80 protein-coding genes, 2 tRNA genes, 1 rRNA gene, 1 riboswitch and 1 other annotated feature are annotated in these 86577 nt (G+C 30.8%); of the genes, 19 read left to right on the top strand and 64 right to left on the bottom strand.

Annotation, left to right across the window (positions count from 1 at the left end; all coding sequences use genetic code 11):
* Nucleotides 1-244 precede the first annotated feature (244 nt).
* The 6 genes from galU to KPL55_RS12725 form a co-directional block, all read right to left on the bottom strand.
* The gene (gene galU / locus KPL55_RS12700; protein WP_216307108.1) at nucleotides 245-1156 is read right to left on the bottom strand and encodes a UTP--glucose-1-phosphate uridylyltransferase GalU; all 912 of its coding nucleotides are present in this window, start codon (nucleotides 1154-1156) and stop codon (nucleotides 245-247) included.
* A 53-nt stretch (nucleotides 1157-1209) separates the two neighbouring features.
* Nucleotides 1210-1986 carry a tyrosine-protein phosphatase gene (locus KPL55_RS12705; protein ID WP_216307109.1) on the bottom strand — a complete coding sequence of 259 codons (777 nt, stop codon included), beginning with the start codon at nucleotides 1984-1986 and terminating at the stop codon, nucleotides 1210-1212.
* A gap of 21 nt (nucleotides 1987-2007) precedes the next feature.
* Nucleotides 2008-2691 carry a CpsD/CapB family tyrosine-protein kinase gene (locus KPL55_RS12710; protein WP_216307110.1) on the bottom strand — a complete coding sequence of 228 codons (684 nt, stop codon included), beginning with the start codon at nucleotides 2689-2691 and terminating at the stop codon, nucleotides 2008-2010.
* A 12-nt stretch (nucleotides 2692-2703) separates the two neighbouring features.
* Entirely contained in the window at nucleotides 2704-3375 is a 672-nt protein-coding gene (locus KPL55_RS12715) for a YveK family protein (protein WP_216307111.1), read from the bottom strand.
* Nucleotides 3375-4445 carry a tetratricopeptide repeat protein gene (locus tag KPL55_RS12720; RefSeq protein ID WP_216307112.1) on the bottom strand — a complete coding sequence of 357 codons (1071 nt, stop codon included), beginning with the start codon at nucleotides 4443-4445 and terminating at the stop codon, nucleotides 3375-3377. Before KPL55_RS12720 ends, KPL55_RS12715 begins: the two co-directional genes overlap by 1 nt.
* Nucleotides 4446-4574: 129 nt before the next feature.
* Nucleotides 4575-6305 carry a phospho-sugar mutase gene (locus KPL55_RS12725; protein WP_281418853.1) on the bottom strand — a complete coding sequence of 577 codons (1731 nt, stop codon included), beginning with the start codon at nucleotides 6303-6305 and terminating at the stop codon, nucleotides 4575-4577.
* Nucleotides 6306-6639: 334 nt separating this feature from the next.
* Here KPL55_RS12725 and KPL55_RS12730 point away from each other — a divergent pair, with 334 nt between their 5' ends.
* Nucleotides 6640-8130 (top strand): aminotransferase class I/II-fold pyridoxal phosphate-dependent enzyme, encoded by a 1491-nt coding sequence (locus KPL55_RS12730; RefSeq protein WP_216307114.1) that lies wholly within the window; start codon nucleotides 6640-6642, stop codon nucleotides 8128-8130.
* Nucleotides 8131-8148: 18 nt separating this feature from the next.
* Here KPL55_RS12730 and KPL55_RS12735 read toward each other — a convergent pair whose 3' ends face one another.
* The 5 genes from KPL55_RS12735 to KPL55_RS12755 are packed head-to-tail and all read right to left on the bottom strand — an operon-like array spanning nucleotide 8149 to nucleotide 15328.
* Entirely contained in the window at nucleotides 8149-8994 is an 846-nt protein-coding gene (locus KPL55_RS12735; RefSeq protein ID WP_216307115.1) for a hypothetical protein, read from the bottom strand.
* Between the two features lie 25 nt (nucleotides 8995-9019).
* Nucleotides 9020-10033 carry an alpha-hydroxy-acid oxidizing protein gene (locus tag KPL55_RS12740; RefSeq protein ID WP_216307116.1) on the bottom strand — a complete coding sequence of 338 codons (1014 nt, stop codon included), beginning with the start codon at nucleotides 10031-10033 and terminating at the stop codon, nucleotides 9020-9022.
* Nucleotides 10034-10050: 17 nt separating this feature from the next.
* On the bottom strand, nucleotides 10051-10512 hold the full coding sequence (locus tag KPL55_RS12745; RefSeq protein ID WP_216307117.1) for a 2-thiouracil desulfurase family protein: 462 nt from the start codon (nucleotides 10510-10512) through the stop codon (nucleotides 10051-10053).
* A gap of 26 nt (nucleotides 10513-10538) precedes the next feature.
* On the bottom strand, nucleotides 10539-12905 hold the full coding sequence (locus KPL55_RS12750; RefSeq protein ID WP_216307180.1) for an endonuclease MutS2: 2367 nt from the start codon (nucleotides 12903-12905) through the stop codon (nucleotides 10539-10541).
* Between the two features lie 44 nt (nucleotides 12906-12949).
* Nucleotides 12950-15328 (bottom strand): U32 family peptidase, encoded by a 2379-nt coding sequence (locus KPL55_RS12755; protein WP_216307118.1) that lies wholly within the window; start codon nucleotides 15326-15328, stop codon nucleotides 12950-12952.
* A 231-nt stretch (nucleotides 15329-15559) separates the two neighbouring features.
* Between KPL55_RS12755 and KPL55_RS12760 the strand changes: the two genes are divergently transcribed.
* Nucleotides 15560-17554 (top strand): elongation factor G, encoded by a 1995-nt coding sequence (locus KPL55_RS12760; RefSeq protein ID WP_216307119.1) that lies wholly within the window; start codon nucleotides 15560-15562, stop codon nucleotides 17552-17554.
* A 640-nt stretch (nucleotides 17555-18194) separates the two neighbouring features.
* Here KPL55_RS12760 and KPL55_RS12765 read toward each other — a convergent pair.
* The 12 genes from KPL55_RS12765 to KPL55_RS12820 form a co-directional block, all read right to left on the bottom strand.
* Nucleotides 18195-19184 carry a glycosyltransferase family 4 protein gene (locus KPL55_RS12765; RefSeq protein WP_216307120.1) on the bottom strand — a complete coding sequence of 330 codons (990 nt, stop codon included), beginning with the start codon at nucleotides 19182-19184 and terminating at the stop codon, nucleotides 18195-18197.
* A gap of 261 nt (nucleotides 19185-19445) precedes the next feature.
* Nucleotides 19446-19997 carry a Fe-S-containing hydro-lyase gene (locus KPL55_RS12770; RefSeq protein ID WP_216307121.1) on the bottom strand — a complete coding sequence of 184 codons (552 nt, stop codon included), beginning with the start codon at nucleotides 19995-19997 and terminating at the stop codon, nucleotides 19446-19448.
* A 12-nt stretch (nucleotides 19998-20009) separates the two neighbouring features.
* On the bottom strand, nucleotides 20010-20852 hold the full coding sequence (locus tag KPL55_RS12775) for a fumarate hydratase (RefSeq protein ID WP_216307122.1): 843 nt from the start codon (nucleotides 20850-20852) through the stop codon (nucleotides 20010-20012).
* A 106-nt stretch (nucleotides 20853-20958) separates the two neighbouring features.
* A complete protein-coding gene (locus tag KPL55_RS12780) occupies nucleotides 20959-22569 on the bottom strand; it encodes an FAD-dependent oxidoreductase (RefSeq protein ID WP_216307123.1) in 1611 nt (536 codons plus the stop codon).
* A gap of 50 nt (nucleotides 22570-22619) precedes the next feature.
* The gene (locus KPL55_RS12785; RefSeq protein WP_216307124.1) at nucleotides 22620-23300 is read right to left on the bottom strand and encodes a 4Fe-4S dicluster domain-containing protein; all 681 of its coding nucleotides are present in this window, start codon (nucleotides 23298-23300) and stop codon (nucleotides 22620-22622) included.
* Nucleotides 23301-23362: 62 nt separating this feature from the next.
* Entirely contained in the window at nucleotides 23363-24214 is an 852-nt protein-coding gene (locus KPL55_RS12790) for an FAD/NAD(P)-binding protein (RefSeq protein WP_216307125.1), read from the bottom strand.
* A 1-nt stretch (nucleotide 24215) separates the two neighbouring features.
* Nucleotides 24216-25250: a 4Fe-4S dicluster domain-containing protein gene (locus tag KPL55_RS12795; RefSeq protein WP_246599461.1), complete on the bottom strand. Its 1035-nt coding sequence runs from the start codon at nucleotides 25248-25250 to the stop codon at nucleotides 24216-24218.
* Entirely contained in the window at nucleotides 25247-26230 is a 984-nt protein-coding gene (locus KPL55_RS12800; protein WP_216307126.1) for a 4Fe-4S dicluster domain-containing protein, read from the bottom strand. The genes KPL55_RS12795 and KPL55_RS12800 overlap by 4 nt, the downstream gene beginning before the upstream one ends.
* A complete protein-coding gene (locus KPL55_RS12805) occupies nucleotides 26218-26682 on the bottom strand; it encodes a hydrogenase iron-sulfur subunit (protein ID WP_216307127.1) in 465 nt (154 codons plus the stop codon). Before KPL55_RS12805 ends, KPL55_RS12800 begins: the two co-directional genes overlap by 13 nt.
* Complete coding sequence (locus KPL55_RS12810; RefSeq protein ID WP_216307128.1) at nucleotides 26673-28658, bottom strand: CoB--CoM heterodisulfide reductase iron-sulfur subunit A family protein; 1986 nt, start codon at nucleotides 28656-28658, stop codon at nucleotides 26673-26675. Before KPL55_RS12810 ends, KPL55_RS12805 begins: the two co-directional genes overlap by 10 nt.
* A gap of 44 nt (nucleotides 28659-28702) precedes the next feature.
* Nucleotides 28703-29113 carry a 4Fe-4S dicluster domain-containing protein gene (locus tag KPL55_RS12815; protein ID WP_216307129.1) on the bottom strand — a complete coding sequence of 137 codons (411 nt, stop codon included), beginning with the start codon at nucleotides 29111-29113 and terminating at the stop codon, nucleotides 28703-28705.
* A 19-nt stretch (nucleotides 29114-29132) separates the two neighbouring features.
* Nucleotides 29133-29921, bottom strand: coding sequence for a CoB--CoM heterodisulfide reductase iron-sulfur subunit B family protein (locus KPL55_RS12820; RefSeq protein WP_216307130.1), 789 nt, complete (start codon nucleotides 29919-29921; stop codon nucleotides 29133-29135).
* Nucleotides 29922-30136: 215 nt separating this feature from the next.
* Between KPL55_RS12820 and KPL55_RS12825 the strand changes: the two genes are divergently transcribed.
* On the top strand, nucleotides 30137-31024 hold the full coding sequence (locus tag KPL55_RS12825; protein ID WP_216307131.1) for a LysR family transcriptional regulator: 888 nt from the start codon (nucleotides 30137-30139) through the stop codon (nucleotides 31022-31024).
* Nucleotides 31025-31104: 80 nt separating this feature from the next.
* Here KPL55_RS12825 and KPL55_RS12830 read toward each other — a convergent pair whose 3' ends face one another.
* Complete coding sequence (locus tag KPL55_RS12830; RefSeq protein ID WP_246599463.1) at nucleotides 31105-32118, bottom strand: WG repeat-containing protein; 1014 nt, start codon at nucleotides 32116-32118, stop codon at nucleotides 31105-31107.
* A gap of 27 nt (nucleotides 32119-32145) precedes the next feature.
* Nucleotides 32146-32904 (bottom strand): exodeoxyribonuclease III, encoded by a 759-nt coding sequence (locus KPL55_RS12835; RefSeq protein ID WP_216307132.1) that lies wholly within the window; start codon nucleotides 32902-32904, stop codon nucleotides 32146-32148.
* Between the two features lie 237 nt (nucleotides 32905-33141).
* Here KPL55_RS12835 and KPL55_RS12840 point away from each other — a divergent pair, with 237 nt between their 5' ends.
* The 5 genes from KPL55_RS12840 to KPL55_RS12860 all read left to right on the top strand — a co-directional run bounded on the left by KPL55_RS12840 (nucleotide 33142) and on the right by KPL55_RS12860 (nucleotide 37849).
* Nucleotides 33142-33417 carry a hypothetical protein gene (locus tag KPL55_RS12840; RefSeq protein ID WP_216307133.1) on the top strand — a complete coding sequence of 92 codons (276 nt, stop codon included), beginning with the start codon at nucleotides 33142-33144 and terminating at the stop codon, nucleotides 33415-33417.
* Nucleotides 33418-33527: 110 nt separating this feature from the next.
* Entirely contained in the window at nucleotides 33528-34550 is a 1023-nt protein-coding gene (locus KPL55_RS12845; RefSeq protein ID WP_216307134.1) for a CotS family spore coat protein, read from the top strand.
* Between the two features lie 44 nt (nucleotides 34551-34594).
* Entirely contained in the window at nucleotides 34595-35599 is a 1005-nt protein-coding gene (locus KPL55_RS12850; RefSeq protein WP_216307135.1) for a CotS family spore coat protein, read from the top strand.
* Nucleotides 35600-35611: 12 nt separating this feature from the next.
* Nucleotides 35612-36748, top strand: coding sequence for a glycosyltransferase family 4 protein (locus KPL55_RS12855; RefSeq protein ID WP_216307136.1), 1137 nt, complete (start codon nucleotides 35612-35614; stop codon nucleotides 36746-36748).
* A 111-nt stretch (nucleotides 36749-36859) separates the two neighbouring features.
* Complete coding sequence (locus tag KPL55_RS12860) at nucleotides 36860-37849, top strand: GDP-mannose 4,6-dehydratase (protein ID WP_216307137.1); 990 nt, start codon at nucleotides 36860-36862, stop codon at nucleotides 37847-37849.
* A 60-nt stretch (nucleotides 37850-37909) separates the two neighbouring features.
* Here KPL55_RS12860 and KPL55_RS12865 read toward each other — a convergent pair whose 3' ends face one another.
* Complete coding sequence (locus KPL55_RS12865) at nucleotides 37910-39217, bottom strand: UDP-glucose dehydrogenase family protein (RefSeq protein WP_216307138.1); 1308 nt, start codon at nucleotides 39215-39217, stop codon at nucleotides 37910-37912.
* A 264-nt stretch (nucleotides 39218-39481) separates the two neighbouring features.
* Between KPL55_RS12865 and KPL55_RS12870 the strand changes: the two genes are divergently transcribed.
* Nucleotides 39482-40318 (top strand): MBL fold metallo-hydrolase, encoded by an 837-nt coding sequence (locus KPL55_RS12870; protein ID WP_216307139.1) that lies wholly within the window; start codon nucleotides 39482-39484, stop codon nucleotides 40316-40318.
* A gap of 44 nt (nucleotides 40319-40362) precedes the next feature.
* Here the strand turns inward: KPL55_RS12870 and KPL55_RS12875 are convergent, their stop codons facing one another.
* The 5 genes from KPL55_RS12875 to KPL55_RS12895 all read right to left on the bottom strand — a co-directional run bounded on the left by KPL55_RS12875 (nucleotide 40363) and on the right by KPL55_RS12895 (nucleotide 46205).
* Nucleotides 40363-43638: a DEAD/DEAH box helicase gene (locus KPL55_RS12875; RefSeq protein ID WP_246599465.1), complete on the bottom strand. Its 3276-nt coding sequence runs from the start codon at nucleotides 43636-43638 to the stop codon at nucleotides 40363-40365.
* Between the two features lie 171 nt (nucleotides 43639-43809).
* A complete protein-coding gene (locus tag KPL55_RS12880; protein WP_216307140.1) occupies nucleotides 43810-44013 on the bottom strand; it encodes a cold-shock protein in 204 nt (67 codons plus the stop codon).
* Nucleotides 44014-44225: 212 nt separating this feature from the next.
* Nucleotides 44226-44300: transfer RNA gene (locus KPL55_RS12885), tRNA-Gln, on the bottom strand.
* 14 nt (nucleotides 44301-44314) lie between these two features.
* Nucleotides 44315-44389, bottom strand: a tRNA-Glu gene (locus KPL55_RS12890).
* A 58-nt stretch (nucleotides 44390-44447) separates the two neighbouring features.
* The gene (locus KPL55_RS12895) at nucleotides 44448-46205 is read right to left on the bottom strand and encodes a helicase-related protein (RefSeq protein WP_216307141.1); all 1758 of its coding nucleotides are present in this window, start codon (nucleotides 46203-46205) and stop codon (nucleotides 44448-44450) included.
* Between the two features lie 120 nt (nucleotides 46206-46325).
* Between KPL55_RS12895 and KPL55_RS12900 the strand changes: the two genes are divergently transcribed.
* Nucleotides 46326-47351, top strand: a complete 1026-nt coding sequence (locus KPL55_RS12900; protein ID WP_216307142.1) for a patatin-like phospholipase family protein — start codon at nucleotides 46326-46328, stop codon at nucleotides 47349-47351.
* Nucleotides 47352-47453: 102 nt separating this feature from the next.
* Here the strand turns inward: KPL55_RS12900 and argH are convergent, their stop codons facing one another.
* The 7 genes from argH to KPL55_RS12935 all read right to left on the bottom strand — a co-directional run bounded on the left by argH (nucleotide 47454) and on the right by KPL55_RS12935 (nucleotide 57031).
* Complete coding sequence (argH, locus tag KPL55_RS12905) at nucleotides 47454-48767, bottom strand: argininosuccinate lyase (RefSeq protein ID WP_216307143.1); 1314 nt, start codon at nucleotides 48765-48767, stop codon at nucleotides 47454-47456.
* A 37-nt stretch (nucleotides 48768-48804) separates the two neighbouring features.
* Nucleotides 48805-50010, bottom strand: a complete 1206-nt coding sequence (locus KPL55_RS12910) for an argininosuccinate synthase (protein WP_216307144.1) — start codon at nucleotides 50008-50010, stop codon at nucleotides 48805-48807.
* A gap of 65 nt (nucleotides 50011-50075) precedes the next feature.
* Entirely contained in the window at nucleotides 50076-50807 is a 732-nt protein-coding gene (locus KPL55_RS12915; RefSeq protein ID WP_281418850.1) for an amino acid ABC transporter ATP-binding protein, read from the bottom strand.
* Nucleotides 50808-50822: 15 nt separating this feature from the next.
* Nucleotides 50823-51470, bottom strand: coding sequence for an amino acid ABC transporter permease (locus KPL55_RS12920; RefSeq protein ID WP_216307145.1), 648 nt, complete (start codon nucleotides 51468-51470; stop codon nucleotides 50823-50825).
* A gap of 96 nt (nucleotides 51471-51566) precedes the next feature.
* Nucleotides 51567-52358 carry an ABC transporter substrate-binding protein gene (locus KPL55_RS12925; RefSeq protein ID WP_216307146.1) on the bottom strand — a complete coding sequence of 264 codons (792 nt, stop codon included), beginning with the start codon at nucleotides 52356-52358 and terminating at the stop codon, nucleotides 51567-51569.
* Nucleotides 52359-52701: 343 nt separating this feature from the next.
* Nucleotides 52702-55908, bottom strand: coding sequence for a carbamoyl-phosphate synthase large subunit (gene carB, locus KPL55_RS12930; RefSeq protein WP_216307147.1), 3207 nt, complete (start codon nucleotides 55906-55908; stop codon nucleotides 52702-52704).
* A 76-nt stretch (nucleotides 55909-55984) separates the two neighbouring features.
* Complete coding sequence (locus tag KPL55_RS12935; RefSeq protein ID WP_216307148.1) at nucleotides 55985-57031, bottom strand: carbamoyl phosphate synthase small subunit; 1047 nt, start codon at nucleotides 57029-57031, stop codon at nucleotides 55985-55987.
* Nucleotides 57032-57595: 564 nt separating this feature from the next.
* Between KPL55_RS12935 and KPL55_RS12940 the strand changes: the two genes are divergently transcribed.
* A complete protein-coding gene (locus KPL55_RS12940) occupies nucleotides 57596-58480 on the top strand; it encodes an FUSC family protein (protein ID WP_216307149.1) in 885 nt (294 codons plus the stop codon).
* A 42-nt stretch (nucleotides 58481-58522) separates the two neighbouring features.
* Here KPL55_RS12940 and KPL55_RS12945 read toward each other — a convergent pair whose 3' ends face one another.
* Nucleotides 58523-59380 carry a fatty acid kinase binding subunit FakB gene (locus KPL55_RS12945; protein ID WP_216307150.1) on the bottom strand — a complete coding sequence of 286 codons (858 nt, stop codon included), beginning with the start codon at nucleotides 59378-59380 and terminating at the stop codon, nucleotides 58523-58525.
* Between the two features lie 361 nt (nucleotides 59381-59741).
* Between KPL55_RS12945 and KPL55_RS12950 the strand changes: the two genes are divergently transcribed.
* Nucleotides 59742-60572 carry a hypothetical protein gene (locus KPL55_RS12950; RefSeq protein WP_216307151.1) on the top strand — a complete coding sequence of 277 codons (831 nt, stop codon included), beginning with the start codon at nucleotides 59742-59744 and terminating at the stop codon, nucleotides 60570-60572.
* 38 nt (nucleotides 60573-60610) lie between these two features.
* Here KPL55_RS12950 and yfcE read toward each other — a convergent pair whose 3' ends face one another.
* Entirely contained in the window at nucleotides 60611-61153 is a 543-nt protein-coding gene (gene yfcE / locus KPL55_RS12955) for a phosphodiesterase (protein ID WP_216307152.1), read from the bottom strand.
* Between the two features lie 26 nt (nucleotides 61154-61179).
* Nucleotides 61180-62682 (bottom strand): transcriptional repressor LexA, encoded by a 1503-nt coding sequence (gene lexA, locus KPL55_RS12960; protein WP_216307153.1) that lies wholly within the window; start codon nucleotides 62680-62682, stop codon nucleotides 61180-61182.
* A gap of 196 nt (nucleotides 62683-62878) precedes the next feature.
* Between lexA and pdaA the strand changes: the two genes are divergently transcribed.
* A complete protein-coding gene (gene pdaA, locus KPL55_RS12965) occupies nucleotides 62879-63796 on the top strand; it encodes a delta-lactam-biosynthetic de-N-acetylase (RefSeq protein ID WP_216307154.1) in 918 nt (305 codons plus the stop codon).
* 81 nt (nucleotides 63797-63877) lie between these two features.
* On the opposite strand, the gene KPL55_RS12970 is transcribed toward pdaA, so the two are convergent.
* From KPL55_RS12970 to KPL55_RS13050, 17 genes are all read right to left on the bottom strand, one after another.
* Complete coding sequence (locus KPL55_RS12970; protein WP_216307155.1) at nucleotides 63878-64324, bottom strand: GNAT family N-acetyltransferase; 447 nt, start codon at nucleotides 64322-64324, stop codon at nucleotides 63878-63880.
* A 66-nt stretch (nucleotides 64325-64390) separates the two neighbouring features.
* Complete coding sequence (locus tag KPL55_RS12975; protein WP_216307156.1) at nucleotides 64391-65110, bottom strand: TraX family protein; 720 nt, start codon at nucleotides 65108-65110, stop codon at nucleotides 64391-64393.
* Between the two features lie 99 nt (nucleotides 65111-65209).
* On the bottom strand, nucleotides 65210-65965 hold the full coding sequence (locus KPL55_RS12980; RefSeq protein ID WP_216307157.1) for a hypothetical protein: 756 nt from the start codon (nucleotides 65963-65965) through the stop codon (nucleotides 65210-65212).
* A complete protein-coding gene (locus KPL55_RS12985) occupies nucleotides 65952-66875 on the bottom strand; it encodes an ABC transporter ATP-binding protein (RefSeq protein WP_216307158.1) in 924 nt (307 codons plus the stop codon). The genes KPL55_RS12980 and KPL55_RS12985 overlap by 14 nt, the downstream gene beginning before the upstream one ends.
* A gap of 1 nt (nucleotide 66876) precedes the next feature.
* A complete protein-coding gene (locus KPL55_RS12990) occupies nucleotides 66877-67101 on the bottom strand; it encodes a PLDc N-terminal domain-containing protein (RefSeq protein WP_216307159.1) in 225 nt (74 codons plus the stop codon).
* A 95-nt stretch (nucleotides 67102-67196) separates the two neighbouring features.
* Entirely contained in the window at nucleotides 67197-67409 is a 213-nt protein-coding gene (locus KPL55_RS12995; protein ID WP_216307160.1) for a hypothetical protein, read from the bottom strand.
* Complete coding sequence (locus KPL55_RS13000; RefSeq protein WP_216307161.1) at nucleotides 67409-67840, bottom strand: hypothetical protein; 432 nt, start codon at nucleotides 67838-67840, stop codon at nucleotides 67409-67411. The genes KPL55_RS12995 and KPL55_RS13000 overlap by 1 nt, the downstream gene beginning before the upstream one ends.
* The gene (gene sigY, locus KPL55_RS13005) at nucleotides 67841-68371 is read right to left on the bottom strand and encodes an RNA polymerase sigma factor SigY (protein WP_216307162.1); all 531 of its coding nucleotides are present in this window, start codon (nucleotides 68369-68371) and stop codon (nucleotides 67841-67843) included. It abuts the gene before it with no gap.
* Between the two features lie 197 nt (nucleotides 68372-68568).
* A complete protein-coding gene (locus KPL55_RS13010) occupies nucleotides 68569-68766 on the bottom strand; it encodes a hypothetical protein (protein ID WP_216307163.1) in 198 nt (65 codons plus the stop codon).
* Between the two features lie 62 nt (nucleotides 68767-68828).
* The gene (locus KPL55_RS13015) at nucleotides 68829-69095 is read right to left on the bottom strand and encodes a DMT family transporter (protein ID WP_216307185.1); all 267 of its coding nucleotides are present in this window, start codon (nucleotides 69093-69095) and stop codon (nucleotides 68829-68831) included.
* A gap of 8 nt (nucleotides 69096-69103) precedes the next feature.
* Nucleotides 69104-69460 (bottom strand): DMT family transporter, encoded by a 357-nt coding sequence (locus KPL55_RS13020; protein WP_216307164.1) that lies wholly within the window; start codon nucleotides 69458-69460, stop codon nucleotides 69104-69106.
* A 153-nt stretch (nucleotides 69461-69613) separates the two neighbouring features.
* On the bottom strand, nucleotides 69614-69940 hold the full coding sequence (locus KPL55_RS13025; protein ID WP_216307165.1) for a hypothetical protein: 327 nt from the start codon (nucleotides 69938-69940) through the stop codon (nucleotides 69614-69616).
* A gap of 292 nt (nucleotides 69941-70232) precedes the next feature.
* Entirely contained in the window at nucleotides 70233-71678 is a 1446-nt protein-coding gene (locus KPL55_RS13030) for a DEAD/DEAH box helicase (protein ID WP_216307166.1), read from the bottom strand.
* 217 nt (nucleotides 71679-71895) lie between these two features.
* Nucleotides 71896-72291 (bottom strand): hypothetical protein, encoded by a 396-nt coding sequence (locus KPL55_RS13035; RefSeq protein ID WP_246599469.1) that lies wholly within the window; start codon nucleotides 72289-72291, stop codon nucleotides 71896-71898.
* Nucleotides 72292-72544: 253 nt separating this feature from the next.
* Entirely contained in the window at nucleotides 72545-73678 is a 1134-nt protein-coding gene (locus tag KPL55_RS13040) for a glycerate kinase family protein (protein WP_216307167.1), read from the bottom strand.
* A 23-nt stretch (nucleotides 73679-73701) separates the two neighbouring features.
* Nucleotides 73702-74958 (bottom strand): GntP family permease, encoded by a 1257-nt coding sequence (locus KPL55_RS13045; protein WP_216307186.1) that lies wholly within the window; start codon nucleotides 74956-74958, stop codon nucleotides 73702-73704.
* 103 nt (nucleotides 74959-75061) lie between these two features.
* Nucleotides 75062-76123, bottom strand: a complete 1062-nt coding sequence (locus KPL55_RS13050; RefSeq protein ID WP_216307168.1) for a CdaR family transcriptional regulator — start codon at nucleotides 76121-76123, stop codon at nucleotides 75062-75064.
* Between the two features lie 244 nt (nucleotides 76124-76367).
* Here KPL55_RS13050 and KPL55_RS13055 point away from each other — a divergent pair, with 244 nt between their 5' ends.
* From KPL55_RS13055 to KPL55_RS13065, 3 genes are all read left to right on the top strand, one after another.
* The gene (locus KPL55_RS13055) at nucleotides 76368-76829 is read left to right on the top strand and encodes a DUF4342 domain-containing protein (RefSeq protein ID WP_216307169.1); all 462 of its coding nucleotides are present in this window, start codon (nucleotides 76368-76370) and stop codon (nucleotides 76827-76829) included.
* Nucleotides 76830-77006: 177 nt separating this feature from the next.
* Nucleotides 77007-77690 (top strand): response regulator transcription factor, encoded by a 684-nt coding sequence (locus KPL55_RS13060; RefSeq protein WP_216307170.1) that lies wholly within the window; start codon nucleotides 77007-77009, stop codon nucleotides 77688-77690.
* A 145-nt stretch (nucleotides 77691-77835) separates the two neighbouring features.
* Nucleotides 77836-79182, top strand: coding sequence for a sensor histidine kinase (locus KPL55_RS13065; protein ID WP_246599473.1), 1347 nt, complete (start codon nucleotides 77836-77838; stop codon nucleotides 79180-79182).
* Nucleotides 79183-79215: 33 nt separating this feature from the next.
* Here KPL55_RS13065 and KPL55_RS13070 read toward each other — a convergent pair whose 3' ends face one another.
* A complete protein-coding gene (locus KPL55_RS13070) occupies nucleotides 79216-79437 on the bottom strand; it encodes a YdbC family protein (protein ID WP_216307172.1) in 222 nt (73 codons plus the stop codon).
* Between the two features lie 483 nt (nucleotides 79438-79920).
* Here KPL55_RS13070 and uvsE point away from each other — a divergent pair, with 483 nt between their 5' ends.
* A complete protein-coding gene (gene uvsE / locus KPL55_RS13075) occupies nucleotides 79921-80883 on the top strand; it encodes a UV DNA damage repair endonuclease UvsE (protein WP_216307173.1) in 963 nt (320 codons plus the stop codon).
* Between the two features lie 74 nt (nucleotides 80884-80957).
* Here the strand turns inward: uvsE and mgrA are convergent, their stop codons facing one another.
* Entirely contained in the window at nucleotides 80958-81950 is a 993-nt protein-coding gene (gene mgrA / locus KPL55_RS13080; RefSeq protein WP_216307174.1) for an L-glyceraldehyde 3-phosphate reductase, read from the bottom strand.
* A gap of 27 nt (nucleotides 81951-81977) precedes the next feature.
* Nucleotides 81978-82664, bottom strand: coding sequence for a DUF554 domain-containing protein (locus KPL55_RS13085; protein WP_216307175.1), 687 nt, complete (start codon nucleotides 82662-82664; stop codon nucleotides 81978-81980).
* Between the two features lie 178 nt (nucleotides 82665-82842).
* Nucleotides 82843-83092: a binding site (T-box leader), on the top strand.
* A gap of 128 nt (nucleotides 83093-83220) precedes the next feature.
* Between KPL55_RS13085 and KPL55_RS13090 the strand changes: the two genes are divergently transcribed.
* Complete coding sequence (locus KPL55_RS13090) at nucleotides 83221-83733, top strand: tryptophan transporter (protein ID WP_216307176.1); 513 nt, start codon at nucleotides 83221-83223, stop codon at nucleotides 83731-83733.
* A 79-nt stretch (nucleotides 83734-83812) separates the two neighbouring features.
* Here KPL55_RS13090 and KPL55_RS13095 read toward each other — a convergent pair whose 3' ends face one another.
* Both KPL55_RS13095 and KPL55_RS13100 read right to left on the bottom strand, forming a co-directional pair.
* Entirely contained in the window at nucleotides 83813-83956 is a 144-nt protein-coding gene (locus KPL55_RS13095) for a hypothetical protein (protein WP_216307177.1), read from the bottom strand.
* A gap of 153 nt (nucleotides 83957-84109) precedes the next feature.
* The gene (locus tag KPL55_RS13100; protein WP_216307178.1) at nucleotides 84110-85138 is read right to left on the bottom strand and encodes a molybdopterin-binding protein; all 1029 of its coding nucleotides are present in this window, start codon (nucleotides 85136-85138) and stop codon (nucleotides 84110-84112) included.
* A 155-nt stretch (nucleotides 85139-85293) separates the two neighbouring features.
* Nucleotides 85294-85422: riboswitch (cyclic di-AMP (ydaO/yuaA leader) on the top strand.
* Between the two features lie 30 nt (nucleotides 85423-85452).
* Here KPL55_RS13100 and KPL55_RS13105 point away from each other — a divergent pair.
* Entirely contained in the window at nucleotides 85453-86193 is a 741-nt protein-coding gene (locus KPL55_RS13105; protein ID WP_216307179.1) for a LysM peptidoglycan-binding domain-containing protein, read from the top strand.
* A gap of 288 nt (nucleotides 86194-86481) precedes the next feature.
* Here the strand turns inward: KPL55_RS13105 and KPL55_RS13110 are convergent.
* Nucleotides 86482-86577: ribosomal RNA gene (locus KPL55_RS13110) — 16S ribosomal RNA — on the bottom strand; the annotation flags it as partial.

The raw sequence follows: 86577 nt of genomic DNA on the forward strand, positions 1-86577 counted from the left end.
CTTAAAAATTCTTGTAATTAAGGGGCTTCGCCACATTTTTTTTACTATTTGTCAAGCACTTTTTTGAAAGTTTTCTGGAATTTATTTAAAAAATTATATAAAAAAAACAGGTATGCATTTTTAAACATACTCTGTTTTAAAACTATTGGTTTAATTTCTTAACTTAATGACATTGAGTTCTATATGGCTTTTTTTATTATATATAATATATTTATCCTGTTAATATTTAGATAACCTATATTATCTATTTTTGTTCATCATTGCACTTATTATAAAGATCCTTGAACATATCGTTGTCTTTAATAGATAAAAGATACTTCATAAAAGCTTCTTTAAGATCATCTCTTTTGAGTGCATATTCTACATTAGCTTCTAAGAATCCCTCTTTATCTCCAACATCATATCTTCGACCTTTAAAATCATATGCATACATATCTTCTTCTGATATTAAGGTTTTTAAAGCATCTGTAAGTTGGATTTCTCCTCCCTTACCGGGCTTGGTATTTTCTAAAATATCAAATATTTTAGGTGTTATAATATATCTACCAAGTATAGCTATATTTGATGGAGCCTCAGAAGTCTTAGGTTTTTCCACAACATCTTTAACCTTGTAAACTCTATCGCCTACTGACGATGCATCTACTATACCATATTTGTTAACTTCGCTCATTGGGACTTTTTGAACTCCCAAAATTGAAGTTCCATATTCGTCATAACAGTCTATAAGTTGTTTAAGACAAGGTACGTCACTATCAACTACATCATCACCAAGCATTACAGCAAACGGTTCATCCCCTACAAATGTTTTTGCACAACTTATTGCATGACCTAACCCTTTAGGCTCTTTCTGCCTTATATAATAGATATTAGCCAAATTAGATATATCTCTTACCATTTCTAATACATCATCCTTGCCATTTTGCTCCAATTGATGTTCAAGTTCGATGGACTTGTCAAAATGGTCTTCAATTGCTCTTTTATTTCTCCCCGTTATAATTAAGATTTCCTCAATTCCAGAAGCAACAGCTTCCTCTATAATATATTGTATTGTTGGTTTATCAACAATTGGTAACATCTCTTTTGGTTGTGCCTTTGTCGCTGGCAAAAATCTTGTACCAAGTCCCGCTGCTGGTATTATAGCTTTTTTTACTCTCATTATTCTACTCCGATCAAATAATGTATATTTGCGTTTAAACATTATTTGTAAATTTATTTAAATATATTAAAGAAGGAAATTTTTCCTTTTTTTCTTTTAAGTTTTAGTTCTAAAAATTCCATCATAGGTTCATTATTAATAATAATAGTTTTATTTTTATTTATCCAATTATAAGCATCTTCGTTTATATCTTTTACAATATCATAAGCATCTTTTATTTTGGTTTTTCTACTAGTAATATTATGCCCATCACTGCCTAATAAATGTATCATATTCCTTTTTACAAATTCTACAGCTGTTTTCTTAACTTCCTTACCATAATCACCAAATAGGCTTCCTGCATTGATTTGCATAAGCACCCCTTGATTAATTAGATTGATAATCAAATCATGATCTTTCATAATTTTAAGATTTCTCTCTGGATGAGCTAAAATGGGTTTGACCCCCAGTAGCATTAATTCATAAAATACATCTTCTGTATACATTGGGAATTGGCCCATCGGAAGTTCAATGAGTAAGTACTCAGTATCATTAATTCCCCAAATTCTTTTTTCTTTATATAGTTTTGGCAAATTAGGGTGCATATAAATCTCTAGTCCAGACAAAATTTTAATATTAATGTTTTGTTCTTTTGATGCCAAAATTAATTTATTTAACTTATCAATATATTTCTCACGGCTTATTTCAAATTCTTCTGTAATAAAATGAGGGGTAGCACAAATATATTCAGTACCTTCATTTTCTGCAATTCTAAGCATTTCAAGAGACATTGTTAATGTTTTTGAACCATCATCAACACCATGGATTATATGACTGTGAAAATCTATCATAAATTTACACCTACTAATATTCTAATTATCATTTCCATAATAGCCTTTGTAATATTTACCGTGATATCCGGTTACAGCTTCAGGTACTTTATTAAATACAATCCCAAGTATCTTGCCACCAACTTTATCAATTAAATGTTTAGCATCTACTAATGCGTTTTTTTGAGCTTCACCATATGATGCAACAAAAATCACGCCATCTACTATAGTTGACAAAATCTGTGCATCCGTTACAGCAAGAACTGGTGGAGCATCAATGAGCACTAAATCATATTCTTTTTTTAACTCATCAATAAAATCCCTCATTTTTTTACTGCCTAATAACTCTGCTGGATTTGGTGGCACTGGTCCACTAGTTAACACATTAAGGTTGTTAACTTCTGTCTTAACCACACAGTCCTCCTTCTTAACTCCTTGAACTAATATGTTTGTAAGTCCTATAGAATTTGTAATCCCCATTTTTTTATGTACTGAAGGCTTCCTTAAATCGCAATCTACAAGAATAACTTTCATGCCGCTTTCAGCCATTGTTATAGCTAGATTTGACATTACAGTACTTTTACCTTCTCCAGAACCAGACGATGTAACTACTATTGACTTAAGAACCTTATCTAAGGAGGAGAATTGAATATTAGTTCTTAATGTTCTAAAAGCTTCCGCCGTTCTAGACTTCGGATTTTTTAATGTTATTAATTTTTTTAGCATATTCTCACCTTCCTATTGTTTATCATAATTCAAGGGAATAATACCTATAACTGGTATTCCAGTTAACTTTTCTATATCCTCTTGACTTTTTACTGTGTTATCTAAATACTCTAATAAAAATGCTATTCCAAGTGAAACCATAAGTCCAATGAAAAATGCAATTGCCATATTCAACTTTGGATTAGGATTGGCTGGTGATGTAGGTTCTAGCGCCTCATCTAAAAGTTGAACATTATCTACTTTTTTAACATCGTTTGATATATATTTTAATGACTTAGCTAACTGATTAGCAATATCCATAGCTTCTTTAGGATATTTAGAAGTAACCGTCATTGTTAAAAACTCAGTATCTCCTTTAGGTGCAACTGTCACCATGTTTTGTAATTCAATTGGGTCTATTTTTAAACTAAGTGCTTTAATAACATGTTCCGAAACCCTTCTAGAAGCAGCAAATTCGCTATAAGTTTTAACCAATTTTTGATACATTATTACATCATTATAACTATCTTGTGACACTGAAGCATCACTTTCTATTTTTCCGATTATAACGGATATGTCAGATTTGTAAGTAGGCGTAATAACAAAATAACTTAAAACTCCACTAAGCACCGTTGCTCCTAAAGTTAGAAGGATCACTAATAGCATTCTCTTTTTTATAATATTAAAATACTCAATTATTTCCATTATTTGCCCTCCGTAAATAAATTTTCGAGTTCAACTAGAATTTCATCTTTTGGATCTATTTTTTTAGCTATATCTAAATGTAACCTTGCTTGCTCTATATTGTTAATATTTAAATAACACATAACAAGATTTGTACATATCTCAATAGACTTTGTAACTTCAAATGCCTTCCTAAAGTACTGTATAGCTAACTCATAATTTTCAAGACAAGCATAATTAATTCCAAACTCATTTACAACTTCAATCAAATCCTTATCTATTGCAGCTGCTTCGTTTAAATAGTAGATAGCTTTCTCATGATTTTGCAAGATTCTATATGCTACTGCACTATGGTAATATATATCGGCGTTATCACCTAATTGTTCCATTAAAGGAACTAAAATTTGGAGTGCCTCTTTCGGATTAGTTGGCACTAAATCTTTTGCCTTTTGGAAATTTGTTATGTTTTCTAAATTATTTTTAAGTTCAATAACTTCTGTGGTTTGTTCACCACCAAACTCTACAAAATTTCTTATTGCCATTAAAGCTAAATCATGTTTACTTTCACTATCGAAAACTATTGCTTCATACAAATATGGATTACTATAAATTGCAATTTTTTTAGCCTTTTCTATAAGGGTTAACTCCTCGTCTTTAAACATAATATTTGTAAGTCTTAATTTATCAACTATTAGAAAAATCTTATCATAATTTTCTTTTGTTTCTTCTATACTCAATAATCCTTTTAAGATAATATATGCTTCTTCATAATTTTCTTTTTCAATCTCCTTAAAAATTACTCCTTTAATAAATCCAATTGAATTGGGCACAGAATTTATAATTTCTTTATACGTTTCATTATATTTAAAAAGTTCATCTGCTCCTAAAACATAGAACATTCCTTCTATAAATAGATTAACTGGTATATTGTCAAAATCTTCTTTTTTCTTTACTTTTTGAATTATTTCATTAGTTCTAACCGGAAAATATATGTCATCTGAAATTATGAAATCATTAATTTTGCTATTCTTTTTTATTTCTAAAAAAAGAAGTGCTGATAATTTTTCAGAAAAATATGTCTTACTGTCCATACCTACTACCTCCTACTAACCTTATATATTTATGGTTCAAGCGTTTCTATTAATATTAATATATTGAGTATAATTTGTAAACATATAAAATCATACTAAGATAATTATGGCATTATATAAATTCGTTAATTAATCTATACATGCATCATCTACAATGGACATAACATTCTTTTTAAGTTCAATTATTTTTTCAGAAGCATTTGCTAAACTACTTCCTTTAACGGATAGATATATTTTCATTTTTGGTTCAGTACCAGATGGACGAGCTACGAACCAAGAACCATCCTCCAAAATAAATTTTAATACATTTGATTTTGGCAATTTTATTATTTTTTCATTTGCTTTGTTCAAATCTACCTCAATGCCTGATCGATAGTCTATTTTTTTTACTATTTTCTTGTCACCTATGAATCCATTCACTGAAGATCTTAAATGTTCTAAGATATATCCTATTTTTTCTGCACCATCTTTTCCAGCAAGTTCAATTGAAACTAGATTTTCTTCATAATATCCATGTTCATTATATAGCTCAATCAAAGCATCATACAAACTCATGCCTTTATTCTTATAAAAAAGCGTCATCTCACAAATTAACATTGCCGCTATTACTGCATCTTTGTCACGAACAAAATTTCCTGCTAAATAACCAAAACTTTCTTCAAATCCAAATATGAACTCTTTAGTTCCTTCAGTTTCAAACTCTTTAATTTTCTCGCCAATATATTTAAAGCCTGTTAACACGTCTATCACGTTGACATTATATTTTTCTCCAATACTTTCTACCATATCAGTGGTAACAATTGTTTTTATTACTACACCATTTTCAGGTAAGTTATTAGTTTCACTTAATGATTTTAAAATATAATCACTTAATAAAACACCTGTCTGATTGCCTGATAACACCTTATATTTCCCTTCTTTACCCTTAACTACCACCCCAATTCGATCACTATCTGGATCTGTACCAAAAATAATGTCTGGATTGATGTCCTTTGCCATTTCTAGGGCTAATGCAAATACTTTTGGGTCTTCTGGGTTAGGATATGGTGCTGTCGGAAAATTCCCATCTGGCATTTCCTGCTCTGCTACAACAAAAACATTACCATAACCTAATTCTTTTAATACTCTTCTCACAGGTATGTTTCCAGATCCATGAATTGGGGTATAAATTATTTTTAAATCATTAGCATATTTTTCAACTAAGTCTTTTCTAATAGTTAACTTTTTAATCTTATCCATATATGACAAATAAATATTTTCTCCAATTATTTTTAAAAGTCCTTTTGTTTTCGCATCACAGATACTCATAGTTTTGATTTTAGAATAATCTTCTATACTGTTAGCGCAAGTTATAATATCTTTTGCAACTTCATCAGTAACTTGTCCACCATCATCCCCATAGACCTTATAACCGTTATATTGTTTAGGATTATGGGATGCAGTGATAACAATTCCAGCTTTGCTTTTTAATTCACGGACAGCATATGATAAAATTGGCGTTGGAGTTAAAACTTCAAATAAATTTACATAAATATCATTGGCACAAAGCGTTTCGGCAGCGGCATTCGCAAAATCAACTGACATATTTCTTGAATCATATGCTATAGTAACTGATATATTTTCTTTGTATTTTGAATTTAAATAGTCAGCTAACCCCTGAGTAGCTTTACCTATAGTATGTATATTCATCCTGTTTGTTCCTGCCCCCATTACGCCTCTTAATCCCCCGGTTCCAAACTCTAAATCCTTATAAAATCTATCTTCAATTTCTTTTTCATCTACTAATTGCTCAAGCTCTTTTTTTAAGTCGACATTTATAAAATTTGAGTTAACCCAAGTTTTATACTTCTCTTTGTACATCATATATTAACCCCCTAGGTTTTTTTAAATTTATTTTCATTTATTATCTAAGTTTCTACTCTCTCTTTAGTCTATCATATTATACTATCAATTCATTACAAATAAAAGGCATTTTTTACAAATAGCCTGTTTTTACACATTTCTAATTACTTTATTTCCTTATAATACGTAATTACCTATCGGTTACGACTTTTTTTGTGATATTTATTATTTATAAATGATTATAATTGCATTTACATATCTAATACTTTATAATTATAAATTGGCCAATGAATATAATATAAATAGAAATTTATAAAGATTAATATAAATTCTTTTGAAAGGGGTGTATAAATTGTATAGATTAAATCAAAATGAAACTCCATTATTTGATGCTCTAATGGAATATGTAGACAGAGAAACATTACCTTTTCACGTTCCTGGACATAAAAAAGGAATAGGAGCTGATGAACAGTTCAGAAATTTCATGGGGGAGAACCCATTTAAAATTGATGTTACAGTATTTAAACTTGTTGATAGTTTTCACCACCCAACTGGACCTATCAAAAAAGCACAAGAATTGGCTGCGGATGCTTATGGGGCTGATGCATCATTTTTCTCAGTTCACGGAACCTCTGGTGCTATTCAAGCTATGATTATGGCAGTAGTTGGATCTGGCGAGAAAATCATTGTTCCAAGAAATGTACATAAATCAATAACCGGTGGTATTATTTTATCAGGGGCTATACCAGTTTATATGCAACCCGAATTAGATAAAAAAATTGGTGTTGCTCACGGAGTTTCTCCAGAGACTGTGGAAGAAACCCTTAAGGCTAATCCTGATGCAAAAGCTGTACTTATAATTAACCCTACATACTATGGAGTTTCCACTGATATTAAAAGTATTGTTGACATTGTACATGAATACGACATTCCTTTGATAGTTGATGAAGCTCATGGACCTCATCTTAAATTTAATGATAGATTACCAATATCTGCAATGGAATCGGGTGCAGACATCTGTTGTCAGAGCACTCATAAAATTATAGGTTCATTAACTCAAAGCTCTATGCTACATGTTAATTCAAGATACGTGAGCCCAGCTAGAGTTAAGCAGCTAATAAACTTAATGCACACAACATCACCTTCCTACATACTAATGGCATCACTTGATTGTGCGAGGCGTCAAATTGCATTAGATGGAACGATGCTTTTAGACAAAACTATTGATTTATGTAATTATGTAAGAAGTGAAGTAAATAAAATCCCTGGATTTTATTGTTTTGGAGAAGAAATTTTAAATGGCTTTGGCGCTTTCGCTATTGATCCAACTAAAATAACAATAACATGTAGAGATTTGGGTATAACAGGTTATGACTTGGATATGATACTTTCTAATAAATATCACATACAAATGGAATTATCTGATCTTTATAACATATTAGCAGTTGGTTCCTTTGGTGATACAGAGGGAGGCATGGAAAAATTACTTACAGCCTTAAGGGAAGTAAGCAACGAATATTATGGTAAAGGCATAAAGAAATCCGATTTCATTGATATTCCTAGTATTCCTGAGCAAGTTCAAATTCCTCGTGAGGCTTTTAACAGCGTAAACACTGCTGTAGAAATCAAAAAAAGTGTTGGTATGATAAGTGGAGAATTCTTAATGGCTTATCCACCAGGTATTCCAATACTTTGCCCTGGTGAGAGAATAACTCAAGAGATTTTAGATTATGTTGAGAAATTAAAAAACACTGGATTATACGTTCAAGGAACTGAAGATCCTGAAGTTGAATATATAAAAGTTGTTAGAGAAGAAGATGCAGTTTACATAACTGTAGAATAGAAGTAAAAAGAACTCCAATTAGGAGTTCTTTTTACTTCTATTTAATTTTACTCTATTATCAATATTTGCTTTTTCAATAGATTCTAAGTATTTAAAATATTCTATGTCCGTCATTTCACATATTGTCTCACAACTATTAACCACTTTAATAAAAAACTCCATCATATAACTTACTTTTATTAAGGGTTTGGTTAATTTAGGATTAAACCTAATAGGAATTTGCTTTCTCTTCTTTTCAGAACTTATTTTAATATTTTCATAAAATTCCCTTGCTGAATATACTAATCTTATCTTCTTTAGATTTATACTTAACGCATCTTTATATGTTGGTAATAGTTCTTCCATAATATTCATATTAAAGTATTTTTTTTCATTCTTACATTCCTCAGATTTAGAAATAAGAATTTTTAAAATTTCATTATTTTTTTCGCGAATTTCAGGCAATTTATAGACCATTTCTTTTACTTGCTTTGACTGCACTATCCCATCTTTAGTTAATATATCTAATCCATCAGTTACTAGTTTATAATTTTTATCATCATTTTGAATTGCAACTTCATCTTGATATGCATTCACTATACAACTTTTGTTTGCTGTATTATAAAATATTTCTGAAAAATAAGCTAACTTTGCTAATCTTTCTTGTAATGATTTTTGTGAAATAATTTCATTTTTTTCATTAATGTAAAGATAACCTAAATATACTTTCGAATTATTTTTAGTCCATTTTTTAAAAAATATTATTTCTCTGTATAATATATTATTATATTCTAAAGAGTCGGATATCTCAACTGCCTCACCGCTCTTTATGTATTGCTTTATACACTCTCTTATCTCCTTAGATACTACTGAGTATGTCGGCATTTATAATTCCTCCTCCTAATTTAGATTAATATAAAATCCTACTATTTATATCTTTGATAGATTTACACCCTGTAAGGACCATCGCAGACTTTAACTCACCCTTTAGGTAGTCAATGTAAGATTTTACGCCTTCCGCCTTGCCTCCAAATGATGCAGTTACAAAAGGTCTACCGATAAGTACAGCGTCTGCACCTAGTGCTATCATCTTGAGTATATCAGCACCACTTCGGACTCCTCCATCAGCTAATATAATCACTTTCCCTTTAACTTCTTGTGCAATATCTTGGAGTACATCCGCTACTCCTGGGGTTTGATCTAATACTCTGCCTCCATGATTTGACACTACAATGGCAGCGACGCCTGCTTCTACCGCAAGTTTTGCTTCATCCGTTGTCATTATTCCCTTTAGAATAAATGGGAGTTTCGTAGAATTAACAATTTCTTTAATTTCATCTACATTTTTAGGCATAACTGGTTTACCTGCAAGTGCTAAAGTAATAAGGCCACAAGCATCGATATCCATACCTATAGCAAAAACACCTGCTTCCTCAGCTAATTTAATTTTGCCTATAACATTTGCATTTTCCCAAGGTTTTATTATTGCAATACCGTTTCCACCCTGTTTTTCAAGTTCTGAAAGATTTGTTGTTAAAAAAGAATCTACAGCAGTATCTCCAACCATTGGGAAAACACCTCCACTTAGGCATCCACTAATTACCCAGGATATGTACTCTTCCTCGCTAAATTTACCTCCCATATTTAATGTAGTTCCAGATACAGGAGCTGCAAATACAGGAATATCCATTTTCCTACCAAACAATTCAAGTGTGGTATCTGGATTTTTTGCATCATGTATAGTTCTCATATTTAATTTGTAAGATTCCAAAGATTCTATATTTATTTTAAAAGCATCTCCAGTTCCTTTGCCACCCATTCCAGGTACCTCTCCAGCACAAGCAATTCCATTACATATAGGACAAACCCTACAGCTTTTATTTAAATTTCCTCTAGCATCTTTTAAAACATCCTTATAGTTCATATTATTTCCCCCCTAAGTTATAATTCTAATTCATCTAAAGTTTCTTCTGTAAAAACTTTAATTCCTCTTGATAATAATAACTGAGTTGTTACTCCATTACCATTTATTTTACAACCACTAAAAGTACCATCATATATCAAATTAGCCCCACATGATGGACTTCGAGCCTTTAAAATTGCAATATTAGCTCCAACTGCTTCTGCAATTTTCAAGGTTTCATATGCACCTTTTATAAAGTTTGCCGTTACATCATTATTTTGTCGAGATCCATTAACTCTAGCTGTTCCTCCCAGCACATCAACCCCAATTCCATTTACAATTTCGCAAGGCTCCCTAGGAGTTTCTAGCCCTCCTAGTTGTTCTGGACATACAGGAATAGCTTTACCTTCTTTTAAAAGTTTAAGGACTCGTGCATCTAGGTTATTACCACCGTCCCATTTACAATTTACACCACACAAACATGCACTTACAATAATCATACCTACCCGTCCTTTTTAATTATTGTTTATTTAAGTTCTACTACAGTAACTCCACTACCGCCCTCACCATAATTACCTAATCTATAAGCTTTAACATGACCATGTCTTTTTAACATATCTGTTATAGTTTTTCTTAAAACACCTGTACCCTTGCCATGAATAATTGTAGTTTCTTTAAGTCCACCCAAATAAGCTTCATCTAAATATTTATCTACAGTAAACGTAGCTTCCTCTGAATCCATCCCTCTTAAATCTACAGAACTTGATACACTCCTTAAATTAAGGTTCATCTCTCTTCTAATTATCTTTGCCTTTTTTTTGTCTTCATCACTAAGCTTTGATACACGAAGATCTTCTACCTTAACATTTATCTTCATTATACCTGCTTGAACCTGCACTTCACCTTTTTTATCAGGTTTAGAAATAACAATAACCTTTTGGTTAAGCGATGGTAAATATACCTCTTCACCTTGTTTTACATTTTTTATCTTTTCTCCTAGTTCATCACTACTTTTTTCTACATGCTTATTTAAGTCTTCAAGTTTATTTTTAATTTTCATTCTTTCTTCTTCAAGTTTTTGCCTTGCTTCTGATGAATATCCAAGTTTTTCTAGTTCCCTCATATTTTTAAGAATTACATCCGATTCTTCCTTAGCATCTTTTATAAGTCTCTTGGCTTCCCTTTGGGCTTCGTACATTGCATTTTCTCTAATATTTTGTAATTTGTATAATTTATCCTGATACTTTTCTTTGAGCGTACTAGCTTCTAATTTAAGACTTTCTGCGTCCCTAGCATCCCGTTCTGCCTTTATGCTTTTTTCCTGTAAACTTTGAACTAATTCTTCAAAATCCAAAGTCTCCTTTGAAATATTTTCTTTAGCAGTTTTAATAATATAATCAGGTAGACCGAGTCTTCTTGAAATCTCAAAAGCATTTGATTTACCTGGAACTCCGATTATCAGTCTATATGTTGGGCTAAGAGTATCTACATTAAATTCTACGGAGGCATTCTCTACTCCTGTAGTTTTTAAAGCATAACCTTTCAATTCGCTGTAATGAGTTGTTGCAACTACCTTAGTGCCTCTTGCTCTTAAATTTTCAAGAATTGCAACAGCAAGAGCAGCTCCCTCTGTTGGATCTGTTCCTGCTCCTAATTCATCAAATAAAGCTAAGGATTTTTTATCTGCTTTTTGAATTATATTTACTATGTTAGTCATATGAGAAGAAAAAGTAGATAAGCTTTGCTCTATGCTTTGCTCATCTCCTATATCTGCGAAAATTTCATTAAAAAAACTTACCATTGAACCTTCTCTAGCAGGAATTAATATTCCACTCATAGCCATTAACTGAATTAATCCTACTGTTTTAAGAGTTACTGTTTTACCTCCAGTGTTTGGTCCTGTTATTACTAGTGATGTAAATTCTTTTCCTAGATAAATATTGCTAGGAACTACTTCTTTTGGATCAATTAAAGGATGCCTTGCTTCAATTATATCAATTATACCATCTTCGTTAACTGTTGGAATAATAGCATTAAGTTCTATTGCATATCCTGCCTTTGCAAAAATAAAATCTAATTCCCATACTATATTTGCATTATTTTGAACAATATTTATATTTTCGTATATTTTATAGGATAACTCAGCTAAAATTCTTTCAACTTCAGCTTTTTCCTTGAGCATTATTTCCTTAATTTCATTGTTTAAGTTAACTAAGCTCATTGGCTCAATAAATAATGTAGCTCCAGATGAACTCTGATCATGAACAAGCCCTGGAACACTACCTTTATGCTCTATCTTAACAGGAATTACGTACCTGTCTCCTCTTATAGTATAAATGCTCTCTTGAAGATATTTTGCATTAGACCTAACAAGTGATATCACCTTTTCCTTTACAGACGCATTTTTCTCTTTTAGTGATTTTCTTAAACTAAAAAGCAAACTGCTAGCCCTATCGGAAATTTCATCATCGCTTATTATTGCTATAAAAATTTCATCTTCTAAGTTTTTTATTGGGACAATTCCAATACATATATCTTCTAAAACTCTAGATTTATCATTGTCCCCAGCTTCTCCAACATAATTCTTAAATAACCTAGCACACCTTAGCATTTGAGCTATCCTCAAAAGCCCAGTTGGCATTAGTGAGGCTCCTTTAGATGCCCTGATTAACGCACTTCTAACATCATATATGCCTTCAAATGGAGCACTTCCTTTTTTAGATAAAAGCAGTAGTGCCTCGTTGGTTTCCTGTAGATGTTCTTTCACTTCATAAATATTAGTGTAAGGTTCTAACCCTTCTATAATATCCTTACCTGCGGTCGTTTTTGCATATTCTTTAATTTTATCTTTAATTTTAAAATATTCTAAAACTTTTAATGATTTTATGTTCACTATTTCACCATCTTTCAATTGTTATTAAACTTGATAATAAATATTTATTCGACTCCTCTTTTATAATGCCCTCTTGTAAAGTTTTTAAATTCTCCTTGCCATCTTCTTTCTATAAAATTACTAAGAACCTCAATAGTCTCTTCATAACTTTCATGAATAAAATCTAACCTAAAAGATGAAATATTATTTTTCTTTATTTCTTCTATGTTAGGAATTAAATTGACAGGAACATTGTTGTAGATATAACTTCTACAATATTTGTCTGTATCTATTCTAAATTCTTCACCTTTTCTATCTTTAAGACTATAAGATCCTTTTACGCAATTCTCGCTGCAAGCCTTTTTATCACTCTTATTACCAAAAACACTTCCAATTGCACAGTACTCACTAACCATAAGTTCATACTTTCCATAAACCATAATTTGAAGAGGCAAAGAACTCTTAGACGCAATCTTTTTAATTTCCATAGCATTTAGTTCTGCACTAATGCAAGTTCCAATTAAGAAATCTTTGTAAAAATCTCCAGCATAGCTATTAAAGACATTTAACTTATAATCTCCAATTACTGCTATCTTTTTATTGTACCTACTAATTATCCCTAAATTAGCAGTAACAATTCCTTTTACTTTATCTATGTTGTTATCTATATATTCACAAATACCTTCAAATTCGCCTTTAATAATATTAGGAACCTTAATGTATATATTAACATCATATTTCTCAAACTCTATGTCACATTGTCTCATAAAAGGATTTATAGCAATATCATTAAACCCCAATTCAATAGCTGCCCTTAATTGCTCCTCCCTAGTAACATATATAAGCGTTTCAGGTATAATGTTATCTTTATTCTCATTAGGTTCAAAATAATCCTTCTCTAACAATATGCTAAGCCCTTTGTTATAATTAACTTGTGTTTGATTGTTGTCTCTTTTATATTTACCTATTATATATTTTTGAACGAGATCCATTAATTCTCTACGTACTAAATTCAATGATGCCATAGGCACAAAACCCTCATCAAAGTTATTAAACTCTACTTCGTTTATTTTAAAAGGAGTATCTCCAGTTTTAGATAAACTTTTGATTATACGTTCTTTTTCTAGTGGCTTATTTAATGCTTCTTGAACCACATCGCCCTTAACATTAAAGTTTTTGCCCATATAAGTTGTGCTTATACTTAGTGGTTTGTTTGTACTAAATTCAATGGAGAGATTTATTTCGATTTTCCTCTTAAATATATCGTTATAACTCTTAGAAAGCTCATCCATTAACTTGGCATCGGATATTTTATATAAGAGATTTCCAGATTTATATTTAGTCGGTTTTAATAAAACCTTTTCCCCTGCTAATGCATTTTCGACCTCTATTCCATTTTTTATAATTTTAGATACGGAAAAACCATCCTCCAAAAACATTACACCATCTTTTAGTGCTATGTTTTCTAAAAGGGTTACTGACAACTCATCGTTTGCTATACCTATCGGTAATCCAGAATTTTTGGGAACTTTATATGCCATCATGTCTTTTCCTTTATTACCATATAAATAAGCCTTTGAAAACCCTTCCCTATTAAATAATTGTTTTAAAACTTTTGTATCTCTATCTAATTTTTGTGTTTTGTTATTGTATATATTATCTAGCTCTCGTCTATATATTTCTACCGTGCCTGAAACATATTCTGCTCTTTTCATTCTTCCTTCAATCTTAATTGAAGATGTTCCACTTTCTACTATATCTTTTAAGTTATCTATTGTACAAATATCTTTAGGGCTTAAAATGTATGCCTTATGTTCTTTTTTTGAGGTTTTATCTATAAGTGTATATGGTAATCTACATGGTTGTGCACACCTACCTCTATTCCCACTTCTGCCTCCAATAATACTACTCATAAGGCATTGTCCAGAATAACATATGCATAATGCTCCATGGATAAAAACTTCTGTTTCTACTTTTAAAGTATTAGATATATAACTAATCTCTTTTATACTAAGTTCTCTTGAGAGAACTATCCTTGTGAACCCCATCCCCTTTAAAAATAATGCAGCTTCACCATTATGAATTGTCATCTGCGTTGATGCGTGAATTTCAAAATCAGGAAAATTATTTCTTATTAAATATATTAACCCCGTATCTTGAAGTATCAACGCATCTACTCCTACGGTATATAAAAATCCTACATACTCCATAATTTCTTTTAATTCGTTATCCTTTACCAATGTATTTAATGTAACATATACTTTTACTCCATAAATATGGCAATAATCTACTGCAATAGTTATATTCTCTTCATCAAAGTTAAAAGCATAAGCTCTTGCTGAGAATTTGCTTCCACCAATATATACTGCATCTGCCCCCATTTGCACTGCAGCATATACGCTCTCCATGCTGCCGGCAGGTGCTAGTAATTCAATCTTCTTCATTTGCATCGCTCCTAATAAGTCTTCTAAATCTTATTATACAATAAATGTTGTCATAAATTAAGAGATAAAAAGATTTTATCTTAATAAAACAAAATTTTTTATTGAATTTTCGTGTTTTATAACCATAGACACAAAGAAATTAATGCAATATAATAAAAAATAGACTTGCTGCCTCCTGATTGTTAACCTTAGGTAGCATTGCCTAAAAAATCAACTAATGGAGATATAAATATGACTATTAAAAATAGTATTAGAAATATTGGAATAGTTGCCCATGTAGATGCTGGAAAAACTACCTTAACTGAGCAATTGCTTTTTCAAAGTGGTTCTAGTAGAATTCTTGGCAGCGTAGATAAAGGCACTACCCATACGGATTCTTTAGATATGGAAAAGCAAAGAGGGATTTCAGTAAAAGCTGCTGAAACTGATCTTACTTACAAAGGGATTAATGTACATGTTATAGATACCCCTGGGCACATAGATTTTAGTTCTGAGGTAGAAAGAAGTATTGGAGTTCTAGATGGAGCTATAGTGGTATTATCAAGTGTAGAAGGAGTGCAGCCCCAAACAGAAGTATATTTTAATGCATTAAAGGAATTGAATACTCCTTCCATATTCTTTATTAATAAACTTGACCGTATCGGGGCCTCTCCAACTAAAGTTATTAGTGATATGGAAAAGCTTCTTACAAGTAGGCTTGTGCCCTTGCAATTCGTCTATGAAAAAAACAATGTGTTTATTGTAAATAACATATTTGATGAAGTAAATTACGAAAGAAAAGTATTAGAAATAAACGATGAACATTTTAGAAAATCACTTGAGAATATAATAGATATGTTAGGTGATACTAATGAAAATATTCTAAATCAATTCTTTGAAGGTACATTAACTCTGGGAATGTTAAAAGATGAGATAGTGGTGCAAGCTACTAAATGCGAAATCTACCCTGTTCTTTATGGTACTGCTCTAAAAGGTGAAGGAATTAAAGATTTGCTTGATGGAATTATTGATTATCTTCCCGGACCGGAAGATTTAGATAACAGCGCTCTCTCTGCACTAGTATATAAAATTTCTCATAACAAAACATTAGGTAAAATAGCTCATATAAAAATATTTAGCGGATCAATATCAACTAGAGATGATATTTTAAATGTAACTAGTAATAAAAGTGATAAAGTTACTATGATAAAAAAAGTTGTTAACCAAAAACCCATTGATGTAAAATCTGCTTATAGTAGTGATTTAGTTATGGTTAGTGGTTTAAATTGTAGCGCATACGATATACTCGGAAGCAAAACTCATATTCCTAAACTAAAAACTATTACAACGCCACTTCTTACCTTAAGAATTTATGCTAAAGCTAAAGAAGACTATATAGGACTAGTAGACGCTTTAACTGTGCTGCAAGAGGAAGATCCTCTTCTTAACATGTTATGGGTAAAAGAAAAAAAAGAAATCCACCTTAGGATTATGGGTAAAATCCAAATAGAATATATCGAAGCTATATTAATAGAAAGATTTAACTTAGAAGTTACCTTTGGCATTCCATCGGTCATCTACAGAGAGACTCCTATAGCAACTGTATATGGTGAATCACGTTACACCATGCCCAAACCCTGTTGGGCTATAGTTGAATTTTTAATAGAGCCACTACCAAAAGGAAGTGGAGTTGTTTATGAATCTTTAGTAAGAACTGAAAAAGTAAAGATACAGTATCAGAGAGAAATAGAAGATAATCTTGATAAAATATTAAGTCAAGGCATTCATGGCTGGCCTGTGACAGATTTAAAAATAACCTTTATAGAAGGTGAAGATCATGTAATGCATTCACGTTCAGGAGACTTTGCAACTTCTGCTGCCATGGGAATAATGAGAGGCCTAAATGAAATAGGAACTACACTTCTAGAACCTATAATTAAGTTTAGAATAACTGTACCTGAAAATGTAGGCGGAAGAGTTTTAAATGATATTATAAAAATGAGAGGAAGTTTTGATACTCCCTTAATCCACAACAACACTTTTACTATACAAGGTAAAATGCCTGTATCGACCTCACTTGAATATCCAGGGGACTTAAGCAAAATTGCTTCCGGAAAAGCAATAATCACAACTGGATTTGCAGGATATGAGCCTTGCCCGTTAGAATTAGGATCCTCGAGGGAAAGAATTGGTGTCAATCCTCTGGATAGAGCCAAATTTATACTATCAGTTAGGAATGCATTGTAAAAAATTATAATTTAGCAAGGTCAGCGTGGATAACTTTATTTATAGCTTATGTTCTTCCATATAATTCACAATCAGTAGATGCTCACTCAACTTATTTGGGCTATCCATTATCATTTTTAACTATTCATAATACACCAATTTATAAAACACTATTTATGACAGAGAGTATAGATATCTTTACTCTTATAATAGATATACTGATAGTTTATTTTGTACTCCATTTTGCTAATATGTATTTGAGTAAGGCGAGATTGAAGAAAAATACGAATAAAACAAAAGACTATAAATAACATTGATTTTTATAAATCAATATGGATATTATTAAAATGTGACTTAAGGGAAGAACTTTGTTTACACATTAAATTTTCTTAAACTCTCAAAAATTATATTTTAATTAATATTAAAGTTTTTTCTTACATTATGCTAACAAAAGTATATATTGCGTAGAATGCGTTTGAACAAGGTGTAGTAATTCTTAATTTAGTTTATCTGCAATTGCGTTAAAAAAAATATATGTTTGAGCGTCAGCGAGTTTATATTTTTCAGCAAATGCATATAAAATAAATTTTAGAATTTCTTACCGAAGTGAACGCATTCCAGCAATATATACTTTTCGTTACAGCATAATATAAGAAAATCTTTAACCAATAATTTCTAAATAAGTTTTATATAAATCATTTGTTGTTTTTTCAAAGTTATAATTTTCATTAACATAATTTTTAAGAATATTATCCTTCTTTTTTTCAAACCCTTTCTTTACTGCTTCAAACAAACTACTGTTTTCAGAAGGATTAAAATATATGGCCATATCTTTAAAATATTCATTTGCACAGCCTTCCTCTGTTGATACAATATTGCAACCACTTGAAGCTGCCTCAAGAGATGATAATCCTGGCATTGCTATAAAACTAGGATTTACATGTACTTTTGCAAATCTATATGCATTGTATATATTATAGCTATCCATAAAACCTAAATATATTACATTTTTAAAGTTTGTACATTTCTTAAGATACTCATTGTCATTAACATTTCCTATCAAAACTAATTGTTTCCCAAGTTCTTCGCAAATTCCACATAACGCAAGTTGATTTTTATCCTCGCATATCCGTCCCACACATAAGGCATAATTATTTAAATTATACCTATCTGTAAAATTATATAAAGGTATATCATCGTTTTCAACTTGTACGCCATTATAGATAACCGTGCACTTTGTATTGACATTAAATTCTTTCTTAATGATATCTTTTTCTAATTCACTATTACAAATTATAACTTTACTCTTTTTTAAAATTTCTTCCTTATAGCTACTACACTTTTCATATAGACCCATACTTTCAGTTTTATTATTTAACATTTGATATTTTTTCATATCCCAATGCATAGGTGATATTACTAAAATCTTTTTATAAAAATGTGCTATCTTATAATATTTATATGTTTCTCCAGTGGTATCAATATTAAACAAATGAACTAAATCGTACTTTGAATAGTCATATATACTACCATCATTTATATCTACGATTACCCCTAATTTGCGCAAATATTCCGCGGTCTTAATTACCTTGATAGAATCAACTGCAAAATTTCTATAATAATCTTGCCTAACACATAATAGAACTTTCATTAAGAATCTCCCCCTTATAATTTACTACTCATTAATATAACTATACTTATATTAATGTTTATGAGCCTCATTACTATAAGCACAGTATAATATTTTTGTTTTCTAATCTTTTATTCATATACTATTAATTTATACTGTAAAAGTTTCTTATATAAAAATATATAATTGATTTTATATGTACTAGAAATCAAAAAGTCCGCTCATATCTGTAATAAGATATGAGCGGACTTTAGATTTTATTATTTTATGTTAACAGTGTATTTATTTTTGATATTTTTTTCTTTCTGTTTCATAAAGATTATTACCTTCGGCGTCTATTACAACAACTGCTGGAAAATCTACTACCGTAAGTTTCCTAACGGCTTCAGGACCTAAATCTTCAAAAGCAATAATTTCGCATTCTTTTATTGATTTAGAAATGAGAGCTCCAGCGCCTCCTATTGCAGCAAAATAAATAGCACCATTTTTCATCATTGAATCTACTACCGTTTTGCTTCTAAGGCCTTTCCCAATCATTCCAGTAAGACCTAGTTCAAGAAGTGGAACAGTCAAATCATCCATTCTATAACTAGTAGTTGGTCCAGCAGAACCTATTACATTTCCAGGTTTAGTTGGAGCAGGTCCTACATAATATATAATGGCATCTTTTGGATCAAAAGGTAACTGTTCGCCATTATTAATTGCATCAACTAGCCTCTGATGGGCTGCATCTCTTCCTGTATACATAGTTCCTGATATTAAAACACTATCCCCTGATTTTAAATCCTTTAATTTCTCCTGCGTTAGCGGAGTAGTTATATGTTTGATTTCCATCTTTATCCCTCCCTATATAATTGTTACTGCATGTCTTGCCACATGACAGTTAATATTTACTGCAACAGGTAATCCAGCAATATGTGTTGCAAAAGCTTCCACATTAACGGCAAGGGCTGTAGTATTTCCACCTAGTCCTTGAGGTCCTATTCCTAGTGCATTAATTTTCTCTAGTAAAGTTAACTCGATTTCTTTTAAATGCTCCGCAACATTATGACTACCAATATTTCTTGTTAATGCTTTCTTAGCAAGATACATTGCTTTATCTGATGTTCCACCAATTCCAACACCTACGACTATTGGTGGGCATGGATTTGGACCTGCAAGTGAAACTGCCTCTACAACAAAATCAAGTACACCAGCTAACCCATCTGATGGTTTAAGCATTTTTAATCTACTCATGTTTTCACTGCCAAATCCTTTTGGCGCTATAGTTAGTTTAACTTTATCTCCTGGTACAATATCATAATATATTACTGCTGGAGTATTATCCCCTGTATTTTTTCGCTGAAGTGGATCTGCAACAACAGATTTTCTTAAATATCCTTCTTTATAGCCGCGTCTTACGCCTTCGTTAATAGCGTCTGTAATGTTTCCACCTATTAACTCAACTTCTTGACCTACTTCTACAAATACTACAGCCATACCTGTATCCTGACAAATTGGCACTTGGTCAGTTTTAGCAATTTCAGCATTTTTAAGCAAATTACTTATTATATCTCTTCCTACAGGAGATGTTTCTTCTTTTTCGGCTTTATGAAACGCGTCTAAAACATCGTCTCCCACATAAAAATTGGTCTTTATACTCATATCTTTTAAAGCATTTTCAATTTCTTTTACATCTACTTTACGCATGAACCTACAACCCCTTCCATTTATATCTTGTGAAGATTATTTTAAGTATCTTTCTTTAAATTTAAACTTTCTATTATTATATCATTACCGTTCATAGTATTAGTAATTATTTATCATTTTCTCTTCCATGAGTATAATGTGGAAGTAACATAGGAGAAATTTTATCTGTAATTATTCCGTTTTCTTCAAGACTTTTGTGGTATTTTTTTACATGTTCAAGACTTAGTTCTTTCATATTAACATTTTTGCAATTCACACCTGCATGTGCTCCAGCTCTACGTCCAAAAACAATAATATCTAATAGTGAATTACCCATTAACCTGTTACGACCGTGAATTCCACCTGAAGCCTCTCCTGCCACATAAAGGTTTTCTATTTTTGTTTGACCATTTTCATCAATTAACAATCCTCCGTTTTGATAATGGAGGGTCGGATATACAATTATAGGATCTATTCTCATATCAATCCCGAATTTTTGGTACATTCTAAGCATTGCAGGAAGTCTCTTCTCAATGGTTCCTTCTCCGTTAATTAACTCTATTAATGGCGTATCAAGCCACACACCCTTTTCCCCAGCAGCTGTTTCAATACCCTTATTTCTTACATGACATTCTCTAATTAATGCAGATGTTTCTACGTCTCTTGTTTCAAGATGATAAGTAAATTGTTCACCATCAATATTTAGAGGTGTTGCCCCTAAACTACGGACCTTTTCTGTAACAAGTGCTCCAAAAATCTGAGGGGGATATGCTACTCCTGTAGGGTGATACTGAACAGCATCTGCGAAAATAAGTTCTGCTCCTGCTCTATATCCGAGGATTAGCCCATCTGCTGTAGCTCCATAATGATTTGTTGTAGGAAATCCTTGATAGTGAAGTCTTCCCGCACCACCAGTAGTTATAATAACGGTTTTAGCCCTTGCTATTAAATATTCCTCTGTTTCAATATTAAATAATACAGCTCCAGCAGCTTTACCATCTTTGTCGAGTATTATCTCCACAGCAGGTGAGAATTCCACAACTTCAATACCTTTGTTGATAACTTCATCCCTAAGCACACGCATGATCTCAGCTCCTGAGTAATCAGCTGCGGCGTGCATTCTCTTTCTTGAGGTTCCACCTCCGTGGGTAGTAACCATCGTGCCATCTTCTTCTTTGTCAAACATTACTCCAAGTTCATTTAACCATTTGATTGCTCCCGGAGCATCCATTACAAGAGCACTAACAAGTTCCTTTACATTTGTAAAATGTCCGCCGCCCATTACATCTAAAAAGTGTTTTTCTGGAGAATCATCTGGCTTATCTGCAGCCTGGATTCCACCTTCAGCCATCATCGTATTGGCATCACCAAAACGTAATTTTGTGGCAATCAATACATTGGCTCCTTTTTTGTGGGCCTCTAGAGCTGCTGAGGCTCCGGATCCCCCTCCACCTATTATCAAAACATCAACATCATAGTCTAATTTAGTTAAATCCATGTCTAAATTTTTAAGTCTACTTTTTGCTTCAATAAGTTCTGCAAGTTCTAATGGAACCTTAGATCCTTTGCTAGGTCCAACCCTTAGATTTTTGAACTCATGCTCCTTATAATCAGGATAATTTTCCTTTAATATATCTTCCTTTTCCTTAGCACTCATCCTTGGAAACTGAACTCCTAATCTTTCCTCACGGGTGGCCTCAACCTTCTTTATTAGCACCCTCATTTCTGCTGTATACATTAAAATACCTCCCTTATAAAACTATATTTTATGAGATTTATTGTTTATGATTACTTTGTAATATCCCTTGTGTTATATAATTCCTTTAATTCATCTATACTTTTAATCATTAATTCTTTTATCGAATCATCATACGTACCTTCTTGAATTTCTTTTACCCTTTTTGTCAAATCTTTTGTTTCAGGTGCAATGTATTTACCTGTAAGCCTTCGAGCAAGCATCGCTACTTGATAATGAGTAATATTTGCAGGACACCTAGAAGCACATATTCCGCACATAACACAGTCAAATGATTCGTGAGCACATTTTTCAATCTCTCCTCTTTGAGCATACGCAATATATTGCATAACATTAAGACCCTGTGGGCAACCTTTAGTACATGAGTTACAACCAATGCAACTATATATTTCAGGATAAAGATTCATCATTGTATCAGCCGTTGGCGCGAGTTCATTCATTTCATAATCTCTTTTGTCTCCTGGAAAGAATGGCAATTGAGTAAGATACATGCCATCTTCTACCTTAGTTTGACATGCTAAACATACCTTTAATTCATTCTTGCCTTTAATTCTATATATTGTGGAACAAGCACCGCAAAAGCCGCCCCTACACCCACATCCTCTTACTAATTGGTATCCTGCATATTCCATGGAATCCATGATTGTAAGGCTTGAAGGTACAGAATATCTTTTATTTAATATATATATTTCCACCATTTCTTTACTCGACATTTTATATGCCTCCTTTATCCCAAATCTTTAATGGGATGGTTTAAACCGTTTTATTATTAGCATTAATATTCATCGGGAAGTTCATCTATTTCATCGCATCTAAATACAGGTCCATCTTTGCACACATATTTATCTCCAATGTTGCAACGTCCACATTTGCCTACGCCACATTTCATTTTTAATTCAAGTGTTGTGTATACCTGATCCTTCTTAAATCCTATCTCCATAAGTGTTTGAAGCGTATATTTAATCATAATAGGTGGACCACATAGCAAAGCCACTTTATCAGTACTAAATCCAATTTCTTTAACATAAGATGGAACAAATCCTACATGTCCTTCCCATCCATCATCCTGCCTATCAACCGTCAAATGAACATCTGTATTAGGGCTTGATGGCCAGTTTTCAAAGATATCATTTTGAAAGACAAGGTCTCCTGGTGTTCTTGATCCATATAGAATATCTACCTTTCCATAATTTTCTCTATTATCCATTACGTAGTTTATTACGGAACGAATAGGTGCTAGACCTATTCCGCCACCGATGAAAAGAAGGTCTTTTCCTTTTAGTTCATCCTCTACTGGAAAATTGTTTCCATAGGGTCCCCTTATTCCGATTTCACTGCCTACTTCTAAACCATGTAGATATTCTGTAACTACTCCACATCTTTTTACACTAAATTCCATGTAATCTTTTTGTGTTGGAGAAGAAGTGATTGAGAAAATAGCTTCTCCAAGTGGAGGAACTGAAATCATCGCACATTGACCTGGTTTATGTTCAAATGGTTTTCCACCACCAGGTTTTGTAACTCTAAAAGTAGTTACATCATGTGTGTCCTCCCTAATGTCAACTATTTCAACTATTTCGGGCATTAAAGGATTTACATGTTCATGTTCATTACAACTGCAACTCATTTTATTCACCACCCAACTTTTTAATTACTTTAACAATATCCAAATGAACTGGACATTTTTCTATACATCTTCCACATCCAACGCAGGCATATACACCATTTTGTTTATTGGGATAATAAACTAGCTTATGCATGAAACGCTGCCTGAATCTTTCCTTTTGCGTTTTTCTGATATTTCCATGTGCCATAAGAGTAAAATCCGAAAACATACATGAATCCCAGCAACGGAATCTTTCTCCAGATGTATCACCTTTAAAATCAGCAATATCATAACAATGACAAGTGGGACATACATAAGTACACGAACCACATCCTAAGCACCGCTGACTAAGTTCTCCCCAAATTTTAGAATCAAATAATTCATTAAGTTCTCCCGTTATTTTTTTAGGATCTATATTTGCTAAAGGAAGATTTTTGACTTTCTCTTTTATAGCCTCTTGTAATGAATTTAATTCACTTTTATCCTGCTCAGTAACATCTTCTAAAATATCCTTTAATTTGTCAGTTAAGTTTTCACCTTTTTGAGTTTGTGGATCCCATAGCAAGCTATCCCCAATATCCCATGTGTTAACATCTACGTCCTGCGAAGCTGTTTGTGGCTTAATACCAAATGAACTACAAAAGCAAGTTTCCGCAGGATTAAAACAGGCCATGGAAACGATGGTTCCTTTTTGCCGCCTTTGCTCGTATAAAGCATCTACAGGATCACTAAGGAATACATTATCAAGTAACTTAAAGCTTCTTGCATCACAAGACCTTACACCAAATAATACGTAATCCTCTTTTTTTCCTCCTACATTATCTAATTCAAGTTTTTTGCCATCTCTTTTAAACTTTAAGTAGGTTTCACTTTGGGGGAAAATAAAACTTTTTGGTGATATATTAGTTTTAAGTTTTTCTACATTTACCGTATCTCCTTGTTTCCACATATCAAAGTTTACTTTTCCATCTACTTCAATAGGTAAAAATAGTTCATAGGATTTATCAATCATACTAAAAAGTTGTGAAAACTTATTCTTAAAGATTTTCTTCATCATTTTTTCCCACCTCCATGCGATGTAAATGAATCACTATCATCCAGTTTAAACATTCCTATTGGAGCTTGTTTAGCTGGATCTACCCCCGCATCATATTCACCGTAAAGTTCATTTATATCTTTCATGATTTTACTATTTAATAGGTGAAGTGGAATATTTGCTGGACATACTCTGCTACATTCTCCACAGCCCACACAACGACCACCAACGTGATAAGCCCTAATTATATGATAAAACTGCTCTTCACTTTCTACTTTTGCTTTACCTGATACATCTGCCTTATCGTTGTCAAAAATACATTTTACGCAACTACATGCAGGACATATATTGCGACAAGCATTACATCTTATGCATTTTGAAAATTGAGTTGCCCAAAAGTCAGATCGTTCTTCATTAGTTAGAGCTTCAAGTTTTTCCACATCTTTAAATCGTTCTAGTGGATCTACTTCTCTTGTTACCGCATCTGACATCAACTTGTCATATACTACAGGATTAGGTCGTCTACATGTAATACATTTATCATATTCAAATTCCTTTGAGGCAACCTTCTTTTCGCCATCATTTTTTACAAATATAATTTCATCCCCAGATCTTTTAACACTTAAAAGTCCTCTATTTAATCCTTCTTTTTTTACTTTCTCTGGGTCTATCATGCCGGGGCAGCTTATTCCATAGACAACAACCTTGTCTCTATCTATTCTGTTATCATTTATCAGTTGGTTGAACCCAAGGGAATCGCATCCTTTTAGAAATATACCTACTTTTTTATTATCTTTTAATTCCTTAAGCAAATATTTACTTAAGTTATTTACGCAGAAGTTGTCCCATATTAAAGAATCTACTTTATCAACATCTGTAATAAATACGGGATAAGAATCATCAAAGGTATCTCCCTTTTCCCATCCTATAATTTTTTCTGCTTCCCCATTTTCTAGGGCAAGTTTTGCGGTCTCTCTTATTTTTTGTGTTATCTTATCCATCTTTCATCCCTCAACTTTCTATTTGGGCCAAGTTTATGAATTTTCTCTAATACATCATTCATAACGCTAGAAAACTTTTGTCCCTCTGCTGCTGAAATCCAATCCACTCTAAAACGTTCTTTTTCTATTCCCATAAATACAAGCAAATTTGTCAAAATAGAAAAACGACGTCTTGTATGATAGTTTCCACTTGTATAATGACAGTCACCTGGATGACAACCGGCAATTACTACGCCGTCAGCACCATGTTGAAATGCACGAAGTATAAAGTTTTCACTTACTCTACATGAGCATGGAACCCTAATAATTTTAACATTGGCAGGATAGGCTAATCTGCTTGTCCCCGCCAAATCTGCTCCTGCATAACTACACCAGTTACAACAAAATGCTACAATTAAGGGTTCAAATTTATTTTTATCTATGCCCTCGATCTTTTCGGCTTCTATCGACATATTGCATCCACCTCCGCTAAAATCTGCTTATTTGTAAATCCTTTAAGATCAATGGCACCAGGACGACAAGCTACTGTACATCCACCACAGCCTTGACAAAGTGCTTCATTTACTTTTGCAACTATTTTAGTACTTATTTGTCCATTCTCTTTAACTTCAATTGTATTTGATGAAATTGCATCATATGGACATATTTTAGTACACGCAAGGCATCCACTACAAATTGATTCATCTACTTCTGAAACACAAGGATTGTTAACTAATTTATCCTTACTTAATACTCCAATTACCTTTGCTGCTGCAGCACTTGCTTGAGCCACTGTTTCCGGTATATCCTTTGGACCTTGGCATGCTCCTGCTAGGAATATCCCTGCAGAATGGGTTTCAACAGGACGAAGTTTCGGATGAGCCTCTGTAAAGAAATTATTAGTATCTGTACTTATACCTAATATTCTTTTAATTGTAGTTGCATCGTCCTTAGCCTTAGTTGCCGCTGCTAGTACTACCATATCTGCATCAATTTGAACTGTCTCTCCAGTCGAAGCATCAATAGCATTAACTTGAAGATTCTCTCCATTAGGAAAAATTTTACCAACCATACCTTTAATATAATGAACTCCATATTCTTCAACAGCTCTTCTCTGGAATTCTTCAAAGTTTTTACCTGGTGTACGAATATCAATATAAAAAACATAGGCCTGCATATCCGGATAATGGTCCTTGAGTAACATTGCATGTTTTGCTGTATACATACAACAAATTTTTGAACAATAAGGTTTACCCCTTAATGACTTGTCCCTTGATCCCACACATTGTATAAAAACTACTTTCTTAGGCACTCTTTGATCTGACGGACACAATAAATGGCCGGCTGTTGGACCTGCTGCGTTTGTTAATCTCTCGAATTCAAGAGATGTTATTACGTCAGGGTGTTGCCCATACTGGTATTCTCCAAATTTATCTAAACTTATAAGATCATAACCTGTGGATACCACTATAGCACCATATTGTTTTGTTATTTTAGTATCAACCTGCGAAAAATCAACGGCGCCCGCTGTACATACTTTTTCACATATACCACATTTCCCTGTTTTAAACTTGATACAATGTTCTCTATCTATAACTGGTACATTTGGCACCGCCTGAGCGAAAGGCATATAAATAGCCCCTCTGTTTCTTAATCCTTCATTAAACTCACTTTTAGCTTTTTTAGAAGGGCATTTTTCAGTACAAACGCCACAACCAGTACACTTGTCCATATTTATACTTCGTGCTTTTTGGTTAATGGTTGCTTCAAAGTTTCCCACATATCCTTTAACTGAATCTAGCTCACTATATGTATATAACGTTATATTTTCATGAGAGGCGGCATCTACCATTTTTGGTGTCAAAATACAGGCAGAACAATCTAGTGTCGGGAATGTTTTATCTAGTTGAGACATTTTCCCACCAATACTTGGCGACTTCTCAATGATATCAACTTGATAACCAGCTTCAGCAATATCAAGAGCTGTTTGGATTCCAGCTATTCCTCCACCAATAACAAGCGCCCTTTTCGTTACATCTATTTGACCAGGTGTAAGTTCACTATTTAATGTTGCTTTAGCCACTGCAGCCCTAACAAGAGCTATGGCCTTTGGTGTCCCAATCTCTTTTTCCTTATGAATCCAAGAACAGTGTTCTCGAATATTTGCAACTTCTAACAAATATGGATTTAAGCCCGCTGCCTTTGCCGCTTTTCTAAATGTTGCCTCATGCATTCTAGGAGAGCATGACGCTACCACAACTCGATCTAATTTTTGCTCTTTTATCGCATTCTTAATCAAATTCTGACCTACTTCGGAACACATATATTGATAGTCTTTAGCATATACAACTCCTGGCATTTTTTCAGCTTCTTCTATGACTTTATCAATATCTACGGTAGCCGCTATATTGCTTCCACACCAACAAACAAAAACTCCAATTTTCTGCAATTTGATTCCTCCTTTAAAAATGACGGATCATTTTTTTGTTATAATTATTTATTATATTTTCTAAACGCACTTACAATCGCCTGTTGTGGCATTTTATCATCTATTTTTCCAAAGACATCTTCAGCTTTTATTCTATTTTCTCCTGAACGCCTAATAATGATAAGCCTAACCGCCTCTAAAACGTTTGCAATATCTATATCCCTAGGACAACGCTCTGAGCATGTAAAACATGAAGCACAAGACCAAATAGTTTTACTCTCTATAACCTTGTCTAGTTCTCCTGTCTGAAGTAATCTTATAACCTGATGAGGTAGAATATCCATACCTTCACTTGCAGGACAGCTTGCTGAACATTTACCACACTGGATGCAATCTTGCAATCTCTGTCCACTAATTTGAGAAATTTGATTTAATTCTTTTAATTTTTTGTCAGAATATATTTTTACTCTTTTCATTGCACTATCCCCTCCTATCTTATTTGACCCCTAAAGCCTCTGCTAAGAGCTCTGTGAAATAACTGATAGATAGTTTATTTTTCGCGCCATCATTTGCAATTTCCAGATTATATTTACATAGTGGGCATGCAGTAACAACTTCGCTAACATCATTTTTCAAAGCTGATTCAATTATAGTATTTGACATGTTATTTACAAGTTCCTTTTTATCTAAACAAAGGTACCCTCCACAACACTCTGTTCTATATGGATATATTACAGGAGTTGCACCAATGGCTTTTATAAAATCTTCTATAATAGAAGGATTTTCTGGATCATCAAAGTTCATCGTGCTACTAGGTCGAAGGAGCAGACATCCATAATATGCGCCTATTTTTCGATTTGTAAGAGGATTTGTTACCTTTTTAGCTAATTCATCAAAGCCTATTTCATCCCTGAGCACTTCAAGATAATGAAGGACTTCTGTCTCTCCCTCGTATTCTTTTGTTAGCTCCAAATAATTGTTAACTTTTGTTCTTATGTCATTTTTAGTCTTCATATCATGATTTACTCTTTTAATTACATGATGGCATGCTGAGCATAAGGTGACTAGTTTTTCGCCTTTGTCCCTTGCTGCTGTAAGGCTCCGTACAGCTGACAATTTAGTAGCTATTTCATCAGTGGCCATGGGATATACAGCACCACAACATTGCCACTCTTTTTGTTCTTCGAGCTCAAACCCCAAGACTTTTGCAGAATCTAGTGCAAATTTTTCTAATTCCTGAGCTTTAGTCTTTAATGTACAACCTGGATAATAACTATACTTCATATTTATTCATCTAGACTTTTTAGCAAACAAGTCTAGATTTACACCTCCCTTCAATTCTATTAATTTTTCAACACTAATTAGCAAAAAAATATTATTTTAAAATGGTAAAGTTTCTCTTAACTCCTTGTTAAAACTATAACACATGTTTATGCAGTTTAAAAATACAGATAAACTATGATATAATAGTTTAAACTTAGAAATTAGGAGGATATGTTATGGAATTAAGACAGTTGCAGTATTTTCAAACAGTTTGTCAATTAAATAGTATTACGCAAGCTGCCAAAAAACTATACGTAACTCAACCTTCTATTACCAATTCAATCAAGAATCTAGAAAAAGAGCTATCAATTGTACTATTTGACCGCTCTAAAAAACAGCTTTACCCCACAGTTGAAGGAAAGGTTTTTTTAAAGAGGGTAGATGAGATTTTAAAACAAGTAGACAATGCCACTTCCGAAATGAAAGATTACCAAGATCTTAAAAAGGGTATACTTACAATAGGCATCCCTCCAATGATTGGTACCTTTATATTTCCTATAGTATTTATTAAGTTCAAACAATTATACCCAAATATCAAACTCAATATTATAGAAAATGGATCTATTGAAACAAGACAAATGATAGAAAAAGGAGACCTAGATTTAGGTCTTATTATTGTTGATTCCAATAGTACGTTATTAGCTTCTTTACCTATTTTAGATAGCGAGCTTTTAGTTTGCTTAAAAAAAGAACACCCTTTAAGAAAAAAAACAACAATTACATTTGAAGATATTAAAAACGAACCTATTATCCTACTAAAAGAAGGCTTCTACATAAGACAGAAGATATTAGAATCTTTTGACGAAAACAATATTCAGCCTAATATTATTTTATCGTCCAATCACTTAGAAACTGTAAAGGGACTTATTACCAATGGAGTTGGTATATCTTTTTTACTAAAGGAAATTGTTGAAGATAATGATAAGATAACAAAAATTCCATTAAGCACTGCTATCCCTATAAAGATTGCTCTAGTTTGGAGAAAAAATAGGTATCTATCCAATGCATCAAAAGCATTTGTAGATTTTTTAATGGAGAATCCCATAACCACTCCTGAGAGTTAAACTTTTTTAATTTTCAAAAAGAAAGAACCAACTCACTCTACAAAATACTTTTTATAGTGAGTCGGCTCCTTATTAAAACTCTAAGACTGCAATTCCCAAATATATCCACCTAATTTATTAATATATCCAATTCTTTTTCCTATTTCAACTCTAGCAATTCCATCAATAAATTCATATGCCTCAACATAAGTTGGCTCTATAACCACTTCACCTTTAATGTCTATGTAACCCCAATTTTCTCCTATTTGAGCAGCAATTAAACCATCACTCAGAATATCTACATCTTCAAATTTTGCTGGCACTACAATGTTACCACTTTTATCAATGCAACCATATTTTTCATTCTCACAAATAGCAGCTATACCATTGTAAAATCTATCAGCCCATTGAAACTTTGGTTTAATAACGAGTTCCCCACTAATATTTATATAACCATATTTTTCTCTCATTTCAACTGCTGCTAAGCCCTCACTGAACTCTCCACAAACATTATATCTAAGAGGTATAATTGTCTCTCCTTTAATGTTTATATATCCGTATTTTCCACTTGAGCAAACTGGAGCTATTCCTTTGTTAAATGGGTGTGCATAATCATAATTCGCATCTATTATAACTTTGCCATCTTTATCTATAAAAGCTATCTTGCCGCCTACTTGAACTGCTGCAAGTCCTTCACTAAAGTCACTAGCATCTAAAAAATTTATCGGAATTACTTCAGCGCCTTTAGTATCTATATAACCCCACATATAACCTTTTTTAACTGCAGCTCTACCTTCCACAAAAAAATTGGCTTCTTCATACTTAGGTTCCACTATAACCTTGCCAGATAAGTCTATATAACCTTTTTTGCCTCCCAGTTTTATCGCTGCAAGTCCTTCACTAAACGACTCAACCTCATCATATTTAGGTTCTATAACAAACTCCCCATCCTTATTAATAAAGCCATACTTTTCATCTATAGATGCTATCGCGAGTTCACCTTCGAATTCCTGTGCATAATTAAATTTGCATTCTATTACTACATGGCCTTCCTTATCAATATATCCATATCTTTTTTTAGATTTCACAGGATATAAATTCATCTCATTGTTCATAACTAAAACTTCCTTTCTTATATATCTTTATAAAACAATGCTGACAGGACAATGATCTGATCCTACAACCTCATTTAAAATATTAGCTTCCTTTACCTTACTTAATAAGTTTTCAGTAACAAAAAAATAATCAAGTCTCCACCCTACATTTTTTTCCCTAGCCTTAAATCTGTAACTCCACCAGGAATATTTTACTTCCTCTGCATGTAGGTATCTAAAAGTATCAACGTAACCATAAGATATGAACTTATCCATCCATGCCCTTTCTATAGGTAAAAATCCAGAATATTTTTCGTTTGCCTTTGGGTTTTTAATATCAATCTGGTTATGCGCTGTATTGTAATCTCCACAAATAACTAGTTCTTTCCCTTTCGCCCTTAATATCTCACAGTAAGAGAGTAGTTCATCATAAAATTCCATTTTATAATTTAATCTATCCTCATCCTTTTGTCCATTCGGAAAATATATACTAAAAACAAAAAAATCTTCATATTCAACTTGTAATATTCTACCTTCACTATCAAATTTCTCTATTCCAATTCCATATGTTACTGATATTGGTTTTTGCTTAGTATATACAGCTACTCCACTATAGCCTTTCTTTTGCGCACAGGAAAAATATGAGTAATAACCTTCTATATTTTTAAGCTCATCACTAATTTGATCTTCTTGAATTTTTGTTTCTTGAATACATAAAACATCTGGCTGTTCACCAGCAACCCATTCAATAAATCCTTTGTTTTTTATAGCTCTTATACCATTTACATTCCATGAATAAATCTTCATAAAACACCATCCTTCCTTAGCTACTATACAATTTTTCTAAATCTATAATTAGTATCTACTATGTTATGTCAACTATGTAATTCACTAATAATATAACATCTTAATTAATTATATAAAATCTATATTATAAAATCAATGCTATTGCAATATATTTTACCCATTTTCTTTAAAAAAGTACGTTATTACTCACCCTTACACTCAAATCAGAATACTTTATAGTGAAAGGGGGCTATGCCCATGAATTATAGAGAAAAATATAGTGGTAACAAAGAAGAATTTTACTTTTTTTTAAAGGATGAGGTTATAAAATTATTTAAGGATAACCTCAAAATAGAAGGTAATCTTATTACAATTCCTGATGATGAGGAGCTAGATTTTCAAATTAAACTTGATAGCGATGGAGATTATGGTGATTTTACAATCAAAGTTAAGTGGGGAGTAAAGCCTGATCAAACAGATGATTCAGAAGAAGATAACACAGATAAATTCAATCATGAACCATTCGAATTTTAATAATTTTTAGAATAACATACCCTGAGGATTAATAAGAATATAAAATTCGAATTACACTCAGGGTGTTGTTATTACCATTATTTAAGTTCTTTACAAGGAGGCCAAGTATTATGGAACCCGAAAATATAAACACAATATTATCACAATACAATATTAGTGTTATTGATATAAAACAAGAAACAGATAAGGGCAAAAAGGCTGTCTGGTGGATAAAAACTACAGATGGCGATAAAATATTAAAAAAACATTCCTGTTCATCTAAAACCCTCGAATTTATACTATCAGCTGTTGCTCACCTAAAAAAAGGGAAAGTCAACTTACCAGAAATTATTAAAACTAAAGAAAATACTAATTATATAAAAGGAGTTAACTGCTGTTATGTTTTAAGTGAGGCTATAATTGGCAATACACCAAATGAGGACAAACCTCAAGAATTAAAAATAATAGTTGATCAGTTAGCTACTTTTCATAAAGCTTCTAATAACTTTACCTTTTCAGATGATTGCAAACCAAGGATACATTTAGGACTTCAAAATATTGAATTTGAAAGCCACATGATCAAATTAGAGAATTTTTATGAAGAGGAAAAGAGTAAATCCAAACATTCACGCTTTGGAGAAATTATCATAGATGTTTTCCCATATTTTCACAAAAGGATGATATTAGCAATAGCTGAAAACGAAAAATCCGGGTACAATAAATGGGCTCTTGAGGCTAAAAATTCAAATTGCCTATGTCATCAAGATTTTATTTCTAGTAATTTGATACTAACCCATTCTAATAAAATCTTTGTTTTAGATATAGATTCTATTGCTATAGATCTACCTACTAGAGATTTAAGAAAATTTCTAAATAAAATAATGAAAAAGAAAGGCCAATGGGACTTAAAATTAACATCACAAATACTCGGATGGTACAATATGACGAATCCATTAGAACATTGGAAATGGTTAGTATTAAAAGAATCATTAATTTTTCCTCATCTTTTTGTAGGTATAATGAGCAAATATTATGAGAAGCGAGATTCTACTTGGGCAGAGGATAAATATGCGCGAAGACTACAAGAAATGATTAAAATTGAAAAGTCTATAGAACCACTATTACAAGATTTTGAAAAGATTATTCCACAATAGATTAGTATCTAATCTATTTATATTACAATAGGGAGGCACTTATATTGAAAAATGAATGGAACGATTTTATAGAACTTGGTAAAAATGTTCTTCTAGAATATGATATAAGACCACAAAATTTAAAACTGCTTCAAAGTAAAGGTTTGAAAACATTATGGAAAGTACTCTATAAAAATAAACTTATATGTCTTAAAAGACTAAATCAATCAATTGAGCAAGCACTTTTCTCTGTTAATGCTCAAATATATATATTTAATAATGGCGGTAACGTACCAAAGATTTATCCTAACTCTAAAGGTGGTCCTATTACCGAATATAACGGTCAATTATTTATATTATACAGTTGGATTGAAGGACGCGATATGAATTTAGAAAATCCTAAAGATTTAACCATCGCTTTAGGTTCTCTTTCGAAGTTTCATATAGACTCTATTGGATATGTACCTCCATCTTCTGCCATTATATCTTCAAAACTTGGAAATTGGCCAAAGCAATATGAATCTATGAAAAATAGGATGATAAAATTAAAAGAAATTTGTTTACAAACACCTAATAATATATCTTACACAACCTATACAAATAATATAGATCCAATAATTGAAATTTGTAATAAAACTATTAATTTAATTAATAGTTCTCCTTATAGTAATTTATGTAGTATTGGTCAAAAGGAGTCATGCTTATGCCATCAAGATTTTGGTACAGGAAACGTAATGTTATCAGAAGGCACAGGCATTGTTATAGATTTAGATAGTGTTACCTATGATTTGCCCGCTAGAGATTTAAGAAAAATTATATTAAAACGAATGCATAAATTAAATGACTTTAGTATAAATAGTTTTGAAACAATCTTAAAATATTATGAAATAAATAATATTTTATCACTAGCTCAAAGAGAAGTGTTAAAAATTGATTTAATGTTCCCACACTTGTTCTTTGGTTTAATAAAGAATTTGCATAAAAATCTTAAACCAGTTAGTAATGACAGAATTTCTTCAATTGCTGACTTTGAGCAAAACAAATTCTCCGCTCTTGGAAAGTGGCTTTAAAGGAGGTCCATTATGAAAATAGCAATAATTTGCACAGAGAAACTTGCATTTCCGCCAGTAAATGGTGGAGCTGTTCAAATGTATCTCGAAGGTGCCTTACCCATATTATCAAAGTTTCATGAAATAACAGTGTTTAGCATACAAGATCCTAAGCTACCAAACAGAGATTTATTAAGTGGTGTGAAATATATACGATTACCTTCAAGTACTACAGATGAGTACGTGCGTGGTGTCAAAAACTACCTTACAAATGATTTTAATTTAGTTCATGTATTTAACAGGCCTCGTTGGGTTCCATTTCTAAGTAAAGATTTAACTTGTTCCTTTAGTTTAAGTTTGCATAATGAAATGTTTCCAGTAAAAAAAATAAGTTCTTCCATGGCCAATGCATGTATTGATAGAGTTAGTTTTATAACAACAGTAAGTCAGTTTATTGCAAATGGGGTAAAAGAATTATATCCCTCAGCTGAAGGAAAACTTCACCCTGTTTATTCTGCAGTAGATTGTAATATATATAACCCAATTTGGCTTGGCGATAAGGATTCACAAAGAACGGATCTACGCGCAAAATATGGACTACAAAATTATAAAACGGTATTATATGTAGGCAGGTTAACACCTAAAAAAGGTACTCATATAGTCTTAGATGCAATGAATTCAATTATGATGTCTCACCCAAATACTGCTTTAATGATTATAGGGAGTAAGTGGTATGGTGGGAATCAACCAACTGATTATATTAGGTTATTAAAGAAATTTTCTGAGAATCTTATAGGCCCAGTCATATTTACAGGTTTCCTAAATCCTAGTGAAATTCCAAATTATTATAGTATAGGAGATATTTTCGTAAATATGTCGCAATGGAGAGAACCTTTAGCACGAGTTCACTACGAAGCTATGGCTGCAGGACTACCTATTATAACCACTAATCGTGGAGGTAATGCAGAAGTAATGGTGGAAGGCGTAAATGGCTTTATAATGAATGATTATGATAATCCAAGAGTTCTTGAGAAAAATATAGTTAGACTTCTAGATAATGAAGATTTAGCACTTACCATAGGCAAAAATGGAAGAAAATTAGCTTTAGAAAAGTATAGCTTTGAAAGACTAGCTGACGATTTATTAAAGCTTTTTGATTCTGTAAAATAATTTTGTTAATCACTTAGGTAAAAATCAAAAGTGAGTGAGTTATTTTTACACATTTAAAATCAACCACTCACTTTTTTTAAAATATTTTATTTAATCGGGAGGTGTATGTTCTTGAATACATTTTTAGTAACTGGAGGCGCAGGTTTCATTGGTTCAAACCTTTGCGATTATTTGTTGAAAAAGAATAAGATTATCATTATTGATAACTTTAATGAATTCTACGACCCAAATATAAAAAAAAATAATATTAATGCTATAAAAAAAACAATGAAAATCGGTAAAATCCCTTATGATAATCTAATAATAGAAGAAGGTGATTTGCGAGATATTAACTTTCTAACTAAAGTATTTACATCTAACCATATAGATGTTGTGGTTCATCTTGCCGCTATGGCGGGCGTTCGTCCATCTATTATAGACCCGTCATTGTATAACGATGTAAATATTTCTGGAACTATAAATTTATTAGATTTATGTAATAAGTTTGACGTTAATAGATTTATCTTTGCTTCCTCTTCTTCTGTATATGGAAATAATTTTAAACTTCCCTTCGCTGAATCAGATTCAGTAGATTTCCCAATATCACCTTATGCCGCTACTAAAAAGTCCGGTGAACTTATGTGTCATGTTTATAGCCACCTTTATGGAATAAATGTTGCCTGTTTAAGATTTTTCACTGTTTATGGTCCAAGACAAAGACCAGATCTTGCTATATATAAATTTACAAAACTCATATTTGATGGGAAAGAAATTTCTCTATATGGAGATGGTACAAGTCAGAGGGACTACACATATATAGAGGATATCGTTCAGGGAATAGCTAAGGCCATCACCTGGGCAAGTAAAGGCAATCACAAGTATGAGGTATTTAATCTAGGAAGATCTGATACCATTACTCTTAAATATATGTTGCAAAGATTAGAATATGAAATTGGACAAAAGGCTAATATTAAGTATTTACCAATGCAACCTGGGGATGTGACTATAACTTATGCTGATATATCTAAATCTAAGGACATTCTAGGTTATAATCCATTAACAAAATTTGATGATGGGATTTCTAAATTTATTAATTGGTTTAAAGATGTTACTTTACCCTAATTATACAAATGAGAAGGCTAGTACTATTTTTTCTAAAGTACTAGCCTATTAACTTTCTATTTAGCTTTTAATATTTCCTTTTCCTATAGAATAATATGCTTTAATTTTTGCTTGTATAATCTTTTTAGTGTCCAACATATTTCTTCCATCAATTATTACAGATTCCCTCATAAGTTCTTTTACTTTAAACAAATCAATGTTTAGAAATTCACTCCATTCTGTACAAATTATCATTGCATCAGTGCCCACTAAACATTCGTACGCATCATCACAATAAATTATATCTGGGAATATCTTTCTTATCTCCGGACTAGCCATAGGATCATATGCTTTTACTTTAACTTTAGCTTCTAATAACTTTTCAATTATATATAAGGAAGGAGCCTCCCTAATATCATCTGTATCTGGTTTAAATGTTAAGCCAAGTATAGCTACCATTTTACCTTCAAGCTCATTATAATGTTCACTTAATATACTTACGGGTAATACTCTTTGTTTTTCATTTACATCAACAGTACTTTTTACTATTTTAAGTTCACAGTTATAGTTTTCGGATATTTTAACTAAAGCTTTTGTGTCCTTAGGGAAGCACGATCCACCATATCCAATGCCTGCATTTAAAAATAGCGGTGATATTCTTTTATCAAGTCCTAGTGCATAAGCTATTACATCAATGTCTGCACCAACTTTATTACAAAGATTAGCTATTTCATTAATAAACGAAATTTTCACAGACAACAATGCATTAGATGTATATTTAATTAACTCTGCTGTTTCTGGGCTTGCAAAGACCATTTTTATTTTAAATGATTCATATAAATTTTTCATTATATCTTTTGCTTTTATTGAGTCACAACCTACAACTATTTTATCACCATTAAAAAAATCATCTATAGCTTTTCCTTCTCTTAAAAACTCTGGATTAGAAACTACATCAAAATATTCTCGTGGTACATTATTTTCAAGTAGTTTGCGTTTTATATATTTTTGAGTACCTACTGGCACTGTACTTTTAGTAACAACTACCTTATATTTATCAATATAAGGTGAAATTAAGTCTATCACTTGTTCTACTTGACTCACATCTACATCCCAATTTTCCTTCGTTGGTGTTCCAACTGCAATAAAGATTATGTCGGAAGACTTAATTGATAGTGCTAAATCATCAGTAAACAAAACACTATCCTTAATTAAAGATTCTTTTAATAATTCATCTAATCCCTCTTCAAAAATAGTTGGCACACCATTTTTTAGCAATCTTAATTTATTTGAATCCTTCTCAACGCATATTACTTTATTTTCTTTTTTACCGAAACATAATGCAGTTATAAGTCCTACATAACCAGCTCCAATAACGCATAAATTCATACCATCACATTCTCCTCTTTTATAGTGTCACAATTTTCATCATATACGTTTAATTGTTTTTAATAATTTTCATTAGTAAACTATAATTTCTGTTTAAATACTATTTTCCAGTATACAAATACTATATGAGGTTATTCATAAATTGGTGATAGTTCGTCCACTTTTCTAAATAAAAAAATAAACCATAAAAGTAAAGTAGTATATTATGTTATAATTCTTATATAAAAATTTTCTTAAAAATACATTAAAATAGTGAGGTATAAAATGATCTTTAGTAAATTAGTAAAAATTTTTGAGTATATGTATCATTTACATAATAGAAATTTTAAATTATATTTTAAACCTACTCTCGCACCACTTCATGAGTCTGTTGTTACAAACTCTATACATTGGGTAGGTCATGCCACTGTAGTGATTAATCTATTTGATAAGGTGATAGTAACTGACCCAGTAACTAGTTTGCATCTTGGTCAAATGAAAAGAATAGTAAAACCATCATTAAACTTAGCATCCATTAATATTGACTACATACTTCTATCCCATGGTCATATGGATCATATGAATTATTCTACTTTAATTAGATTAAATAAAAGTGCTTTAGTTATAACACCTAAAAATTTATACATTCCATTAAAAATTTTAGGATTTAAAAATATAATAGTTCTAAATAATGATGAAATGTATAGTGATGATTTCATAAAAATAAAATCATTAAAAGCAAACCATGATGGTAGACGTTATCCTTGGGGTGCTAAAGCTGACAGTAACTCTTACATAATTGAAAGAAACTTTAAAAAAGTTTTTTTTGCAGGTGACACTGCTTATACTGATATTTATAAAGAATTAAATGCAGATGTTGCTCTAATGCCTGTAGGTTGCTATAAACCTGATGAATACCAGGAAATGCATTGTTCACCTGAGCAAAGTTTTAAAATGTTTAAAATGACAAAATCCAAATTAATGATTCCAATTCATTATAAAACTTATATTTTAGCTCAAGATGAAGATGAGGTTACCATAGACACTTTAAAGAGAATAAATGACGGAAGCATAAAAATTATTGATATTGGTCAAACTGTAAAATTAGATGATTATGAATGAAAAAATAGCAGGCAAAGATAAATATATATCTTTGCCTGCTCCTATTAAACAAATAAATCTTCAATGTCATTGCGGCTCATCTGAGAGATCAATAATTCTGCTCCTGTTTCCTCATTAATAACACTTTGCGAAATTTCTTTTTTCTGTTGTTGTAGTTTAAATATTTTTTCTTCTATGGTTCCTCTCGCTATTAGTTTTATAACCTCAACTGTTTTTTTCTGTCCAATTCTATGAGCCCTATCTGTAGCTTGCTCTTCCACAGCTGGATTCCACCAAGGATCAAAATGTATTACCATATCTGCACCTGTAAGATTTATGCCCGTACCCCCTGCTTTTAAAGAAATTAAGAATACCTGTGATTCCCCTTGATTAAAATTTTTAACCATATCAACTCTTTTTTCAGCCTTAGTTGATCCATCTAGATACATATATTCTATGTCTTTCTCATCAAGTCTTATTGAAATGTTCTTTAATACCCTTGTAAATTGAGAAAATATTAATATCCTGTGGCCTTCTTCTAGGCTATTATCTAAAATCTCATCTAGAGCTTCCATTTTTCCACTACCTCCATTATAATTTTCAATGAAAGTCGAAGGGTCACAGCATATCTGTCTTAGCCTTGTTAATATTGATAATACTTTAAACTTGCTTTTATTGAAACCTTTTGCCTGAATATCCTCTTCAAGTTCTCCTTTTGCATCCTTTAAATATGCTAAATATACCTTTTTTTGTTGCTCTGTCATTTCTACTGAAATTCTATGTTCTATTTTAGATGGCAAATCTTTTGCGACCTCGACCTTTGTGCGCCTAAGTATAAATGGTTTTACATGATTATTTAGTTCTTTAAGTGCCTTCTCGTTTCCATCTTTCACAATTGGCGTTTCATATTTTTTTGAAAAAGCACTGTGATTTAACATATATCCAGGCATTATAAAATCAAAAATCGACCAAAGTTCAGTAAGAGAATTTTCAATTGGAGTCCCTGTAAGTGCGAATTTACATAAAGAATTTATACTTTTTACAGCATGAGAATTTTGTGAATTAAAATTTTTGATAAACTGTGCTTCATCTAAGAAACAATGCCTAAATTTTATTTTTTCATAATCTTCAAGGTCACGCCTAATAAGGGCATAAGAAGTAATAACTACATCGGATTCATTAATATTAAGTTTTTGCTGATCTCTTGTGTTTTTATTTCCTGATATTACTATGCAATTTAGCGTTGGTGCAAATTTCTCTATTTCATCCTTCCAATTATATACAACAGATGTAGGGCATATTACAAGGGAAGGTTGTTTGTTATCATTTACCTCAACTTCTGATTGAATAAACGCTATTGCTTGAAGTGTTTTACCAAGTCCCATCTCATCTGCAAGTATTCCTCCAAATCCACAACTAGATAGAGTTTTCAACCACTTAAATCCTATCTTTTGATAATCTCTCATTATTTTTTCTAAAGATTTAGGTACTTCGGCTTTAAACTCTACTACGTCTAGTGCAGTATTAACTAAGTCTTTAAATTTTTTATTTGTTCCCACAAAACCCATCTGTTCTCGTTTTAATTTTTCTTCTATGTATATGGCATTATATTTAGAAAGTAGAATCTTATTTTTTGAAATATCTTTATCCTTAATATTAAGATACTCCATCATTTGAGCCACTTTAATTATATTATTTGAATCTAATAATACAAAACTTCCATTTTTAAGTCTATGATATTTTCTTTTTTCTTTTAAGGATGCGAAGATACTACTAAGTTCAATATTATCTACACCCTCAATGCTAAAACTAAATTCTAAAAGATTATCTTTATTAAGTGTTATATTTGACTTATATCCAGAGCTACCATGTACCTTAATTTTTTTAAATTCTTCAGAATAATATACCTCTGCCATTTCCTGAAGCTTCTCTAGTCCAGAAATCAAAAACTTTAGAAGTTTATCTTCATCTATAATTTCAAAACCGCTATTTGTTCTGACAAATCCAAATTCATGAAACTGATTTATGATGTTCATTTCCGTGTCCAAGTCTCTTATAAGTGCTTTACCATCCTCTGCTTTATTTGCCGTACTATTAAAAGGATCTATTTCTATATCCCCATACTTAAAAGTTATTAATACCTCTACATTTTCAGATTTTTTTTCAAAATATACAATTGCCTGAAGCTCTTTTATATAAAATTGATCTTGCAACGTTGTATCAATGGCAACTTTTTTACTTATTTTATTTAAAGTAGGAAGCACAAATGAAGCTACATCATCTTTTTCCTCTTCATAAAATTCTATAAAACTATTTTTTTCTTCTTTGAATCTATTATAAAAAGGCAAATATGCATTCTTTTGATCAATAGGTAGTTCATATATTGTACCTTCATAAAAAAAGAATTGACCATCTAAACAAAGTGCAGTAGGCATATTCTGCTTTTGTTCTAGTATAAATTTATTATTTTCTCTATTAATTTGAAATTCTAGTGGCATTGGTTCCTTAGCTATACTCACATTATTATATGTTTCACCGTCTATCGCTACGGTAAGTTCTCTATTATATAAGCACCTAAATAATCTTTTAAGCATACTATCAGTAAAATAAGCTTTTTTACCAGATAGAAACCTTATTGCATTACCCCTGTATGTATCTGCAGCTCCAGCGACAACCTGTAGTTCACTTGTCTCCTTAAATAACTCAATGATGTCTAAATCCTCATCTCTAAACGAATGTACATAAGGATTGTATGTGAACTTTTTTCCGAATTCCATTGATTCAACACTTTTATTATAACAATTAAAAAATTCTTTTATATTTTTAACTACATAAAGTTTATCCTCACCAACTTTAAGACTAACAAAAGATTTTCTGCTATCATTATTAAGCTCATACTCATATTTTATATCTAAATTTAAATATATTTTTGCTCTTGGAGCGCTAGTTATATTATTAGTTATTTGTTTAATTAAATTATTGGTTTTAGCCATCTTCTTTTCTTTAATAATTTGATCTTTTTCATGATAAAATTTAAGTAAGGTAGCAACAACATGTTTACACATATTTCTCTGTCCATAATAACCAAAACCAAACTTATTACTACAATCACAACTATAATTCATAAAAAAATCAATATTATCAAAACTTACATCCACTTTATACAAAGTAAAATTTGAAGATTCCACAGTCGAAATTATATCAGTTTCTGTATAGTCTTCTCGCTCTTTTATTTCTACATCCATATTCTTAACTTTATTATTTAAATAATATTGTATTCCACTTTTATAAATAGCCTTGTTAGTTCTTTTACGTATAATATCTTCATCAATATCTATCAAAAATTTCACCCCATCGAGTTTTTCTAGTTGCAGTATCTTTATCTTATGATTATTTACCTTAACTATTATTATATACTATAATAACAATTGTTACAGATTAAAAAACACACCCAAAGTAATTGAGTGTGCCAAATTATATTCATTTATAATATGATAGAGCATAAATATATTTTAAAATTTTTGTACATTAGATGCTTGAGGTCCCTTTGGTGCCTTTACTACGTCAAATTGTACTTCTTCACCTTCATGCAAATCTTTTCTTGGTCCTTCTTCTTTTATTGCTAAATGGTGGACAAATACATCTTCACCATCTTGACCTGATATAAATCCATATCCTCTTTCTACATCATACCACTTTACTATACCTGTTTGCATATATTTACCTCCTTATCGCACTCTGAAATATATAATTTTTCAAAGTTTAGATATAGTATTCGCTATAAACAACTAACTAATACTTTTAATAAACATAAACTATAACATCGACAATAAAATTAATTTTTATACAATAAAAAAAGCAATCCCGACATATTAACTATATGCTAGAATTGCTTATATTTATTTTTTAATAATCATTTAAAAATGTTTGGCTAGGATGGCAGGATTCGAACCTGCGGATGCCAGAGTCAGAGTCTAGTGCCTTACCACTTGGCTACACCCCAATAGAACAAATTAATGGTGACTCCTAGGGGAATTGAACCCCTGATTCCACCGTGAGAGGGTGGTGTCTTAACCTCTTGACCAAGGAGCCTTATAGGTAGTACTTATTTGCACTACGAGATATAGTATACCTCGTAATGTAGTATAAGTCAAATGTTTTTTAAAATATTATTAATATCGTTACTAACCTTTCCCCTTTCATCATAAACCCAATCTACATCAAATTCTAATTTGAACTTTTTAGAAAATGAATAATACATATTTATCTTTTGATAATATATTTCCAAATCATCTAAATTACCTTTTAAATTTTCTGGTTTAAATAAACTCTTTTGTTTATAAACAAATAATTCTTCTACATTTTTTAAAAATGTCTCCATTAATTCTTCTCTCGATATGTCAAATGGTATTTTTAATAAATCCCATTGAACTTCTTGCTTTAACTTGTAATTTTTTATTCTATCTAAAATTATTATATAATCGTTAATATCCATCTTAGTATAATAGTATAATTTCTCTTCTCTTGTACTCCATAAAACTAATTTTTCAATTAACGGTAACCCTTTAATCTTTACTAAAACATCTGATGGTCCAATAACAGCTTTTTTTATTTCTTCATCCGTAACCTCTAATCTAGACTTAATGAAATCTTGAGTATTTCCAGCGCTAGCTACATACCCTACCTCGTATATACCTCTACGACCTGCACGTCCAGCAACTTGCTTTACCTCTTGGGATGTCAGTTCTCGTATTTCTTCACCATCAAACTTTTTTATACTCATAAAAATAATCCTTCTAATAGGTAAATTAACTCCCATACCAATTGCGTCAGTAGTTACTAAAACTTTCGCCACCTTATTTATAAATTGTTCATACTGCATTTTTCTAACTTCTGGTGGTAAATCCCCATATATTACGCTAGTTTTAATACCTATACTAGAATACCTCTGCGCTATCTCCAATACTCTCTTTTTAGAAAACACTACAATTGCATCGCCTTCTTGAATATCATTATAATTAAAATCTATGTTTTCAGCTTTTAATGGAATATTCCTTGTATATTCTTGTATATTATACTTATCCCCACAGTCATTTATAATTGTCTCAAGTATATTTTTTGCATTAGCAGCTCCGCATATATGAATTTCACCACATCTTAATCCGAGTAATGCCTTACTCCATGCCATTCCCCTATGCTGATCTTTAATCATTTGAATCTCATCAATTACAGCTATATCATAATATTCCTTTAAATTAACCTTTTCTATTGTACACGAAGTATGCGACGAACCAATATTTAATATTTCTTCCTCTCCAGTTAATAGATCACATATTATTCCCTCATTATTCAATTTTTCAAAATTCTCTAAAGCAAGAATTCTCAGGGGTGCCAAATATACACCCTTTTGTGCTTTTTTTAGACGTTCTACAGCATTATATGTTTTACCGGTATTCGTATCACCTAAATGAATATAAATCATTCTATCCATACTTCTAGCCTCTACATACTCATCCTTAGGGTTATCCGGAAAATTTTCCTCAAACTCCTTAATAACTAATTCAGGTATATGTTGCTTTGTAAGTAATATCATGAACCCATAATTTAAAAAAGCATCATAATTTCCTCTTAAAACATGATAAAACTCATAATCAGTAGCATTCCTATTGTTATAATCCTCTAGCATTATTTTCGATATATCTTCTAACAATTCCCCATATTTATCATATACATTTTTAAAATCCTTGAATCCTTCATTTTCCATCTCTTTAATTTTTTTCAACTTTTTTCTTATTGCTGTTTCATGTTCAATAAGAGCTCCTGGCTTTGAATGATGAACTATCTCTTCAATCTGGCTAATCTGACTCTTTAATTTTTTAAATTCTCTTTGAGATACATTTTTTTTCATATCTTATCCTCCAACTAATCTTTTAATTATATATAAACATTGTACAATTAAAATTATTTACTAAATATATGTCATGAAAATATCTTTATTCATATATTACTCATAAAGGGGTGATTTTATATGTTTAATTATAATAAATTAGCAGATATCGTGTTTGAAGGTGGTGGGATTAAGGGAATCGGACTTGTAGGTGCTTTAAAAACATTTGAATTAAAAGGGTATAACTTTAAAAATATCTGTGGAAATTCTGCTGGCTCCATTGTAGCTGCACTTCTTGCAGTAGGCTACGACGCTAATGAGATAAAGAAATTAATGTTTAGTCTAGACTACACAAAAATTTGTGATAAAAATAGGTTTAATATACCGTTATTCTCTAATACTCGAAATTTACTTTTTAAAAAGGGTATTTATAAAGGAGATTATATAAAAAACTGGATTGATGATGCTCTATCTTATAAGCTTAAGAGTAGGAACAAAAAAAAAGTGACCTTTGGAGATTTAATAATTCCAAATGAAAAGGGTATCCTTTTAAAAAGCAACAAATATAAGAGAAAATATAAACTTCACATTATAGCAACGGACATAACTAGCGGAAAAATGTTAATTCTTCCTGAAGACATCGAGGAATTTGGGATGAATCCTGATGATCTCGAGGTAAGTCTGGCGATTAGAATGAGTATATCTATTCCCTATTTTTTTCAACCAGTAACCTTAAATAATATAAACACTAATAAAAAATCTCTCATTGTTGATGGTGGAGTTTTAAGCAATTACCCCGTTTGGATTTTTGATAACGATATCCCTCACTGGCCAACTATCGGTCTTAAACTAGGAGGAAACAAAGAATTACGAGAACATAAAATTACAAATATATTGAATTTCACCAGTTCTATAATTGAGACAATGCTTGAAGCACAGGATGATATTCATATAAGAGAAATGGATTTTCTTCGTACAGTAAAAATTGATACCCTTGATATTAAAACCACAGATTTTAATATATCTATAAAAAAAATTACTGATTTATATAACTCTGGTGAAAAGTGCGCGCGTGAATTTCTTGATAGTTGGGATAAAAACTATAAAAGACATCAAATGCTCAGAGGAAATTCATTTAATAGCGATAGAATTTCTAACTTTATATAAAATAGTTTATATTATTTGCATAAAAACAAAACGCATATCAGGTATAATTCGCCTGATATGCGTTTTGTTTTAAGAGTTATTTCACAATAAATTAGGTGCTATTTACATTTCCTTTTTTATACCCCTACTTAAAGTGTTCTCATAGTCTATAAATTCATATACATCCTCATTAAACAGTTCACTAAAGCCCTTAAGTTCTACTAAGGTTAAATCCTCTATGGCAGTATGTTTTTTCTCACAGTGAATAACAATAGTACCTATAACTGCATGTGCATCTCTAAATGCCATTCCATTTTTCACAAGGTAATCTGCAGCTTCTGTAGCATTTAAAAATCCTCTTTTAACTGCAGCTCGCATATTATCTTTTTTTACTTTTAAAGATCTTAACATTTCATTCATAACCTTTATGCAGCTTAAAACTGTGTCAACTGCGTCAAAAAAGGGTTCTTTATCTTCTTGCATATCTTTATTATAAGCAAGTGGTATTCCCTTCATAGTAGTAAGAAGGCCCATTAAGTCTCCGTATACTCTTCCAGTTTTCCCTCTTATTAATTCTGCAGCATCTGGATTTCTTTTCTGTGGCATTATGCTACTACCAGTAGAAAATTGATCGCTAATTTCAATAAAATCAAACTCTTTTGTACTCCATAAAATAAATTCTTCACTTAATCTACTTAAATGCATCATTATTATAGAAAAACCTGATAGTAGTTCTAATAAGTAATCTCTATCACTTACACCATCCATAAAATTATCAACAGGTTTTTTAAACCCTAGTTCTGTAGTTGTAAATCCTCTATCAGTATCATAAGTTGTTCCAGCAAGTGCACAACATCCAAGAGGGTTTTCATCCATAATTTCGCTAGCACTCAAAAGCCTTTTCTTATCACGACTAAGCATATTGTAATATGCCATTATATGTTGCTTAAATGTAACTACCTGGGCTCTTTGCATATGTGTATATCCTGGCATAATAAATGCATTGTCATTTCCTAATTTAATAATAGTATTTAAAATATCATCTAAATTATCAATAACCTCGCCAGCCTTACGTTTTGAATATAACCTCATATCAACTGCAACTTGATCATTTCTACTCCTCGCTGTATGAAGTTTTTTACCTACATCACCCACTAGTTTTGTAAGTTGTATCTCCATAAAACTGTGTATATCTTCATAGTCGCCTTCAATTATAAGTTTACCTTCTTGAATATCTGATAAAATAGAATTTAGACCATTAACAATAGTTATACTTTCATCATTTGTTAAAATACTACATTTAGAAAGCATTTTAACATGAGCAATACTACCAATAATATCTTCATAATATAACCTTTTATCAAAGCTTAGAGAACTATTAAAGTCCTCCATAAGCTTACTTTCTTTATCAATAAATCTTCCACCCCAAAGTTTCATATTAACACCTGCTTTACTTTCTGTATATTTTGTAATTTTATTTGAAATTATTTAAATGTTTATAAGCTTTAATTTTACTTGGTAATGAGAATAAGTTAATAAACCCTTCTGCATCCTTATGATCATATAATACACTTGCTCCAAATGAAGATATACTTGCATCGTATAGTGCATTAGGTGATTCTTTACTCGCTACCATAATATTTCCTTTATATAGTTTCAATGTAACTGATCCTGTAACAGTTTCTTGAGTCGCATCTACAAATGCATCAAGAGCTTCTCTCATTGTAGTAAACCAAAGTCCATCATAAACTAATTCTCCATATTTCTGTGATATTGAATATTTAAAGTGAAGTGTATCTTTATCTATAGTGATTTCCTCTAGTTCCTTATGAGCTGCATAAAGAACAGTACCACCAGGTGTTTCATATATTCCTCTTGATTTCATTCCAACAAGTCTATTCTCTACTAAATCAACTACACCTATACCATTTTCTCCACCAATTTTATTTAATATCTTAACGATATCTATTGGTTCAAGTTCAACTCCGTTAACTTTTGTAGCAATACCCTTTTCAAAATATATATCTACAAGAGTAGGTTCATCTGGAGCTTGTTCTGGAGGTGTAACCATTAGGTACATTTCTCTTTTGTGATCATTTTTAAAATCTTCAATATCTCCGCCTTCATGACTTGCATGCCATAAATTTTGATCAACTGAATATATTTTTTCTTTAGTAACAGTTATTTCTATTCCTCTAGCATTAGCATAATCTATAGCATCTTCTCTTGATTGTATATCCCAGATTCTCCAAGGAGCAATGATCTTAATAGATGGATCAATAGCTGCTATTGCAACTTCAAATCTAACCTGATCATTTCCTTTACCAGTACATCCGTGGCATATATATTTTGCCCCTTCTTTATGTGCAATTTCCACAAGTTTTTTAGCAATTAATGGTCTTGCATAAGCTGTACCTAATAAATACTTTCCTTCATATGTAGCATTTGCTTTAACACCTTTAAATACATAATCTTTGATGAATTCAGCTGTTAGGTTCTCAATATATATTTTAACTGCGCCAGAACTCATAGCCTTTTTCTCTATTGCCGTCATATCATCTTCTTGTCCAACATTAATACACGCTGCTACAACATCCATATCATAGTTTTCCTTAAGCCAAGCTATTATAATAGAAGTATCTAATCCTCCTGAATATGCTAAAACTACTTTTTCTTTCATTTTAATTTCCCCTTTCAAATTTGTTTTATTTTACTTTAGTTATTATTAATTAAATTGCTTTTACCCTAAAATATCTTATTCAAGAATTCCTTAGTCCGCTTTTCTTTAGGATTTTCAAAAAATTCTTGAGGTGTTCCCTCTTCTACTATTTTTCCACCATCCATGAAAATCACTCTGTCTGCTACTTCCTTTGCAAATCCCATTTCATGAGTTACAACTACCATTGTCATACCTTCTCTTGCAAGATCTTTCATTACTCCTAAAACTTCTCCAACTAGTTCTGGATCTAAAGAAGATGTGGGTTCATCAAATAACATTATATCTGGCCTCATAGCTAGTGACCTTGCTATAGCTACTCTTTGCTTTTGTCCACCTGATAACTTTGACGGGTAATCATCAACCTTTTCACTTAGACCTACCTTCTCAATAATTATCTCAGCTCTCTTTAATACTTCTTCTCTATTTTCATGTTTAACTGTAATTGGAGCCTCAATAACATTTTGCATTACCGTCATATGATGGAATAGATTAAAGTTTTGAAATACCATTCCTACTTTTTCAATTGTAGTTCGCATATGCTTTTTGTTTTTAGCGTCAAGTTTTTCTCCTTCAATGAAAACCTCTCCCATATTAGGCACCTCAAGGTGATTTAGACACCTTAAGAATGTACTCTTTCCCGAACCCGAAGGCCCAATTATAACTAGTACCTCTCCCTTTTTAACAGTTACATTTAAATCTTCAAATACTGTTAGGCTACCAAATCTTTTAGTTAAATTTTTAGTTTCTATCATATACATTCTGAATCACCTCTGCTAATATACTGACAGTTTTTTTTCATAATATGAAAAAACTGTAGTGAAAATTGTTGTCATTAAAAGATACAAACATCCTGCTATAAAAAAAGCTTCCATTGGTCTAAAGGTTGATGCAGATAGAATTTGTGCTTTTCTCATAACTTCCGACATAGTAATGGTTGATACTAATGATGTGTCCTTAAGCATTGTTATAAACTCATTACCAACTGACGGAATTATTATTTTAAAGGTTTGGGGTAGTACAACTCTTTTCATAGTATCAAAATATGTGAAACCTAATGACTTGCAGGCTTCAAACTGACCTCTATCTACTGAAAGTATTCCACCTCTTATTATCTCTGCCATATATGCTCCTGAATTTAAACTAAGGCCTATTATTGCAGTTTGAAAAGGTGAAAGCAGTATACCTACAAATGGTAACACGTAATACAAAGCAATTAATTGAAGAAGCATTGGTGTTCCCCTGAATATCCAGGTGTAAAATCCCGCTAAACCAACCATCAATTTATTTTTAGATAATTTCAGTAATGCTGTAACTATCCCTATTAAAGTTCCGAGTACTACTGATATTATAGTTAGTTCAATTGTAAGTAAACTTCCTTGTAATAACACAGGAAACATTTCTTTTAAAATACCTATATCCATTCTTGTCCTCCTAGTTATTCTCTGTGATAGATAGTAATTAATTATTAATTACTATCTATCTAATATTCTTATAGTCCAAATAACAATTATTAATATCTATTTCTTATATGCGTCAAATCCGAACCATTTTTGAGAAAGCTTAGAAAGGGTTCCATCGGCTTTTAGTTCATCAATAGCTTTTTGAACAGCTACTTGCAATTCCTTATCTTGTTTTTTAAATCCAATTCCAATAGGTTCTTGACTAATTTGTTCATCTAAAACCTTATATTCACCCGGCTTCTTAGCTACATAATATTGGCCAACTTGTGCATCCAGAACTACTGCATCTACTCTTCCAATTGATAAGTCCTGATACGCATCTGTAATTTTGTCATACTTTTTGACTTCCTTTAGACCCTTCATCGCTGTTGCTGCTGTATCTCCTGTAGAACCTAGCTGACAAGCTACTGTTTTACCTTTTAAATCATCTATTTTATTTATTTTCGTATTTCCTTGTTTTATAATAGCAACTTGACCACCCATTACATAAGAATCTGAAAAATTTATACTTTTCTTTCTATCATCTGTAATACTCATAGCTGAAATTATAACATTAAATTTTGATGACCCAAGAGCTAAAACCATTCCATTAAAATCATTAGTAATATATTCTGACTTCACACCCATTTTTTTCGCTACTGCATCTCCCAAATCTATATCAAACCCAACTAACTTATCGTTTGAATCTCTAAATTCCATTGGAGGATAAGAATCGTCTAATCCTATTGTTAATTTACCCGCCTTTTGAACTGCTTGAAGTGAATTAGAACTTTCTGTTTTTTTGCCACACCCTACAAATAATACACCTGCCATAGTAATAGTTAATATAATTGCCACACTTTTTTTCAATTTAACCGCTCCCCCTTAATGATATAATAAGCTTATGAATATTTATACATTTATATGCATATTATAAAACTTTTTTTAATATTTTTGATTATTTTATTTACTTGCTTTTATTATTGGTTTAACTGGCTTTCTTTAATCTATTATATATTACTTTTTATAATAATGCAATGCTTTTTTTATAATCACCTATTCATTTTATACAATGTTTATGCATGAAGACATACAAATCAATGCTAACCTAATTTATTTTGACTTTTTTCAGCAATAATAAAACAAAAGACATCCTTAGCTTATATTAAACTAAGAATGCCTTTAATTTTATTTAGCATTTTTGCAAGAGAAATTAATCTGCAATATTAAATACTTCTAAATTTTCTCCGTCAATATTTTTCTTCATAATATCTACTAACGCCTTTGCTGTATCAAGTGATGTTATAACTCCAAGCGAGCTCTCGATAGCTGTTCTTCTGATTCTAAAACCATCAGTTTTAGAATCATTTCCTTTTGTAGGTGTATTTATTACCAAATCAATCTTTCTACTTTTTATAACATCTATTATATTAGGTGTTCCTTCAGTAATTTTTTTCACCTCTACAGCATCAATACCATTGTCCTTTAATAATTTAGCAGTACCGCTGGTTGCTATAAATTTATAATTAAGTTCACTAAACCCCTTTGCAATATATAAGAACTCTTTATAATCTTGAGAATTTATTGTAGCTAGGATAACACCTTTCTCCTTTTTAACCTTCATACCTGAGCCAACGAATCCTTTATATAAAGCCTCTTCGAAGGTTCTTCCTATCCCTAAAACTTCTCCAGTGGATCTCATCTCGGGTCCTAGGCACACTTCTACCTCAGGAAGTTTTTGTGTTGAAAATACCGGAACCTTAACCGAAACTAATTTTGGTTCCTTATAAACTCCAGTTCCATACCCGAAATCCGCAAGTTTTTCTCCTAGCATAACTCTTGTTGCAAGTTCTACTATTGGAACATTACTAACTTTACTAATATATGGGACTGTACGACTAGCCCTTGGATTAACTTCTATAATGTATAGTTCATCTTTAAATTCTATAAACTGGATATTAACCATACCAATAACTTCAAGTCCTATTGCAATTTTCTTAGTGTATTCTAATATTTTATTTTTTATGGCATTTGATATATTTTGACTTGGATATATTGTAATACTATCTCCTGAATGGACTCCTGCTCTCTCTAGATGTTCCATAATACCTGGTATTAGTATTTCCTCACCATCACAAATAGCATCAACTTCTATTTCTCTACCTAATAAATATCTATCTATTAAGACTGGATTTTTTTTATCCTTTTTAAATGCATGCTTTAAATAATGTTTTAATTCGTTTTCTTCATAAGTTATTTCCATTCCCTGTCCACCTAATACATAAGATGGTCTTACTAAAACAGGATAACCTATTTTTTCAGCCTCTTCTAATCCCTCTTTTAAGTTCCAAACAGCCTTTCCTTTAGGTCTATTTATATCTAACTTTTCAAGCAGTGCATCAAATTTTTCTCTATCTTCTGCTGCATCTATCTGCTCTGGTTTAGTTCCATATACAGATATATTTTTTTCACTTAAGAATTTAGCAAGTTTGATAGCAGTTTGACCTCCAAATTGAAGTATTACACCATCTGGTTTTTCTTTTTCAACAATATTAAATACTTCTTCTTCTGTTAACGGTTCAAAATACAACTTATCTGATATATTAAAATCAGTACTTACGGTTTCAGGATTATTATTTACTATAATAGTTTCAATGCCTAACTTTTTAAGAGCAATTACACTATGAACCGATGCATAATCAAACTCAATCCCCTGTCCTATCCTTATAGGGCCCGAACCTATTACCATAACCTTCCTTCTACTACTTACCTCAACCTCATCATATTCGTCGTAGGTTGAAAAATAATACGGTGATAATGCTTCAAATTCTCCTCCACATGTATCCACCATCTTATATACAGGTTTAATATTCCACGTATTTCTAAGTTCGTAAATCTTATTTGGCGATGTGCCAAGTAAATCTGCAATTCCTTTATCCGAAAATCCCTTTTTCTTAAGTATTAGTAACCACTCTTTATTCATTTCCTTAAGTGAAGAAGCTTTAATCTTTTCCTCTTCATCTACAATCCATTTAATCTTATTTACAAAGAAATTATCTATACCTGTAATCTCTGACACCATTTCAACCCTATAATCGCGTCTTAACATTTCAGCTAAATAGAATATCCTCTCATCATCGGGATTCATTACTCTTTCTTTTAATTCTTTTAAATCCTTTTGTTCTAATCCGTTATATTGTAATGAATACTGTCCAATTTCTAAAGATCTAATTCCTTTTAATAGGGCAGCTTCAAAATTGCTTCCAATTGCCATTATTTCACCTGTCGCCATCATCTTTGTACCTAAAACTCTATTTGCCCTGTCAAACTTATCAAAAGGCCACCTAGGAATTTTAACAACTACATAATCGAGAGATGGTTCAAAACAAGCATATGTTTTTTGTGTTACCGCATTTTTTATTTCATCGAGTGCATATCCAAGAGCAATTTTTGTTGCTACTTTCGCTATTGGATATCCTGTAGCTTTTGAAGCCAGCGCTGATGATCTGCTTACCCTTGGATTAATTTCAATAACTGCATACTCAAAGCTTTTAGGATCAAGGGCAAGTTGTACATTGCAACCACCCTCTATTCCTACACTATTTATAATATCTATAGATGCGCTTCTAAGCATTTGATATTCTTTATCCGAGAGAGTTTGACTTGGGGCTACAACTATACTATCACCAGTATGTATCCCAACAGGATCTACATTTTCCATATTACATATTGTAATGCAATTGCCATTGCTATCTCTCATTACTTCATATTCTATTTCTTTCCATCCTTTAATCGACTTTTCTAATAGTACTTGCCCTATAGAACTTAATTCCAATCCTAGTTCTAGGATTTCAATTAGCTCCTCCTCAGACTCTGCGATTCCACCGCCGCTTCCGCCCATAGTGTATGCTGGTCTTACAATTACTGGGTAACCTATCTCACTTGCAAACCTAACTCCTTCTGATATATCAGTTGCAATTGTGCTTTCAACAACTGGTTGTTTAATTTCCAGCATAAGATTCCTAAAAAGCTCTCTGTCTTCGCCTTTTTTTATGGCTTCTATAGATGTTCCAATAACTCTCACATTATATTTTTCTAAAATTCCATTATCAAATAGTTCCACAGCCAAATTAAGTCCTGTTTGACCACCCATACCAGCAAGTAAACTATCTGGACTCTCCTTTTTAATAACCTTTTCCAAAAATTCTATAGTTAGTGGCTCTATATAAACTTTGTCAGCAACCTCTTTATCTGTCATTATTGTTGCTGGATTACTATTTACAAGAACTACTTCTACGCCTTCCTCTTTTAATGCTTGGCAAGCCTGTGTTCCTGAATAATCAAATTCTGCTGCTTGACCTATTATTATTGGACCTGATCCAATTACAAGTACTTTTTTAATTTTTTTATCTAATGGCATATGAAGACCCCCTGTGTAATTTCGGTTAATTTCATTTGATGTCATGAACATTTAAATTTTATTTTTACTCCTATAACTATATTATAGAAAGAAACTTATCAAAAATCACATCTATATCCTTAGGTCCTGGACAAGCCTCTGGATGGAATTGCACGCTAAATATCGGAAGGTTTTTATGCCTCATACCTTCTATTGTTTCATCATTAACACTGACGTGAGTAACTACCATATCTTGTGGAAGTTTACTTACATAATATCCATGGTTTTGAGATGTTATATAGACTTTATTTTCTTCTATATCTTTAACTGGATGATTACAACCTCTATGACCAAACTTAAGCTTTGCAGTTTCCCCACCGAGTGCTAATGCTAAAAGCTGATGTCCTAGGCAAATCCCAACAATAGGTTTTTTACCTATAATTTCTTTAATCATAATTATTACATCTTGTAAATCATTTGGATCACCTGGACCATTTGATAAAAATATTAAATCTGGGTTAACCTTTAATATTTCTTTTGATTTAACATTTGCTGGAAAGACTGTTAGCTTGCAATTTCTCTGAACAAACGAACGAATTATATTCTGTTTTATTCCGAAATCTATAATAGCTATATGTTCCCCAGTACCTTCAATTGTGTAACTCTCTTTTGGAGTAACATTCATAACTGCATCATTATTATTAAACTGTGCTAGCTTTTCCTCTATTTGAGTTTTTGTAAGTTCATCAGTCGCAATAATACCTTTCATAGTACCATTATTTCTAAGTATTTTAGTTAATGCCCTTGTGTCTATTCCTTCTAGCCCTATTATTTTATTTTGCTTTAAATATCCCTCAAGATCCATTTCACACCTAAAGTTATTAGGGTAATCACATTTTTCTCTAACAATGAAACCTTTAACCTTAGGCGATTTTGACTCTACATCTTCTAAATTAATCCCGTAATTTCCAATAAGCGGGTATGTCATTGTAACTATCTGCCCATAATAAGATGGATCAGTTAAAATTTCTTCATACCCAGTCATTCCTGTATTAAAAACCACTTCTCCAACGCTTTCCTCTAAATAACCAAATAGATTACCTTCAAATATTATCCCATTCTCTAAAATCAACTTACCTTTCATATTAAATCCTCCTTAGATTAAACAAAAGTATCTATTCCCCTAATATATTAATAAAGATAATAGAGTGATTATCAAAATAATCAGTCTATTATCCTTCTTAATATGTTCACAACATTTATTAATGAACTAAAAAACATACCTACAGTTTTATTGTCTAAACTAATAACTGTATTACATTTATTACTATTAAATTCGAAATTGGCAAAACAAAACACACATACCATAATTATCTCTACTCCTTCCTAGCCTCACAGGACTAACTTAAAAGTGTACTTTTTTATTCATATTTTTTTTATTCTCTTTATTCTAAGTTAAATTTTTAGATTTGTCAATGTATAATTATACAAACTTATAAACTTTCTGTGCATAATTATACATAACATCGTTTAAAATGTTTAATATCATATTTTTTATGATTTAATTATAGATAATAGTCCTACATTTTATAAAAAGTTGTAGAATCTTTCGTAATAAGGTAAACTTATTATTTATATCTACTAAAACTTTTCATTATCATTAGTACTTTTAATTTACTAACCAATATTTACCGAAGGGAGTAATTCTTTGAAAAAGATAGGAATGAGAAATATTAAAACTGCAATTTCAGTTTTTTTATGTATAGCTATATCAAAAGTTTTTAATAATACGATTCCATTTTATGCATGTATAGCTACGGTTATAACAATGCAAAGCGCTATACATCATTCTTTTACTATTGGTAAAAACAGAATGATTGGCACTATTATAGGAGCTCTTTGCGGCTTAATCTTTACACTTATAAGCCCTAACAATATATTTCTTACCAGTTTTGGAATAATCCTTATAATTTATTTCTTAAATTTATTTAAACGTAAAAATTCTATTAGTATTGCATGTATAGTTTTTTTGGCTATCATGTTGAATCTTAACGAAGGGTCACCTCTACTCTATAGTTTTAATAGGGTTATTGAAACTTTTGTAGGGATAGTAGTTTCAGTTCTAGTAAACTACCTCATTTTCTATCCTAATTATTTAGAAGATTTACACAAGGAAGCAAAGGTTCTAGTAAGTAATATATTTGATATAACAAAGGATATTATCAATTATAATACAGAAATCAACATATTAAATTTAAATACACAAATATCAAACTTAGAAAAATCGCTTGACTCATACCTTAATGAACTCCATAAAACTGATATGCAGGATAAAGCTATACTTAAAATCAACAAAATTATAGATTCTTCAAGAAGTTCTTACAACCACCTTACAATACTAAGTTCTTTAATTTTATCCCAGTCTGCGTTTAATTGTCATTTAAGTTATAGTAATTGCATTAAAATAAATGAATTATTTGATTATTCACTACATTATCAACCGTACAGTAGTAATGATATAGACGTAGTATTTAACTACCACCTTGAAAATTTGATAAAAACATTAACTATATTAAATATAACGTACAACTAATAGCATTATGAAACATAGTTTACTAATTATGTTTCATATTTTCTACAAATCCGTCTGGGTGTAATATACAATACCTAATGCCCCAGGCCCGACATGAGTTCCAATAACAGGCCCAATTGGAGCTATATCAACTTTTCGACCTATACATTCTTCAATTGTTTTAGCAAAATCAAGGGCTCCTTCAACATCACTTATGTGATGAACCACTACTTCTCCTAAACCGTGGTTAGTTATATCTTCAATAAATTTACTTGTCATAGTTTGTAAAGCACGTTTTTTAGTCCTTACTTTCTTATATAACTCTGTTTTTCCATTTGATACAGTAAGGATAGGTTTAATTTGAAAAATATTACCTAGTAGTGCACTTGCACCACCTATTCTACCACCTTTTTTTAAATACTCTAAAGTATCCGGTACAAACAGGAATCTACTCCTTTTTATATTGTCTTGTGTTATACTTACCACTTCATGTATTGATTTACCTTGCTCTGCTGCCTTCGCTGCCGTTATTGCCGCATACCCTAGTTGCATACAATTAGCTCTTGAGTCTATAATTTCAATTAATGCATTTGGAAAACTTTCTAAAATCATATTTTTTGCAAGGCAAGCATTTGAATAAGTTCCACTCATATCTGAAGAAATAAAAATACCAACGACTTCATTATTATTCCTTACATGCTTTTCTAATATATTGTACATTTCTTGGAGAGACGGTTGTGATGAAGTAGGAATAGTTAAGCTTTCGTCCAATTTTTTATAGAAACTTTCATTTTCAATATTAATTTCTTTAAATTCCTCTTTTTTAAACATAACACTCAATGAAACTAAAGAAATATCATACTTTTCTTTTATCCCATCGCTTATATATGAGGTACTATCAGTTACTATTTTTACAGACATTTTCAATCCCTCACTTATCATTATTAATAATTAAATATATTATACTACAGTATTGAGTTAAACAATACCCTATGTTGCCATCAGCTTTGGTTACATTACTATTCTCTCAAATAATGTAATATGTTTTATATTATTTTAAATTATTTTAAATTCCTACAAATATTTCTTTATTATCACACAAGTGCCTTTTCATATGATACAATAACAGTGTAAAAAAGTGGGTGATATAAATTATTGAGCAAACTTTGTCGGTTTTGAAAATGATTAAAATTTAATATAATCAATACAAATTAAAGGGAGGTGCTGCATAAAATATAGGTTTAATACCAATATTGCTACCTATATTCGAAAGCAGAGAAATATGAATAAAGATGAATTATTAAATAAGGAAAGTAAGGAAAGTAAGGAAAATAGTGAACTTATAGATAAATTGTATTCTAATAAAGATAATACATTGAAAAACGCATCTAAATCAAAGCATACTGGAACTACCAAGTTAAACTCGGATAACGAAAGTAAAAAATACATAAAAGAAATGCACGAGCTTGCAGACAAAAATGAATTTAGGAATAATGTAGTAGTTTTAGGCCTTGGATTAGTAATAGTTTCTATAATTATTTTTTCAATTGTAATGAATACATCCTTTATGAAACCTAAAACAGAAGCAGCGGCAACCAAACCTGTTACAAAAACTTTAACAGACAGTACTCAAACTAAAGCAAAGGTAGCTGATCCTATTATAACAACCTCAACTAAAATCTTTGAATATTTAAATATAGAAGCAAATAGAACTACCATTCTTGAAAAATCAATTAAATTAAATAACGGAAGTCAAAATGGTCTTACTGTACATCTTTTATCAGAAATTTTAAGAACTAATGATGTCGCTATTAATGCAAACACTTCAACTGTTAAGCAATTGATGGACTCTTTAACTTCTATGGATTGGAAGAAGAATACGGATGCAACTAAATTACAAAAGGGTGATATATGTTTCACTACAGATATGCCAGGAAAGACAGGCGTACCTTCACATGCTTATGTATTTATGGGCTGGGTAAAAGATGGTAATACTGAGTATGCTAACATATGTGATGGACAAATTGAAGAATATAATAATATACTTCATAAACGTAATCTATCTATCACAACTACAAAAAAGGACAAGTTTAGTTTTTTTCTAAAGAAATAGGGAAATAATACCGCAGGATATCTTGCGGTATTATTTTTTTAGAGTTTTATCTCTTTTATAACATTGCCATCTAAGTCCTTTATTTGAAATGAATTATCTTGTAACACTGCATATGAATTAGGAATATTTTCTCTAGGCAGTGATATTGAGCCTGGATTTAAAATAAATATATTATTTTGTTTTTTAGCTACTGGAATATGTGTGTGTCCATAAATTAAAACATCATCTTGGCCTAAATTCGGTAAGTTCTTCTCGTTATATATATGTCCATGGGTCAAAAACAACCTTCTATCATTACATAACATTATTGAATAATCAGACATCATAGGATATTCTATTATAATTTGATCTACCTCACTATCACAGTTTCCTCTAACAGCAATTATCTTATCTTTATATTCATTCAAAAGGCTTGCCACTGCATCTGGATTATAATCACGTGGCAATGGGTTTCTTGGACCATGATATAAAACATCTCCTAAAACCACTATATATTTAGCCTTTTCTTCTTTATAACGCTCCAATGCCTTCTTCAAAAAAAATAAAGAACCATGTATGTCAGAAATAAAAAAAATCTTCATAGTTTTGCCAATCTCCTTCTAAAAAATTAATTTTTGTGCTTAATGATTCCTATAGCTGTACCAATAATGAATGTATCCTCACTATCTACTACAATCGGTTTGTATTTTTCATTTTCTGGCATTAGTAGTATTTTGTCACTACTTATAGATAGTCTTTTTAAAGTAGCATTTCCACCTATGTCAACTGCAACAATATCTTTATTGTTCGCCGACTGTTCCTGCCGTATTATTACATAATCTCCATCATCAATGTTTGCTCCAATCATACTGTCACCTTTAACCTTTAATATAAAAGGATTTTTTACTCCTTTTAACCAATATCTTGGAATGTAAAACCTACCTTCTACTTCAGAATTAATAAGTATAGGTTCACCTGCTGCGATATCACTATATACTGGTACTTCTAACAATTCCTCATTTATATACTCATATTCACCATTTTGATCATTTACTATAATATCTGATATCCTACTATAATCCCTCATAAAATCATATTGTCTGTTATGTCTTATATCACAATACTGAAAGTTCTCCAATGAATTAATATCAATTTTTTCAGTAATAATTTCTTCATATTTTTCTTGTTTCTTTTCTTGTATTTCATAATTCATTTTGAATATGTAGGACTTTGCCTTTTGACCTATTGGTTTAGAATTAACTCTATTACCTCTTATCATCCATGAATTAGTTTTATGAGATTTTTGAGCATCAATTAGAAACATCATGCTAGAATAAGGCTTTTGATTATATAATACATTGATAAACTCTAACTGAACCTTAGTTAAATTATTTGCTTTATCAATTATAATATGAGAATATTTTCCAACTTTAATCGACTCAGCCATTTTCAATGCATATAGGTTAACATCTTCATTATCAACTAAATTCTTTGCTATAAGTTTCTTATTATACAAAAGCATAAGCTCAAATATCGCTTTCCTAGCGCTAGAACTTTTAAGAATTCTTTGAGGCCCTTGACCCTTTTCACATTTCCTCCCTGTTCTATTTACTTGCAAATAGAACTCGGCTTTTATGTAATTACAGCTTTTTATCCACTTAATCTCATCTAGGAAAAATTGAGAGTAATCAGTTTTTAATATTCTTAGACTTGGATATGTGTTTTTGATCTTTAATATACACTCTTTCATTATGCTATCTTTTTTATCATTTTCTATTGTTAATACATCATTTAATTTATGTTTATTTTTATAACCTAAGAAATATCTATGTAATATGTTTTCTAAGGTAAACACATGAAATTTTCTTTCTTTATTGGAAAACAGACTCAAATATTCAAGCCTTGTTTCTTCTTGTGCTACATTATATATTTTTTCAATATATTTTATATCTTCATCCTTCGACGTCAACATTAGTACTTTATCCTCTTCATATAAGCAATAGTGATTTTTAAGATAAAGACTTCTATAAATTGCTGCTGATGTTTTTCCGGAACCCTTAATGCCTTTAATCAAGCTATATCTCGAGGGTTTATCATGAATCATCTTTTGTTGTTCTAAACTTAACTTCATTTAATTACCTCCACTGTGGACATACTAATAGTATACAATAATATTAACCTCAAAGTAAAATTTTTATAAAAATATATATATAATTACCATTGTCGTACTCTTTAATTTATGAATATCTATATACATTTACTGAGCATACTATGTTATATATTATTTTAATTATTTATCTAAATAAAATATATTAGAGGTGATTATTGTGAATTTAAAGATATTAAGTATTGTTATTGCTTCAACTATTGTAATTAGCTGTATACCAACTATTTCTTATAGTAAAGAATTAAATAGTTATTTACTTTGCGAATCAAATAAACATTATACCAAGTTTCGTAATGAGTATAATAATAAGACTTTTACCAGCACATTAAATTTATTTAGAAATGTCTTTAGTAATAATGAGCTTCATAATGGATTAAATACTAAAGAATATAGTTGGTATTTCCAACCTAAAAACGATAATACTCCACCAGATGGGCCCAAAGAGACAGGTAACCTTATGTCAAAGTATGATTGTTATCATTTAGGTGATACATCAAAAAAAGTATTATATCTAACTTTTGATGAGGGTTACGAGGCGGGATATACAACTCCGATATTAGATATTTTAAAAAAGCATAATGTGAAGGCAGCATTTTTTGTTGTAAAACCCTATATCACATCTAGCCCAGACTTAATTAAAAGAATGGTTGCCGAAGGGCATTTAGTTTGTAACCATAGTAACCATCATCCTTCTATGGCGTCTATACAAGATGAAGCAAAATTTAGCAAGGAATTATCTGATGTAGAAGAAGCATTTGAAAATGTTACGCATCAAAAGATAGCTAAGTATTTTAGACCTCCAATGGGCAAATATAGTGAATTATCACTATACTATACTAAAAACCTAGGATATAAAACCATATTCTGGAGTTTCGCGTACATGGATTGGCTTAAAGATAATCAACCCTCCCACGAAACTGCAAAAAAGAAAATTATGCAAAGAACTCATAACGGCGGAATTATGCTACTACATGCAGTGTCAAAAACCAATGCTGAAATATTAGATGATGTAATTACAGAGTGGGAGAATCAAGGCTACGTGCTAAAAAGCCTAGATGAATTACCTTCTAAACAATAATGAATAAGATGTTCAACCTAAAAAGCTATATCTGCAAGTAGATATAGCTTTTTAAGTTAAACATCAATGTAGTAAGAGCTTTTATAAACTCTTATATAACATTTCAATATGTGGAATATCATCTTCTAAATACACATCACTTACTTTTACAAACTTAAGGTTTGAATAAAATTTTAATAAATACTTTTGCGCAGAGATTCTAACTTCTTTCTCATTTAGGATATTTTCTATAAATCCAATTGCTTCTATCATCATTTGTTTTGCTAAACCTTTACCACGATGTTTTTTAGAAACTAACACCCTCCCTATTGATACCTCATCATAGGAAACATCTTTTTCTAAAATTCTTAAATAAAAAATAATTTCGTTATCTTCTTTTGAAAATAGATGATATGATTTTTGGTCTTTACCATCGCAATCCTCATAAATGCATTGTTGCTCTACAACAAAAACTTCACTTCTAAGCTTTAAAATCTCATATAATTCATCGCTACTTAATTCATTAAATTTTTTTATTTCAAATTTCATATTCTTTATTCTCCTTTTTTTCAACCTTACAATCCTATATTTATTGTAAATTTTATACATGTTGTTTTAATTTAAAATCTTTATTATTCCTATTATTAGTAAATGTAATGGATAAAAAACATAAAATATATATCTAAGGTCTCTCCCCTTCTTACCATTATAATTAAATACAAAAATTAATGCTAAAAGTGATAACACTTGCATAAACCAAACTAAATTTATTGACAAACCTTTAGATTCGTACAAATAAAGTAATATTTGTGATGCATTAAATAATATATATACAATAACTTGGGATAATATTGTTTTAATTTTGCTGTCTCTAAACACATAAAAAGCCAGAATCATAGCAACTCCATAAATGCCATAATCAGTATAAAAAGCTTCAGCAGCTATACCTAATGCTAATATAACCATTGTTTTATAGGGTTTAGAATCTCCTTTGTCCCAAACACGTATTGATAATAATCCAATTGCTAAAGTAAAAAAAATGTTAAGATGTGGAATTGGACTTCCTAAAAAATAATTTATTAAATCAGACAAGCTGTGCACACTAGCTTGTTTATTAAAAGCTAATGAAAATGGCATTTGAGATATTACTCCGAACATCAACAGCCTATTAAGATATTTAAAAACCGAATTTGTTTTAGAATACCCCATTGCAATTAAATAAGCGAATATAGGAAATGATAATCTTCCAACCATCCTTAGGATTATAACCTCTGGAAAAAGAACTGCCCCCAAATGGTCAATTAACATAAATAAACATGCAATAATTTTCAACATGCTAGTTGTTATGAAAATCACCCCCTATAGTTCTAAAAATCTTCTAAATTCATTATTTAAATCCATTTTTAAATTATACCATTCATTTATCGTTTATACCTAAATTACTTCAACTTTATTCATCCTAAAGATAGTTAATATAATAAAAATCAAGCTAAATACTATTGAAAATACGATAGCAAATAAATAGTTTTCTAGTGTAAATAAATTTGCACCTACTATTAATTTATAAGGCATAAAATTTCCAATTGTTTTGCTATTTGCAAGTGTAGCACTTAGAAAAGCTATCATCAGAGTTATAAACCCTGCTGTTACACTTTTTTTAACTAAGCTGCTGAAAAGTGTTACCAATGTAATATTGAAAAAGAAATACACTGACATTAATATAGATGAGTTAATTATACCTGATAAACTAGCTTTTTCACCTTCTAACAAAATGTTTCCATAGTAATAACAAGTAAAGAACCCTACAAATGTTAATATAATTACCAAAATAGTATAATGAGTTATTTTAGCTAGCACTATACAAGATGGTTTGCTTCCCTTAGAATATGGAAACACTAATTTTTCTCCATTTATCTCATCACTCAAAGTACTTGCCACAGTGAATACAATAAACAAATTTCCAATTTGAAAAAGATGGTTGATATAACTGTTAATTGCACTTATAGGCGTAGTAACAAAAAGTGAACTTAAATCACCTTGTGATTGTTTTTCTAATATTTTAGGAAGTATCTTTAGCATAAAAGGGTCTAAAATAGCAAATGCAATAATCCCTACTGCAAGTATTATATATTTGTATTGTCTACTTGATTCCATTATTTCTTTTTTAAAATACGCCTTAAATGTTCTCATTTTTATTCACCATCCTTATAAAAATATCTTCAAGATTACTTTTTCTAAGATTATAAGATAAAATATAATTTTCAATCTTCATAAGCACTTTCAATAGTTCAGATTTTGCAACATCTAAGTTATTAACATAGATAGAAGCCTTATTTCTATTTATAAAAACTTTATCTACCCACGTAAAGTCTAGTATTTTATCTAAATCTACACATTCTTTTTCAAACTCTATATCAAATATAGGCTGGATATACTTATTCTTTAAATTCTCTAGGTTATCCGATAAAAGTATCTCACCTTTATCCAAAATACTTACCTCATCACAAATCCTCTCAACGTCACTTAAAATATGAGTAGATATAAATATTGTTGTTCCCCCATAACTCAGATCTTTTATAAATTCTAATATTTCCATTCTTCCTTCAGGATCTAGCGCCGATGTTGGTTCATCTAAAAATAGTATTTCTGGTTTATTAAATAAAGCAACTGCTATTCCTAATCTTTGCCTCATACCACCTGAATATAACCCTATCTTTTTCTTGCCATGTTCACTTAACTTTACTATGTCTAAAATTTCTATAATCCTTTCCCTTATCATTTTCTCGGGCATTCTATCTATTTCACCAATAAAGTGCAAATATTCACTTGCATTCATATAATTATAAAACACTGGATTTTGCGGAAGATAACCAACTTTTCTTAATAATTGTAGTTTATTGTTCTTAAAATCTTCTCCATTTAAATATATTTCCCCACCGTTAAAATCAATTAATCCCGATAATATATTCATAGTCGTAGTTTTCCCAGCTCCATTAGGACCTAAAAATCCATATATTGTTCCCTTTTTTATTTCAAAGGATATATTCTTAAGCACCTCAATATTCCCATATTTTTTATTTAGATTTATAACTTTAATCATATTAATCACGCTCTCTTCCTATTAATAAAAAAGCTATACCACCTATTAATTGAATAAATATTATAATTATGGCCCATGACCACTTAGGCAAAAATTTAACTCTATCCACCCTTAGCCTATATAAGCAGAAACCCACAAGAACAAGCTCCATAATAATTATAGGTGCTAATAATTTTATTATCTCAACTATTTCCATTCCATTTATTAAACCTATTCCTTCAGACATATATTATTCCCCCTTTTATGTTTTCATAGCTTTAACGAGTTAATCTTCAAAAAGTTCATTTCAAATAAAAAAACTAGCTACTAATTTCTCAGTAGCTAGTTTTTCCTTTTTTTATTTAGTATTACTCGTGTAACTAATAGATAGATAAGTAGATGACCTGGTAAATTCATCAGTGCAAAGATTCCCCAAAACCAATAATATTTTTCCTTACGCTTTCTTGCATCGAAAAATACCCAAGCCCCTTGTACTAAAAGCATAGGAATAACTATAACCAGCAATATAATCAGATGCTCATTTGAAATCGCCATCAAGTTTCACTTCCATTTCTTTTGATTGCCATAGTAGCCATTCCTATCCAAGGGAAGATTATTAAAATAATAATCTGTGAAATGATTAATAACTTAGGACCTATTATAATTATAGCTAAAGCATATATTGAAAGAATAAAAAAGGATACTAATATAAAGAGAATGAATTCTGTTTTATCTTTCCTGTTTTCTCTTATAGCTTCTCCTTGTTCTATTATTCCTAAGGTATTAATATCAAAATCAAATATGTCATCATTGAACACATCCATTTTGATATTTGTGGAATCTAGTTTACTTTTAAATTCTAAAGCTTTATCACTATGCATTAATATTTTGTCCACTTTCTCATGAGTTTCATTATAAAACTCATCTATTAAAGCTTTTTCGATTTTACTGTGCAATGGATCTTTAATTTTATCAGAATCCTTCATTTATATAATCTCCTTTCTTTCGATTTCTTTTATTATATACTTAACGGAATTATGAAGTCTTGATCGAACTGTACCAATAGGGCAGTTTAAAATTTGTGATATTTCCGCGTATTTATAACCATAATAATGTTTTAATATAAATACTACCCTTTGTGCGTATGGTAACTTTAAAATTATTTTCATTATTTCTTTATATTCATAATTTGCTATTACAATATCCTCTACTTGTTTGCCTTGATCATTCAAGTTATCATCAATTAAACCATGAATTTTATTTTTTCTTAAATAATCCTTATAAACGTTAGTAGCTATTTTTATTAGCCATGTAGAAAACTTTGCTTTAGGCTCGAATTTATTTATATTTAGGACTGCCTTAAGCAGTGCATCTTGTACAATATCCTGAGCTAAATGCGGGTCCCCTACCATTTTAACAACATACCCTTTTAAAATATTAAGATTGTCTTGTAAAAGTGAATTCAATGCACTTTTATTGCCAGTCTTAGCCTCCGTAATAAGCTCTAGCTCACTCAATAATAATCACCTCTAATATTCATTTAACGAAAATAACAATCAAATAGTTCACTATAATTATAAATTAATTATTACTTATTATATTTTCTTTAAAATATAACCTTATTTCTATGGCTTATTATACACCTGCATTAAAATTTTAGGGAAGATACTATAGCTGTATCCTCCCTATCCATAAAATTCATATAAAATTAATTTTATTTTTCAGTCTTTTTCCCATATATTTTATGTAATATTAAATCATATTGTCCTAACTTATCCGCTAACATATGCCAATTCTTATGTTCTGCATTTGCAACGTTTATTTGATTTTTTTCTATATTTTCAATTCTCGCGCTAATATCCTTAATGTCATTTTGCATTTGTTTTAACATTTCTTTAATTTCATTTTCCATAATTCTCTCCTTTTAAACTTTTTAATAAACTCTGTCTACCTATATTAATACATCTGAATTTATTATACAATCATTTCTTTCTTGTCAACATTAGAATTATATATTATTCCTAAAAGAATTAATAATCCACCAATAATTTTACCTTTTGAAATAAACCCATCTCTAAAATAATCAATAATTATACCTGTAAAAAGCTGTCCTATAAATATTAATAATGTAGTATAAATAGTAGGTATTTTAGGAATTACAATACTAGAACTTGATACAACTATAACACCAAGTACTCCGCCTAAAAAAATCCATAGTGGCAACTTAGAATAACTACTTATTGATAAATCTACTTATAAATACCCAAACCAAATAATCCATAACTATCGATAAAGCTAGCTAATACTAGTTGTCCGAATATACCTAATGATAAAGTTAAAGAAGCACCAATGAAGTTAAAGCATAAATCATTTAGGAACACAACCATTACCCCTATTATTCCTGCACTAAAAAAATAAAATGGAATGTTTTTATGCGTATTGAATTTTTGTTTTTTTAAAATTAAAACAATAATTAAAGAAATAAGTCCAACTATATGAATTATTAATATTGACACATACTGATCTGTATAATTTGCTAAAACCCCATTAAAGGTAACCATTATAGCAATTAATATCCCTATAAACACCGCCGCTGATCTATACACTTAGATTCCCCCATTCTTTAATTGCTCATTATGCCATTAATTTGTTTGAGTAAGGAAATATTCACCTTCTATAACATGAAGGGTATGTATTGTTATACCGCTATTCGCTTATAACAATACATACCCTTCAATCCTACTTGTGTAATATCAATATTACCTAATTCCGTTCATTTTACCCTTTAGCGCCTTAACTCTACCATTCACATAATTTGTTAGTTCACGCATATTATCTTTTATTTCATTAGGTGCACTAGTAACCATTGTAATTATATCTAATTTGTTACCTTTAATTTCTTTAGCAACTTCATAAGCTAAACACTTATTTTTCATTTTCCAATAGGTAACATTAAACTGATCCGCCTGACGTTTGTTGTAATATCCTTTTTCAATCCCAAATTGAAATAAGTCTGCAGCTGATTCTAATTCCTCTAAATCTTGAACATCCATTGTTTCATTAACTAAATCTTGAAATGCTTTCATTATAGCTCTCCTTCTTAACAGGTAATATTTTTATTATGTTGTAATTGCTGTGTCAAATACCTTCTAGTTGTAGTTTTTTAGAAATTCACCATTAACCAAATCTTTCCCACAACTTTTATATTTTAACACATATTAAAGAATATTTAAATTATATTTATACACAATTTTATAACTCTATAGTTATTCTGTCAAATTAAGAAGTATATTATTACTTAAAATATAAAAATAAGGCAGATAATTAAATTATCTGCCTTATTTTGAATCGTATATTATTTATTATATTAATTAAGTGTTACTTATTTGCTTTTTCAACTCTAATAGTCTTCCCTTTAATCGAACCGTTTTTAAGGGCTTCTAACACTACCATACCTTTTCCATTCATAATATCCACATGAGAAAAATTATCTTGAATATCTATAATACCTATATCCTCAGAGCTAACTCCCTCGATATTGCAAATAGTTCCCACAATGTCAAGAGTCCTTATTTTTTTCTTTTTTCCTGCGCTGATATATATTTTCATTATGTCACTACTAAAATTAGATGCTTTAGTCTTTTTAATAACAGGTTTAGCATCATGTTTTTTGTAAAACTCATCTCTAAACGGCTCTGATTCTTCTTTTGTTGGAATTACTCCTTTTGGTATCTCCATGCCTATATACTGTTCTATTGCTTGTAAAAATTTTTTTTCATGGTGGGTTACAAAAGTTATAGCTTTCCCTTGTTTTCCTGCACGCCCAGTTCTACCTATTCTATGTACGTAATTACCTTTTTCTAGTGGCAAATCAAAATTTATAATATGTGTTATATTTTCCACGTCGATTCCTCTAGCTGCAACATCAGTAGCTACTAAAAATCTAAATTCTCCCTTTTTAAATCTATCCATAGCATCTAATCTATCATTTTGAAGCATCCCACCATGTATCTTGATACATGAATAATGACGATTTTTCATTTGAACAGTTATTGAGTCAACATTTTCCTTTGTTCTACAAAATACAATACAAGAATCTGGATTATCAATATATAGTATTCTCTTAAGTAGGCTAATTTTTTTATCTTCTTCTACTTCATAACATATTTGTTCAATTTTATCAACGGTTAACTTTTCTGGGTTTATTTCTACTTTAACAGGATTTATCATGTATTGCTTGCAAATTGCTTCAATTGATTCAGGAATTGTAGCTGAAAATAGCATAGTAATCCTATTTTTAGGAACAGCCTTAATAACCTCCTCAACTTGTTCTATAAATCCCATACTAAGCATTTCATCTGCTTCATCTAATATTAGATATTTTACCTTATCTAAATTAATATTACCTCTTTCTATGTGGTCTAATGTTCTTCCTGGAGTACCTACTATTACGTGTACTCTTTGTTTAAGTTGTTTCTTTTGCATAGATATTGGTTGCTTACCAAAAACAGCTATCGCTCTTATTTTTTTATATCTACCTATATTGGTTATATCCTGGCTAACTTGAAGCGCTAATTCTCTTGTTGGCGTGAGCACTAATGCTTGAGGCTCTGTTTCATCAATATCGGCACTTTCGCAAAGAGGTATAGCAAATGCCGCTGTTTTTCCGCTACCTGTTTGTGATTTTACAATAATATCTTTACCTTTAAGCGCTATAGGTATTACCTGCTCTTGAACCTCAGATGGATTTTTATATCCTAAACTATTAATTGCTTTTAATATTTCTTCACTAATATTAAATTCCTCGAATTTTATGTTACTCATTTTAACTTCCCCTTTGTTTCATATGTAATTTTTATGTATATACTAAATAAATATTTAACCCATAAGTTTATAGTATACCATGTTTAAACTTAATATTCATATCTTAATTTTTATAAACTATAATTTTATTAGATTTTTTATACTTATTTTATATTCATATAATTAATTTATATGAAAAGGGATAATGAATTTAATCATTATCCCTTTATTTAGGTACTTAATTATTGGCTTCACATGGATATATATAATTAGCAGCGGTACGAATTTCTAATTCAACAGGGTCACACCTATCGTCATCTGGAAGTACAAATACTAACTTACGTTCAATGGTACCACCTGCGTTGCTACCACACTCATTGTCCTTACATACTATTGTAGTAAACCCTCTAAAAGCTAGTATTCTTCTACTTTGGTCATATATAATACATGCAACACACACTCTTTTGTTATAACATACATTGTTAACTCTTATTCTTACGCTTAATAATCTAGCACCGTTTTTCTCCATATCTACTGGATCTGCAACAACAGTAGTACATAAGTCACATGACCCTAATACAACGTCATCATCTCCTGAAGAAACTGATTGATAATTTCTATCATCCTTACTCATTCAATAAAACTCCCTTCTATATATCAATTTATAATGTAATCCTATAAGTTATAAGTTATCAATGGATACATATATCACTACTGTTTATCTGATATATTGATATTGATATATGTACTTATAGAATTTTAAATTTGTTTACTTATTCATCATTATAAATTAATATCTAGTTTTATTAATGAGCTTAATATAATATATTCAGTGGTACAAGTATTGGTTAATAGAAATTAATAATTTATTTTATTAAATAATTTTATTATTTACTAAGCAATATAATTCTAGCTATATTTTCACAAGTTCGCTCTACATTTTCCGGTCCTTTTTCAAGTGCTTTATCAATATCACCTGCCTCTGATAAAATTCCTATTATTGAAGTTATCCCATGCTCATATAAAGGCTCTATTCCATCGCCTATACGTCCTGCAAAGGCAATAACAGGTATATTGTATTCTTTGGCTATTAAAGCTACTCCCATAGGGGTTTTTCCGCAAAGTGTTTGTCCATCTATGCTACCCTCTCCAGTAAATACATAATCAACGTCTCTCATTTTCTCTTTAAGGTCAGTATGTTTTGTAACTAAATCTATTCCCTTTTTAAGTTTAGCGCTTAGAAATGCAAGAAACCCTGCACCTAGTCCCCCTGCCGCTCCTGCCCCAGGTATACTTTCAATATCTAAACCTAACTGTTCTTTTATAATCTTTGCATAATGTTTTAAATTCTCATCTAAAATTTCCACCATTTGGCTAGTTGCACCCTTTTGAGGTCCAAAAATATAAGAGGCACCATTGGGTCCTGTTAAGGGATTATTAACATCACAAGCCACTTCGATTATTGTATCTTTAAGTCTTTTATCAAGGCCACTTAAATCAATTTTATGAAGAAGATTTAAATACCCACCTCCCTGATTAATCTCTTCATTATTCTTTGTTAGTAACTTTCCTCCAAGTGCTTGTATCATTCCAGCGCCACCATCATTTGTGGAACTACCACCTATTCCTATAATTATATGATTAACCCCTAAATCTAACGCTGCTTTAATTATTTCTCCCGTACCATAAGTTGAAGTTAATAATGGATTCCTTTTTTTCCTAGGCACAAGATGTAACCCACTAGCACTTGCCATCTCAATTATTGCTATTTTCTTATCGCCAAGTATACCAAATATAGCTAGCGTTTCATCACCGAGAGGTCCTCTAACTATTGTTTTGCATATTTCTCCTTCTGTTGCATCTACTAGGGACTGCACAGTTCCTTCTCCACCGTCAGCCATTGGTACCTTAACACACTCTGCATATGGAATGATTTTTTTTATGCCTCTCTCCATAGCATCCGCTACTTCTTTTGCTGTCATACTTTCCTTAAACGAGTCTGGTGCTAACATAAATTTCATATATCTGTCCTTTCAAAAGTTATTTATTTCAGTATTCCAAATATTATAGTTGATACTATTGTCATAGTTAAACCTACTAATGATTCATATGGTATAAGTTTTAATCTTTCTTTCATATCCATGAATATACTTCCACCTGTCGCATGAAAGAAACTTCCGTGTGGAAGATGATCTAAAACAGTTGCTCCACTATGAATCATCGCTGCTGCAGAAATAGGGGATATCCCAAGTTCTAATATGGTTCCACCAAATACTGTACTTGCTACTGCAGTACCAGATGTAGTTGATGCTGTAGCCCCAGACATTAAAATTCCAGCTATTGGCGCTAATACATATGCCGGAAGACCTGAATTACCAAGGCCTTGAACAATTACGTCTTTGAGCCCAGAATTAGCTATAATTCCTGCAAGAGTTCCTGTTCCAATAAGTAAAATTGCTACTCCACTCATTTTAGTTAGTCCAACAACTGAATACTTATTTAAGTGTTTTATTTTGCCCATAGCAAATGCTCCTACAGCACCGCCGATTGGTAATGCTATTAATGGGTCAATGCTAATTTTAAATAATGGTCTTAAAGAAAGTAGGACTATAGCAACAATTGGTCCAGCAATGGCTGCTAAAAAGCTTGGTTTCTCTTCAACTTCAGAATCAACTTCACCTTTTCCAACAAAACTTCCTTTTTTAATTAATTTTCTTGCTATTATACATGTAACTATAAGTCCAAATATTGCTGGGACTATCCCTGCTGCCATTACTGACGTCAATGGAACTTTAAATGCGTCTGATGCTGCGATAGCATTAGGATTAGGAGACATAATATTTCCTGCCTTTCCTCCACCTATCATAGCAATAAGAATTGATGCTTTAGATAAATTAGCACGACTGGCAATAGACATTGCTATTGGTGCTACTGTAATAACTGCTACATCTACAAAAACTCCTACAGCTGTTAAAACAAGCGTTGCTATTGCTAATGCTACTAAAGAATTATTTTCACCTATTTTGTCTACAATAGTTTCTGCAATCTTAGCAGCCGCACCTGATTCAATAAGGACTCCTGCTAGTACGCCTGCCGTAAGTATTCTAAGTATTGCTGGCATGATACCTTTTGCACCATCAATCATAAATACTACGGTGTTTGTTAGTCCTACTCCACCCACTAAACCACCAATTATTGCACCTAATATAAGTGCATATGCTGGATGAACTTTTTTTATTATTAAAAAAATTGCTAATATAAGTGCAATAATTGCACCTAATGCAGTTACTTGCATATTAATTCCTCCTTCGTTGTTCTCTTTCCTATATTGTAAACGAGTTCAGATAAATTAACATTAGGCACTTGTTTAATATTCAATAGACAATTATTGTGCATTTGAACAATTATAGCTTTGATAATATATACGCGGTATATAATTGGAACAAATCAATAAAATTTTTAGGATTTTTCCCAGTAACTTCTTCAATTTTTTCTAACCTGTAATTCAGTGTGTTTCTATGAATATGAAGCGAATCAGCAATTTTATTTACTTGACCACTCATATTTATATAAGTACTCAATGTTGAAAGTAAATTTAATTGATTTTCTACTTCTAAACTTTTAATTATTTTTTCCATATCATTATTACCTTTAAAACTTGCTAATAATGATATAAAGGCTAAATCTTTGTATAAATGAATTTTATTTTCGTTTTCAAGTTTTTTTCCGATTTTAATCGCTTTTGTTGCTTGTTTAAATGATATTCCAAAAACATTCTCATGAATTCCTATTCCTATTTGTATACAACACTCTTCATCCTTGCTTAAGAATTTTTCTAATCGCTTAATAACAAGACTATCATAAAACATAAAGGCAACTATAGTTGATGGATTTAATTTAAGATGAAATTCATCAATCCTCAAAAAGTTTATTAATTTACCTTTTACTTTTTCTAAATATTCATCCCTAAATGTTAAAACCACAGCTACCCTAGGAATGGATACATCAATTCCTAAAGAATCCCCTCTTTCTCTAAAATCCTGACTATAGTTTTTGTTTAGATAAATCAATTCGAATAAAAATTCATCCTTTAACTGTTCATTAATTCTTCTTTGAAATAAAACATACTCTTGATTAACTAGAAGTTCTGCAGTTATTCTAACGAGTTCGACAAAAGGACGTACCACATTAGGTTCACCTGTAATGCCTATAACACCAATGATTTTGTCTTGAAAAATTATTGGTGTATTTACTCCTGGCTTGGTACCCACACCACCCATCATAATTTCAATCATCTTTTTATTTGATATAGCTTCCATCGCACCCTCGTGCAACTTATAGAGCCTATTTTTATCTCCACTTCCTATAATTATCCCCTTATCATTCATAATATTTACGTTGTATGGTATAACGTTCATCATTCTATCTACTATATTTTGTGCTTGTTGTGGCGTTAACGTTATCATATGTATTTCACTCCATTTTATTATTTATTAATGTCCCTTAAATATATCACTCTTATTAGTACCATTAAAATATAATATTATAAAAATTTCTAATGTAATTTTAATCTTCTGCTAATAAAGCCTTAATTATCCCATCTTATAATAAAACTATAGAAGATATCTACTATACTTTTTAATAATTAATTAAATTTAATATTAAAGAGAGATTTTTAATTACCCTAAATATAAAAGAGGAGGAATAAATATGTCAATAAATTTACAGCAAATTGATGAATTAAGAAAAAGAGCAAATGTTTCCTACGAGGATGCCAAAAATGCATTGGAGCAAAGTTCAGGGAATCTTATTGAGGCCCTAGTAGATCTTGAAAAACAAAATAAAATCAAACCTGAGAATATACCTTGCTCAGAAAGTAAATTTTTCAATAAAATTAAAAGCCTTGTAAAAAAAGGCAATAAGGCGAAATTCTTAATTAAAAAAGAAGATACGGTGGTATTAAATATTTGTCTAAATATTGCTATTATAATAACTATAGTAGCTACGCCGCTAGTTATTGTAGGACTAATATTTGCTCTTCTAACAAATCATAAGATAAGAATTAAAAAAAGCAATGACGAAGATTCAGACGTTAACAAAATCTTCGATAAAATGTCTGACATCGCGAGTAAAGTAAGCGTTAAAATTAATAAGGAAATGAAATCTGAATAGTTCTCGAATACCAAATAACCTACATTTTATTAATGTAGGTTACTTTTTCGAAAGTATTTAATTAAAATTATACTATTTAAATATGCAACAAATTATCTGTATTTATATATAAAATAATATATAATAATATTATTGTTATTATATTATTATGTAATATATTTGGAGGTATAGTTTTATATGAGTGGACAAAAGATTTTAATAATTGAAGATGAAATAAAAATAGCACGATTTCTCGAGCTAGAACTAAAGTATGAGGGGTATATTGTTGAGCAATGTCATGATGGGCGTGTTGGCTTAGATAAAGCTACAAGTGAAATATTCGATCTTATACTTCTTGATATAATGCTTCCATCATTAAATGGCCTAGAGGTTCTAAGAAGATTAAGACAATTGTCATCTGTGCCTGTAATAATGCTTACTGCGAAAGATGAAATTATGGATAAAGTTATGGGACTTGATATAGGTGCCAATGACTATATGACAAAACCTTTTGCAATTGAAGAATTACTTGCGAGAATAAGGTCAACATTAAAAAATATGCCTGCAATCAAAGAGACTTTAAATGTATTATCAATTAGAGGGCTAACCCTTGACTTAGATCAACGTATGGTCACCTATAATACTATCCAAATAGAATTAACTAAGACAGAATTTGATTTACTAAAGTATCTAATGGATAATAAAAATATTGTTCTTACAAGAAATAAAATCATAGATATTGTATGGGGATATGAATATATGGGTGATACAAATGTAGTAGATGTATATATTAGATATTTAAGAAGTAAAATAGATGATAAATTTAGTGTGAAGTTTATTCATACGGTTCGAGGGGTGGGATATGTTTTAAAAGATGAATAATTTAAAATTTATCGTTAAGTTATTATTACAATCATTACGGTTAAGTTTTAAGATTATCACAATAATCCTTATGTTTATACCAAAAATACTAAAAAAATTTTCCCACATAATACATAAGAGATTAAGGTTTTCAATTAGTTTTAAGATGACTGCAGTGTATACTCTCATTTTTTCTAGTACACTGTTATTTTTAAGTGTTGGGTTAATTATAGGATTTAAATTTTTCCTGTTAAATGAGGCTCGAGGTGAGCTAAGTAAATATAGCGTCCTTGCAGTAAATTATGTTAAAGCAAATAATGATATTCAAGATATTAATGGCTATATTTTTTCTAATGTAAAGAATGTAACCTTGAGTATATTCAATGAAAAAGAAGGCCTCTTATACACCACCCAAAAGGATAAAAAAGATCTAATTTTTCAAAAAGACGATCAACCATTCGCAGTCATTAATAGTCTAAATCAACAACTTGTTTTTAATACAACTAAGCTAAATCACAATAATCAAATCATTTTCTTACAATTTTCTAAAAATTTAAATAAGGAAAATGATTATTGGGGTGCTTTTGCTTTAATTATTTTCATCATAAATATATTTTCTTTAATTGTTACTTTAAGTATTGGTTCTAAAGCAAGCAAAAAGATGCTTATGCCTATTAAAAATATGACAAAAACCACAAAAGCTATATCTATTAATGCCTTAGAAATGAGGCTCGATGTTAGTAATTCACATGATGAATTAAAACAGCTAGCTGAAACTTTTAATGATATGCTTGATCGTATTCAAAATTCATATGAAATTCAAAATCAATTTGTATCAGACGCCTCCCATGAACTCAGAACCCCTATAGCTGTCATAAAAGGTTATGCTAATATGTTATCCCGGTGGGGAAAAGATGACAAATCAGTCCTTGACGAATCTATAAATGCTATTAAAGGTGAATCTGAAAATATGCAGCAATTAGTTGAAAAACTTCTCTTTCTAGCAAGGAGTGACAACAATAGCCAGAAAATTCACAAAGAAGAATTTTATATTAATGAATTAATAGATGAGATCATAAAGGAGACAAAATTAATTGATTCCTTCCATGTAATCACAACTAATATTAATGAAAAGTCTACCATTTATGCAGATAAAAAGTTGATAAAACAATCATTACGAATTTTCATTGACAATAGCATAAAGTATACCCAAGTTGGCGGAAGTATTAAAATAAATAGTTATCTTAAAAAGAAGAATTTAATTATTGATATTATAGATACAGGAATGGGGATTCCAAAAGAGGATCTTCCATATATTTTTAATAGATTTTATAGATGTGATAAATCAAGAGCAAAAGAAAGTGGTGGAACTGGTCTTGGATTATCCATTGCAAAATGGATTATAGGAATGCATAATGGTTCTATAGTTGTTGTAAGCAGACCTGAACTAGGAACAACCATAAGTGTTGGTATTCCAATAAAAAACACAATTAATTATAAAAAGCAGAAGTAAACTATAGTAGACTTCTGCTTTTCTAGTTATTACCTATAAATTCATTTCATTAAGTAAATTTTTAAGTTTTATTAGTTCTTCCTTAGATATAGTAATTCCTTTTCCCATTTTCTCATGTTCCGCAGACCAATCTCTAATATCGTACTTAGCTTCTTTATCGTTCCAACTTATAAGGTTTATTTCTTTTCTCCACGCTTTACTCTCTTCTGATAACACTCCTATAGTTTCTTTTATTTCATACTTAATATCTGCCACATTAATCCCTCCATTAATATTTTCTCAATATTTTATATATATCTTAACCTAATTCAATGAAACTCGTCAAACATATCAAATATTTATTCAAATATATGCATATTGTTTTACATACAGTATAGTTTTGTGATATGATTAAATTTGGGTTTGTTAATAAATCTATTCAGCTATTATAATAGTTTAATAATATGGTTTTAAAATCATCAAAATATTGTTTATATCTTTTAAACTAATCAAATTTACAAAAGGTTATCTCTTAAGTAAATTTACAAATGTTTATTTAATATATATACAATATTTAGAATTGACTTCATTATGAGTAGTCAAATAATTATAAAACTATACTTATTAAAGAATATTATGATTACAGAATGGATTTTGATATGATTGTGAAACAATTAAAATATATTAAAGAATATCAGTTAATAGAGATGTTTTAATTTATATTCAAGGATATAACTATATTATATGAGGAGTGATATTATGCAAATAAGATTAGGCTACGTTGCTACGGCTTTAAAGGCGGCAAAAATAACTTCTGCAAGCACAGTAACTTTTTCTACATATACTAAACAATCGACGGCGAGAGATAAGCTTGAAAAGCTACAAAAGGTAGCGGTGTCAAACGTCAATGATTTGTATAAGATTCTAGAATATACTGTAAGAAACAATGTCCACTTTTACAGAATAACTTCTGCTTTAATACCTTTAGCAACCCATCCTGAGGTTACAGATTGGGAGTTTAGACGAATTTTGAAAATGGATTTTGAATGGCTTGGAAATTATATTAACAATAATAATCTAAGGGTAGACACTCATCCTGATGAATCTAATGTAATAAATAGTTCTAAGGAAGAAGTAATAAAGACTACCGCAAAAAATTTGCAGTTTCACGCAAATCTATTTAAAGATATTAATTATCCTTTAGGAAAAATGGTATTACATATTGGAGGAAAAGAAGGCGGTAAACTTGCTGCTACAGAAAGATTCTTTAAAAACTTCAATAACTTACCAAAAGAAATAACTGATTTATTAATATTTGAAAATGATGATAAAAGTTTCACTACCAAAGAAGTCTTAAATATATGTAAAGAAATACATGCTCCTATGGTCCTAGATGTACATCATCATAACTGTAATAACGGTGGCGATGAGCTAGAACCAATGCTTGCAGAAATATTTTCTACTTGGGAAGGTCAACCATTACCTCCAAAAGTTCATTTTTCAAGCCCGAAAACTGGAGAAAAAGATAAGAAACATGCGGATAACATCGATCCAGCTGCCTTCATCGAATTCATTGAAAAATGTATTCCTTTAGGAATGGACTTTGATATACTAGTAGAAGCAAAACAAGCAGATTTAGCTTTCCATAAACTTCTTGAGGATGTAAAAATCTTCAAACCTGAGTGGACTTGGCTTGATAATAGTACTATAGAATTTCTATAATATACCTCTATAAAAGAAAAAACTTCAACATTATATTGTTGAAGTTTTTTCTTTTTTAAGAATGATAAAATATCCTAGTCTACCAACGACTCTTCTATTTTAATAAGTTCTTCATTTGTAAATTCCAAATTATTAAGTGCAGCAACATTATCTTCAATCTGACTTACTTTGCTAGCCCCTATAAGCGCCGAAGTAACTTTTCCCTCTCTTAATACCCATGCTAAAGACATTTGGGCTAAACTTTGTCCCCTTTCTTTTGCTATTTCATTAAGGTTATATATTTTTTTAAGTTTATCCTCTGTAATATCCTTTGAGCCTAGAAATTTAGATGATCCTGCTGCTCTTGAATCTGCAGGTATACCATTCAAATATTTATTAGTTAGTAACCCCTGTGCTAATGGCACAAATGCTATAGTGCCTATACTTCCTTCTGAAAGTACTTGTTGGAGTTCTTCCTCAATCCATCTATTAAGTAAAGAATAAGATACTTGACTAATTACAACTGGGGTTCCTAATCTCTTTAATATAATTAAAGCCTTTTTCATCTCTTCTGCTTTATAATTAGATAACCCAATATATAATGCCTTACCTTGTCTAACCATTAGATCTAAGGCATTCATTGTTTCTTCTAGTGGAGTATTTGCATCCGGTCTATGATGGTAAAATATATCTACATAATCAATTCCTATACGCGTTAGACTTTGATCTAAACTAGCTGTTAAATATTTTTTTGACCCATTGTCTCCATATGGTCCTGGCCACATATAATAACCTGCTTTTGATGAAATTATAATTTCATCTCTATGTTGAGCTAAATCTGTTTTTAATATTTTACCGAAATTTTCTTCTGCTGCCCCCTCTGTAGGACCATAATTGTTAGCTAAGTCAAAATGCGTTATACCTAAATCAAATGCTTTTTGAATTAAGTGGCGGCTATTATCAAAAGAGTCATTATACCCAAAATTATGCCAAAGTCCCAGTGAGATTGCAGGCAATTTAAGGCCACTACCACCACATCTGTTATAAATCATTTTATCATATCTACTTTTTGAAGCAATATAATTCATAAATACTCTCTCCTTTATTTTATAATTTTAAATTCCAATAATTGATTTAAATATGTAATAAATAAGTGGTATAAAAATAGCTGGTAGCATATTTCCTACTTTTATTCTTTTAATATCCAGCATATTTGCACCGATTGCTACAATAAGCAATCCTCCAACGGCAGACATTTCGTTTACTACAGAAGTTATTAAAAATTGTTTCATAAGAGACGCTGTTAATGTAATAATACCTTGGTATATAAAAACTGAAATAGCTGAAAAACATACTCCAATGCCTAAAGAGGATGAAAAAATAATTGCAAATATACCATCTAGTAAGGATTTAGCATACAGTATACTATAATTTCTAGATAGACCACTCTCAAGTGATCCCATTATAGACATTGCCCCTACGCAAAATACCAAACTGGCTGTTACAAATCCATTTGCTATTCCATTTTTACTCGAGATTTTACTTTCTAGCCAGGCTCCAACATTCTCTATACCTTTTTCAATATTTATAACTTCACCAATTAGAGTTCCTAATGTAACACAAATAATTAATAACAATATGTTATTTACTAAAAGTGCACTTTTTAGTCCAATAACAATTACGCATAAACCTAATGCTTTCATAATTGTTTCATTATATTTATCTGAGATTTTATTCTTAAATACTGAGCCAATAAGCCCCCCGAGTAATATTGATAATGAATTTACAACCGTCCCTAACAAAAATACCTCACCCCCTATTACTGATAACATTTACAGTAATTATAAACTTAAAATGCATTCTTTTCCACTAAAAACACCATTTTTTTATTTTTTTACAGAATGATAATTTTTAAAAATAAAATATGTATTTACATTTTAAAATTATAATGCTATACTCCATATAACATTTAAAAATAATATAAATTCGTAGATCAGGAAGAGTAGTTAAAGTGATGCAATTTAAGAGAGCTGAGGATAGTGTAATCTCAGTATTGATAACTTTAGTGAATGGACCTGCTAGAAGTAACCCGAAATCATATTTTGAGAGTAGTAGTTACCGGATGCCCACTGTTAAAAGGGCTAGAGTATTTTAGTACTCGAAATATAAGATATGCTTAGTTTTTTGTAGCATAATTTAGGTGGTACAGCGAATATCCTTCGCCCTAATACAGGGCGGGGGTTTTTTTATTTTAAAAAATAAATTAAGGTGGTGATTAATTTGATGTACTGAAAGATACTTGCTTTAAAAATAATATCAAAAACAAAAATAAATTATTTTGAAAAGGAGCTACTTAATATGAAAACAAATAAAATAATATTAACTTCCCTACTACTTGCAATAGGTCTTATATTACATCAAATTACACCTGGTATAATTTTTGGAATGAAACCTGATTTACAATTGGTATTTATGATTTTGTCCATAATATTAACTAAAGATTTTAAACTTGCTTTAATTACGGGAATAGTTGCAGGTATTTTATGTTCATTAACTACAACTTTTCCAGGTGGTCAACTTCCTAACATCATAGATAAAACAATAACCTCTATAAGTGTATATTTTATTTGTAAAAATTTCAACTTTAACTCACCACTTAAATTATCAGGTATTTATTTTCTTGGCACTTTAATAAGTGGAAGTATTTTTCTAGGTTCAGCACTTGTGCTATTTGGTTTACCTGCACCTTTTCTAATACTATTTGTAACTATTGTACTACCAACTTCGGTGCTTAATACTTTTATAGGATTTTTTCTAGAAAGGCTTATTATAACTAATCCAGCCATTAAGAGTAATTTTATAAACAATTAAAACTAACTTAATGTTAGATGTATTAATAGATAATTAAGGAATCACCCTCTAAATAAAGGTTGATTCCTTAATTAAAAGTTTATTTTTCTTCTTTAGGATAATATTCCTTAAAAGCGTCATCATAACCTTCCGGTTTTTTGAATTCCTGAACTTCACTAACAAATGTCTTTTTGTTTTCAGTTATCTTTTCTTTACTTACTGTTTTGTTATTATCTTTCTCCACAATAAAACCTCCTTATTTCATTTTTCCAAACACTAGTTTTATGAATCTACATATAGTATTTGCAAAAATGTAAAATATATATGGTTTTAAAAGTTATTTATTATTTTTTTTATTTTTATATTTCTCTAATATCCTTATAAAATATTAAAGAACTTATAATGAAGATTTTCCAAAAGGACATACAGGGTATCTACATACCTCACATTTCAAACATAACCCTCCATTAGCTAAGGCATTAAAATCTTTCTGTTCTAAAATCTCTCTTGTAAGTACTCTTGGAAATATTAAATCAAAAACTGTGATTTTATCATACATTCCACAAGCTGGTATACCTATGATAGCAACTTCATTTTTGTATGATAACATGAACATTGCACCAGGGAGAACAGGAGCCCCATATGTAACAACTTTGTCCGCCACCTCTTCTATTGCACTCGGAGTTACATCGTCAGCATCTACAGACATGCCACCTGATATGAGAATAACCTCTGCTCCACATTGTAGAAAAGATTTTATGCATTCTTTTATGTTTTCTTTAATATCCGGACTATATTTAATACCAAATAATTGTCCGCCATATTCCATTATCTTTTCTTTTAATATAGGTGCAAATTTATCTACGATCCTACCATTATAGACCTCAGTCCCAGTTACAATTATTCCAACCTTTAATGGCATAATTTTTTTTATTGAAATGATCTTACCCAAACTCCTACAAATATTTTCAGCCTCGAGTATTTTATCGTTTTCTACAATTAGCGGTATAGCCTTCGTACCAGCTACAATAATATCTCTTTCAACTAACGTATTATTGTGAACGGATGATAAAATAATAGATTGAATGCTATTAATCTTATTTATTGCTTCAATATTTATTTTCACTAAACCTCTGAACGCAGATTTTAAATTTACTCTGCCTTGTGATGGCCCTTCTAAATAAATCCCCTCACCTGCAGCAGAATTTCCTAATCGCAATGCCGCCTCATCTTCATGCACTTGATCTTCTGTTAGATTTATAACATTAATGTGATTTTTACCCATATTCCTCAATTTCTCAATATCTTCAACTTTTATAATATGTCCTTTTTTAAAAGTAGCCCTTTTAAATTCTCCTGGTATAATTTCAGTTAAATCATGACCTATAACCATTCCTACTGCATCGTCAAGCATTACATTCATCATACTAAATCCCCCTCTTTATTATCATAATGTTATATTAACAAAGTATGCATAGGTAGTGTTTTTTATTCTAATTTATAAAAAACAAAAAAACTAAACACAAATTGAGGATTACAAATTCTAACATAGGTTATTTTGTCGTTTTATGTTACAATATATACATTACTTTGCCAAATCTTCTTAATGAAGAACGGGGGATTTCAATATGGGGTGAATCTCTTTTTTAGAGTAGGGTTCCTTTGACCCGAATCCGTCAACTAACTTCGTAGGCATTTAAAGGAGGACTCGTTATTATTAAATTAAATTTAAAAACTACTTTGTTAGCGTTAAGCTTAACTTTAGTAAGTAGTAGCTCTGTATTTGCTGCATCATATAAAGTTAAACCAGGTGATACGTTATATAAGGTCAGCAAGGCTTATAACACAACTACAAACGTTTTAACAAAAGATAATGGACTATCAAGTGACACAATATATGTTGGACAGGTATTGAATGTTCCAACCAATACTTATAATGTAGTAAGTGGAGATACACTATTCTTCATAGCAAAGAAATATAGTATACCATTAGAAGAGCTAAGAGTTGCAAATGATAAACTAGGCGATATAATTCACCCTGGTGATGTTATTAAAATTCCGACTTCTTCGGAAAATGGACAGGCTCCACCGCGTGACGCTTCTAAAGTTATAAAGTATTCAAATAGCGATGTAGATTTATTAGCTAGGCTAATAACCGCTGAGGCCTCTGGTGAGAGCGCGAATGCTATGCTTTCTGTAGGTGCTGTTGTTGTCAATAGAGTCCAAAGCGCGCAGTTTCCAGGCAATATTAGCTCAGTAATTAACGAAGTATGTGATGGAAGTTATCAATTTACTCCTGTGAAAAACGGCATGATTGATAAAGTGGCATCTAAATCTGCAACAAGTGCAGCTTATCAGGCTTTAAAAGGAAACGATCCAACTAATGGAGCTTTGTTTTTCTTCGATAACACTGTAACAAATGAGTGGTTAACTTCGAAACCAGTAGCTACTACTCTAGGCAATTTAATTTTTGCTTACTAATCGAACATCATAGTTGGTTATAAACTTAAAACAAACTTTCACATTAGGTGGAGGTTTGTTTTTTATATTAATACCATTTCTCTAATAGTCTACATTAATTAAAAAAATAAAATAAGCTATTGTATAAACATTACATAATGTTTATACAATAGCTTATTTTATTTTCAGATTATTAGTCTCTCAAAATTAAACAGAGAATTAGGTACGAGTAATTACAATAGATATTTTTGAAGAATAAATTAATATTCTTCTAGTACTTTGACCGAAATCAAAGCATCTACTCCCTAGAAAGGAGGTGATCCAGCCGCAGGTTCTCCTACGGCTACCTTGTTACGACTTCACCCCAATCATCAATCCCACCTTCGGCCGCTGGCTCCTTACGGT

Source organism: Clostridium lacusfryxellense (assembly GCF_018861735.1).
GTDB classification, from domain to species: Bacteria; Bacillota; Clostridia; order Clostridiales; family Clostridiaceae; genus Clostridium_AD; species Clostridium_AD lacusfryxellense.

Excerpts from the sequence above, each read along its gene's own strand:
- galU (WP_216307108.1), bottom strand. The coding sequence starts at position 1,156 with ATGAGAGTAAAAAAAGCTATAATACCAGCAGCGGGACTTGGTACAAGA.
- KPL55_RS12705 (WP_216307109.1), bottom strand. The coding sequence starts at position 1,986 with ATGATAGATTTTCACAGTCATATAATCCATGGTGTTGATGATGGTTCA.
- KPL55_RS12710 (WP_216307110.1), bottom strand. The coding sequence starts at position 2,691 with ATGCTAAAAAAATTAATAACATTAAAAAATCCGAAGTCTAGAACGGCG.
- KPL55_RS12715 (WP_216307111.1), bottom strand. The coding sequence starts at position 3,375 with ATGGAAATAATTGAGTATTTTAATATTATAAAAAAGAGAATGCTATTA.
- KPL55_RS12720 (WP_216307112.1), bottom strand. The coding sequence starts at position 4,445 with ATGGACAGTAAGACATATTTTTCTGAAAAATTATCAGCACTTCTTTTT.
- KPL55_RS12725 (WP_281418853.1), bottom strand. The coding sequence starts at position 6,305 with ATGTACAAAGAGAAGTATAAAACTTGGGTTAACTCAAATTTTATAAAT.
- KPL55_RS12735 (WP_216307115.1), bottom strand. The coding sequence starts at position 8,994 with ATGCCGACATACTCAGTAGTATCTAAGGAGATAAGAGAGTGTATAAAG.
- KPL55_RS12740 (WP_216307116.1), bottom strand. The coding sequence starts at position 10,033 with ATGAACTATAAGGATGTTTTAAAAGATGCTAGAGGAAATTTAAATAAA.
- KPL55_RS12745 (WP_216307117.1), bottom strand. The coding sequence starts at position 10,512 with ATGATTATTGTAAGTGCATGTTTGTGTGGTGTAAATTGTAAATGGGAC.
- KPL55_RS12755 (WP_216307118.1), bottom strand. The coding sequence starts at position 15,328 with ATGAAGAAGATTGAATTACTAGCACCTGCCGGCAGCATGGAGAGCGTA.
- KPL55_RS12760 (WP_216307119.1), top strand. The coding sequence starts at position 15,560 with ATGACTATTAAAAATAGTATTAGAAATATTGGAATAGTTGCCCATGTA.
- KPL55_RS12765 (WP_216307120.1), bottom strand. The coding sequence starts at position 19,184 with ATGAAAGTTCTATTATGTGTTAGGCAAGATTATTATAGAAATTTTGCA.
- KPL55_RS12770 (WP_216307121.1), bottom strand. The coding sequence starts at position 19,997 with ATGGAAATCAAACATATAACTACTCCGCTAACGCAGGAGAAATTAAAG.
- KPL55_RS12775 (WP_216307122.1), bottom strand. The coding sequence starts at position 20,852 with ATGCGTAAAGTAGATGTAAAAGAAATTGAAAATGCTTTAAAAGATATG.
- KPL55_RS12780 (WP_216307123.1), bottom strand. The coding sequence starts at position 22,569 with ATGTATACAGCAGAAATGAGGGTGCTAATAAAGAAGGTTGAGGCCACC.
- KPL55_RS12785 (WP_216307124.1), bottom strand. The coding sequence starts at position 23,300 with ATGTCGAGTAAAGAAATGGTGGAAATATATATATTAAATAAAAGATAT.
- KPL55_RS12790 (WP_216307125.1), bottom strand. The coding sequence starts at position 24,214 with ATGAGTTGCAGTTGTAATGAACATGAACATGTAAATCCTTTAATGCCC.
- KPL55_RS12795 (WP_246599461.1), bottom strand. The coding sequence starts at position 25,250 with ATGATGAAGAAAATCTTTAAGAATAAGTTTTCACAACTTTTTAGTATG.
- KPL55_RS12800 (WP_216307126.1), bottom strand. The coding sequence starts at position 26,230 with ATGGATAAGATAACACAAAAAATAAGAGAGACCGCAAAACTTGCCCTA.
- KPL55_RS12805 (WP_216307127.1), bottom strand. The coding sequence starts at position 26,682 with ATGTCGATAGAAGCCGAAAAGATCGAGGGCATAGATAAAAATAAATTT.
- KPL55_RS12815 (WP_216307129.1), bottom strand. The coding sequence starts at position 29,113 with ATGAAAAGAGTAAAAATATATTCTGACAAAAAATTAAAAGAATTAAAT.
- KPL55_RS12820 (WP_216307130.1), bottom strand. The coding sequence starts at position 29,921 with ATGAAGTATAGTTATTATCCAGGTTGTACATTAAAGACTAAAGCTCAG.
- KPL55_RS12825 (WP_216307131.1), top strand. The coding sequence starts at position 30,137 with ATGGAATTAAGACAGTTGCAGTATTTTCAAACAGTTTGTCAATTAAAT.
- KPL55_RS12830 (WP_246599463.1), bottom strand. The coding sequence starts at position 32,118 with ATGAACAATGAGATGAATTTATATCCTGTGAAATCTAAAAAAAGATAT.
- KPL55_RS12835 (WP_216307132.1), bottom strand. The coding sequence starts at position 32,904 with ATGAAGATTTATTCATGGAATGTAAATGGTATAAGAGCTATAAAAAAC.
- KPL55_RS12840 (WP_216307133.1), top strand. The coding sequence starts at position 33,142 with ATGAATTATAGAGAAAAATATAGTGGTAACAAAGAAGAATTTTACTTT.
- KPL55_RS12845 (WP_216307134.1), top strand. The coding sequence starts at position 33,528 with ATGGAACCCGAAAATATAAACACAATATTATCACAATACAATATTAGT.
- KPL55_RS12855 (WP_216307136.1), top strand. The coding sequence starts at position 35,612 with ATGAAAATAGCAATAATTTGCACAGAGAAACTTGCATTTCCGCCAGTA.
- KPL55_RS12865 (WP_216307138.1), bottom strand. The coding sequence starts at position 39,217 with ATGAATTTATGCGTTATTGGAGCTGGTTATGTAGGACTTATAACTGCA.
- KPL55_RS12870 (WP_216307139.1), top strand. The coding sequence starts at position 39,482 with ATGATCTTTAGTAAATTAGTAAAAATTTTTGAGTATATGTATCATTTA.
- KPL55_RS12880 (WP_216307140.1), bottom strand. The coding sequence starts at position 44,013 with ATGCAAACAGGTATAGTAAAGTGGTATGATGTAGAAAGAGGATATGGA.
- KPL55_RS12895 (WP_216307141.1), bottom strand. The coding sequence starts at position 46,205 with ATGAAAAAAAATGTATCTCAAAGAGAATTTAAAAAATTAAAGAGTCAG.
- KPL55_RS12900 (WP_216307142.1), top strand. The coding sequence starts at position 46,326 with ATGTTTAATTATAATAAATTAGCAGATATCGTGTTTGAAGGTGGTGGG.
- argH (WP_216307143.1), bottom strand. The coding sequence starts at position 48,767 with ATGAAACTTTGGGGTGGAAGATTTATTGATAAAGAAAGTAAGCTTATG.
- KPL55_RS12910 (WP_216307144.1), bottom strand. The coding sequence starts at position 50,010 with ATGAAAGAAAAAGTAGTTTTAGCATATTCAGGAGGATTAGATACTTCT.
- KPL55_RS12915 (WP_281418850.1), bottom strand. The coding sequence starts at position 50,807 with ATGTATATGATAGAAACTAAAAATTTAACTAAAAGATTTGGTAGCCTA.
- KPL55_RS12920 (WP_216307145.1), bottom strand. The coding sequence starts at position 51,470 with ATGGATATAGGTATTTTAAAAGAAATGTTTCCTGTGTTATTACAAGGA.
- carB (WP_216307147.1), bottom strand. The coding sequence starts at position 55,908 with ATGCCATTAGATAAAAAAATTAAAAAAGTACTTGTAATTGGATCAGGT.
- KPL55_RS12935 (WP_216307148.1), bottom strand. The coding sequence starts at position 57,031 with ATGAAAGGTAAGTTGATTTTAGAGAATGGGATAATATTTGAAGGTAAT.
- KPL55_RS12945 (WP_216307150.1), bottom strand. The coding sequence starts at position 59,380 with ATGTCTGTAAAAATAGTAACTGATAGTACCTCATATATAAGCGATGGG.
- KPL55_RS12950 (WP_216307151.1), top strand. The coding sequence starts at position 59,742 with ATGAATAAAGATGAATTATTAAATAAGGAAAGTAAGGAAAGTAAGGAA.
- yfcE (WP_216307152.1), bottom strand. The coding sequence starts at position 61,153 with ATGAAGATTTTTTTTATTTCTGACATACATGGTTCTTTATTTTTTTTG.
- lexA (WP_216307153.1), bottom strand. The coding sequence starts at position 62,682 with ATGAAGTTAAGTTTAGAACAACAAAAGATGATTCATGATAAACCCTCG.
- KPL55_RS12970 (WP_216307155.1), bottom strand. The coding sequence starts at position 64,324 with ATGAAATTTGAAATAAAAAAATTTAATGAATTAAGTAGCGATGAATTA.
- KPL55_RS12975 (WP_216307156.1), bottom strand. The coding sequence starts at position 65,110 with ATGTTGAAAATTATTGCATGTTTATTTATGTTAATTGACCATTTGGGG.
- KPL55_RS12980 (WP_216307157.1), bottom strand. The coding sequence starts at position 65,965 with ATGAGAACATTTAAGGCGTATTTTAAAAAAGAAATAATGGAATCAAGT.
- KPL55_RS12985 (WP_216307158.1), bottom strand. The coding sequence starts at position 66,875 with ATGATTAAAGTTATAAATCTAAATAAAAAATATGGGAATATTGAGGTG.
- KPL55_RS12990 (WP_216307159.1), bottom strand. The coding sequence starts at position 67,101 with ATGTCTGAAGGAATAGGTTTAATAAATGGAATGGAAATAGTTGAGATA.
- KPL55_RS12995 (WP_216307160.1), bottom strand. The coding sequence starts at position 67,409 with ATGGCGATTTCAAATGAGCATCTGATTATATTGCTGGTTATAGTTATT.
- KPL55_RS13000 (WP_216307161.1), bottom strand. The coding sequence starts at position 67,840 with ATGAAGGATTCTGATAAAATTAAAGATCCATTGCACAGTAAAATCGAA.
- KPL55_RS13010 (WP_216307163.1), bottom strand. The coding sequence starts at position 68,766 with ATGGAAAATGAAATTAAAGAAATGTTAAAACAAATGCAAAATGACATT.
- KPL55_RS13025 (WP_216307165.1), bottom strand. The coding sequence starts at position 69,940 with ATGAAAGCATTTCAAGATTTAGTTAATGAAACAATGGATGTTCAAGAT.
- KPL55_RS13030 (WP_216307166.1), bottom strand. The coding sequence starts at position 71,678 with ATGAGTAACATAAAATTCGAGGAATTTAATATTAGTGAAGAAATATTA.
- KPL55_RS13035 (WP_246599469.1), bottom strand. The coding sequence starts at position 72,291 with ATGAGTAAGGATGATAGAAATTATCAATCAGTTTCTTCAGGAGATGAT.
- KPL55_RS13040 (WP_216307167.1), bottom strand. The coding sequence starts at position 73,678 with ATGAAATTTATGTTAGCACCAGACTCGTTTAAGGAAAGTATGACAGCA.
- KPL55_RS13050 (WP_216307168.1), bottom strand. The coding sequence starts at position 76,123 with ATGATAACGTTAACGCCACAACAAGCACAAAATATAGTAGATAGAATG.
- KPL55_RS13055 (WP_216307169.1), top strand. The coding sequence starts at position 76,368 with ATGTCAATAAATTTACAGCAAATTGATGAATTAAGAAAAAGAGCAAAT.
- KPL55_RS13060 (WP_216307170.1), top strand. The coding sequence starts at position 77,007 with ATGAGTGGACAAAAGATTTTAATAATTGAAGATGAAATAAAAATAGCA.
- KPL55_RS13065 (WP_246599473.1), top strand. The coding sequence starts at position 77,836 with ATGACTGCAGTGTATACTCTCATTTTTTCTAGTACACTGTTATTTTTA.
- uvsE (WP_216307173.1), top strand. The coding sequence starts at position 79,921 with ATGCAAATAAGATTAGGCTACGTTGCTACGGCTTTAAAGGCGGCAAAA.
- mgrA (WP_216307174.1), bottom strand. The coding sequence starts at position 81,950 with ATGAATTATATTGCTTCAAAAAGTAGATATGATAAAATGATTTATAAC.
- KPL55_RS13090 (WP_216307176.1), top strand. The coding sequence starts at position 83,221 with ATGAAAACAAATAAAATAATATTAACTTCCCTACTACTTGCAATAGGT.
- KPL55_RS13100 (WP_216307178.1), bottom strand. The coding sequence starts at position 85,138 with ATGATGAATGTAATGCTTGACGATGCAGTAGGAATGGTTATAGGTCAT.